Below are 115078 nucleotides of genomic sequence, written 5' to 3'. Positions count from 1 at the left end.
CGGCAGGGCGCGGCCCAGGTGCCGCCAGGCCGCCTCCGTGGCGACGCGACCGCGCGGCGTGCGGGCGAGCAGCCCGGCGCGGACGAGGAACGGCTCGCACACCTCCTCGACGGTGTGCGGCTCCTCCCCCACGGCGACGGCGAGGGTCGCGACCCCGACCGGGCCGCCGCCGAACTTGCCCACCAGCGCCTCGAGGACCTCCCGGTCGAGCCGGTCGAGCCCGAGGTGGTCGACGTCGTAGAGGGCCAGTGCGGCCTCGGCGACGGCGCGGGTGACCCGGCCGTCGGCCTCCACCTCGGCGTAGTCGCGGACCCGGCGCAGCAGCCGGTTGGCGATCCGGGGGGTGCCCCGCGACCGCCCGGCGATCTCCGCCGAGCCCTCGTCGGTCAGCTCCACGCCGAGCAGGTCGGCGCTGCGCGCCAGCACCAGCTGCAGCTCGGCGGGCTCGTAGAACTCCATCTGGCCGACGAACCCGAACCGGTCCCGCAGCGGGCCGGTCAGCAGTCCGGCGCGGGTGGTGGCCCCGACGAGGGTGAACGGGTTGATCTCCAGCGGGATCGCGGTGGCGCCGGGCCCCTTCCCGACGACGACGTCGACCCGGAAGTCCTCCATCGCCATGTACAGCAGCTCTTCGGCCGGCCGGGCGATGCGGTGGATCTCGTCGATGAAGAGCACGTCGCCGGGCGCGAGGTTCGACAGCATCGCGGCGAGGTCCCCGGACCGCTCGATGGCCGGACCGCTGGTGATCTTCACCGCGGTGCCCAGCTCGGAGCCGATGATCAGCGCGAGGCTGGTCTTGCCGAGCCCCGGCGGGCCCGACAGCAGCACGTGGTCCGGCGGGCGTCCGCGCCGCTTCGCCCCCTCCAGCACGAGCGCGAGCTGGCGGGCCACCTTGGGCTGGCCGATGAAGTCGTGCAGCGAGTGCGGCCGCAGGGCCGACTCGACGACCCGCTCCTCGTCCCCCGCCTGGGGCGAGACCGCCCACTCCTGGCCGAGCTCGCCGGCCACCTCACCGGTCATCGCCCGGTCGAACGGCGCACTCACGATCTACCCAGGAGCTGGAGCGCCTGCCGCAGCAGGACGGCGACCTCCACCGAGCCGGTCTCCACGATCTGCTGGTCGGCCACGGGGGCCAGCTGAGCCAGCGCCGTCTCGGCCTCCTTGCCCGACCAGCCGAGCCCGACCAGCGCGGAGGTGAGCTGGTCCCGCCACGGTGCGACGGGCGTGACCGCGGTGAGCCCGGCCGGCGCGGGACCGTCCAGCGAGGTGTCGGTGGTGACCGAGCCGAGCCGGTCGCGCAGCTCCAGGATCAGCCGCTCGGCGCCCTTCTTCCCGATGCCGGGCACCTGCATGAGCGCCTTCACGTCGGCCGTCGACACCGCGCGGCGCACCTCGCGCGGCGGGTGGATGGCCAGCACGGCCTGCGCCAGCCGGGGGCCGACGCCGTTGGCGGTCTGCAGCAGCTCGAACAGCTGGCGCTCGTCGTCGTCGGCGAAGCCGTAGAGGGTGAGCGAGTCCTCGCGCACGACCAGGCTCGTGGAGAGCCGGGCGGACTCCCCCACCTGCAGGCGGGCGATCGTCCCCGGCGTGCACTGCACCGCCAGCCCGATCCCGCCGACCTCCACCACCGCGCCGTCGGGCGACACCGCGGCCACCCGGCCGTTCACCGAGGCGATCACGGAGCCACTCCTGTCCACCGACGCCTGCTGGGTCCCCGTAGGGGCACGCCGGTCATCCAGGTGCTCATCGGGCCGCCACCCCCTGCCAGCGGGGCAGCGTGCGCTGCACGACGGGGGCGCCGAGGCCTCCGGCGAGCGCGGCCGAGCGCAGCCGTTGCTGGGCCGGTCCGCGCCAGGCGTGGCAGACCGCCAGGGCCAGGGCGTCGGCGGCGTCGGCCGGCTTCGGGGCCTCGGCGAGCCCGAGCACGCGGGTGACCATGAGGGTGACCTGCTCCTTGTCGGCCCGGCCGTTGCCGGAGATGGCCGCCTTGACCTCGCTGGGCGTGTGCCAGGCGACGGGCCGGTCGGCCTGCGCGGCGGCCAGCGCGGCCACCCCCGCGGCCTGCGCCGTCCCCGTGGCGGTGCCCCTGTTGTTCTGGGTGAAGACCCGCTCGATGGCGACGACGTCGGGCCGGTGCTCGCGCAGCAGCGCCGTCACCGCGGTGTGCACCTCGAGCAGGCGCAGCTCCAGGTCCAGCTCGGCCAGCGTGCGGACCACGCCGACGCCGATCGCCGTGGGGCGGGCACCGGGGCGGCCGTCGACGACCCCCCAGCCGCACCGGGTGAGCCCCGGGTCGATGCCGAGCACCCGCATGGCCACGCTCCTAGGTTCGCACGAACACCTGTTCGATCCGAACGCTAGCCCCTGGACAACGTAACCGACGGAAGACACGCCACCAGCGGGCGGCCCCGTCGCAGGGGCCCGCGCCGAGCGTGCGAGGCGTGGGGGGCGACGGGGTCCTCTTTCAGGCGTCGATCTTCTCCATGACCTCGTCGGAGACCTCGTAGTTCGCGTAGACGTTCTGCACGTCGTCGAGGTCCTCGAGGGCGTCGATGAGCCGGAACACCTTGCCCGCGCCGTCCTCGTCCAGCTCCACCTGCACGCTGGGCAGGAAGCCCATGTCGGCCGAGTCGTAGTCGATGCCGGCGTCCTGCAGGGCGGTGCGCACGGCGACCATGTCACCGGGCTCGCTGACCACCTCCAGCGTGTCGCCGAGGTCGCGCACCTCCTCGGCGCCCGCGTCGAGCACGGCCAGGAGCACCGAGTCCTCGTCCACGCCCCCGGCCTTCGGGACCACGACGACGCCCTTGCGGGAGAAGAGGTAGGACACCGAGCCCGGGTCCGCCATGGTCCCGCCGTTGCGGGTCATGGCGGTCCGGACCTCCATCGCCGAGCGGTTCTTGTTGTCGGTCAGGCACTCGATGAGGACGGCGACGCCACCGGCGGCGTAGCCCTCGTAGGTGATGCCCTGGTAGTCGACCCCACCGGCCTCTGCGCCCGACCCGCGCTTGACCGCGCGGTCGATGTTGTCGTTGGGCACCGAGCTCTTCTTCGCCTTCTGGACGGCGTCGTAGAGCGTCGGGTTGCCGGCCAGGTCGCCCCCGCCGGTGCGGGCGGCGACCTCGATGTTCTTGATCAGCTTGGCGAAGAGCTTGCCGCGCTTGGCGTCGATCCCGGCCTTCTTGTGCTTGGTCGTCGCCCACTTGGAATGGCCGCTCATGAAGGCGTTCCCCTCTCGTTCCCGGCCTCGGCGCCGGCCTGCTCGGCCAGGCGACGGCGGACGATGTCGACGAACAGCGCGTGCACCCGGCGGTCCCCGGTGAGTTCGGGGTGGAAGCTCGTGGCCACCAGGTTCCCCTGGCGGACGGCGACGATCCTACCGTCGGCCTCTCCCCCGACGACCCGGCCGAGGACGTCGACGCCCTCGCCGGCCTCCTCCACCCACGGGGCCCGGATGAACACCGCGTGCAGCGGACCGCCGCCGCGGCCCCCGAAGTCGATCTCGGACTCGAAGCTGTCGGCCTGCCGGCCGAACGCGTTGCGGCGGACGGTGACGTCCAGCCCGCCGATCGTCTCCTGGTCCGGTGGGGCGTCCAGCAGCCGGTCGGCGAGCAGGATCATGCCGGCGCAGGACCCGTAGGCCGGGAGACCGTCGCGCACGGCGGCGCGCAGCGGCTCCAGCAGCCCGAACCGGTGGGCCAGCTTCACGATCGTCGTCGACTCGCCGCCGGGCACGACCAGCCCGTCGACGGCGACCAGCTCCTCCGGGCGCCGCACCGCCACCGCCTCGGCGCCCTGGTCGCGCAGCGCCGCGAGGTGCTCGCGGACGTCACCCTGCAGCGCCAGGACCCCGATGACGGGTGCGGTCACCAGCCGCGGGTGGCGAAGCGCTGGTCGGCGGGCAACGTGGACACGTTCAGCCCGACCATCGCCTCGCCGAGCCCGCGGGAGACCTTCGCGATCACGTCGGGGTCGTCGTGGAACGTCGTCGCCTGCACGATCGCGGCGGCGCGCTGCGCCGGGTCGCCGGACTTGAAGATGCCGGAGCCGACGAAGACGCCCTCGGCGCCCAGTTGCATCATCATCGCGGCGTCCGCGGGGGTGGCGATGCCGCCGGCGGTGAACAGCACGACCGGGAGCTTGCCCAGCCGCGCCACCTCGGCGACGAGGTCGTACGGCGCGCGCAGCTCCTTGGCGGCGACGAAGAGCTCGGTCTCGTCCAGCGTGCCCAGCGCCTTGATGCCGGCGCGGATGGAGCGCATGTGGCGGGTGGCCTCCACGACGTTGCCGGTTCCGGCCTCGCCCTTGGAGCGGATCATCGCCGCGCCCTCGGAGATCCGGCGCAGCGCCTCGCCCAGGTCGGTGGCGCCGCAGACGAAGGGGACGGTGAACTCCGACTTCGCGATGTGGTGGGCCTCGTCGGCCGGGGTCAGCACCTCGGACTCGTCGATGTAGTCGACCCCGAGGGCCTGCAGGACCCGCGCCTCGACGAAGTGGCCGATGCGCGCCTTGGCCATCACCGGGATGGAGACCGCGCCGATGATGCCCTCGATCATGTCGGGGTCGCTCATCCGCGAGATGCCGCCCTCGGCACGGATGTCGGCGGGCACCCGCTCCAGGGCCATGACGGCGACGGCGCCGGCGTCCTCGGCGATCTTCGCCTGCTCGGGGGTGACGACGTCCATGATGACGCCGCCCTTGAGCTGCTCGGCCATCCCGCGCTTGACGCGGTCGGTTCCGGTGGAGGGGGTCTGTGCAGACACGGCAGTCGGCCTAACGGCTGGGGGTGGGGACGATCCCCCATCTTACGGCCGGTGGCCGGGCCCTCCCACGCCGCTCGTGGTCAGCGCCTCGAGACGGTCGTCGATGTCGAAGAACCGCGGCATCGGCCGCGACGCGTGCAGCCGCAGCACCCGGGGCAGCCGCCTGCCGCGCAGTGCCTGGGTGTCGCGGACGGCGTCGTTGTAGAACCGGCGGGCCAGCGCCACCCGGGTGCAGGTGCCGTCCAGGTCGGCCTGCAGGGCGGAGGGGACACCGGGCAGCTCGGCGGGCAGGTCGCGCAGCTCGCGGCCCAGGGCGTTCTCGGCCGCCTCACGGTCCCCCGGCGTCGTCGACCGTGCCTCGGCCGCCGCCGCCGCGAGCGCGCGGGCGCGCTCCGGACCCAGTGCGCACGGGTACTCGCGGGCCAGCTCCGCCGCCAGCCCGGCGCGGCGCCGGAGCTGCGCGTCCAGCGCCTCCCGGGCCCGGGCCACCCGTCCGGCGAGGCGCCGCAGCCGCACGAGGGTCCAGGCCGCCCACACCAGCAGCAGGACGACGACGACCGCGACGGCCGTCCACATCCACGCGTGCGCACCCACGACGCCGAAGGCTAGCGGGAGCTGCCCCTCCAGCGGGAGCTCCGCGGCGCGACACCGGTCGGCGGCGGTGTCGGGACGTCGTCGCCCTCGCGGGCCGTGACCCCGGCGCTCCCGGGCGCGACGACGGTCTCGTAGACGGCCAGGATCCGCGCGGCGAGCACCGGCCAGTCGTACGCGCGCGCGACCTCGGCGCCCCGGGTCCTCAACCGGTTCCGCCGCTCCGGGTCGGCGAGCAGGTCGCCGAGCGCCTGCCCGAGGGCCGCCGCGTCGCCGCGGGGCACCAGGACGCCGGCCTCTCCGCCGTCCAGGACCCGCGCGAACGCGTCCAGGTCGCTGGCCACGATCGGGGCACCGGCGGCGAGGGCCTCGATGAGGACGACGCCGAAGGACTCGCCGAGCAGGTTCGGCGCGCAGTAGACGTCGACCGTGCGCAGGAACGCCGCCTTGTCCGCCTCGGAGATCTCCCCCAGCAGCTCGACGTGCGGGCGCAGGTCCGCGCCCACCAGGCGCTGCATCGCATCGGCGTCCCCCCGGCCGGCGACCAGGAGGCGGGCACCGGGGTGCCGCCGGACGACGGTGCGCATCGCCTCGAGCAGCGTGGGCAGGCCCTTGCGCGGCTCGTCGAAGCGGCCCAGGAAGCCGACCGTGGGGGCCGGGCCGGCCGCGGCGGGGAGCGGCGGGCCGGAGGCGAAGGCGTCGACGTGCACGCCGTTCGGGATGATCACGGCATCGCCGCCGAGGTGTTCGACCTGCACCCGGCGGGCGAAGTCGGACACCGCGATCCGGCCGCTGATCCGCTCGAGCCAGGGCCGGACCACCGGCCCGAAGGCGGCCAGCATCTTGGAGCGGGTCGTGGCGGCGTGGAACGTCGCCACGATCGGCCCGCTGGCGATCATGCAGACCAGCAGCGCCACCGACGGCGGCGCCGGCTCGTGCACGTGCACGACGTCGAAGCGCCCTTCGCGCAGCCACCGGCGCACCCGGGCAGCCGAGACCGGGCCGAACTGCACGCTGGCCATCGAGCCGTTGTACGGGATCGGGACGGTGCGGCCGGCGAAGGTGACCCAGGGGTCGGTCAGGAACTCCTCGCGCTCGGCCGGGGTGAGCACCTCGACGTGGTGGCCCAGGGCGCGCAGGGTCTCGGCCAGGTCGCGCACGTGGTACTGCACCCCACCGGGAACGTCCCACTTGTAGGGGCAGACGAGACCGATCCGCATCAGCGGGCGGCCCGGTCCGGCGCGGCGCCCGCCGCCCGCCGGGGTGGGTCGGGTGGCACGTCGGCCCAGATGCGGCCCAGCATGTGCCAGTCCTCAGGGTGCTCGGCCAGGCCCGCGGTGAAGACGTCCGCGACGTCCTGCATGGCGGTGGCGACCCGGGCGGCCAGCCGCCCCTCGCCGGTCACCGGCACCTCGGGGTGGACCTGGATCCGCCAACCCGGCCCGTCGAAGCGGGGCACGGCCGGCAGCAGCGCGGCGCCGGTGCGGGCGGCCAGCAGCGCGGCGCCGCTGGGCAGGAGGGTCGGCCGGCCGAAGAACTCGAGCGGCACGCCACCGGTGCCGAAGTTGCGGTCGACCAGCAGGCAGCTCACCCCGCCGTCGGCCAGCCAGGCCCGCAGCACCTCGGAGCCGGGCTTCGGGCCGCCGGTCAGCGGGGTGACCTTCATGCCCAGGGATTCGCGGTAGGCCAGGAACCGCCGGTACAGCGACTCCGGCTCGAGTCGCTCGGCGATGGTCAGGAACGGCTCGCCCAGCCAGTCGGCCAGCCAGGCGCCGGCGGCGTCCCAGTTGCCGCTGTGCGGCAGGGCCAGGATCACCCCCCGGCCCTCGCTGCGTGCGCGGGTGATCAGCTCGTGGCCGGGCACCTCGGTGTCCCGCCGGATCCGGTCGATGCCGAGCGTGGGCAGCCGGAAGGCCTCCTGCCAGTAGCGCGCGTAGGAGGCCATGGCCCGGCCGGTCAGCTCGTCGAGCTCCGGTTCGGAGAGCTTTCCGTAGGTGGCGACCCGGAGGTTCGCCCGCAGCTGGCGCACCCCGGTGCCGTCCCGGCCGGCCGCCCATCGGCCGCCCCGGTCGAACCCGGCGCGGGCGACCGGTTCGGGCAGCATCCGCACCGCCCGCCACCCGGCCGCGTACCCCGCGTCGGTGAGCCGGCCGGTGAGCCGGCTGCGCAGACCCGCCGGCCCGGTCACGGCTGCGGCGAGGACTGCGGGAGGGCAGCGCCCGCGGCACCCCTGCGGACGGCGACCATCCGCTGGGCCACCGTGACCGCGCTGCCGGCGACCAGCAGGACGAGCGCCACGTGCAGCGAGTACGGGATGCCCAGGCCGGTGAAGCCGGTGCCCACGAGGACGATGATCAGCCGCTCGGTGCGCTCGACGATGCCGACGTCGCAGGACAGACCGACGCCCTCGGCCCGCGCCTTGATGTAGCTGGTCAGGACGCCGAGCACGAGGCAGATCAGCGACAGCAGGACGAACAGCCGGTTGTCGCCGCCGCCGGAGAACCACCAGGCCAGCGCCCCGAAGATGGCGGCGTCCGCGGCTCGGTCGCCGACGGAGTCCAGGACCGCGCCGAACACCGAGCCGCCGCCCCGGGCGCGGGCCAGCGCACCGTCGAGCATGTCCAGCATCACGAACATCCAGACGGCGAAGGCGCCCCAGAACAGGTGGCCCGAGCCGATGAGGAACACCGCGGAGACGACCGCCCCCACCGTGCCGGTGATGGTCACCATGTCGGGAGTGATCCCCGCCCGCACCAGCGCCGGCACGATGGGGGCGACCACCTTGGCGACGGCGGGACGCGCGTTGACGCCGAGCATCAGAGCTGCCCACCCGCGGGTGCCGCGTCCAGCCGCTGCCACGCCTCGGCCAGCAGCACCCGGGTCTCCCGCAGCACCTGGGGCAGCACGCGGGTCAGCCCCAGCACCGGCATGAAGTTGGTGTCCCCGCCCCACCGCGGCACCGCGTGCTGGTGCAGGTGGTCGGCGATGCCGGCGCCGGCGACCGCGCCCTGGTTCATGCCGATGTTGAACCCGTGCGCGCCGGCGACCTCGCGGACCACGCGCATCGCCGTCTGGGTGACCGCGCCGAGCTCGGCCACCTCGTCGGCGGTGAGGTCGGTGTAGTCGGGCACGTGCCGGTACGGCACGACCATCAGGTGCCCGGCGTTGTACGGGTAGAGGTTGAGCACGGCGAACACCGTCGCCCCGCGGGCGACGATCAGGCCGTCCTCGTCGCTCATCGTCGGGATGACGCAGAACGGGCAGTCGTGCGCGCCCGTGGGCTTGCCCTCACCGCGGATGTAGGCCATCCGGTACGGCGTCCAGAGGTGCTCGAACACCGCGGCGGGGCCGTCGTCGTCCGAGGACACGGCGACCCGGTAGGTCTCCTGGCCCGGCTCGCTCATCCGGCCTCCACGGTCTCGGCCGGCTCGTCGGCGGCCGAGGGGTCCACGTTGGACCGCGCGGCGATCCAGGCCACCACCTGTGCCACCGCCTCGTCCACCGGGACACCGTTGCGCTGCGATCCGTCGCGGTAGCGGAAGGAGACCGCACCCGCCTCGGCGTCGGTCGCGCCGGCGAGGAGCACGAACGGGACCTTCTGCTTGCTGGCGGTGCGGATCTTCTTCTGCATCCGGTCGTCGGAGTCGTCGATCTCCACCCGGACGCCGTGCTGCCGCAGCCTCCCCGCGACGTCGGCCAGGTAGGGCACCTGCTCGTCGGTGATCGGGATGCCGACGACCTGGACCGGTGCGAGCCAGGCCGGGAAGGCACCGGCGTAGTGCTCGGTGAGCACGCCGAAGAACCGCTCGATGGAGCCGAACTTCGCCGAGTGGATCATCACCGGCTGGGCCCGACCGCCGTCGGCGGTCGTGTACTCCAGCCCGAAGCGGGCCGGCTGGTTGAAGTCGTACTGGATGGTCGACATCTGCCAGGTCCGGCCGATGGCATCGCGGGCCTGCACCGAGATCTTCGGGCCGTAGAACGCGGCGCCGCCCGGGTCCGGCACCAGCTCCAGGCCGGAGTCCCGCGCTGCCTGCTCGAGGACGGCGGTGGCCTTGGCCCACTCCTCGTCCGACCCGATGAACTTGTCCTTCTTGCCCGGATCGTCGCTGCGGGTGGAGAGCTCGAGGTAGTAGTCGTCCAGTCCGAAGTCGCGCAGCAGTCCCAGCACGAAGTCCATCAGGTGCCGGATCTCGCCGGGCGCCTGCTCCGGGGTCACGTAGCTGTGCGAGTCGTCCATGGTGAGGCCCCGCACCCGGGTCAGCCCGTGCACGACGCCGGACTTCTCGTACCGGTAGACCGAGCCGAACTCGAAGAAGCGCAGCGGCAGCTCGCGGTAGGACCGCCCGCGCGACCGGAAGATCAGGTTGTGCATCGGGCAGTTCATGGCCTTGAGGTAGTACTGGGAGTTCTCCAGGTCCATGGCCGGGAACATGGTGTCCTCGTAGTAGGGCAGGTGCCCCGAGGTCTCGAACAGCCCGCCCTTGCTGATGTGCGGGGTGCCGACGTAGTCGAAGCCCTCCTCGATGTGCCGGCGGCGGACGTAGTCCTCCATCTCTCGCTTGATGACGCCGCCCTTGGGGTGGAAGACCGCGAGGCCCGAGCCGATCTCGTCGGGGAAGCTGAAGAGGTCGAGCTCGGCGCCCAGGCGGCGGTGGTCGCGGCGCTCGGCCTCGGCGACCTGCTCCAGGTAGGCCTTGTGCGCGTCCTTGCTCTCCCACGCGGTGCCGTAGACCCGCTGCAGCTGCGGGTTCTTCTCGCTGCCCCGCCAGTAGGCGGCCGCGGACCGGGTCAGGCTGAAGGCGGGGATGGTCGAGGTCCGCGGCAGGTGCGGGCCGCGACACAGGTCGGTCCAGACCCGCTCACCGGTGCGGGGGTCCAGGTTGTCGTACATCGTCAGCTGCGCGCCGCCGACCTCGACGTCGGCACCCTCCGCCGCATCGCCGGCACCGCCCTTGAGCCCGATCAGCTCGAGCTTGTAGGGCTCGTGGGCGAGCTCGGCCTGCGCGTCGGCGTCGCTGATCTCCCGGCGGGAGAAGTGCTGCCCGGCGCGCACGATCTCGGTCATCTTCTTCTCGAGGGCGGTCAGGTCCTCGGGGGTGAAGGGCCGCTCGGGGTCGAAGTCGTAGTAGAAGCCGTTCTCGACCGGCGGCCCGATGCCCAGGGAGGTGCCGGGGAAGAGCTCCTGCACGGCCTGCGCCAGGACGTGCGCGGCCGAGTGCCGGATCACCGCGCGGCCCTCGGCGCTGGCGGCCGGGACCGGCTCCACCTCGGCGTCGGCGTCCGGGGTCCAGGCGAGGTCCCTGAGCTCGCCGCCGGCGACGTCGCGGACGACGACGGCGCCGTCCGGGCCCTTCAGCGGGACACCGGCCTCCTTGAGCGCCTGCATCGCCGTCGTCCCGGCCGGCACCCGCAGCACGGACACGGCAGCGGTGGGCGAGGGCGGGGTCGACACGAGAGCACTCCAGGGGTGGCGGGGTGGGGCAAGGGCGGTGGGGTGGGACAAGGGCGGTGGGAGACTGCGACCCGAGCCTAGTGCGCGACCGCTCTCACCCCGGGACGACTTCCAGTCCCGCCTCCACCGCACCCCGCCGCCCCAGGACGCCCGCGATGCGCGTGAAGCTCTCCGGGTCCGCCGGCACGATGCGGACGGCGCCCTGGCCGGTCTGGATGCGCAGGGGCACCGCCTCGGCTGTCGTCACCGTGAACCGCCCGTCGGCACCCCGGGTGAAGGTGAACCGCGCGGCCACGGAGTCCTCGGTCGGGTACCCGCGGGTGGCGTGCTCGGCGAGGTGGTTGCCCAGCCCGTAGGCCGCCCACTCGTCGCCGATCCGCTCGAAGGGCTGCACGACGTGCGCGTGGTGGCCGAGCACCAGGTCGACGTCGGGCGAGGCCAGGAGGGTCCGGACCGCGGCGACCTGGGTCTCCGTCGGGTCGTTGTCGTACTCCTGGCAGCAGTGCAGGCTGGCGACGACGACGTCGGCACCGGCGGCCCGCGCCCGCGCCGCCCCGGCCAGCATCCCGGCGACGTCCGGCAGATCGGCGACATCGACCGACCACTCGCGACCCGCAGGAAGCGGCACCCCGTTGAGGCTGAACGTCCCGGCGACGTGGCCCACCCGCACGCCGCCCACGTCGACGATCGTCGGCTGCGCGCTCGCCGCCTCGGTGCGGTACGTGCCGGTCGCCGCGATACCCGCCCGCTGCAGGGCGTCGAGGGTGCGGGTGAGGCCGTCGAACCCGGCGTCGAGCGAGTGGTTGGACGCCGTCGAGCAGATGTCGTAGCCCGCTCCGGCGAGGGCGTCGACGATCTCGGGCTGGACGCTGAAGCTCGGGTAGCCGCGGTAGGGGCCGCCCGGGGGCGCCACCGGCGTCTCCAGGTGGCAGATGGCCAGGTCGGCGTCCCCGATGAGATCGGCGACCGGCGCGAAGACGCCGGCGAAGTCGTAGGAGCCGTCCGGCTGCCGGGCGCCGCCGGTGAGCGCGCGGCCCTGGTGCACCAGCACGTCGCCCGTGGCGACCAGCGTGAAGCTGTCGGGCGGCGGCAGCGCCGTGGCCGTGGTCTGCGGGGCCGTGGTCTGCGGGGCCGTGGCCTGCGGGGCGGGGACCCTGACCGACTCCTCCGCCGTCCCCGGTTGCGGGTCCCCGGTGCAGCCGGCCAGCAGCAGCGCCGTCAGGACGGCGAGGGCTCGGGATCGACAGCGCGGCACGGCGGGAGGCTAGAGGAGGACGGCGTCGCCGACGCCGATCTCGCCGGGGCGTCGCACCTCGGCGTAGATCCCCAGGCAGTGCTTCGGCGTGCGGGTCACGGTCAGCTCCGCGGCGCCGATGCGCAGGGTGCGCCCGACCCAGCTGCGCTCGTCGTCCCCGTCTGCCAGGTCGAGCAGGACGTTCGCGCGGGGATCGTCGGCCGAGCAGCCCTCCGGGACGTTGCCGGCCGCGGCACGGTCGATCGCCTGGCGGGAGACCAGGTGCACCGCCGCCACGTCGGCCGCCGAGCCCTCCCCGGCGGCGCGCAGCAGCACCGGCCGGCCGAGCGCCTCGGTGACGGCCCGCGCGTCGGCGTCCGGGTCCCCGGTCGGCAGCACGCCCGCGAGCCCGGGCGCGTGCTTGCCGCGCAAGACCTCCCCCGTGCCGGCGTCGACCACCGACCACACCCGGTCGCCCTCCGGCCCGGCCGGCCGCAGCCGCACCCGGTCCCGGGACGTCCCACCCATGGACTTCACGGGGTAGATCCAGATCCGCGCCACCCGGCCCGCCGTCGTCGTCACGGTCCGAATCTAGGCGGGCATCGCGCGGCCGCTCCCCCGGCGGCGGAGACGGCGCAGCTGGGCGTCCAGGTGCGGGCGGGCGCGCCGCTGCCCGCCCTCGCGGGCGATGACCGCGGCCAGCGCGGCCAGCGAGCGGGCCAGCCGGGCCTCGTCGGGCGCCCACCCGCGGCGCAGGCACTCCTCGAGCCACTCGACCGCGCCGCGGTGCCCGCGTTCCGCATTGCAGCGACGGCAGGCGGCCACCTCGTTCTCCAGCCGCGAGGGGCCGCCCTTGACCCGGGGGACGACGTGCTCGGTGGTGGGAAGGACCAATGCGGCGAAGCACCGGCCGCACCAGACGCACGTCGCGCCGTCCCGCTCCAGGACAGCGAGCAGGCGCACCGCGCGGGCGGACTGAGCGGCGGGGCGGGACATCCCCTGCAATGGTCCACCACGAGCCGGCGATGCACCGGTCCGTACGCCAGGTTGCCGACCGGAAGCGGTGCGTTCCGGATCGCGATGCGGGCCTGCCGCGACCACGGTCTGGAGTGATGCAGATCACCCGCAGCGAGCCCGGTGACCTCACCCTCTCGCTCATGGCGGCCGACAGCGCGTCGTCCGCTCCGGCGGGAGGCAGGTAAGGACATGACGGGACGTATGGGGCTGCGCCGCTGGTCCACGGGCGGCGCCGCCCTCCTGATGGCGGCCGCCCTGGCCGCCTGCGGAACGGACGACGACGGCGGAGAGGACACCACGGCCGCCGGGAGCACGGAGACCACCGAGAACACGGAGACCACCGAGAGCACGGAGACCACCGGGACCACCGAGAGCGGCAGCGGCGACGTCGACGCGTTCTGCTCCGCGGTGGTCGACGTCGAGACGCTCTCCAGTCAGGGCCCGCCGGTGGACCCGGAGACGGCGCCGCCCGAGGAGCTCGAGGCCGCGATGCTCGAGTTCAGCGAGCAGCTGGAGCCGTCCCTCGAGGAGGCCGAGGAGACCGCTCCCGAGGAGGTCAGCGAGGACGTCGACACTCTCGTCAGCCAGATCCGGCAGGTGCTGGAGACCGGCGACGACAGCATGCTGATCAGCGAGGAGTTCCTCACTGCCGACGCCGCGGTCGACGAGTACATGATCGACAACTGCGGCTACGAGCAGATCGAGGCCACCGGCGTCGACTACGAGTACGAGGGGCTTCCCGACACCGTGCCGGCGGGCACGGTCGCGGTGACCTTCAACAACGAGGGCGAGGAGGTCCACGAGATCGGCCTCGTCCGGATCAACGAGGGTGTGACCCAGTCGATCGAGGAGTTGCTGGCCCTGCCCGAGGAGGAGGCCATGAGCATGGCCACCTTCGTCGGCGTCGCCTTCGCCGACCCCGGCCAGAGCGACACCACCTTCATGGAGATGGAGCCGGGCCGGTATGCCGCGGTCTGCTTCGTCCCGGAGGGGACCACCCACATCGACATGCCGGGCGAGGGGGCGCCGCACTTCACGCTGGGCATGGTCGGAGAGTTCACCGTGGAATGAGCGCCGTTCCCGACCTCGGCGCCGGGCTGTCCGTGACCCGGCGCGGCTTCCTCGCGCTCAGCGCAGCGGGGTTGGCCGCCGCCACGGGGTGCGCCGGGGGTGGCGGACGACCGTCGGCCACCCCGGGCGGCCTGTCGCTGCAGCCTGGCCCGGTGATCCTCGACGTCGCCGGCCACGAGGTGCCGACGTGGGGGTACGGCACGGTCCCCGGTCCGGAGATCCGTCTCCGGGCCGGGGACACCCTGCGTGTCCGGCTGCACAACGGACTGCCCGAGGACACCACGGTCCACTGGCACGGCCTCGCGCCGCCGAACGGGATGGACGGCGTTCCCGACGTGACCCAGCGTCCGGTGCCCCCCGGCGGGACGTTCAGGTACGAGTTCCGCACGCCGGTGGCCGGGTCGTTCATGTACCACTCGCACGTCGGCATGCAGCTCGACCGCGGGCTGTACGGACCGCTGATCGTCGAGCCGCGGGACGAACCGCTGGCCTACGACCGCGAGTACACCCTCATGCTCGACGACTGGGCGGACGGGCTGGACGACGGCGGGGACCACACCGACCACGGCGGACTGCCCCCGGAGGCCGCCGTCGACGGCGATCCGACCACGGCCGTCTCCTTCGGCGGCCGCACCTATCCCCTGCTGCTGGTCAACGGCCGCCCGCCCGAGGATCCGCCGGTAATGGAGGGCCGTCCCGGGGACAGGCTGCGGCTGCGGGTCATGAACATCGCCGCGGACACCGGGTTCCGCTTCGCCGTGGCGGGACACCGGCTCACCGTCACGCACACCGACGGGATGCCGGTGGAACCGGTGACGGTGGACGCGCTGCGCCTGGGCATGGGCGAGCGCTACGACGTCCTGCTGCACCTCGACCAACGCGACGGCGCCTGGCAGGTGGGCGTGGCCCCCGAGGGGCGGCCCGGCTGGGGGCGCGCGGTGCTGCGGTACGCGGGCAGCCCGGCGTCGTCGTCGCCGCCGGTGACCGCCTGGCCGACGGAGCTGGACGGCCGGCCGGCGACGTACGGGGACCTGCTGGCGGTGGAGCCGCCGGAGCTGCCCGCAGGTGCGCCGGACCGCGTCTTCGACCTCACGCTGCAGAGAACGGAGATCAGCGGGCAGAGCTATCCCGACGCCGATCCGCTGACCGTGGCCGAGGGCGAGTGGGTGCGCGTGACGATGCGGAACACCAGCGCGAAGTGGCACCCGATGCACCTGCACGGTCACCACTTCCAGGTGCTGACGCCGTCGGGTCGCGGGCCGGTGAAGGACACCGTCACCGTGCCCGCCCGGGGTGGTGCCGTGACCTTCGACTTCCTGGCCACCAACCCCGGGGACTGGCTGTTCCACTGCCACAACCACCACCACATGACCGACGGCATGGTGCGGCTGGTGCGCTACACCTCCCCCTGATCCGCGCCACCTCCGCCGTCCCGGGTGGCGCGCCGCACCGACGAGCCCTGGGCCGGCTTGCGGGCCAGGAGGAACCCCTGCGGGATCTTCGCCGCCGCACCGGTCGGGTCGGGCGCCCGGACCAGGCGCGCGGTCGGTTCGAAGCCCGACCGGACGAGCAGCGCAGCCACGTCGTCGACGCGCAGGCGGTGGAAGTCCAGCGACACCGGGTGACCGAAGGCCTCGTCGAGGTGCAGCGTGTCCTCCCCGACCTGGAAGGCCAGGAGGACGTGTCCGCCGGGCCGGAGCACCCGGTGGAACTCGTCGATCACCTCCTGCCGCCGGCCGGTGGGCACGTGGATGAGTGAGTACCAGGCGACCAGTCCGGCCGCTGCGGCGTCGCCGAGCCCCAGCGCGCTCATGTCCCCCACGTCGAACCGGATCCCGGGGTGGTCCCGGCGTGCGCGGCTCACCATGGCCGGCGACAGGTCGATGCCGCGCGCCCGCAGCCCCAGCCCCGCGAGGTGAGCCGCGATCGTGCCCGGCCCGCTGCCGACGTCGAGGACCAGCGGGTCCGCATGGTCCGCGCCGACCATCTCCGCGAAGGCGCTCAGGAGCGCCCGGTCCAGCGGAGCGCCGTCCAGGGCGGCCTGGGACAGCTCGCCGTACCGGTCGGCGAGGGCGTCGTAGCCGGCCCTGGTCGCGGTGAGGTGCGCCGGCTCGGTCACGTCGGCAGGCTACGGGGCATCCGACGGGCCCGACGACGACGAAGGCCCCTGATCAGCATCTCTGCTGGTCAGGGGCCTGCCCCGGGTGGGCGATACTGGGTTCGAACCAGTGACCTCTTCGGTGTGAACGAAGCGCTCTACCACTGAGCCAATCGCCCGTTGCGCGTCCGATTGTGCCAGACGCGCTGCGCCGGAAGGGCACCCACCCCGACGTGCCGCGTCACCGCGACGCGGGCGGCTGGTGCCAGAGCGGCACCCAGTCCGGCATCCAGGTGGGGACACCGAACAGGCGCAGGGTGAGGACGAGGACGCCGTAGACGAAGGCCGCCGTCACCAGGCCCAGCAGCACCCGGACCCACAGCGGCTGGGCGCCGACCCAGTCGGTCCAGCGGCTCACCCGCTCCTTCGTGTACTCCAGCAGCCGTTCGGCCCAGGTGAACTCGCTGGCGAGGATGAACAGCCCGGCGATCACCGTGAGCCACCCCGGCCCAGGGAGCGGGATGGTGACCAGTCCGAAGGCGACGATCAGTCCGCCCACGACCCCGACGACCACCCGGTAGACGTGGTCGGTGCTCCGACGGGCCGCGACCCGTCGACGCCATCTGGCGTCGGCCACCCGCTCGCGGAGGGAGGTGATGTCGTCGGTGTCGAAGCGGGCCCGCCGCTCGTCCCTCGACTCGCCCTCCGGCCGCGGACTCCGGGGGGCCACGGTCTCCTGTCCGCTCAGCGTGCACCTCCCGGATCGTGGTCCGCCCGCATCGTGGGATCGCCCCCCGGAGCCTACGTCCGGCCGGTGCCTTCGATCGACGTCGTGAACCTCATCGGTCACGTCTGCCCCAAAACGGTTTCCGAACCGTCCTCGGCGGACACACAACCTTCCATGACCGACATGTGGGGCTGGCGGGACGGATGTGACAGGAGTGACTCGCTGCGTCACTCCCCGAGTGGGACGTCGTTGAGCTGACATGACCAATCGCTGGAATCCCGGTCACTGCGCGCCCGTCACGCTGCAGCTCATCGGCCCGCAGTCGTGGACCGAAGTGCCTGCCCTGCTCTGCTACGACGCGACGGATCCCTTCGCCGTGCGGATCGCCTTCGGCGACATCGGCGACGACAGCGGCGCCGTGGACACCGACGAGGGCATCGCCTGGCTGGTCAGCCGCGAGCTGCTCCAGGCCGGGCTGGACCGCCCCTCCGGCGAGGGCGACGTGCGCGTCTGGCCGACCGCCTCGGCCAGCGACGTGCTCTTCCTGCACCTGCGGGCACCGTCGGGCGAGGCGCTGTTCGAGCTGTCCCGCGCGGTCGTCGCCGGCTTCCTGCGCCAGACCGAGGCGCTGGTCCCGTCGGGTTCGGAGAGCGAGCTCCTGCACCTCGACGACGAGCTGCACGTCCTGCTGTCCAACGGCGGGGCGGACCCGTCGGGGCGCTGACCTGCAGGAACGTCGCTGGCGTCTGCCACGGTGGCCCGCGAGGGTGCCCCCCCTCGTTGGACGCCGGAAGGCCGTCAGGTAACGTTTCTCCTGCAACGCGGATGTGGCTCAGTGGTAGAGCATCACCTTGCCAAGGTGAGGGTCGCGGGTTCGAATCCCGTCATCCGCTCGGAACCTCGGGCGCTGATCGCGAGATCAGCGCCCGCGTGCGGTGGAGTGGCCGAGAGGCGAGGCAACGGCCTGCAAAGCCGTCTACACGGGTTCAAATCCCGTCTCCACCTCGTTCTCCTCCGCGGAGCACGAGCGCGGAGGAGGGACCGGTCGCGAGACCGGGCCGGGCGATTGGCGCAGCGGTAGCGCGCTTCCCTGACACGGAAGAGGTCACTGGTTCGATCCCAGTATCGCCCACCGAAGAACCCCAGGACTGCCGTCGCCGGCTCCTGGGGTTCTGTCGTTCAGCCGGGTCCCACAGCAGGCCCCGACAGCGGGATCTCCGCCTGCGCCACGTCACCGTCGACCGTGACGACCGCGCCGGACGATCGCAGCACCCCGACGGCTGCGGCATTGCCGGCGGTCGTCTCCGCACGGACCGTCGTGGCCCCGGCCTCCCTGGCGCGCTCCAGGACCAGGTGCAGGACCTGCCGGCCGACTCCTCGGCCGCGCGCATCTCGCACCAGCCAGAGGCCGGTCTCCACGACTCCCGCATCGCCGCTCCGGCGCAACCGGGCCGACCCCACGACGTGCTCGTCGTCCCGGCTCTCGCCACGGACCTCCACGACCGCCCACGTCGCTTCCTGGTGCGGCCCGTCCAGCCCTCGGCGCCGGTCGCGGTGGAAGCCCCGCAGCCACTCGACCCGCTCCGGTGTCCACCGCTGCCCCGGAGTCACCTCGTCAGCAGCGGCTCCGTCCAGGGCGGCTGCCACGAGCCGGGCCAGCCGCGCCTCGGTGACCGGGACCAGGTCCACCCCAACGAGCGCGGCCAGCCTGCTCCGGTCCTCGCGCAGCTGCCGCCACATCACGAGTGCGGAGCCGAGGTAGCCGACCGCGAGGACGACCCACGCGACGTCCAGCCAGAAGGCGGTGTCGTCGTCGAGCCAGCGCACGGCGGCGAGGACGAGCCACAGCACCCCGAGCGCCAGCTGGAAGCGCACGTGGAACTGCCGGCGGGAGATGTCGTCCCGGAGCTCCCGGCGCCGGCGCCGGCGCCGGCGGAGCAGGGTGCCGACCTCAGCCGCGCGCCGGCTCGACATGCTCCTGCCAGAACCGGTCCACCTGCTCCGCGAGCTGCTCCAGGGTGCCGCTGTTGTCCAGCACGACGTCGGCGGCGGCCCGGCGCTCCTCGTCGGTGGCCTGCGCGGCGATCCGGGCGTGGGCGTCCTCCCGACTCGTCCCCCGCTCGACCAGCCGGGCCAGTCGCGTCTCCAGATCGGCCTGCACGACGAGCACGAGGTCGTAGGTACCCGCCTGACCGGTCTCCACCAGCAGCGGGACGTCGTTGACCAGGACGGCGTCCGGCGACGCCGCAGCGATGAGCTGGACGGACCGCTCGCGCACCAGCGGGTGCACGATGGCGTCGAGCCGCGCCCGGGCCGCGGGGTCGGTGAACACGACCGAGGCCAGGGCCGGCCGGTCGAGCGATCCGTCGGCCGCCAGCACCGACTCCCCGAAGGCGTCGACGATCGCCGCCAGCCCGGGCGTGCCCGGCTCCACGACCTCCCGGGCGATCCGGTCGGCGTCGACGACCACCGCGCCCCGCTCGGCGAGCAGCCCCGCGACGGTGCTCTTGCCCGAGCCGATCCCGCCGGTCAGTCCGATCCGCAGCATGTGCGCAGAGTAGCGACCCGACGGCCCGTACATCACGGAGAGGTAACACGACGCCGAGTCCTCCGGCGCGTCGCACGAGTCCCACCAGTCACAGCACTAACTTCAGCCCCGGCGATCTTCCCCGCCGAGGAGAGGCAGAACCCATCATGTCCCGTCACAGGTCCGCACCTGGCTCACCGTCGACCCGCACCGGCTCCAGCGGTGCCGGCCGCCACCGGGTGGGCTCCCCCGCCGGTGTCCGCTGCTCGGACATCCCCGCCGTGCGCGAGCGCATGAGCTTCCAGCAGCCCGTGACCGGGCCGCGCAACGCCTTCCTCCGCTGGCTGGTGCAGACGCCCTCCGCCGGGCGGCACACCTGGACCTTCCTCGCCGGCAACGGCGGCCGCCCCCGCACCGCCTTCGCGATCATCCTCAGCCTCTAGTCCCTCCTCGCCGGAGCGGTCCCCGCTGCGCCCGCTGCCGCCGGCGCCGGGGGCATCCGGCGCGACGGCGTGCTGCGCGGGCTCGTCGGCCCAGGGGGATCTGGGCCGCCGACCTCGGCACACGCGCGACGAAGGCCCCGTGGACCACCGTCCACGGGGCCTTCGTCGTCCGGCGGGACTTCCCGGCCGGTACCCGCAGTCGACCGCCGCACCCCGCACCTCGCACCGGCCCCCGGACGTGCCGGAGGCCCCGGACGTGCCGGAGGCCCCGGACGTGCCGGAGGCCCCGGACGTGCCGGAGGCCCAGGACCACGCGGGTCCTGGGCCTCCGGGTCAGCGCTGAGAGGTCAGCGCCGGACTACCTGCTCACTCGCCGCCGGCGAGCTTCGCCCGCAGCGCGGCCAGGGCCTCGTCGCTGGCCAGGGTGCCGCCGGTGCTGGCCGGGGCGTCCGGACCAGCGACGTCGTCGCTGGAGTAGCTGCCGCCGGCCGCAGCCTCGGCGTCGGCCTCCTTGGCCGCCGCGATCTGCTTGCGGTGCGCCTCGAAGCGGGCCTGGGCCTCGGCGTACTGCCGCTCCCAGGTCTCGCGGGCCTGGTCGAAGCCCTCGAGCCACTCGCCCGTCTCCGGGTCGAAGCCCTCGGGGTAGATGTAGTTGCCCTGCTCGTCGTAGGACGCGGCCATGCCGTAGGCGGCCGGGTCGAACTGCTCCTCGTCACCGACGACGCCCTCGTTCGCCTGCTTGAGCGAGAGCGAGATGCGGCGGCGGTCCAGGTCGATGTCGATGACCTTGACCAGGAGCTCGTCGCCGACCTGCACGACCTGCTCCGGGATCTCCACGTGGCGCTCGGCCAGCTCGGAGATGTGCACCAGGCCCTCGATGCCCTCGTCGACGCGCACGAACGCACCGAAGGGGACCAGCTTGGTGACCTTGCCCGGGACGACCTGACCGATCTGGTGGGTCCGCGCGAACTGGCGCCACGGGTCCTCCTGCGTCGCCTTCAGCGACAGGGAGACCCGCTCGCGGTCCAGGTCGACGTCGAGGACCTCGACGGTGACCTCCGTGCCGACCTCGACGACCTCGGAGGGGTGGTCGATGTGCTTCCAGGACAGCTCCGAGACGTGCACCAGACCATCGACGCCGCCGAGGTCGACGAACGCGCCGAAGTTGACGATCGAGGAGACGACACCCGTGCGGACCTGGCCCTTGGCGAGCTTGTTGAGGAACTCGCTGCGGACCTCGGACTGGGTCTGCTCAAGCCACTGGCGACGGGAGAGCACGACGTTGTTGCGGTTCTTGTCGAGCTCGATGATCTTCGCCTCGAGCTCGCGGCCCACGTAGGGCTGCAGGTCCCGGACGCGACGCATCTCGACCAGCGAGGCCGGGAGGAAGCCGCGGAGACCGATGTCGAGGATGAGGCCGCCCTTGACGACCTCGATGACGGTGCCGGTGACGACCTCGTCTGCTTCCTTCTTGGCCTCGATCGTCCCCCAGGCGCGCTCGTACTGTGCGCGCTTCTTGGAGAGGATCAGCCGCCCTTCCTTGTCCTCCTTCTGGAGGACCAGGGCTTCCACCTCGTCGCCGACCTTGACGACCTCGTTCGGGTCGACGTCGTGCTTGATGGAGAGCTCGCGCGAGGGAATGACGCCCTCGGTCTTGTAGCCGATGTCCAGCAGCACCTCGTCCCGGTCGACCTTAACGATGACGCCCTCGACGATGTCGCCATCGTTGAAGTACTTGATCGTCTGGTCGATGGCGGCGAGGAAGTCCTCGGCGCTACCGATGTCGTTGATGGCGACCTGGGGGGTGCTGGAAGGACGGACCTGAGTGGAGGTCATGTGGTTGGTTGCTCCGGACGGTTTATGCGTAGGGACAGGACGACCCGCGGCCGTGAGGCCACGAGATGATCAGCGGGGAGAGCCGGCTCTGGCGTTCCGTATGGGGAAAACCACGACAGACCTCTGGCGCATTCCTCATCGTACGGACGTCGGGACGCCCGGGTCCACCTGGGTCCGGCACCTCCGCCCACCCCTCCGGCGTGTCACCATCGGCGTGTCATGAGCCTCCCCTCCCGCCCCGGCACCGGCCTGCCGCTGGGCAGTGACGGCTATCCCGCGGCCGGTGGCGTCGCCCGCCGTCCGGCCGGTCAGGAGGAGTCCGCCCGGGCCAACCGGCGGTGGTGGGACGCCGCCGCACCGGCCTACCTCGCCGAGCACGGCACCGATCTGGGCGACGCCGACTTCCTCTGGTGCCCCGAAGGCCTGCGGGAGGCCGACGCCGGCCTGCTGGGCGAGGTGGCGGGGCGCCGCGTCGTCGAGATCGGCTGCGGTTCCGCGCCGTGCGCCCGCTGGCTCGCGCGCCAGGGCGCCCACGTCGTGGCGCTGGATCTCTCCGGCGGCATGCTCGCCCGGGCCGCCGACCTGAACCGGGCCACCGGCACCGCGGTCCCGCTGCTCCAGGGCGACGCCGGCCGGCTCCCGCTGGCGACGGCATCCATGGACCTGGCGTGCTCCGCGTACGGCGGGCTGCCCTTCGTCGCGGACGCCCGCGCGGTGCTCGCCGAGGTCGCGCGCGTGCTGCGTCCCGGCGGGCGGTTCGTGGCCTCGGTCAACCACCCCATGCGCTGGCCCTTCCCCGACTCCCCCGATCCCGAGGACCTGCAGATCACCTCGTCGTACTTCGACCGGCAGCCCTACGTGGAGACCGACGGAGCGGGCCGCACGGTGTACGTCGAGCACCACCGCACGGTCGGCGACTGGGTGCGGGCCGTCGTCGGCGCCGGGCTGGTGCTCGGCGACCTCGTCGAGCCGGAGTGGACGGCGGGCCGGACCCAGAACTGGGGTCAGTGGTCACCCGAGCGCGGCGCGCTGGTGCCCGGCACGCTGATCCTGGTCTGCGACAAGCCGGGCTGACCGGCCCTCGGAGGGCGTCACGCTCCGGCGAGCGGGGGCGAGCCGTGGCGGACCCAGGTCTCGCGGGCCATGGCGGTCGCCGCGGCGGTGAGCGGCACGAAGAGCAGCGCTCCCGCGATCCCCCACAGCAGCCCGCCCGCGGTGACCGCAACCAGCACCGTCACCGCGTTCAGCGGCAGCCGGTTCTTCATCACCCAGGGCTCGACCACGTCGTTGCCGATCTGCTGCACGACGACGACCAGGACCGCGACGAGGACGGCCGAGCCGAGCCCGCCGGAACCGTAGGCCACCACGACGGCGACCGCCCCGGCGACGAAGGCCCCGATGGTCGGGATGTAGGAGGCGAGGAACTGCAGCGCGGCCAGGGTGAGCGCGAGCGGGACGCCGAGCAGCAGCAGTCCCCCGCCGATGGCGACCGCGTCGAACAGCGCCACCACGGTCAGGCCGCGGACGTAGGCGCCCAGCGTGGCCCAGCCGGCCCGGCCGGCGGCGTCCACGTCCTCCCGCACGCGTCCGCCGAACTTGCCGAGGAACCACTGCCACATGCCCGGGCCGCTGGTCAGGAACAGGAATGCCAGCGCGATGGTCAGGAAGCCGGCGATCGCGAGCTCGGCGGCGGTCTGGGCGGGGCCGAGGAGGTCGCCGGCGCTCGTGCCGCCCGACGAGCCGCCCGATCCGTCGCCGCCCGACCCACCGTTCCCGGACGACGAGGCCCACGGCAGCTCGATCCCCAGGCCCGAGGACAGGTCGGCCGACATCGAGCGGAACGAGTCGCGCAGCTGAGGGAGCTGGTCGGCGATGCGGGCGGCCAGGCCGAGCGCGGCACCGCCGAGCGCGACCAGCAGCAGGAGCACCATCGCGCCCGCGCTCACCCAGCGCGGGACGCCGCGGCGGTCCGCCCACTGGACCAGGGGCGAGGCCACCCCGGCGAGCAGCAGCCCCACCAGCACCGCGACCAGCAGGAGCGTGACCTTGGCGGCCAGCCCCGCGAGCAGCCAGACGAGCACGGCCAGGACCAGCAGGCGTCCACCGATCGCCGCCGACCGGGTGAGCCATGCGGGTGCGGGGGCCTTGTGGGCGTCTTCCTCGATTGCCATGCCCGGAGGTGTTCTCCCCACCGCGCGCCGCGACACATCGAGTCGGTGACAGTTGGATGACTCAGCGCCCTTCCGACCTGCGAGTTCCTTCCCCCGCCAGCCAGCGGCGGACCTGCCGGGCGCCCCGCAGCCGGACCACCACGACGCCGCGCGCCGCGGCGTCGGCGAGCTCGGCCTCCGTGCGCCGGCGCTTGGCCCGGAACTCACGGCTGAGCACGATGCGCAACGGATGGCTGGCGCGCAGCCACATCGCGACGCTCTCCCGATTGCCGTTCCAGTAGGTCCGCCGGGTGACCGCCCGGACCACCGAGCGGCGGAGCAGCCGGGCGACGACCAGCAGGAAGGGGTGGTCGAGCCACACGACGGCCTGCGCCCGACCGAGGAGCCGGTCCTTCACCGGGCGGTACTGGTACTCGGTGATCCAACGGCCGGTGGCCAGCATCGCCTCGACATCGGCCTCGAACTCGGGTCGCGGCACCCAGCCGGGCCCGTGCCACAGCGCGTCCAGCTCGGTGTGCGGGAGGTCGAGGCGGCCGGCCAGCGCCCGGGCCATCGTCGTCTTGCCCGCTCCGCTGCTGCCGACCACGAGCACGCGCTGGACGCCCGCCGGCAGCGACGGCGGCGGGTCGCCGGCGCCACAACCCTCGGGCTCCACGTGAGGTCCAGGCCCGGGCCTCAGTGCGCCGCGGCGTCCCAGCTGGTGCCGAAGCCGACCGAGACCTCCAGGGGCACCGACAGCTCCGCGGCGCCGGCCATCTCGCGGCGGACCAGTGCCTCCAGCGCCTCCCGCTCCCCCTCCGCGACCTCGAGCACCAGCTCGTCGTGCACCTGCAGCAGCATCCGGGAGCGCAGCCCCGCGGCGGCGATCGCCTTCTCCACGTCGAGCATCGCGACCTTGATGACATCGGCGGCGGAACCCTGGATGGGCGCGTTGAGCGCCATCCGCTCGGCCATCTGGCGGCGCTGGCCGTTGTCACTGGTGAGGTCGGGCAGGTAGCGCCGGCGGCCCAGCGTGGTCTCGGTGTAGCCGGTCTGCCGGGCGTCGTCCACGACGCCGTCGAGGTAGTCGCGGATGCCGCCGAAGCGCTCGAAGTAGGCCTGCATCTGCTCACGGGCCTCCTCCACGGAGATGCGCAGCTGCCCCGACAGCCCGTAGGCGCTCAGCCCGTAGGCCAGCCCGTAGCTCATCGCCTTGATCCGGCGGCGCATCTCCGGGTCGACCTCGGAGATCGGGATGTCGAAGGCCCGGGAGGCGACGAAGGAGTGCAGGTCCTCCCCCGACGTGAACGCCTCGATCAGGCCCTCGTCACCGGACAGGTGCGCCATGATCCGCATCTCGATCTGGCTGTAGTCCGCCGTCATCAGGGACTCGTAGCCGGCGCCGACGACGAACGCCTGCCGGATCCGGCGGCCCTCGGCGGTGCGGATCGGGATGTTCTGCAGGTTCGGGTCGGTCGAGGAGAGCCGGCCGGTGGCGGCGATGGTCTGCTGGAACGTGGTGTGGATCCGCGAGGCGTCGTCGACCATCGGGATGAGCCCGTCGATGACGGTGCGCAGCCGCGTCACGTCGCGGTGCCGCAGCAGGTGCTCCAGGAACGGGTGGCCGGTCGAGGCCAGCAGCGAGGTGAGCGCCTCGGCGTCGGTGGTGTACCCGGTCTTGTTCTTCTTGGTCTTGGGCAGGCCCAGCTCGTCGAAGAGCACCGTCTGCAGCTGCTTGGGCGAGCCGAGGTTCACCTCCCGGCCGATCACCGCGTAGCAGTCGGCCGCGGCCGCGGCGACGCCCTCGGCGAACTCCTTCTGCAGGTCGTGCAGGAAGTCCAGGTCCACCGCGATGCCGCGGTACTCCATGGCCGCCAGCACGCGGGTGAGCGGCAGCTCGATGCCGCCGAGCAGCGCGTCGCCGCCCTTGGCGCCGAGCACCTGCTCCAGGGCGTCGGAGAGGTCGTTGACGGCCACGGCCTTGAGGACGTCGGCGTGCGCGGCCTCGCGGGCGACGTCGTCCTCGGTCGGACCGAGCCCGTCCAGGGTGAGCTGACCCTCGGGCTCGGCGGTGTCCTTGAGCTCGCGCCGCAGGTACCGGACGGCGAGGTCGCCCAGGTCGAACGAGCGCTGCCCGGGCAGCGCGAGGTAGGCGGCCAGCGCGGTGTCGCTGACCATCCCGGCCAGCTCCCAGCCGCGGGCCCAGATCGCCAGCAGCGGGCCCTTCACCTCGTGCACGACCTTGGGCCGGTCGGCGTCGGCCAGCCAGGCGGCCAGCGCCTGCTCGTCGGCGATGTCGAGCCCGGGGCCGAGGTCGACGAAGGTGGCGTGGTCGTCCCCGCCGGCCAGCCCGATGCCGGTCAGCTCGCCGGTGCCCCGCCCCCAGGTGCCGCGGAAGATGACGCCGGTGCGGCCGCGCGCGTGGGTGTCCAGCCACTCCCCCAGCTCTCCGCGCGCGAGCTCGTCGAGGTCAACCTCGAAGCCGCCCTCGACCTCGGGCTCGGCGCTGGAGAGGGTGGCGAAGAGCCGGTCGCGCAGCACCCGGAACTGCAGGTTGTCGAAGAGGGTGTGCACCTCGTTGCGGTCCCACGCCTGGACGGCGAGGTCGGCGGGGCCCACCTCCAGCGGCACCGCCCGGTCCAGCTCGGTGAGCCGCCGGTTCTGCAGCACCGAGGAGAGGTGCTCGCGCAGCTTCTCCCCCACCTTGCCCTTGACGGTGTCGACCTGGTCGACCAGCGCGTCGAGGGCGCCGTACTCGCGGATCCACTTCGCGGCGGTCTTCTCCCCGACGCTGGGGATGCTCGGCAGGTTGTCGCTCGGGTCCCCCCGGAGCGCGGCGAAGTCGGGGTACTGCGCCGGCGTGAGGCCGTACTTGGTCTCGACCTCCTCGGGGGTGAACCGGGTCATGTCCGACACGCCCTTGCGGGGGTACAGCACCGTGACGTGCGGGTTGACCAACTGCAGGGCGTCGCGGTCACCGGTGCCGATGAGGACGTCCATGCCCTGCTCGACGGCCTGCACGGTCAGCGTGGCGATGACGTCGTCGGCCTCGTAGCCCTCCGCGGTGATCACCGGGACCCGCAGTGCGCCCAGCACCTCCTGCACGAGGCTGACCTGGCCACGGAAGTCGGTCGGGCTCTCGGCGCGGTTGGCCTTGTACTCGGCGAAGATCTCGCTGCGGAAGGTCTTGCGCCCCACGTCGAACGCCACGGCCAGGTGCGTGGGCTGCTCGTCCCGCAGGATGTTGATCAGCATCGACGTGAAGCCGTACACGGCGTTGGTCGGCTGGCCCGTCGTCGTCGAGAAGTTCTCGACCGGCAGCGCGAAGAACGCGCGGTAGGCCAGCGAGTGGCCGTCCAGCAGCAGCAGACGGGGGCGCTGGGTGGCTGGGAGAGCTCCAGCGGAGGGGGCGGCGGGCGCGGAGGTGGAGACCGGAGCGGACATCGCCGTCGATCCTAGTAAGAGGACCCCGTCGCCCCCCACGACTCGCACGCTCGCCGTGGGCCCCTGCGACGGGGCCATTACGGTGCCCGGGTGACCACTCCCCCTCCCGACTGGCTGACCGGCACCGCGCGCAGCCCCCTGGACGACAAGCTCGGCATCGAGATCGTCGACTACGCCCCCGACCGGCTGGTCGCCACCATGCCGGTCGCGGGCAACGAGCAGCCCTTCGGCCTGCTGCACGGCGGCGCCACCTGCGCCCTGGTGGAGACCATCGGCTCGGTGGCCGCGGCCATGGGGGCCGGGCCCGGCAAGCAGGTCGTCGGCATCGAGCTGAACGCCAGCTACCTGCGGGCCGCGACGTCCGGCACGGTGACGGCGGTGTGCACGCCGGTGCGCCGCGGCCGCACCCTCTCGACGTTCCTGATCGAGGTGGCCGACGACGAGGGCCGGGCCACCGCGACCGCGCGGCTCACCTGCATGACGCTCAGCGGACGGCAGTAGCCGACGGCAGCGGGGGCACGCGCCGCCGGCCGACGCCGGGCACCCGGCGCGCCAGCGGGATGATGCCCAGGCGCCGGCGTTGCCAGGCCGACAGCGAGCGGCCCAGCGTGTGCACCGAGGCGATGCGACGGGTGGTCAGCGGCGCGAAGCCCATGCGGGCGAAGAAGCGCTGGCGGTCGGCCTCCTGCGCCACGGCGGCGACGACGTAGGCCGCACCGTTCTCCCCCGCGTACGCCACGGCCGCGCCCAGCAGCGCCGCGCCGACCCCGGACCTCCGGTGCTCGCGGTGCACCACGAAGGTGTCCACCGTGACCTGCGGCGTGCCCAGCACCAGCGACAGCGGGTCCAGACCGAGCACCGCCAGGCCGACCCCCACCTCGCCGTCCTCCTGTGCGCCCTCGGCAGCCGGCAGGACGGCCAGCACGACGCGGTGCCCGAGGTCCTCGAGCAGCCGGCGGAACCCGGCACCGGCGGCGTGCACCGGCGGGTGCCCGGTCAGCACCTCCTCGGTGTGGGCCTCGACCCTGTGCTGACGAACCAGTTCCAGGACGAGGGGCAGGTCCTGAGGACGAGCCACCCGCGTGACGACCTTGGATCGCGATGCAGACCCGGCCACAACTGCCTCCCCCTACGAGTTGAGCGCAGGGTGCACCGTTGTGCACAACCGGTAGCGACGGCGCGCCGTCCGCTGTGACGCACGGGGCGGGCGGTGCGAGATGCGACCGCACGGTGAGCAAAACGGCCTCGGCGCGCTGCTGCCGGACGCGCGGGGGCCCGGGCGTCGATGCGACACCCGGGCCCCGGCGGAGGTCCTGCACTCAGCGGCTCAGACGTCGCCGCCCAGGTAGGCCGCCCGCACGCTGTCGTCGGCGGCCAGCTCCCGGCCGGTGCCGGTGCGGACCACCTCGCCGGTCTCGAGGATGTAGGCCTGGTCGGCGATCTTGAGCGCCTGCGCGGCGTTCTGCTCGACCAGCAGGATCGTCGTCCCTTGCTCCCGGATCTCCTTGATGATCGAGAAGATCTGCTGGATCAGCTTCGGCGCCAGCCCCATCGAGGGCTCGTCGAGCAGCATGAGCTTGGGTCGCGACATGAGCGCCCGCCCGATGGCCAGCATCTGCTGCTCGCCGCCGGACATCGTGCCGGCCGCCTGGTCGCGCCGCTCGTGCAGCCGCGGGAAGAGGCCGAAGACCCGCTCCAGGTCCGCCGACCGGGTCTTCGCCCGGTCCGCACGCGCGTACGCGCCCATGTCCAGGTTCTCGACGACGGTCATGCCGGGGAAGATGCGCCGCCCCTCGGGTGCCTGGCTGATCCCCAGCGGGACGCGCTCGTGCGAGGCCATCTTCGTGATGTCCCGGCCGTCGAACCGCACCGTCCCGGCCCGGACCTTGCGCAGCCCGGACAGGGTCTTCAGGGTCGTGGTCTTCCCGGCGCCGTTGGCCCCGATGAGGGTGACCACCGATCCCCGCTCCACGGAGAAGGTGATGTCACGGATGGCTTCGATGCGCCCGTAGTTCACGCACAGGCCCTCGACCTCGAGCAGCACTAGGACTCCCCCTCGTCGTCGGCATCCGTGCCCAGGTAGGCGGCGATCACCGCGGGATCGTTGCGCACCTCGGCCGGCAGGCCCTCGGCGATCTTGCGGCCGAACTCGAGGACGGCGACGCGGTCGCTGACCCCCATGACCAGGCTCATGTCGTGCTCGATGAGCAGCACGGTGAGACCGCGGTCGCGGATGCGCCGGATCAGCTCCATGAGCTGCTCCTTCTCCGCCGGGTTGAAGCCGGCGGCCGGCTCGTCCAAGCACAACAGCTTCGGCCTGGTGGCCATGGCCCGGGCGATCTCCAGCCGGCGCTGGTCCCCGTAGGACAGATTGCGGGCCAGCTCGTCGGCCCGCTTCTCCAGGCCGAGGAACTCCATCACCTCGCGCGCCGTCTCCTCGCCCTCCCGCTCCTCGCGGCGGTGCCGAGGCGACCGGACCAGCGCATCGAGGATGTTCGTCCGGTGATGGGCGTCGGCACCCACCAGGACGTTCTCCAGTGCGGTCATGTTGCCGAACAGCCGGATGTTCTGGAACGTGCGCGCGATCCCCAGGCGGGTGATCGCGAACCGCTTCCGCCGGCCCAGCGGCTGCCCGGCGAAGCGCACCTCGCCGGACGTCGGCTGGTAGACGCCGGTCATCACGTTGAAGCAGGTGGTCTTGCCGGCGCCGTTGGGCCCGATGAGGCTGAGGATCTCGCCCTGGCGCACGTCGAAGCTGACGCCGTCCAGCGCTTTGAGGCCGCCGAACTGGATGCTGACGTCGTCGACCGACAGCAGGGCGGCGCCTTCGCGCACGCCGGGCTGCGCGGCCACGGTGGCCTCAGGCACGGACCTTCCCCTCCTCCATCGAGTCGATCTGCTCGTCCACGGCCTGGGCCCGCCGGGCCCGGCGGGGCGGCAGCAGCCCCTGCGGGCGGAAGTTCGCCAGCAGCAGCAGCGCGAGGCCGAACACCAGCAGGCGCCACTCCTCGAACCCGCGGAAGCGCTCCGGCAGGTAGGCCACCACGATGGCGCCCAGGATGACGCCGTACCGGTTGCCCGCGCCACCGACGACCACGGCCGCGAGGAACAGGATCGACAGGAGGAGCAGGAAGGACTCGGGGTTGATGAACCCCTGCCGGGAGGCGAACAGGGCACCGGACAGGCCGCCGATGAATGCGCCGGTGGCGAACGCCAGCAGCTTGAAGCGGAAGGTCGGGACGCCCATGAGCTCTGCGGCGTCCTCGTCCTCGCGCGTGGCCTCCCAGGCGCGGCCGATCCGGGACAGCCGCATCATCCGGTCGGCGCCCAGCACCACGAAGATCACCGTGAGGGCGAGCCAGTAGTACGGCGCCTGGTCGGCCACGCCGAACGACAGGAACGTCGTCGTGTCGTCCAGGTCGATCAGCGCCGTCGCGCCCTCCCACTCCAGGTGGGGCAGCTCGAACAGATCGACGCTCGGCGGCCGCGGGACACCGGTGATGCCCTTCGCCGCGCCGAGCCACTCGGTGTTGAGCGCCGTGAGCCGGATGATCTCGCCGAAGCCGAGCGTCACGATGGCGAGGTAGTCACCGCGGACCCGCAGGGTGGGCGCGCCGAGCAGGATCCCGGAGATCGTGGTGATGATCACGGCCAGCGGGATGAGCAGCCACCAGGACAGCTGGGCCTGCAAGGACCCCAGCACCGCCACGGTGTAGGCGCCGACCGCGTAGAAGCCGACGTACCCGAGGTCGAGCAGACCCGCGTAGCCGAGGACGATGTTGAGCCCGAGTGCGACGAGCACGTAGCTGGCCACGGTGAACAGCACGGCACCGAAGTCGGTGTCGGGAGTGCTGATGATCGGGAGCTCGAGCAGCGGCAACGCGTAGAGCAGCACCACCAGCACGCCGATGAGCGCCCACTTCACCGACCTGGGCAGCCGGGTGACGCGTCGCGCCAGGGCGCCGCGGTCCCAGCCCAGCCGGGGTCCCCACGCGCGCGACCGCGCCACGCCGGGCGAGGTCTCGGGAGAAGCCTTGCCTTGAGTCATGCGCGTGCCCTCCCGAGGCTCTCGCCGAGCAGGCCCGTCGGCCGGAACAGCAGGATGACGACCAGGAGCAGGAAGGCGACGACGTCGCGCCACTGCGAGCCCACGAGCGCCGAGCCGTAGTTCTCCGCCAGGCCGAGGATGAAGCCGCCCAGCAGCGCCCCGCGGACGTTACCGATGCCGCCCAGCACGGCGGCGGTGAACGCCTTGACGCCGAGCAGGAAGCCGGCGTTCCACCGGGTGACGCCGAAGCGCATCAGGTACAGCAGCGCCGCGGCACCGGCCATCACGCCGCCGACGAGGAACGTGGCGCGGATGACCCGGGCGCGGTTGACGCCCATGAGCGCCGCGGCCTCGGAGTCCTGCGCGACGGCGCGGATGCCGCTGCCCGTGCGGGTGCGGCGGATGAACTGGTCGAGGGCCACCATCATCAGCAGGGCGCTGATGATGATGATCAGGTCGACGTTGCTGACGGTGTAGCCACCCACGGTGAACACACCCTCGGTGTCGAGGGGGTTGCGGAAGCGGGTGTTGTCGCGCGCCGAGCTGACGTAGGGCGCGAGCGTGTCCTCCAGGCCGAACCAGCCGGCGACGCGGTCACGCAGACCCATGAGCTCGGCCAGGGCGAAGCTGGCGCCGATGGCGCTGATGAGCGCTACCAGCCGGGGGGCGTCGAGACGGATCAGCCGCCGGTAGGCCACCCGCTCCAGCAGCAGGGCGATGCCGCCACTCATCGCCATGGCGGCGAGCAGTGCCAGCAGCAGGACGCCGACGACGGCGGGCAGGGCGCTACCGGGGGCCAGGCCGATGGCCACGGTCACCCACACCGCGGCGAAGCTGCCGAACATCCAGACCTCGGAGTGGGCGAAGTTGATCAGCTGGAGCACGCCGTAGACGAGGGTGTAGCCGAGGGCCACGAGGCCGTAGACCGCGCCGAGCACGAGGCCGGTGACGGTCAGCTCGACGAAGTTGTCGATCAGGAAGGACACGGGGTCTCCGAGTGGCAGGTGTCGACGCGGCCGGGCTCCCTGAGGAAGGGAGCCCGGCCGCGCCGGAGACGGTCAGCGGGAGATCAGTCGGTCTCGATCTCCTGGTCCGCGACGATCTCGCCGTCCTTCACCGCGTAGGCCCAGACGGAGATGTTCTGCACCTCGCCGGTCTCGTCGAAGGAGACCTCCTTGGTGATGCCCTCACCGTCGTACTCGTTGATCCACTCGAGCAGCGACTCGCGGGTGGTGTTGCCCTCGGCGATGCCCTGGAGCATCACGTTGGCCGCGTCGTAGGCCTCGGCCGAGTAGGTCGCCGGCGCGGTGCCGAAGGCCTCCTCGTACGCCTGGAAGAACTCGTCGCTCTCCTCCGGGGGCAGGCACGGGCAGGTGATGATCGTGCCCTCGGCGGCGTCGCCGGCGGCCTCGATGAAACCCGGGTCCTTCACGCCGTCGGCCACGACGAACGTGGCGTCCACGCCGCCGCGGCGCATCTGCTCGACGAGCAGACCTGCCTCGGCGTAGTAGCCGCCGAAGAAGACCGCGTCGGCGCCGGAGTCACGGATGGCCGCGATGGTGGCGGAGAAGTCGGTCTGCCCGGTCTGGATCGTGTCGGTGCCCACGACCGCGTCGCCGAGGTCCTCCTCGACGATCTCGGCCAGGCCGGCGCCGTAGGCGGAGGCGTCGTCCACCACGAAGACGCTGTCGCTCTGGAGCACGTCCTGGATGTACGTCGCGGCCGCCGGGCCCTGGCTGGCGTCGTTGCCGAGGATCCGGTGGAAGGTGTCCCACCCGTTCTCGGACAGCGCCGGGTTGGTCGCCGAGGCGGAGATCGTCGGCAGCTCGCCCTCGGCGAAGATCGGGCCGGCGGTGTCGGACTCGCCGGAGAACGCCGGGCCGACGACTCCGATGACGTCCTCGTCGCCGATCGCCTGCGTCGCCAGACCCGTGGCCTGGTTGGGGTCACCGGCGGAGTCGTACTCCTCCAGGGCGACCTCGCAGTCGGGGTTCTCCTCGTTGAACTGCTGCACCGCCAGCTCGACGCCGTTGCGGATGTTGATGCCCAGGTTGGCCGCGGCACCGGTCAGGGCGCCGAAGTAGCCGATGGCGATGTCCTCACACGAACCGGCCTCGCCGCCGTTGGCCGAGGGCTCGTCGTCGCCGCCCGAAGTGCCGCAGGCGGTGAGCGCCAGCGCCATGGCGAGCAGGGGCGCGCCCGTCTTGACCGAGAAACGCACATGTCCTCCAGAGCCAGATCGGCGGTCCGCTGGTCGGACCTGCCGGTGGTCGTCGCCGTCCCGATGGGCGGCTGGGAAACAGTAGGGCGCAACCAGGTGGCCGCGGAGAGGCCCCGACGTTTCGTGACCGTCTCGTGATCGCGCCGCCGGACGCACCGCACCGCGGGCCGTACGGGACGGAACCGGCCTCGACGGTCGACCTCGGAACGTTCGAAGGCCACCTGATTTCGGCGCCGAAGATCAGCAGGTGGGCGCCCGACCGGAGTCGCTGTAACGACGGCTGGCCCACAGTCCTCAGGCGGGCCCGGGCTCCTGGGGCACGCCCTCGGCGAGGATCCGCTCGGCGAGCGCCTTCATCGACGTCCGGTCGTTCATGGCGGTGCGCTGCAGCCAGCGGAAGGCGTCGGCCTCGGTCACCCCGCGCTCCGCCATGAGCCGGCCCTTGGCCTTCTCCACGACCTGCCGGGCCGCCAACCGCTCCTCGAGCGTGCGCACCTCGCCGTCCAGCGCCGCCATCTCCGCGAACCGGCCGCGCGCGACCTCGATCGCGGGCACGAGGTCGTTCTTGGAGAACGGCTTGACCAGGTACGCCATCGCCCCGGCGTCGCGCGCCCGCTCGACCAGCTCGCGCTGGCTGAAGGCGGTGAGCACGATGACGGGAGCGATGCGGGCCGACGCGATCTGCTCGGCCGCCGAGAGCCCGTCGAGCACCGGCATCTGAATGTCCAGGATCACCAGGTCCGGCGCCAGCTCCATCGCACGGTCGACGGCCTGCTGCCCGTCCCCGACCTCGGCGACGACCTCGTACCCCTCTTCCTCGAGCATCTCCTTGAGGTCGAGACGGATGAGTGCTTCGTCCTCGGCGATGAGGACCCTGGCCGGCACGCTGCTCACGGCCAGAGCCTAGCGACGCCGGGGCCCGCCCAGCCCCCGCTAGGCTGATCCGGCTGCCGGCCCACCGGCACGCCCCCGTACCCCAATCGGCAGAGGGAGCGGATTCAAAACCCGCGCAGTGTGCGTTCGAGTCGCACCGGGGGCACTGGGTTGAATTGTCGTCCTCCGGACGACACCGCGGCCATCACACGGCGATCCTCCGGATCGCACCGCGGCCACGCGCCGTTCCCGGCTTGCTCGGAGCCCATGCCTGCTCCTCGTCGGAGACCCTCCGGGCCCCACTCCTCGGGCAGCCTCGCGGGGCGGCTCCTGTTCCAGCGTCTTCGTCCTCCGTCCCGTCGATGCTCGGGGACCCTGCGGGCCCCGCTCGCATCGACACCGCCCTCGGCGGTTCCGTGCGGACCACCACCTACGGTGAGTCCCGTGAGTGAGCCGTCGGAGATCCAGCCTGCACCGCACATGACTCCCGAGCAGTTCCGGCAGCACGGCCACGAGGTCGTGGACTGGATCGCCGACTACTGGGCGCGGGTCGGCTCCCTCCCGGTGCGGTCGACGGTGGCGCCGGGCGACGTGCGGGCGGCGCTACCCACCGCTCCCCCGGAGCGCGGCGAGCCCTTCGCCGACGTCCTCGGCGACCTCGACCGGGTCGTCGTCCCCGGCCTCACGCACTGGCAGCACCCCGGCTTCTTCGGCTACTTCCCCGCGAACACCTCCGGGCCGTCGGTCCTGGGCGACCTCGTCTCGGCCGGGCTCGGTGTGCAGGGCATGTCGTGGGTGACCAGCCCCGCGGCCACCGAACTCGAGCAGCACGTCCTGGACTGGTTCGCCGAGCTGCTCGGGCTTCCGCAGTCCTTCCGGTCCAGCGGGACCGGCGGCGGCATCGTCCAGGACTCCAGCTCCGGGGCGAACCTCGTCGCGCTCCTCGCCGCCCTGCACCGCGCCAGCGGCGGCGCCACCGTCCGCCGCGGCGTGGAGCCCGAGCGCGCCACCGTGTACGTCTCCGCCGAGACCCACTCCTCCATGGAGAAGGCCGTCCGGATCGCCGGCCTGGGCAGCGATGCGGTCCGCATCGTCGAGGTCGACGGCGACCTGGCGATGAACCCCGTCGCGCTGGCCGCCCGCATGGAGCGCGACGTGGCCCGCGGGTACACGCCCGTGCTCGTCTGCGCCACGGTCGGCACCACGTCGACGACCGCCGTCGACCCGCTCGCGGCCATCGGCCCGATCTGCCAGAAGCACGGCGCGTGGCTGCACGTCGACGCCGCCTACGCCGGCGTCAGCGCGATCGTCCCGGAGCTGCGGGGCCTGCAGGACGGCGTGGATTGGGCCGACAGCTACACCACCGACGCGCACAAGTGGCTGCTCACCGGCTTCGACGCCACCCTCTTCTGGGTCGCCGACCGTGCCGCCCTCACCGGCGCGCTGGCGATCCTCCCCGAGTACCTGCGCAACGCCGCGACCGATGCCGGCACCGTCGTCGACTTCCGCGACTGGCAGGTCCCCCTCGGGCGTCGTTTCCGGGCCCTCAAGCTCTGGTTCGTGCTGCGCTGGTACGGCGCCGAGGGGCTGCGCGCGCACATCCGCGGCTCGGTCGCCCTCGCCCAGGAGCTCGCCGCCTGGGCCGGGGCCGACGAGCGGTTCGACGTCCTGAGGCCGCACCCGCTGTCACTGGTCTGCCTGACACCGCGCTGGCCGTCCGGGGTGGACGCCGACGTCGCCACGATGACCCTGCTCGAGCGGCTCAACGACGGCGGGGAGGTGTTCCTGACCCACACCACGGTGGGCGGCCGGGCCGTGCTCCGGGTCGCCGTCGGCGCACCGACGACGACGCGCGCCCACGTCGAGCGGGTCTGGACGCTGCTGTGCGAGGGCCACGACTGGCTGGCGGCCGACTTCGCCGCCCAGGCCGCCGAGCAGGCCGCGGCCCGCGAGACCGAACGCCGGCGCGCCGAGGCCGAGAGCGCCCGGGCCCAGAGCGCCGAGGCGGAGGGCGCCCGGCCCCAGGGCGTCGAGGCGGAGAGCGCCGAGGCCCAGACCGAGACCGAGCCCGAAGGCACCGAGCCCGAGGGCACCGCGACCGACCTGGCGGGAGCGCCGGCAGAGCACCCGTGACCGCGGCGCGGTACCGGCCCGACGACGCCGGTGCCGCCCTGCAGCGCGGTACCGGCAGCCGCGCAGCGGTAGCGGGTCTCGCCGGGTTCAGCGCGTCAGCGGACGGATGAGCCCCTGCTGGCTGACGGTCGCCACGTGCGTGCCGTCGGCGGCCCAGATCTGCCCGAAGCACAGCGCCCGCCCGTGGGAGGCCGCCGGGCTGTCGGTCTCGTAGAGGAACCACTCGTCGGCCCGCACCGGCTGGTGGAACCACACCGCGTGATCGAGGCTGGATCCCGCCGTCTTCCCCCAGCCGCCACCCATGCGCGCGGTGCCGGCGCCCAGCAGGCTGAGGTCGCTGGCGAACGTCAGCGCCGCGCCGTGCACCGCCTGGTCGTCGGGGAGCTCGCCGGCGACCCGCATCCACGTCCATGACCTGGTGTCCGGGTAGGACTTCGGCGGCCGGTCGAAGGGGTGCTCGAGCATCCGCTGCTCCACGGCCATGCCGATGCTCATCGCGACCCGCGCCTCGTCACCGCGCGCGCGCAGCAGCTCGACGAAGCTGGGCAGGCTCTCCGGCGCCGGCACGTCCGGCATCGGGAGCGCGTGCTCGGCGTACGCGGTCTCCCCCGCGGAGGCATCGGCGGTGAGCGCGAAGATCGCGACGTCCCGCTCGCCGCGTCGCTGCCAGGCGACGACGCGGCGGGTGCTGAACGTCCGGCCGTCCCGCATCCGCTCGACCGCGTAGCGGATCTCCTCGTTCGGGTCTCCCGGGCGCAGGAAGTACGAGTGCAGCGAGTGGACGCCGCGCCCCTCCGGCAGGGTGCTGGATGCCGCCATGAGCGCCTGCCCGGCCACCTGCCCGCCGAAGATGCGCTGCATCGTGGTGCCCGGGGTCTTGCCGACGAAGGTGTCGGGCTCGCGCTCCTCGAGCGCCAGGACCGACATCAGGGCCGCGGCCTGCGTGTTCTCGCCTCCGGTGCTCACGAGTCGGTCCCGACCTCGTGCACCCGCATCAGGTTCGTCGAGCCCACCGTGTTCGGCGGGCTGCCCGCCACGACCACGACCCGGTCGCCGACCTTGAGCCGTCCGATGGACAGCAGGGAGAAGTCCACCTGGGCGACCATGTCGTCGGTGTGCGCCACCTCGGGGACCAGGAAGGTCTCCACGCCCCACGACAGGGCGAGCTGGCTGCGGACCCGCGCGTCGACGGTGAAGGCCAGCAGCGGCTGGTGGGGGTGCAGGGCCGACAGCCGGCGCGCGGTCTCGCCGGTCTGCGTGAACGTGGCCAGGGCCTTGACGTCGAGCGCCTCCCCCACGTCCTTGGCCGCCCGCACGATCGCCCCCGAACGCGACCGCGAGCGCCGGGCCACCTCGGGGACGGGCATGTGGTCGCTCTCGACCGCGTCGATGATCCGCTCCATGGTGCGGACCGCGGCGATCGGGTGCGCGCCCACCGACGTCTCGCCGGAGAGCATCACCGCGTCGGTGCCGTCGAGCACCGCGTTGGCGACGTCGGAGGCCTCCGCGCGGGTCGGCCGCGAGTTGGTGATCATCGACTCGAGCATCTGGGTGGCCACGATCACCGGCTTGTTGCGCTCCCGCGCCGCCTGGATCGCCCGCTTCTGCACCAGCGGCACCCGCTCCAGCGGCAGCTCCACGCCCAGGTCGCCGCGCGCCACCATGATGCCGTCGAACGCCTCCACGATCTCGTCGAGCCGCTCGACCGCCTCCGGCTTCTCCAGCTTGGCGATGATCGGGACCTCGATGTCCTCCTGCCGCATGATCTCGCGCACCAGCTCGGCGTCCTCGGCCGAGCGGACGAACGACAGCGCGATGAAGTCCACGCCGAGCTGGAGGGCGAAGCGGAGGTCGAGCTCGTCCTTGTCCGACAGCGCGGGCACGCTCACGGCCACGCCGGGCAGCGACAGCCCCTTGTTGTTCGAGACCGGGCCGCCCTCGATGACCAGGCAGACCACGTCGGGCCCCTGGACGGAGAGCACCGTCAGGGCCAGCTTGCCGTCGTCGACGAGCAGGCGGTCGCCGACCTGGACGTCGTTGGCGAGATCCTTGTACGTGGTGGAGACGCGCGAGGCGGTGCCCTCGACGTCGTCGACGGTGATGACGACCTGGTTGCCGGTGGGCCAGTCGACCGGCCCACCGGCGAACGTGCCGAGCCGGATCTTGGGGCCCTGCAGGTCGGCCAGGACGGCGACGGCGTGCCCGGTGCGGTCGGAGGCCTCGCGCACCCGCTGGTAGGCGGTGGCGTGGTCACCGTGCGCGCCGTGGCTGAAGTTGAGCCGGGCGACGTCCATGCCGGACTCGACGAGCGCGACGATCTGCTCGGCGGAGCTGGTGGCCGGACCCAGGGTGCAGACGATCTTGGCGCGGCGGGACATACCCGTCACGCTAGTTCACCGCGGTCCTCCCGACCGCACCGCGGCCAGGAGCCGTCCCCCACACACGCGGAGCGCGTCCGTCCCACCTGCGCGGGACCCTGCGGGCCCCACTCGGCGGAACAACACGCTGGTCGGCGCGCCGGAGGCGGGGGTCACATCCCCCGCCTCCGGCGGCACGTCACCTCAGGGCGACCGCGGTGGGCGTGACGGGACGGGGCAGCGCCGAGGCACCGGTCAGCCAGGTGTCCGCGGCGGCCGCCGCGGCGCGCCCCTCCGCGATGGCCCACACGATGAGCGACTGCCCGCGGCCCATGTCGCCGGCCACGAACACGCCGGGCACGGTGGACATGAACTCGCTGTCGCGGACGACGTTGTCGCGCTGGTCCATCTCGACGCCCAGCGCGTGGAGCAGGCCCTCGCGCTGGGAGCCGGTGAACCCCATGGCCAGGAAGACCAGGTCCGCCGGGAGCTCGCGCTCGCTGCCCTCGATCTTCTGGAACCGGCCGCCGATCCGCTCGACCTCGTGCAGCAGCAGCGCGCGCACGTTGCCGTGGGCGGGGTGGCCGGGCTCGTGGCCCACGAAGCGCTCGGTGTTGACCGAGTACAGCCGCTCGCCGCCCTCCTCGTGGGCGCTCGAGACCCGCATGACCATCGGGTAGGTCGGCCACGGGTTGGCGCCCTCGTCCCGGCGGTCCGGCGGCGCCGGCATGATCTCCAGCTGCGCCACCGAGGCCGCGCCCTGGCGGTGGGCCGTGCCGAGGCAGTCCGCGCCGGTGTCGCCACCACCGATGATCACCACGTGCTTGCCGGCGGCGTTGATCGGCGGGTCGTCCAGCTCGCCGAGCGCCTGCCGGTTGCCCAGCGGCAGGTACTCCATCGCCAGGTGGATACCGGCCAGCTCGCGGCCCGGGGCGGGCAGGTCGCGGCCGACCGTGGCGCCACCGGCCAGCACGACGGCGTCGTGGTCGGCCCGCAACTGCTCGGTGGACAGGTCCTGCTCCCCCGCCCCGCCGACGTCGACACCGGTGACGAAGCGGGTGCCCTCGGCGCGCATCTGGTCCAGCCGCCGGTCCAGGACCGACTTCTCCATCTTGAACTCGGGGATGCCGTAGCGGAGCAGGCCGCCGATCCGGTCGGCCCGCTCGTACACGGTGACGTCGTGCCCGGCGCGGGTGAGCTGCTGGGCGGCGGCGAGCCCCGCGGGACCGGACCCGACGACGGCGACCTTCTTGCCGCTGCGCTCGGTGGGGGCCAGCGGCGCGACCCAGCCCTCGTCCCAGGCCCGGTCGATGATCTCCCACTCGATCTGCTTGATGGTGACCGGCGACTCCTGCAGGTTGAGCACGCAGGAGCCCTCGCACGGCGCCGGGCAGAGCTTCCCGGTGAACTCCGGGAAGTTGTTCGTCGCGTGCAGCCGCTCGATGGCGTCGTGCCAGTCGTCGCGGCGGGCCAGGTCGTTCCACTCGGGGATCAGGTTGGCCACCGGGCACGCGTGGTGGCAGAACGGGATGCCGCAGTCCATGCAGCGTGCCGCCTGCTTGCGCACCTCCGCCGTCGGGAAGAGCGGGTCCTCGCCGTTCTCCCGGGCGACGTAGACGTCCTTCCAGTCCCGGATGCGGACCTCGACGGGACGCCGCGGCGGCAGCCCCCGCTCGAACTTCAGGAATCCGGTGGTGTCAGCCACGAGCTGCCTCCTCCTGCGCCAGTGCCGTGAGGCGTTCGGTTGCGTAGCGCGTCTCAGCCACGAGCAGCCTCCATGACGGCAAGATCCACGTCGGTCCCGTTGGCCTCGGCCATCCGCTGGGCGTCCAGCGCCCGCTTGAAGTCCCGAGGCATGATCACGCTGAACTGTGCGGACCAGCGCCCCCAGTCCGCCAGCAGCGCGGTGGCCACCGGGGACTCGGTCTCGGCTGCGTAGCGCACCAGCACGTCGCGCAGCCACTGCGCCGACTCGCCGTCCAGCGGCTCGATGTCGACCATCTCGCCGTTGACCCGGTGGCGGGCCAGGTCGAGCACGTACCCGATACCGCCGGACATGCCGGCCGCGATGTTGCGCCCGGTCGCGCCCAGGATCACCGCGCGGCCGCCGGTCATGTACTCCAGCGCGTGGTCGCCCACGCCCTCGACGACCGCGAGCGCCCCGGAGTTGCGGACGCAGAACCGCTCGCCGACCCGGCCGCGCAGGAAGATCTCGCCGCTGGTCGCCCCGTAGCCGATGACGTTGCCGGCGATCACGTTGTCCTCGGCCGCGAAGGTCGCCTCCCGCGAGGGCCGCACGATGATGCGGCCGCCCGACAGGCCCTTGCCCACGTAGTCGTTGGCGTCGCCGAACAGCCGCATGGTGATGCCGCGCGGCACGAAGGCGCCGAACGACTGCCCGGCCGACCCGCCGAAGGTGAGGTCGATCGTGCCGTCGGGCAGGCCCTCGCCGCCGAAGCGGCGGGTGACCATCGAGCCCAGCATGGTGCCGACCGTGCGGTTGACGTTGCGCACCGGCAGCTCCAGGCTCACCGGCTGCGCGTCGAGCAGCGCGCCCTCGCAGAGCTGGATCAGCGTCTGGTCCAGGGCGACGTCGAGCCCGTGGTCCTGGTCTCGGACACGCCGCAGCGGTGTGCCCTCGGGCAGCTCGGGGACGACCAGGAGGGGCGCCAGGTCGAGACCCGAGGCCTTCCAGTGGCCGACCGCCTCGCGGGTGTCGAGCAGCTCGGCGTGGCCGATGGCCTCGTCCAGCGAGCGGAACCCGAGCTCGGCGAGGTACTCCCGCACCTGCTGGGCCAGGAACTCGAAGAACGTGACGACGAACTCCGGGCGCCCGGTGAACCGCTTGCGCAGCTCCGGGTTCTGCGTGGCCACGCCCACCGGGCAGGTGTCGAGGTGGCAGACCCGCATCATCACGCAGCCGGAGACCACCAGCGGAGCCGTCGCGAAGCCGTACTCCTCGGCGCCCAGCAGCGCGGCGATGATCACGTCGCGGCCGGTCTTCATCTGCCCGTCGGCCTGGACGGTGATGCGGTCGCGCAGGCCGTTGGCCAGCAGCGTCTGCTGCGTCTCGGCCAGCCCCAGCTCCCACGGGGAGCCGGCGTGCTTGAGCGAGGTCAGCGGCGCCGCGCCCGTGCCGCCGTCGTGGCCGGAGATCAGCACCAGGTCCGCGTGCGCCTTGCTCACGCCGGCCGCCACGGTGCCGACGCCGACCTCGGCGACCAGCTTGACGTTGATCCGCGCCTGGTCGTTGGCGTTCTTCAGGTCGTGGATGAGCTGCTTGAGGTCCTCGATCGAGTAGATGTCGTGGTGCGGCGGCGGGCTGATCAGGCCCACGCCCGGCGTCGAGTGCCGGGTGCGCGCCACCCACGGGTAGACCTTGCCGCCGGGCAGCTGGCCGCCCTCGCCGGGCTTGGCGCCCTGCGCCATCTTGATCTGGATGTCGTCGGCGTTGACCAGGTACTCGCTGGTCACGCCGAACCGCCCGCTGGCGACCTGCTTGATCGCGGAGCGGCGCAGGTCGCCGTTCGGGTCGGCGGTGAACCGGTCGGGGTCCTCGCCGCCCTCACCGGTGTTGGACTTGCCGCCCAGCCGGTTCATGGCGATCGCCAGCGTCTCGTGCGACTCCTGCGAGATGGAGCCGTAGCTCATCGCGCCGGTCTGGAACCGCTTGACGATCTCGCTGACCGGCTCGACCTCGTCGATCGGCACGGGCGGACGGACGCCGGTCTTCAGCGCGAACAGTCCGCGCAGCGTGCCGGCGTCCTGGCTGAGCTGGTCGACGGTGTCGGTGTACTTCTGGAAGACGTCGTACTGCCGCGAGCGGGTGGCGTGCTGGAGCAGGAACACCGTCTCCGGGTTGAACAGGTGCACCTCGCCCTCGCGCCGCCACTGGTACTCGCCGCCGACCTCGAGGCGGCGGTGCGCGGTCTCGGTGGGGTTCTCCGGGAAGGCGCGGCGGTGGCGCATGGCCACCTCCTCGGCCAGCACGTCGATGCCGACGCCGCCCAGCGGGGCGGAGGTGCCGGTGAAGTACTCGTCGACGAGGTCCTGGGACAGACCGACGGCCTCGAAGATCTGCGCCATCGTGTACGAGCCGGCGGTGCTGATGCCCATCTTGCTCATGACCTTGAGGACGCCCTTGCCCAGCGCCTTGACCATGTTGCGGACGGCCTGCGCGGGCTCCACGCCGGTGAGCGCACCGTCGCGGATGAGGTCCTCGATGGACTCGAAGGCCAGGTAGGGGTTGACCGCGGCCGCGCCGTAGCCGAGCAGCAGCGCGACGTGGTGCACCTCGCGGCAGTCGCCGGACTCGACGACCAGACCGACCTCCATGCGGGTCTTCTCCCGCACCAGGTGGTGGTGGACGGCGGCGGTCATGAGCAGCGACGGGATGGGGGCGCGCTTCTCGTCGCAGTCGCGGTCGGAGAGCACGATGATCCGGGCGCCGGCGGCGATCGCCTTGCTCACCTTGATGCGCAGGTCCTCGATGGCCTGGGCCAGGGCCGGGCCCCCGCCGTTGACGTCGAAGTGGCCGGTGATCCGGACGGCGGCGTAGCCGGGCAGGTCACCGTCGTCGTCGATGTGCAGGATCTTGGCCAGCTCGTCGTTGTCGATGACGGGGAACGGCAGGAACACCTGGCGGACCGAGGCCGGCGTGGCCGTCAGCAGGTTCTGCTCCGGCCCGAAGGTGCGCCCGAGGCTGGTCACCAGCTCCTCGCGGATCGCGTCCAGCGGGGGGTTGGTCACCTGGGCGAACAGCTGGCCGAAGTAGTCGTAGAGCAGCCGCGACCGGTCCGACAGCGCCGCGATCGGCGTGTCGGTTCCCATCGAGCCGATCGGCTCGGCACCCGAGGCGGCCATCGGCTGGACGAGGATGCGCAGCTCCTCCTCCGTGTACCCGAACAGCGCCTGCCGGCGGACGACGGACTCGTGGCTGGGCCGGGACCGGCGGCGCTCGGGCAGCGTGGGCAGGTGCACCAGGCCGGCGTGCAGCCAGTCGTCGTACGGCTGCTCGGCGGCCAGCGCACCCTTGACCTCCTCGTCGGAGACGATCCGCCCGGCGGCGGTGTCGACGAGGAACATCCGGCCCGGCTGCAGCCGTCCCTTGGCGACGACGTCGGCGGCGGGGATGTCCAGCACGCCGACCTCGCTGGCCAGCACGACGAGGTCGTCCTTGGTGTGCCACCAGCGGCCCGGGCGCAGCCCGTTGCGGTCGAGGACGGCGCCGATCAACGTGCCGTCGGTGAAGCAGACCGCGGCCGGCCCGTCCCACGGCTCCATGATCGAGGAGTGGAACCGGTAGAAGGCCCGGCGGGCCGGGTCCATCTCGTCGTGGTTCTCCCACGCCTCCGGGATCATCATCAGCACCGCGTGCGGCAGCGAGCGGCCGGACAGGTGCAGCAGCTCCAGCACCTCGTCGAAGGTGGCCGAGTCGCTGAAGTCGCTGGCGGTCACCGGGAAGATGCGCTCCAGGCCCAGCTCGGAGGCCGGGCCCGCCGGGCCGTCGAACAGCTCGGTGGTGAGCTTGGCCTCGCGGGCCCGCATGCGGTTGCGGTTGCCCTTGATGGTGTTGATCTCGCCGTTGTGGGCGACGAACCGGAACGGGTGGGCCAGCGGCCAGCTCGGGAAGGTGTTGGTGGAGAACCGGCTGTGCACCAGCGCGATCGCCGACTCGTAGCGGTCGTCGCGCAGGTCGGGGAAGAACAGCGGCAGCTGGTCGGTGGTCAGCATGCCCTTGTAGGTGATCGTCCGCGACGACAGCGAGGCGATGTAGAGCGAGCTGCCGGCGTCGACCGCGGCGCGCTCGGCCCGCTTGCGCAGCACGAAGGAGCGCCGCTCCAGCCGGGTGACGCCGTTGCACACGACGTTCCCGCCGAACGCGGCCCCGTCGGCGCGGGCGCCCATGGTCTCGGCGACGAACAGCTGGGCGAAGTGCGGCATGACCGCCCGCGCGGTGGGGCCCAGGTCGGCGCCGTCGGGGTCGATCGGCACGTCCCGCCAACCCAGGACGGTCAGCCCCTCCTCGTCGGCGAGGCGGGCGACGTCCTCGACGCGAGCGGCTCGCTCGGCGTCGTCGGCGGGCATGAAGGCGATGCCGACGGAGTACTCCCCCGCCGGAGGCAGGTCGAAGTCGACGCTGGCGCGCAGCAGCGCGTCGGGCACCTGGGTGAGGATCCCGGCGCCGTCGCCCGAGTTGGGCTCGGCGCCGGCGGCGCCCCGGTGGTCGAGGTTGTGCAGGGCCGTGAGGCCCTTGGCGACGATGTCGCGCGACCTGCGGCCACGGGCGTCGGCCACGAAGGCGACGCCACAGGCGTCCTTGTCGTTGGCCGGGTCGTACAGGCCGGAGGCAGCCGGGACCGCGGAGAACGGAACGGCTGACTTCGGAGCGGCGGGGGCGGTGAGGTCGGGCATGTCACTCCCGTCGTCGGCGGCGCCTGCGCCCCCGGAGGGAGCGGGCGGGGCTGGAGCCCGGGCCGGTGGTCAAGGGGTCGGCGGACGGCACTGCGGAGGGCCGGCAGCCCGGGACGTACGTCGCCCCGGTGCGGCAGGCCTGAGCCCACCGGCTGGTCACCGACAGGCTGTCGTCCGCGGGGCGGCGCTGGCCCGGTCCGACGGTGAGGCCCGGCCGGGATCGCCGGCGGGCCCGCTGCGAAGCGTACACAGCGGTAACACAGGCCTCAGCCGTGTAAATCACAGGACGCGGCGCGTCGGCAGGAACATCCCGGAAGTTGGCCGCATCGGCCCGTGGCAGGGGCCCCTTCGGTGATCATGTTCACGGTGCGCGACGGGCCTGATGGGCCGTCAGCCCGGCTCGCCGCGGCGGTGTTCGTCCGCGCGCACCGCTCCGGGCTCGGTCGCCGGAGCGTCCGCCCGGTCCCCCTCCCCCGACGAGGCACGCTCCGCGGCGGCGAACTCCTCGCCGCGGGTGATCACCTCGCGCGGCCGGCCGCGCTGCCAGACGAGGTAGGCCACGGCGAGCAGGCCCACGACGATCGCGGTGAACACGTTGAGCCGGACGCCGAAGAAGGTCTCCGCCGGGTCGGTGCGCAGCAGCTCGATCCACAGCCGGCCGGCGCAGTACAAGGCGACGTAGAGGGCGAACGCCCGGCCGTGGGAGAGCCGGAAGCGCCGGTCGGCCCAGATGACGACCGCCGCGGCGGCCAGGTTCCACAGCAGCTCGTAGAGGAACGTCGGGTGGAACGTGGCCACGTCCAGGTACTCCGACGGGCGGTTCGCCAGGTCGATCTCCAGGCCCCAGGGCAGATCGGTCGGCCCGCCGAAGAGCTCCTGGTTGAACCAGTTGCCCAGCCGCCCGATCGCCTGGGCGACCAGCAGGCCCGGCGCCAGGGCGTCCCCGAAGGCCGGCAGCGGGATGCCCCGGCGCCGGCAGGCGATCCACGCGCCCACCGCCCCGAAGGCGATCGCCCCCCAGATGCCGAGCCCGCCCTCCCAGATGGCGAAGGCGCGCAGCGGGTCGCCGCCCTCCCCGAAGTACGGCCGGGGGCTGGTGATCACGTGGTAGATCCGGCCGCCGATGATGCCGAACGGCACGGCCCAGACGGCGATGTCCAGCACGTCACCCGGCGCACCGCCACGGGCGAGCCAGCGCTTCTCGGTCAGCCAGGCGGCCGCGACGATGCCGGCGATGATGCACAGCGCGTAGGCGCGCAGCGGGACCGGGCCGAGCTCCCAGACGCCCTGGGACGGACTCGGGATGGAAGCGAGCAAGGTCATGCCGGCACCCCCGCCCGGCGGACGCCGGCGGCGAGATCCGCGGTGAGCGCGCGGACGCCGTCGGCACCCCGGCCCTGGAGCATCTCGCGCACGTAGGCCGAGCCGACGATGACACCGTCGGCGAAGGCGGCGAGCTCCGCGGCCTGGGCGCCGTTCGAGACACCGAGGCCCACGCAGAGCGCGATGTCCGGCCGCGCCTCGCGGGTGCGGGACACGAGCGTCCGGGCCGCGTCGCTCACGGTGTCCCGGGCGCCGGTCACGCCCATGGTGGAGGCGACGTAGACGAACCCCCGGCTGGCCGCGGACGTCGAGCGCAGCCGCGCGTCGGTCGACGAGGGGGCGACGAGGAAGACCCGGTCGAGGTCCGCGCGCTCCGCGGCGGCGATCCACTGGGCGGCCTCGTCGGGGATGAGGTCCGGGGTGATCGCCCCGGCTCCCCCGGCGGCGGCGAGATCCGTGGCGAACCGGTCGACGCCGTAGCGCTCGATGGGGTTCCAGTAGCTCATCACCAGCGGGACGGCGCCGGCCGCCGCGACCGCCTCGACCGCCCGCAGCACGTCGGGCATGCCGACCCCGGCACGGACGGCGACGTCCACGGCCTCCTGGATCACCGGGCCGTCCATGCCGGGATCGCTGTACGGGACGCCGATCTCGAGGACGTCGGCACCCGCCTCGACCGCGGCGACCATGGCCTCGATCGAGGCGTCCACGTCGGGGTAGCCGACCGGCAGGTAGGCGACGAGCGCCGCCCGCCCCTCGTCCTTGGCCCGCTGGATCCGCTCGGCGGCCTGGCTCACAGCTCGTCTCCCGTCTCGGGCCCGGCCACCGCGTCGCCCTGGGTGACGGCGCCCTCGGTGGGCTGCTGGTCGGTGTCCAGGCCCGGGCCCGGGTCCACCTCCTCGCGGTCGCCGAGACCGAACCAGCGGGACGCCGTCTCGACGTCCTTGTCCCCGCGCCCGCTGAGGTTGACCAGCAGCAGCGAGTCCGGGCCGACCTCCTGGCCGAGCCGCATCGCCCCGGCCAGGGCGTGCGCGGACTCGATCGCCGGGATGATCCCCTCGGTCCGGCACAGCAGCGCGAAGGCCTCCATGGCCTCGGCGTCGGTCACCGGCCGGTACTCGGCCCGGCCGATGTCGTGCAGGTAGCTGTGCTCGGGCCCCACGCCCGGATAGTCCAGACCCGCGCTGATCGAGTGCGACTCGACCGTCTGGCCGTTGTGGTCCTGCAGCAGGTACGACCGCGCCCCGTGCAGCACGCCCGGGGTGCCACCGGTGATGGTCGCGGCGTGCCGGGCGGTGTCGACGCCGTCGCCGCCGGCCTCCAGGCCGATCAGCCGGACGCCGTCGTCGGGCACGAAGGCGGTGAAGATGCCGATCGCGTTGGAGCCGCCGCCCACGCAGGCCAGGACGGCGTCTGGCAGCCGCCCCTCCCGGTCGAGGACCTGGGCACGAGCCTCGTCGCCGATCACCCGCTGGAAGTCACGCACCATCGCCGGGAAGGGATGGGGGCCGGCGACGGTGCCGAAGACGTAGTTCGTCGTCTCCACGTTGGTCACCCAGTCGCGGAACGCCTCGTTGATCGCGTCCTTGAGGGTGCGCGAGCCGGTGGTGACCGGGATGACCTCGGCGCCGAGCAACCGCATGCGGGCGACGTTGAGCGCCTGGCGACGGGTGTCTTCCTCGCCCATGTAGACGGTGCAGGACAGCCCCATGAGCGCGGCTGCCGTCGCCGTCGCCACACCGTGCTGGCCGGCGCCGGTCTCGGCGATGACGCGGCTCTTGCCGATCCGCTTGGTGAGCAGCGCCTGCCCGAGCACGTTGTTGATCTTGTGCGAGCCGGTGTGGTTGAGGTCCTCGCGCTTGAGCAGGACCCGCGCCCCGCCGCAGTGCTCGGCGAACCGGGGCACCTCGGTGACCGGGCTGGGCCGGCCGGTGTAGTCCCGCTGCAGCGTCGCGAACTCCTGGAGGAACGCGGGGTCGACCCGCATGGCCTCGTAGGCCTCGGTCAGCTCGTCGAGCGCGGCGATCAGCGCCTCGGGGACGAAGCGGCCGCCGAAGACGCCGAAGTGACCGGTGGCGTCGGGCCAGCCCGGGCGCGCCGGCAGAGAGAGTTCTCCGGGCTGCGCTGGGCGGGTCGTCGTCATGCGCCCAGAGTAAGGACCTCTCTGCCCCCCGCCCCTCGCAGGCTCGCGGCGGGCCCCTGCAGAGAGGCCGTGGGGGTTAGCGGCAGGTGCGCGGCGTGGCGGGGTGCGCTCCCGCCGTCACCAGGTCGGCCACCGCCTGGCGGGCGTCGCCGGCGGTCACCAGCCCCTCCCCCACGAGCACCGCGTCGGCACCCGCCGCCGCGTAGCCGATGAGGTCGTGCGGCCCGCGGACGCCGGACTCGGCGACCTTGACCACCTCCGACGGCAGCCCGGGGGCGATCCGCTCGAAGGTGGAGCGGTCGACCTCCAGCGTGGTGAGGTCGCGGGCGTTGACGCCGATCACGGCGGCACCGGCGGCCATGGCCCGGTCGGCCTCGGCCTCGGTGTGCACCTCGACCAGCGCCGTCATGCCGAGGGACTCCACGCGCTCCAGCAGGCCGGTGAGCACGTTCTGCTCCAGCGCGGCCACGATCAGCAGGACGACGTCGGCGCCATGGGCCCGGGCCTCGTGCACCTGGTAGCTGCTGACGATGAAGTCCTTGCACAGCACCGGGACGTCGACCACGGCGCGGACCGCGTCCAGGTCGGTCTGCGAGCCGCCGAAGCGTCGTCGCTCGGTGAGGACGGAGATGACCCGCGCGCCGCCGGCGGCGTACTGCTGGGCCAGCTGGGCCGGGTCGGGGATGTCGGCGAGCTCGCCCTTCGAGGGGCTGCGCCGCTTGACCTCGGCGATGACGCCGACGCCGGGGGCGCGCAGCACGGCCAGGGCGTCCAGCGCCGGGCGGGCGTCACGGGCGGCGGCCTTGACCTCCGCGAGCGGCGTGACCGCCTCGCGGGCGGCGAGGTCCTCGCGGACGCCGATGACGATCTCGTCGAGAACGCTCACCGGATCGTCCCTGCCGGCGCCGATGCACGCCTGCTGCTCGTCTCCACTGCCTGTCGCACGTCGTCCCCTCACCAGCCGGATCGGTGTGGCCACTCTAGAGCCGACGCCGGGTGCGCCCGGCCAGGGGGCGGTCGGGGCGGGTCCGCCCGTTTCCGCTATACGTCGCGTGGATCGGTGGGGTCCTCGCCCCGGTCCAGCGCCTTCCACGCGTCCACGGCGCGGTCCTCGTCGGTCCGCGGGCGGGCTGCCGCGCCCGCCTGCGCGGGCGCCGTCCCGCTCTCGTCCCGCTCGTAGCGGCGGCCCATCCCCGGCCAGGTCCGGCCCCGCAGCACCGTGACCACGCCGGTGGCGACGGCGACGAGGCCGGCCAGCACGGCGAGCAGCGGCCAGGTCGCGGACACGTCGGCCGCGATGCCGTCCACCGTCGCCCCGCTCAGCCCGGGCAGGTCGGTGGCGGCGTCGTCGAGGCCACCGGTCAGTGCGCGCAGCCCGGACCAGGCCACCGCTCCCCCGGCCGCCGCCGCGAGGAGACCCACGCCCACGCGCCCCGCGCCCCGCACGGCCAGCAGCGCGACCGCCGCGGCCAGCAGCACCAGGCCCGCGGCCGGGACGAGGGGGGCGGCGTCGGCGCCGGACAGGCCGGCCGAGACCGGCGGCAGCGGTGCCCGGCGCTCCGCGGTCACGGTCGCCCAGGCCTGGCCGCCCGCGATGAGCGCCAGCGTGCCGGCCAGCACCGCACCCAGGACCGCGGCGGTGAGCTCCCTGCGGCCCTGTCCGCTCACGGCGCCCGACGGTCCGCTCCCGCGGGACGCTCCGCTCACGGGAGCTCCTGGAGCCCTTCGGCCCGGGTGATCGCCGACAGCACCGCCCGTGCCTTGTGCCGGGTCTCGGCCTCCTCGGTGGCGGCGTCGCTGTCGGCGACGATCCCGGCGCCGGCCTGCACGTAGGCGCGGCCGTCGTGCAGCACGGCGGTGCGGATGGCGATGGCCATGTCCATGTCGCCGCTGGCGTCGACGTAGCCGACGGTGCCGGCGTAGAGCGCGCGCCGGGTCGGCTCGAGCGACTCGATGATCTCCATCGCCCGGGGCTTCGGGGCGCCGGAGACGGTGCCGGCGGGGAACGTGGCGTCGAAGACATCCAGGGCGTCGTGCTCGGGCGCGACCTCGCCGGCGACGGTCGAGACCAGGTGCATCACGTGGCTGTAGTGCTCCACGCGCATGAAGTCGGGCACCTCGACCGACCCGGGGACGCAGACCCGGCCCAGGTCGTTGCGGGCCAGGTCGACCAGCATGACGTGCTCGGCACGCTCCTTGGGGTCGGCCAGCAGCCCCTCGGCCAGCCGGACGTCCTCCTCCGGGGTGGCGCCGCGCGGACGGGTGCCGGCCGGCGGGTGCACCACGGCCGAGGACCCGGTGACGGTGACCAGCGCTTCCGGGGAGGAGCCGACGACGTCGAAGGGAGACTCCCGGCCCTCGAAGCGCAGCAGGTACATGTACGGGGAGGGGTTCGTGGCCCGCAGGACCCGGTAGAGGTCCAGGGCGTCGGCCGTCGTCGCCGTCTCGAAGCGCTGGGCGAGCACCACCTGGAAGGCGTCCCCGGCCCGGATGTGCTCGCGCACCCGCTCCACGCCCGCCTCGTACACGCCCGGCGCCATGTTGCTGGCCACCTCGGGGACCTGTGCCTCCCCCAGCACCGCCACCCCGGGCGGGACGGCGCGGGTGAGGTCGGCGGCCATCGCGTCGAGCCGGGCCACCGCGTCGTCGTAGAGGGCCTCGCCGCTCCGACCTCCCCCGCCCTCACCACCCCCGCAGACCGCGTTGGCGATGAGCAGGACCGTGCCGTCGGCGTGGTCGAGCACGGCGAGGTCGGTCACCAGCATCATCGCCAGCTCCGGCATGCCGATGTCGTCGCTGCTCGTCTCGGGCAGCCGCTCCAGCCGCCGGACGACGTCGTAGCCGAGGTAGCCGACCAGGCCCCCGGTCAGCGGCGGCAGCCCGGGCGTGCGCGGCGACCGCAGCCGGCGGGCCAGCGTGCGGACGGCGGCCAGCGGATCGGTGGGCAGTCCGTCGGTGACCCCGGGGATGTCCTCCCCCAGCCACTGCGTGACGCCGTCGCGCTCGGTGAGGACGCCGGCGCTGCGCGCGCCCACGAAGCTGTAGCGGGCCCAGCGCTTCCCCTGCTCGGCCGACTCCAGCAGCACCGTGCCCGGGCGGTTGCCGGCCAGCTTGCGGTAGATGCCGACGGCGGTCTCGCTGTCGGCGAGCAGCTTGCGGACGACGGGGACCATGGGCCGGTCCAGGGTGAAATCCTCGCGGGCCGGCGTCGCGATGCCGAACCTCATGCGCCGGCCGTCCCGTCTCCGGGGACCGACGGCAGCTCCCGGAAGAAGCAGCTGCGTGCGCCGGTGTGGCAGGCGGGCCCCTCCTGGTCGACGAGCACGAGCAGCGCGTCGCCGTCGCAGTCCACCCGGACCTCGCGGACCCACTGACGGTTGCCGGAGGTCTCCCCCTTGACCCAGTACTCCTGCCGGCTGCGGGACCAGTAGGTCGCCCGGCCGGTGCTCAGCGTGCGCCGCAGGGCCTCGTCGTCCATGTAGGCGACCATGAGCACCTCGAGGGAGTCGTGCTGCTGGACCACCGCGGCCACCAGGCCGTCGGGGTCGCGGCGCAGCAGGGCGGCGACCTCGGGGTCGAGAGCGGGCTCGGACGGGACGACGGGCATGCCCGCCAGTCTGCCGTGTCCCTGCGTCAGGCCGATGGGGTGGCGGTGAACCAGCGCCGCGCCGCCCCGCTGAGCAGCAGGCCGAGGGAGACCACCGGTCCGACCACGAAGAACAGCGAGAACGCCGCGAGCGAGCCCTCGGCCTCGGCACCCGGCAGGTTCCCGAGGAGATCGAGCAGCCGGCCGGCCCAGTACAGCGCGAGCACGATCTGGACCACGTGCGCGGCGCCCAGCAGGCGGTGGGCGGCCGGCGTGCGGCGGTTGAGGGCGGCGATCCCGCCGACGACGAGGAGGACGACCGACACCAGCTGGACGACGGCGAGGATCGTCCCCTCGGTGGCCAGCTGACGCGCCGTCTCGGACGTGTAGACGTCGGGCCGTCCGCTGGACGCGATGTCGGCGATCGAGGCGAAGAACCAGACGTAGAGCGAGGCGATGAGCACGACGACGGCCTGCACGAAGGCCAGCACGGACGCGGTGATCACCTGGGCGGGGGTGCGCTGCGGCCGGCCCCACGGCTGCCCGTACGGCGGCTGACCCCACTGCGGCTGCCCCCAGGCCGGCTGGCCCCACGGCTGCGGCGCGCCGTAGGGCGGAGCCCAGCCGGGCGGCTGGCCGTACGGAGGCTGCTGGCCGTGAGGGGGCTGCTGCCCGTACGGGGGCTGCTGCCCGTACGCGGGCTGCTGCGGTGCGGTCTGCGGCGGAGCCGGCTTGGTCGGGTCCGACCAGGGATCGCTCACAGTTCCGCCGCCACGGCCCGGCCCGCGGTGCGACCGGAGAACAGGCAGCCGCCGAGGAAAGTGCCCTCCAGCGACCGGTAGCCGTGCATGCCACCGCCTCCGAAGCCGGCGACCTCACCCGCGGCGTACAGCCCGGGGAACACCTCGCCGCCGGGCCGCAGCACCCGGCCGGAGAGGTCGGTCTCCAGGCCGCCGAGCGTCTTGCGCGTGATGATGTTGAGCCGCACGGCGATCAGCGGTCCGGCCTCGGGGTCGAGGATGCGGTGCGGCTGCGCCACCCGGATGAGCTTGTCGCCCAGGTAGTTGCGCGCACCGCGGATCGCGGTGATCTGCAGGTCCTTGGTGAACGGGTGGGCGATCTCCCGGTCGCGGGCGACGATCTCGCGCTCGAGGTCGGCGGGGTCGATCGCCGGTGTGCCCCCGGTGATCCGGTTCATGCCGGCGACGAGCTCGGGCAGCGTGCCGGCGACGACGAAGTCCTCGCCCTTGTCCAGGAACGCCTGCACCGGCGCCGAGACCCCGGCTCGTGCCCGGTTGACGAGCAGCCGCACGTCCTTGCCGGTGAGGTCGGGGTTCTGCTCGGATCCCGACAGCGCGAACTCCTTCTCCACGATCTTCTTCGTGGTGACGAACCAGGTGTGCTCGTGCCCCGTCGTGCCGATGTGGGCAAGCGTGCCCAGGGTGTCGAAACCGGGGAACAGCGGCACCGGCAGCCGCCGGCCGAGCGCGTCGAACCACATCGAGGACGGCCCGGGCAGGATCCGGATCCCGTGCTTGTCCCACACCGGCGAGTGGTTGGCGATGCCCTCGGTGTAGTGCCACATGCGGTCGTTGTTGACCACGCTGGCGCCGGCACCGGCGGTGGCCTCGAGCATCTGGCCGTCGACGTGCGCGGGCACGCCGGAGAGCAGCCGCTTCGGCGCCGGCCCGAGGCGAGCGGGCCAGTTGCGCCGCACCAGCTCGTGGTTGCCCCCGATGCCACCGGAGGTGACGACGACGGCCTGGGCGGAGATCTCGAACTCCCCGACCTCCGTGCGCGAGCTGGCCTCGCCGCGGGCGACGTCGCTGGGCTCCAGGACGGCACCGCGCACGCCGGTCACCGCGCCGTCGGTCACGACCAGTTCGGCCACCCGGTGCCGGAAGCGCAGCTCGACGGTGCCCGCCTCCACGGCGGCGCGCACCCGGCGGATGAAGGGGTCGACGACGCCGGGCCCGGTGCCCCAGACGATGTGGAACCGCGGCACGGAGTTGCCGTGCCCGGTGGCCGTGTAGCCGCCCCGCTCGGCCCAGCCGACGACCGGGAAGAAGCCGATGCCCTGCTCCTTGAGCCAGGCGCGCTTCTCGCCCGCGGCGAACTGCAGGTAGGCCTCGGCCCACTGGCGCGGCCAGTGGTCCTCGGTGCGGTCGAAGCCGGCGGTGCCGAACCAGTCCTGCCGGGCGAGCTCCAGCGAGTCGTGCACGCGGAGCCGGCGCTGCTCGGGCGAGTCGACGAGGAAGAGGCCGCCGAAGGACCAGTGCGCCTGGCCGCCGAGGCTCGCCTCGGGCTCCTGGTCGACCAGTACGACCCGCTTGCCGGCGTCGGCCAGCTCGGCGGTGGCCACCAGCCCAGCGAGCCCCGCGCCCACGACGACGACGTCTGCCTCGGTGCTGCCGTTCGCGATGTCCACGGACCCGACGCTAGCGGGCCGCGCCCCTCTCGTGCCGCCGGACGCCGCACGACCCACCCGCCAGGGTCGGGCGGAACGATGGTGCCGCGGGGCTAACGTGCGTCGATGACCGACGACGGACTCGCGCCGCTCCTGTCCGAGCAGGTCGCGTACTACCGCGCCGGAGCGGGCGAGTACTCCAACGGCGTCCTCGACCTGCCGGGCGCTGCACAGCTCGAGGCGGCGCTCACCGCCTTCGCGCCGACCGGAGACGTCCTCGAACTGGCGTGCGGGCCGGCGACCTGGACGCGGCGTCTGCTGGAGCAGGCGGCGAGCGTGACAGCGGTCGATTCCGCGCCGGAGATGCTGGCCCTCGCCCGGGAGCGGGTTCCCGACGACCGCGTGCGCTTCCTGCAGGTCGATCTGTTCGACTGGCGTCCCGACCGACGCTATGACGTCGTCTTCTTCGGCTTCTGGCTCTCGCATGTCCCGCTCGAGCGCTTCGACGCCTTCTGGCAGCTCGTCGACGACTCCCTGGCCACCGGCGGTCGCGTCTTCTTCGCCGATGACGCCTACCGCAGACCCGACGAGCTCATCGAGGGCGCCGCGTCGTCGACCATCGGCCGACGGGTCGGCGACGGCACCGCGTACCGCCTGGTCAAGGTTGCCCACACCCCGGTCCAGCTCGAGGAGCGCCTGGCTCGGCTCGGCTGGGACATCCGCGTGGTCCCGACGGCAGGCCCCTTCTACTGGGGCGCCGGCGGGCGAGCATGACCCTCCGGTGGAACGGCCGTCCCGCGGTCAAGGCAGGGGTCTAGGGTCGGGCTGGGCCGTGACTGGCGCTCGAGGTGGGGCACCACCGGGGAGCGGCCCCGACGATCGCCGCGCGCCTGGGCTCCATCCGATGAGGAGAGCCCATGGACGACACGCCGAGCACGACCGCCCGCATGCTACCGGGCAAGCCCGTCGCCGATGCGGTCTTCGAGCAGATCACCGCCGACGTCGCGCGCTTGCGTGCCGGCGGAGTGACGCCGAGCCTGGCGACAGTGCTGGTCGGAGACGACGACGCCAGCGCCGGCTACATCCGCATCAAGCAGCGCACCGCGGCATCCCTCGGCTTCGCATCGCCGCACGTCCACCTCTCCGCGGATGCCGGCCAGGACGACCTGCACCGGGTGATCGACGGACTCAACGCCGACCCGGCCGTGCACGCCGTGCTGATCCAGCACCCGGTCCCGTCGCACCTCGACTACGACGCCGCGCTCGCCGAGGTGGACCCGGACAAGGACGTCGACGGCATGCACCCGCTCAACCTCGGCAGGCTCGCCCTCGACCGGCCCGGGCCCCGGCCGTGCACGCCGGCGGGCATCGAGGCTCTCCTGGCCCACTACGACATCCCGGTCGCGGGCAGGGAGGTCGTCGTCCTCGGCCGGGGCGCGACGCTCGGTCGACCGCTGGCGATGCTGCTGGCGCAGAAGCGCCCCACCGCGAACGCGGCGGTCACCGTCGTGCACACCGGTGTCCCGGACTGGGCCCGGTACACCCGGCGCGCCGACGTGCTCATCGCGGCCGCCGGGTCGCCCGGCATCGTCCAGCCGCAGCACGTCAAGCCGGGCGCCGTCGTCATCGGAGGCGGGGTGCGCTACTCCGGCCGGCGACTGCTGCCCGACGTCGACGAACGATGTGCCGACGTCGCCTCGGCGATCACCCCGCGTGTGGGAGGTGTCGGCCCCACCACCGTCGCGATGCTGTTCCGCAACGCCGTCCACGCGGCCGAGGTGGCATCCGCCTAGCGGACGCCGACAGGTCCGAGCAGGACGCACAGCTGGCGGGAGCGATGCGCACGCTCCCGGGCGGTCGCACGCTGTCCCTCGGGGATCCCTGCTGCCTGGCACTGACCGTCCGCAGCGTCCCACCCGAGGTGCTGACCGCCGACCGCGCCGACCAGTCGCGCTGGGGAACCTGAGCAGTGAACCCGAGGGACCCAGAACCAGGATGATTCTGGGTCCCTCGGATTCAACGGTGCGGTGCGCCCGGCCGTCGTTCGCCGGTCGGTTCAGGCGCGGTGCTACGCGGCGACCCAGCCGCGCACCGGGGAACGAGCCGGGTGACCGGGGCCCGCCCGCCGGCTCGGTCAGCCGGCGGCGGAGGTGTCGATCACGGCCACCGTGCCGTCATCGAAGTTCGTGACGAGCGCCTGCCGTCCGTCCGGCAGCAGAGCGACGCTCGTCGGGCTGACACCGGTGGGGATGCGGGCGGTGACCGCACCGGTGGCGGCGTCCACGACGGAGACCGTGCCGTCCTCCACGTTCGCGGTGTAGAAGTGCCGGCCGTCAGGGGCATAGGCGACGTCCTGCGGTCCGGCTCCTACGCCCGGCACGGTCTGGACCACCCGGTTGGTCGCCGTGTCGATGATGGAGACGTCGTCGCTGATGTAGTTGACCACCGCGACGCGGGCGCCGTCGGGTGACAGGGCGACGCTGTGCGGACCCTGGCCCACCGGGATCGTCGACAGCACCGCGTTGCTGCGGAGGTCGATCACCGTCACGACGTCGGAGAAGTGGTTGGTGACGTAGCCGACCCGGTCGTCCTCCGACATCGTGATCCAGTGCGGGCTGGGCGCGGTCGTGATGCGCGTGACCAGTTGGCCGGTCGCGGTGTCGAGCACGTCGAGGTGGTTCTCGTCGTAGAAGGGCAGGTAGAGGAGACTCCCGTCGGCCGTCGTCGACGCCGCGTACGGACCCCGTCCCACCGGCACGGCCCAGAGCACGCTGTCCGTCCGCACGTCGAAGGCCACGACGTGGTTCTCCGTGAGGGTGGTGCCGTAACCGGTGGACTCGCTCTTGTAGACCGAGACGTAGACCCGCGAACCGTCGGGCGAGAGCGTCACCATCTGCGGCGGACCCTGCGGGATCGGAATGGTGGTGGTGGGCTTGCCCGCAGCCGTGTCGAAGCGGATGACGGCGCGGGCGGCCGGGTCGGCGATGTAGGCGTACGTGCCGTCGGGGGCGACGGCGACGTGGTGCGGCGCCTGCCCGACGGCGACCACCGTGCCGACTGCGGGGCTGGGCCCGCTCGCCGCCGGCGCCGGGGTGCCCGTCGGCGTCGTGTTCCCGTGCTCGTGGGCCTCGTCCCGCCGATCACCCGAGGAGGAACCGGTCTCCCCGCCACCGTCGGAGCCCGTGTCCTCGGAGGTCGTGTCCGCTGAGATCGTGTCCGCTGAGGTCGCCTCCGTGGAGGTCGCTTCCGTGGCGTCCCGCGACACCATCGCGAAGACCGCCGAACCGGCGAGCGCCGCGAGAAAGAGCACGGGGAGCAGGAGCCGACGCCAACTCCGCCGCTGCCGGTGCTTGCCGTGTGCGGTCGCGTGGCCGTGGTCCATGGACGATCTCCCCCGAACGCTCGTGGACCGGGTCGTCGACTGCACGACACGGGTGGGCAGGGCAGTGGTGTGGGACCGCCCCGGCGAGTCCGATGACCCGGGGTGTCGAGGCGTGGTCGAACTCGTCCCGCATCCCCGCCACCGAGCCGATGCCCCGGTTCTGCGCCACTCACGCATCGCCTGGGCATGTCGTCGAGAAGTGCCAGCTGACGAGGACGCCGGCCCGCCGACCACCCACCGATCGGACGTGGACGTCGTGCCCCGGTCCTCACCAGGCCACCGGCGCCGTCGTCCCAGGAGACCGACTACCAGGAAGCCGGCTCCTAGTCGGTGCAGCGCGTGTGGACCGGCCGGACGCGCCAGGTAGCGCTCGTGGCGGAAGCCGAGCTCCCGCCTGACTGCGAACGAGCCCGTGTTGGACAGCAGGGTGAACGCGACGACCTCACGCAGACCGATGACGTCTCGGGCGAGATCGAGAACTCCGGCTGACCCTTCGGTCGCATGACCCGCCCCCAGAATTCAGGGAACACGGCATGACCCAGCTCGACCTCCGGCCTTCCGTCGATCTCGCAGTGCGCCAGCTTCACCGTGCCGACGGGGCGCTCGCCCTCGTGCCGACGCGACGTCGGCGCACCGCTCGTTGCCGTCTGGGCAGCTGAGAGGTCATCGAGCTGAGCGACCTGAGCAGTGAACCCGAGAGGCCCAGGACCAGGACTGCGCCGGGCCGCTCGGGTGCAACGGTGCAGCGCCCGGTCGTCGTTCGCCGGCCGGCTCAGCCCAGGCGCCTCGCGGCGACCCAGGCGCGCACCGACGGGAGCGACGCCAGCACCGCCGTGGCCGCGGGGAACAGCCCGGTGGAGATCCCCAGGCCCAGCGCGTCCTCGGCCCAGCCGCCGAACAGCGTGCCCCCGATGATCAGCACCCCGAGCACCCCGCCCGAGACGGCGACCACGCGCCACGACCGGCCCAGCAGGAGCAGCACCGCGCCGACCAGCAGCCCGAGCGTCAGCGCCAGGGGCACCACCAGCAGCAGCCACTCGAGCCCGGACAGCCGCCCGCCGGAGAAGCCGACCACCACGAGGACGAAGAAGCCGGGCACCAGCCCGCTGAACACGGCCAGCGGCGCCGCGATCAGCCCGGGCACGGGCGGCAGCCGCGATGCGGCGCGGTCGGGCATCGGGAGGGACACGCGGCGCAGCCTAGGGGCGGGAGCGGTCAGGCCACGCGTTCCGGCTCGCCGGCCGACGACCGGCGCCACGAGGCGTGCAGCCGCGCGTAGGTGCCCTCGACCCCGACCAGCTCGGCGTGGCTGCCGCGCTGCACCACGTGGCCGGCGTCGACCACGAGCACCTCGTCGGCCCGCTCCGCGGTGGACAGCCGGTGCGCGATGGTCAGCGTCGTCCGCCCCGCGGTGAGGGTGTCCAGGGCCCGGGTGAGTCGCTGCTCGGTGGCCGGGTCGACGGCGCTGGTGGCCTCGTCGAGCACCAGCAGGTCGGGGTCGGCGACGTAGGCGCGGGCGACGGCGACCAGCTGGCGCTCGCCCGCGGACAGCGACTCACCGCGCTGCCCGACCTCGCTGGCCACACCGGCGGGCAGGCCGGTGACCCAGTCGGAGAGCCCCAGGTCGTCGAATGCCTTGGCGACGTCGGCATCGCTGATGCCCGGCCGGCCGTAGCGCACGTTGTCCGCGACCGTGGCGTCGAAGAGGAAGCCGTCCTGCGGCACCATCACGACCCGCTCGCGCAGTGAGGCGAAGGCGACGTCCCGCAGGGGCGCCCAGCCTGCGGCGTCGGAGCCCAGCAGCACCCGGCCCTCGACCGGGTCCATGAGCCGGGTGACCAGCTTGGCGAAGGTCGTCTTGCCCGACCCCGTCTCGCCGACGATAGCCACCCGGCGGCGGGGCGCGATGGTGAGGTCGACGTCGTCGAGAGCCTTCCGCGCGCCGGGCGCGTACCGGAAGGTGACGTGGTCGAACCGGACGCCCAGCACGCCGTCGGGCAGGTGCAGGGTGCTCTCCGGCGCGGCCGTCGCCGGATCGCGCACGTCGGGCTCGGTGTCGAGGATGTCGAGCACGCGCCGGAAGCCGGCCAGCGCGTTCTGCGCCTCGTTGATCACCTCGCTGGCGGTCTGGACTGGCGCCACGAAGAGCGTGACCAGGAAGAGGAAGGCGACCAGCGTGCCGGCCGTGATGTCGCCGGCCAGGCCCAGGTACACGCCCGCGACGACCAGCGCGGCATTGGCGAGGGCGGCGGCGAACTCACCGCTGACGAAGACCCCCACGGCCACCCGCTGCGCGTCGACCGCCGCCCGGTAGTGCCGGTCGATCGCCGCGTCGATGCGCTCCGCGGTGCGCTCCCGCACGCCGTAGGCGCGCACGGTCGACGCGCCGACGACGGACTCGGAGACGGCGGCGAGCAGGTCGCCGATCCGCTCGCGGACCCGGCCGTAGACGACGGCCAGCTTGGCGGCGAACCAGCGGACCGCGATGCCCAGCGGCACGAAGCAGACCAGGACGACGAGCGTCAGCTGCCACGAGTAGACGAACATCACCACCGTGGCCACGAGGAGCTGGCCGAAGCTGATCAGGCCGAGCACACCGCCCCACTGCATGAACTGCGACAGCTGGTCGACGTCGCTCGTCACCCGCGACACCAGCCCGCCGCGCTTGTCGGCCTGCTGGTGCACCGCGGACAGGTCGTGCACGTGGCGGAAGGCCCGCACCCGCAGGCCGGCCAACGCGGTTTCGGTGGTGCGGAACAGCCGCAGGTTCATCCGGTAGACCGCCACGGCCGTGAGCACGACGATCACCGCGGACGCGAGCACGACCCAGGTGACGAAGTCCAGATCGGGCCCACCCGCCGCGCCGATCCCACGGTCGAGGACCTGCTGGACGGCGATGGGGACGACGACCCGGCCGGCGGTGGCGAGCACCGCGAGCAGGACGGTCAGTGGTAGCCCGCGCCGGAACTCGGGCATCATCCGCAGGCCCCGGCGCATCGTCTGGATCGCGCCCTCGTGGCGGTCCTCGTCGGGCAGCGTGACGGTCATGCCGGCACCCCCTCGGCCTGGGAGTAGGCGCGCACGAGGTCGGTGTAACCCGGCACCTCGCGGAGCAGGTACCCGTGGCTGCCGCGCGCGACCGCGCGACCGTGCTCGAACCAGACGACCTCGTCGGCGAGTGCAATGGTCGCCTGGCGGTAGGCGACGACCACCACGGTCGCGGGGGCGTCGCTGGCCCGCAACGCATCGAGGATGCGGGCCTCGACGGAGGGGTCGACGGCGCTGGTGGCGTCGTCGAGCACGAGCAGCCGGGGGCGGCGGACGATGGCCCGGGCCAGCGCCAGCCGCTGCCGCTGACCGCCGGACAGGGAGGCGCCGCGCTCGCCCACGTGGGTGTCGAGGCCCTCGGGCAGGACGTTCACGAAATCGTCGGCGGCGGCCACGCGCAGCGCCGCCCAGACGTCCTCGTCGGTGTACGGACCCCCCAGGGTGATGTTGCCGCGCACCGTGTCGTCGAAGAGGAACGCCTGCTGGGCGACGAAGGCGGCGTGGTCGCTCACCTGCCCCTCCCGCAGCCGGCGGATGTCGAGCCCGTCCAGCAGGACCGTCCCGTCGACGGGATCGACGAGCCGGACCAGCAGCCCGGCGAGGGTGGACTTGCCCGAGCCGGTCGGCCCGACCACCGCGACGGTCCCGCCAGCGGGGACGTCGAAGGTCACGTCGCGGACGGCCGGGCGCTCGACGCCGGCGAAGGTGTAGCCGACCCCCTGGAGCCCCAGTGCCGCACCGCCGCCCGCCGTGGCGGCGTCGTCCGGCCCGTACGGCGTCTCGCCGGTCGCCTGGAGGACAGGGGTGATCCGGTCGTAGCCGGCCAGCGCGCGCGGCAGCTCGGCGAGCACCCAGCCGATCGCCCGGATGGGCAGTGCCAGCAGCGTGAACAGGTAGGCGATGGAGATCAGCGCGCCGACGTCGATCGCCCCGTCGGCGACCCGATGGGCCCCGACCAGCAGGACCGCCAGCGTGCCGAGGTTGGGCAGCGACTCGATCAGCGGGTCGAACAGGCCACGGACCCGGCCGACCGCGATGAGCCCGTCGCGCAGCTCTCCGGCGCGGGCGGTGAAGCGCTCGGTCTCCGACTCCTCGCGGCCGAGGGTCTTCACCACCAGCGCCGCGTCGAAGCTCTCGTGGGCGATCTCGCTGACCTCGGCGCGCAGCTGCTGGGCACGCTGCTGGCGCGGGCTCATCACCTGCGAGTACAGCGCGTTGATCACGAAGACCAGGGGGAAGACGACGAGGCCGATCAGCGCGAGCAGCGGATCGGTCACGACCATCGCCCCGCCGGTGATCAGGATGATGACGACCGCGCCCAGCCCGAAGGCCAGCGGCGCGACGAAGAACCAGGCCGCCTCCACGTCGCTGTTGGCGTTGGAGAGCAGCTGACCCGTGGGGTGCTGCTGGTGCCAGGACAGCGGGAGCCGCAGGTACTGCCCGGTCACCTCGCGGCGCATCTGCGCCTGCAGCCGGTACTGCATGATCCCCGACAGCAGCCGGCGCCCGATGATTCCGACGATGCGCAGCAGGGCCACGCCGATGATGGCGGCGACGGCGAGGGCCAGCGCGGCGGTCGGGGCGCTGCCCTCTTCGAAGGACGGCAGGACGACGCGGTCGGTGGTCTCGCCGATCACGTACGCGCTGGCCACCGTCATGACGGCGAACAGGCTGCTCCCCAGCAGGGCGGCGGCGAAGATCTTCGGCTGGAGCGCGATGGCGCGGCCGACGTGCCGGATCCCTCGCCGCACGACGGCATCTCGACGGCGGCGCGGCACGGGTCTCCTCGGGGTGGTTCGGTTCCGGCACTGGGATGTTACGTGGATCGCACCGGGCAACCGAACGGTATTCGGATTATTCCGCGCGCCCGGTGTGGGTAGCGTCGGGCGATGACCTCATCCTCCGCCGCGGGATCGCTGGCCGACCAGGAGCGCCGCGCGCTGGCCGATCTGCTCGCCGAGCTCGGGCCCGACGCCCCGACGTGCTGCGAGGGCTGGACCACCGCCCACCTGGGGGCGCACCTCGCCGTCCGCGACCGCCGGCCCGACGCGATGCCCGGCTACGCGCTGGAGATGGTGCCGGGCCTCGCTCGCCTGGGGAGCTGGGCGCACCGCGTCGAGGACCGGTCCCGTGAGCGCAGCTCCTACGCCGAGCTGGTCGAGCAGGTGCGCAGCGGACCGCCGTCCTGGACCCCGCTGTCCTGGCCCGGACTGGACCGGCTCAACGTGTCGGAGTTCGTCATCCACCACGAGGACGTGCGCCGCGCGCAGCCGGGGTGGGCGCCGCGGGAGCTGCCGTCCGCCGTGCAGGACAGGTTCTGGACACCGGCGACGCTCTACGCCCGGCGTGGCGCCGGCCGGCGCGGGGTGCTGCTGCGCCGCTCGGACCGGCCGGGGGTGGAGGCGCGGATCGGTGCCGCGGGCCGCACGGTCGAGGGCGAGCCGCTGGAGCTGCTGCTGTGGGCGGCCGGCCGTCGCGACGTCGCGCGCGTGACCGTCACCTAGTCCGCGTGCCCGACGACGTTGACCACGACGCCGTGCGGATCGCGGACGAAGAACCGGCGCACGCCCCACGGCTCGTGGGTGAGCGGGTGGACGATCTCGTACCCGCGGCGCTGCGCGTCGGCGTAGGCGGCGTCGACGTCGGCCACGGCGACGCTCATCGACGACTGCTCGGGTGCGCTCGCGTCCTCCCCGACCAGGCTGATCTGGATGTTCGGGTCGGACCGCGAGCGGAAGCTGGCCACCCAGCCCAGATCGAACGCCTTCTCCAGCCCGAGGAAGTCCTCGTAGAACTCGTGACCGGTGGTCGGGTCGGCGACGGTCAGGTTCGGGACGATGCGGTGCAGGTCCATGGCGGGGCGCGCTCCAGGGTTCCGGGGTGGGCCGCCCACCCTGCTCGCCCTCTCCCCGCCCGTCGACCCCCCGGTCGCGTGCCGTCCGTGATGCCCTCGTTCGTCCTGCCCACCAGTGCGGCGGTGGCGAGCAGGTGGCCGGGTAGGGGTCAGACGTCGCGCAGCGGCGTGTCGGACGCCCGACGGACCGGGAGGCCCGCGCGGGACAGCTCGCCCTTGACGTCGCCGACCCGCAGCTTGCCGAAGTGGAAGACGCTGGCGGCCAGCACCGCGTCGGCGCCGGACTCCACCGCGGGCGGGAAGTCCTCGACCCGGCCCGCTCCCCCGCTGGCGATGACCGGCACCGTCACCTCGCGGCGCACGGCCCGGATGAGCTCGGTGTCGAAGCCGGCCTGGGTGCCGTCGGCGTCCATGGAGTTCAGCAGCACCTCACCGACGCCGAGGGCGGCGGCCTGCACGACCCACTCGACGGCGTCGCGCCCGGTGCCGCGCCGTCCGCCGTGCGTGGTGATCTCGAACCCGGAGTCGGTGGCGGCGCCGTCGCGGACCCGCCGGGCGTCGACCGAGAGCACCAGCACCTGGCTGCCGAACCGGTGGGCGATCTCGGCGATCAGCTCCGGCCGGGCGACGGCGGCGGTGTTCACGCCGACCTTGTCCGCGCCGGCCCGCAGCAACCGGTCGACGTCGGTGACCGTGCGCACTCCGCCGCCGACGGTGAGCGGGATGAAGACGCTCTCGGCCGTGCGGCGGACGACGTCGTAGGTGGTCTCCCGGTTGCCGGAGCTGGCGCTGATGTCGAGGAAGGTCAGCTCGTCGGCGCCCTCGGCGTCGTAGACGCGGGCCATCTCCACCGGGTCACCGGCGTCGCGGAGGTCCACGAAGTTGACGCCCTTGACCACCCGGCCCTGGTCGACGTCCAGGCACGGGATGACGCGCACCGACAGACTCATGCTCCGGTCCCCCGCACCGCGTCGGCCTCGATCTCGACCAGCATCGCGGGGTCGATCAGGGCAGCCACCTCGACCATGGACGTCGCCGGCCGGATGTCGCCGAAGACCTCCCCGTGCACCCGTCCGACCTCCTCCCACCGGGAGATGTCGGTGACGAACATGCGGGTGCGCACGACGTCGTTCAGCGTGAACCCGGCTCGCTCGAGGGACTGCTCGATGGTGAGCAGGCACTGCCGCGTCTGGGCGGCGGCGTCCCCGTGGTGGGCGACCGCGCCGTCCACCGTGGACGTCGTGCCGCTGACCCAGGCCGTGTCGCCCCGGACGACGACGCGGCTGTAGCCGACGACCGCCTCCCAGGGGCTGTTCGACCCCAGCCGGATCACGCTCGATGTCTCCGGTTCGCTCCCGCGGCCCGCTCCGCTCCTCGCTCGTTCCTCGCTGCGGTGCTCCCGGCCCTGTCCGCTCACGCGAGCTCCTCGGTGCTGTGCTCCGTGCGCGACCTCGCAAGCTCGGTCACGTGCAGCGCCTCCGGCAGGGTGAAGGCGCCGGCGTAGAGCGCCTTGCCCACGATCGCGCCCTCGACGCCGACCGCGGTCAGTCCGGCGAGCGCGCGGATGTCGTCGAGCGAGCTGACTCCGCCGGAGGCGATGACCGGCCGCGGGGTCGCGGCGCACACCTCGCGCAGCAGGTCGAGGTTCGGGCCCTCGAGCGTGCCGTCCTTGGTGATGTCGGTGACGACGTACCGGGCGCACCCCTCGGCGTCCAGGCGGGCGAGAGTCTCGTAGAGCTCCCCGCCCTCCTGGGTCCAGCCGCGGGCGGCCAGCCGGGTGCCGCGCACGTCCAGGCCGACGGCGATCCGGTCGCCGTGCTCGGCGATGGCGCGGGCACACCAGTCCGGGGACTCCAGCGCGGCGGTGCCGAGGTTGACCCGCCGGCAGCCGGTGGCCAGGGCCGCGGCGAGCGATTCGTCGTCCCGGATCCCGCCGGAGAGCTCGACGTCGACGTCGAGCTCACCGACGACGCGGGCGAGCAGCTCGCGGTTGGACCCGCGGCCGAAGGCGGCGTCGAGGTCGACCAGGTGCACCCACTCGGCGCCGTCCCGCTGCCACTGGAGGGCGGCCTCGAGGGGGGCGCCGTAGGAGGTCTCGCTGCCGGCCTCCCCCTGCACGAGTCGGACGGCCTGCCCGTCGGCCACGTCGACGGCGGGGAGCAGCTGCAGCTTCGGCACGGCACCAGCCTAGGAGCGTCGCGGGCCGGGCCCTGCGGCAGGCTGTCGGCGTGGAGTTCGCAGAGGTGGTCCGCCGGCGCCGCATGGTGCGCGACTACGACCCTGACCGGCCGGTGCCGCCCGACGTGCGGGAGCGGCTGCTGGCGCACGCCATCCGGGCGCCGTCGGCGGGGTTCAGCCAGGGCTGGGCGTTCCTCGTGCTGGAGAGCGACGAGGAGCGGGCGCGCTTCTGGGCGGCCACCACCGACAGTGCTGCTGCCCACCCGCCCGGCGCGGACGGCTGGCTGACGCGGATGCGCCGGGCGCCGCTGCTGGTCGTGCCGATGTCGAACAAGGACGCCTACCTGGACCGGTACGCCGAGGCGGACAAGGGGTGGACCGACCGCGACGAGTCGCGCTGGCCCGTGCCGTACTGGGACGTCGACGCGGGGATGGCCTCGCTGCTGATGCTGCTGACCGCTGTCGACGAGGGGCTGGGCGCCTGCTTCTTCGGCGTGCCCGCGGACAAGGTGACGGGGTTGCGCGCGGCGTTCGGCGTTCCCGACCAGTACCGGCCGGTCGGCTGCCTGTCCGTCGGCTACCCCGGCGACGGCGACCGCCGCTCGCCCTCGCTGCGCCGCGGCCGGCGCGGGCTCGACGAGGTCGTGCATCGCGGCCGCTGGTGAGCCGGTGACGGACGGCCCCGCCGTGGCGACGTCCTCCCTGGACGCGCCGGTCCCGGTGGTCCTGTCGGTGCCCCACGGAGGAACGTTCCTGCCCGCAGCGTGCACCGACGCACTGCGGATCGACCCGGCGACGCTGTGGTCGGACTGGTACACCGCCGAGCTCTACGACCTGACGCGCGAGTTCGCCGTGCCGACGGTGATGGCCATGCTCAGCCGCTTCGTCGCCGACCCGAACCGTGCGCCCGTCGCGCCGCTGCACGGGAACTTCTGGTCCACGGCCGTGCCCGCCACCGATCCGGCCGGTGCGCCCCTGTACGACCGGCAGCTCCGGCCCGACGAGCTGCAGGAGCGGCTCGACCTGGCGCACGCCCCGTACCACCGGGCCCTGGACCGGGCGGTCACCGCCGCGTTGCGCCGGCATCCGCGGGTGCTGCTGCTGGACCTGCACAGCTTCGGGCTACCGCTGGGTCCCGACGTCGTCCTCGGGGACGGCGACGGCTCGACGGCCCGCGCCGAGGCGGGCGACCGGGTGGAGCAGGCCTTGCGGCACGAGGGGTTCACCGTCGCCCGCAACCTCCGCTTTACCGGCGGCCACATCGTCCGGCGGTGGGTCGGCGAGCCACGCGTCGACGCCGTGCAGGTCGAGCTCGACCAGCGGTGCTACCTGGTGGACTCCGACGTCGAGGGCAACCGCCCCCAGCCACGACGGGATCCCGCCGGCTGGGCCAGGACACGGCAGGCGGTCACCGCCGCGATCCGTGCGCTGGCATCCGGCTGAACGAGGGGCGCCGAGCCGCTACGGTCGCCGGATGTCCGAGGAACTGTGGCGTCCGTACGACCGGATGGCCGACGAGTTCCTCGCCCACGCCGAGGACAGCCCCTACAACGCGCACTACGACCGGCCCGCCGTGCTCGACCTGCTCGGGGACGTCGGTGGCCTGCGCGTGCTGGACGCCGGGTGCGGTCCGGGGCTCTACGCGGAGGCGCTGCTCGAGCGCGGGGCAGAGGTGCTCGGCTTCGACGCCAGCTCAGCCATGGTCGAGCTCGCCCGGGCCCGGGTCGGGGACAGCGCCGGGATCCGCGTCGCCCGCCTGGACCAGCCGCTCCCCTACCCCGACGACTGCGTCGACCTAGTGGTCTGCGCCCTCGCCATCCACTACGTCGAGGACCGGCACGCCGCCTTCGCCGAGTTCCACCGGGTGCTGCGCCCCGGGGGGGCCGCCGTCGTCTCCACCCAGCACCCGACGACCGACTGGCTGCGCAAGGGCGGGTCGTACTTCGACCGGGTGCTGGAGACCGACACCTGGGCCCTGGCGTCGGGGGCCCACGAGGTGCGGTTCTGGCGCGAGCCGCTGTCGGACCTCTGCGCGGCGGCGACCGACGCGGGGTTCGTGATCCAGCGTCTCGTCGAGGCCCGGCCGCCGGAAATCATGCGCGAGCGCTGGCCGGAGGAGCACGAGAAGCTCAGCCGGCGGCCCGGGTTCCTCGCGCTGCGGCTGCTCGCGCTGCCGTGATCAGTCGAGGCTGTTCAGCCAGTTGGTGAGCAGCTGCGCGCCGGCGTCACCGCTCTTCTCGGGGTGGAATTGGGTCGCCGACAGCGCCGCGTTCTCGACCCCCGCGACGAACCGGTCACCGTGCTCTGCCCAGGTGACCTTGGGGCGCGGCAGCGGCGACGGTCCGGTGTCGTGGGCGAGCGGGAAGTCGCGCACACCGTAGGAGTGCACGAAGTAGAAGCGCTCGTCCTCGATGCCGTCGAAGAGGACGCTCCCCCGGGCGACGTCGACCTGGTTCCAGCCCATGTGCGGCAGAACCGGGGCCTTCAGCTGCTCGACGACGCCGGGCCACTCACCGCAGCCGTCGGCGTCGTGGCCGTGCTCGACGCCGCGGTCGAAGAGGATCTGCATGCCGACGCAGATGCCGAGCACCGGACGGCCACCGGCGAGCCGCCGGCCGATGATGCGCGGGCCGTCGACCGCCTTGAGGCCCTCCATGCACGCGGCGAAGGCGCCGACGCCGGGGACGACGAGGCCGTCGGCGTCCAGCGCCGTCTGCGCGTCGGAGGTCACCGTCACGTCGGCGCCGACGCGGGCCAGCGCGCGCTCGGCCGAGCGCAGATTGCCCGACCCGTAGTCGAGGACCGCCACCTTCTTCACGCCTGCCACGCTACCGACCAGCGCAGCACGGCCGGCCGTGATTCCCGCGACCGAGTGGCGCCGCCCACGCAGCGCCGCCCGCTCGGGTGCGCGACGCCCGGGCGGCGTGCGCGTCCTCCGCCCGGGAGACGTGGGTCGGCAACGCCCGCGAGGCGTGGGCTGCCGATGCCCAGTCCTCATGCACGGGCTCCGCGCCAGGCGCCTGTCAAGCCCGCCTCCGGATCTGTGGACAGGGCTCTGACCTGCGGATACATGATGCCCGATGTCCCTCGTGGCGGTAGACTTCGAACACCTGGTCGAACTGGCGGGAGGTGCCGTGGAGGAGCTGACCGAGGCCCTGGACGCACTCGCCGCCGAGCGGCTGGACGGGTTCTTCGGGCCTGCGCTGCTGGAGCGGCTCGGCCCGCTGCTGACCGCGGTGAACCGGCTGGCCGCCGAGGTCGCGCGCACGGTGCGGCAGTGCGAGGTCACCGGCGCGGCGGAACACGACGGCAAGGCCTCGATGGCGTCCTGGCTGCGCGGGCACCACCGGCTCTCCCAGGCTGAGTCGAACCGGCTGGTGCGCGCCGGGCGGGCGCTGGAGCAGCTACCGGTGCTGGCCGCCGCGGCCGCCGCAGGGGCGGTGACGGCGGAGGCGGTGAACGCGATCGCGTCGATCGCCGCACCGGACACCGCCGCCGCCGCCGACGCACAGGCCGTCGACGTCGCGGAGATCGACGCGGCCCTGACCCGGGCGGCGATGACAGCACCGCACGCCGACCTGCGCCAGGCCGTCGGGCACTACCTGGCCCGCCTCGACCCCGACGGCCCCGAACCGGACCCCACCGAGCAGCGGTCGCTGACGATCACCCGGCACACCGACGGGTCGGTGTCCGTCCGCGGCGAACTCGACGCCGTGGGCGGTGAGAAGTTCCAGACCGCGATCGAGTCGATCCGGCAGGCCAACCGCCCCGCCGGGGACACCCGCACCCGCGCCCAGCAGGGCGGCGACGCACTCGTCCAGCTCGCCGACAACGCCCTGGCCGCCGGCAACCTGCCCACGATGCGCGGGCACAAGCCGCAGGTGATCGTGACCATCCCGCTCGCCGACCTCGTCGACCCCAGCCACGGCGCAGGATCGGGGCGCACCGGATTCGGCGGCATCATCTCCGCCGCCCGCGCCCGCTGGCTCGCCTGTGACAGCGTCATCAGCCGCGTCGTCATGGGCCCCGAAGGCCAACCACTGGACTACGGCCGCACCAAACGCGTCGTCCCCCCGCACCTACGCCGCGCCGTCGAGGTGCAAGACCGGAGCTGCGTGTTCGCCGGATGCGACGCCCCCAGCCACTGGTGCGACATCCACCACGTCGCCGAATGGCTCCTCGACGACGGCCCGACCAGCCTCGAGAACTCAGCCCTGCTGTGCGAGCGCCACCACACCAAGGTCCACCACGGCTTCCGCGTGGAACGACAACCCGACGGCCGATGGCGCACCTGGCGCCCCGACGGCACCGAGATCGTCGTCCTCGAACCTTTCCTCGTCTCCGCCTGACGGACGCGCGACGGTGCCGTCGGGCGTGCGGTCGCGCGGCGGGACGCCTGCGCCGCCGGCTGGTGCACGTCGACGCCCCTGTGCACCGCCACGTCCGAGAGCGCCCCGCACCGCGCTCGGTGCCGCTCCGCCCCACCGGGTTGAGGCCCCGCACCACCACGTCCAGGACCGATCCGCATCAGGTTCAGTTCCGCCCCATGCCCCGCTCCGCTCGGGTCGGCAAGCCGGCCGAGCGGACGCGACCGCGCGCTAGCGTCTCGGTGTGCCGCAGGACGACGACGGCTGGGAGCCGCTCTCGGTCGAGTCGGTGAGCGAGCTGCTGGAAGGCGTGGACGCTCCCTGGTGGATCGCCGGTGGCTGGGCCCTGGACCTCCACCTGGGCCGCCGGACCCGCGCGCACCACGACATCGACGTGCTCGTCCTCCGAGAGGACCTGCCCACCGTCCGCGAGCGGCTGCGGGGCTGGGACCTGCAGGCAGCGGACCCGCCCGGCGCCGGCACCCTGCGGCCGTGGCCGGAGGACGAGGTGCTCCCGGCCGCCCTGCACGACGTCTGGTGCCGGCCGTCACCCACGTCGCCCTGGGCCCTGCAGCTGATGGTCGACGACACCGACGGTGGCGAGTGGTTCTTCCGGCCCGACCGGCGCGTCCACCGGTCGGTGGCCGAGCTGTCCGGGCCGGCGTCCACGGCCGTCCGGCAGGTGCTCACCCCCGAGGTGCAACTGCTCTACAAGAGCCACGGTCTGCGACCCAAGGACGTCGAGGACTTCCACCGCGTCGTCGGCTCGCTGGACGCGACGCAGCGCCGCTGGTTGTGCTGGGCGCTGTCGACGGTCAGCCCGGAGCACGACTGGCTCGCCGCGCTGTAGCCGCCGGGCTACCCGTCCCAGGTCAGGACCGTCAGCTCCGACCACTCCCCCAGCCAGCGCGCCGCCTTGGCCTCGTAGACGTCCCGCGGAGCCAGCCGGTGATTGGGGCGCACGACGAGGTCGAAGAGGTCGTCGTAGCCGTGCGGCGCGTACACCCGGGGGCTGCCGTTGGGCCCCACCGTGACGCCGAGGCAGCAGCAGACCGCCGCGAAGTGGTCGATGGCGTCCGCGCAGTCCCGGAACGCCGGCGCCGGCACCCCGAAGTGGTCGGCGTACCAGAGGTGCACCCGCGCCTCGTTGCGGATCTCCACGGGAACCGGCAGGTCGGCGAACAGCTCCGCACCCGCACGGATGACGGCGTCCTCCGCCTCCCACGACGTGTCCTCGTCGAAGTAGAAGAGGTCGGCGTCCCGGATACCGGTGCCCGCCGGACGACCGGTCAGCTCGTTCCACACCGTCTGGAACAGCACGCCGGCGGTGAGCCACCAGTCCCCCACGCCCAGCGCGGGCGCCCGGTCCAGGATCGTGCGCACCGTCGGATCGGCGAGCACGATGCCCAGGAACCGCTGTTCGGCCCTCTCCCGGGTACCGCCCCGAGCGTGCGAGGGGTGGGAAGGAGGGGGTCCTTTCACAGGCGCAGGATGCCCGAGGCGGATGCCAGGAGCGCGGCCAGCAGCAGGACCACCGCGAAGACGACCTGCGGGGTGCTGCGGTGCGGGGAGTCCTCGTCGACGCTCCACACGCTCCAGGCGCCGCCGAGGAGGAAGCCCCCGACGAGCAGCAGGACCAGACCGGAGTTCACCGGTTACAGGGCGCCCTTGGTCGAGGGGACGTCGGTCACGCGGGGGTCGAGGGCGACCGCCTGGCGCAGCGCCCGCGCGAGCGCCTTGAACTGGCCCTCCACGATGTGGTGGGCGTCGCGCCCGGCGTAGAGCACCCGCACGTGCAAGCTGATCCGCGCGTTGAAGGCGAACGACTCGAGCACGTGCTTGGTGAGCGACGTCGGGTAGTCCGGCCCGATCATCGGCGTCATGTTCTCGGGCTCGGCGTGCACGAAGTACGGCCGGCCGGACAGGTCGACGGCGGCCTGCGCGAGCACCTCGTCCATCGGGATCGTGGCGTCGCCGTACCGGGTGATACCGCGCTTGTCGCCCAGCGCCTCCGCGAACGCCTGCCCGAGCGCGATGGCGACGTCCTCGACGGTGTGGTGGGCGTCGATGTGCAGGTCGCCGTCGGCCTGCACCGTGAGGTCGATGCCGCTGTGCTTGGACAGCGCGGTGAGCATGTGGTCGTAGAAGCCGACGCCCGTGCTGATCGAGCTGGTGCCCGTGCCGTCGAGGTCGAGCTCGACGACCAGCTTGGTCTCGCTGGTCTCGCGCTCCACCCGGGCGGTGCGACGTGCAGGTGCGGTCATGGGGTCAGTCTCCCAGAACGGGGCGGTGAACACGTGCGACCTCACCCAGCGCGGTGAGGAAGGCGTCGGTCTCGGCGGCGGTGCCGGCGGTGACCCGGAGCCAGCCCGGCAGCCCGACGTCGCGGACGAGCACCCCCCGGTCGAGCAGTGCCTGCCAGGCGGCGGAGGCGTCGGCGAACCGGCCGAACAGCACGAAGTTGGCGTCGCTGGGCACGCTGGTCAGCCCCAGGGCGGGCAGCTCGGCGACGATCCGGTCGCGCTGTCCCCGCACCGCGTCGACGGTCGCCAGCAAGGCATCGGTGTGCGCCAGGGCGGCCCGCGCGGCCGCCTGGGTGAGCGAGCTCAGGTGGTAGGGCAGCCGCACCAGCTGCAGCGCGTCGACGACGGCGGCGTCCGCGGCGAGGTAGCCCAGCCGCAGCCCGGCCATCCCGAACGCCTTGCTCATCGTCCGGCTCACGATCAGCCGGGGGCGGCCCTGGAGCAGCGTCAGCGCCGACGGGGTGCCCGTCCGCGCGAACTCGGCGTAGGCCTCGTCCACCACGACCATCCCGGAGGTCGCGTCGTAGAGCTGCTCGATCGTCTCCAGCGGCACGGCGGTGCCGGTCGGGTTGTTCGGGCTGGTCAGGAAGACGACGTCCGGAGCCACCTCCCGCAGCTGCGCCACGGCCGCCGACGGGTCGATGGTGAAGTCGGCCCGGCGGTGCCCGTCGACCCAGCCCGTACCGGTGCCGGCGGCGATGATCGGGTGCATCGAGTACGACGGCGTGAAGCCCAGCGCGGTCCGCCCGGCACCGCCGAACGCCTGCAGGATCTGCTGCAGCACCTCGTTCGAGCCGTTGGCCGCCCACACCTGGGCCGGCTCGAGCGCCGTCCCGGCGGTCCGGGAGAGGTAGCCGGCGAGGTCGGCCCGCAACTCGCGTGCGTCCCGGTCGGGGTAGCGGTTGAGCTCCAGCGCCGCGTGCCCGAGCGCCGTCCCCAGGTCGGCGAGCAGCTCGTCGGGCAGCGGGTGCGGATTCTCGTTGGTGTTGAGCCGGTGCGCGGCCGGGACCTGCGGGGCTCCGTAGGGCGTGCGGCCACGCAGCTCCGGCCGCAGCGGGAGCTCGTCCATCGAGCTCACGCGGCTTCCTCGCTGGCGCTCGTCAGCCGCATGCGCTGGGCTGCTGTGTCTTCTCGTGACCTCGCAAGCTCGGTCACGTGCGCTGGCGGATGCGGACGGCGGCGGCGTGCCCGGGCAGGTCCTCGGCCCCGGCGAGGGCGTAGATGTGCCCGGCGACGTCGGCCAGCGCCTGCTCGTCGTACTCGATGACGTGGATGCCGCGCAGGAAGGACTGCACGGACAGACCGCTGGAGAACCGGGCGCACCCGCCGGTGGGCAGCACGTGGTTGGAACCGGCGATGTAGTCGCCCAGCGAGACCGGCGACCACGCCCCGACGAAGATCGCGCCGGCATTGCGCACCCGCGCAGCCACTGCGCGGGCGTCGCGGGTCTGGATCTCCAGGTGCTCGGCGGCGTAGGCGTCCACGACCCGCAGCCCGGCGTCGACGTCGTCGACCAGGACGACCCCCGACTGGCTGCCGTCCAGCGCGGTGGTGATCCGGTCGGAGTGCTTGGTCGCCGTCACCTGGCCGGGCACCAGATCGAGGACGGCGTCGGCGAGCGCCTCGCTGTCGGTGACGAGCACGGCGCCGGCCAGCGGATCGTGCTCGGCCTGGCTGATGAGGTCGGCGGCGACGTGTGCGGGGTCGGCGGTGTCGTCGGCCAGGATGGCGACCTCGGTGGGGCCGGCCTCCGAGTCGATGCCGATCAGCCCGCGCAGCAGCCGCTTGGCCGCGGTGACGTAGACGTTGCCCGGCCCGGTGACCATGTCGACCGGCTCGCAGGAGCCCGCGCCGTAGCCGAACACGGCCACGGCCTGCGCCCCGCCGACGGCGTAGACCTCGCTGATGCCCAGCAGCGCACAGGCGGCGAGGACGCCGGGGTCGGGCAGCCCGCCGTGGTCGCGCTGCGGCGGCGAGGCGACCGCGATCGACTCCACGCCGGCGATCTGCGCCGGGACGACGTTCATGACCACGCTGGACAGCAGCGGGGCCAGCCCGCCCGGCACGTAGAGGCCCACCCGGCGCACGGGCACCCAGCGCTCGGTCACCGTGCCGCCGGGCACGACCTCGGTGGTGACGTCGGTGCGGCGCTGGTCGGCGTGCACCTTCTGCACCCGGGCGATCGCCTCCTCGAGGGCGGCGCGCAGGGTGGGATCGCACTCGGCGAGCGCCCGGTCCAGCGCCTCCTGCGGGACGGCGAAGTCCTCGTTGTCCACGCCGTCGAGGCGCGCGGTGATCTCCCGGACGGCCTGCGCACCCCGGATCCGCACGTCCTCGCACAGCGGGCGCACCGTCGCCAGGACGGAGTCGATGTCGGTGGCGGCGCGCGGCAGCAGGCCGGTGAGCTCGCGGGTTCCCGGCAGCGCGGATCCGCGCAGGTCGATGCGGGCGAGCACGGTTTGCCTCCGGGATGGTGGGCGGGTGGACGGCTCAACGGAAGGGACGGGAGGAGCTCGGTGCGCCGACCAGGGAGCGGCCGGCGGGAAGTCCCAGCGTAGCCAGCGGCCCGTAGGCTGCTGGGATGGGTGAGCTGATCCCGCTGTTCCCGCTCGGGACTCCCCTGTTCCCCGGCGTGGTCCTGCCGCTGCACGTCTTCGAGCCCCGGTACCGCCGGCTGGTGCTCGACCTGCTGGCGATGCCGGAGGAGAGCGACCGCCGGTTCTTCGGCGTCGTCGCCATCCGGCAGGGCTGGGAGGTGGAGCGGATCGCGCCGGCCGAGGCGCTGTACGACATCGGCTGCGTGGCCCGCCTGCAGATGGTGCGCCCGCAGTCCGACGGCGGTTTCCGGGTGGTGACCGTCGGCGGCGAGCGCTTCCGGCTGCGCGACGTCGTGGTCGGCGACGACCCGCCCTACCTGCAGGGCGAGGTGGAGTGGCTCGCCGACGAGGAGGCCGCGGAGGAGGCAGCCGGCGACGCCGAAGGGCTGGTGCTGCCCGGCAGCGGTCCGGCGGCCGGCGGGACGGCGGGCCCCGGGGCGCCTCCGCCGTGCGACGAGCACCTGGACGAGGTGGTCGCCTCCGTCGCCCGGAACTCGCTGGCCCTGCTGGCGTCCGCCGTGCAGGAGCTGTTCACCGACTACGTGGACGAGGTGGCCGACCTGGGCGCGGGCAGCGACGGCGAGGACGCCGAGCGTGCCGCGCTGCTGGCCGCGGTGGCCGGAGATCCCACGGCGCTGTCCTGGCTGGTGGCCTCCGCGGCGCTGCTGACCACCGAGGACCGTCAGGCGCTGCTGGCCGAGTCGGCCACCCGGCGCCGGCTCGCGGCGGAGACGCGGCTGCTGCGCCGGGAGCTGACCCTGCTCCGCGAGCTCGGGGCGGTGCCTGCGCCGCTGCAGCGCTTCGCCACCCCCATGACGGTCAACTGAAGAAGGACCCCCGGAAGGACCCCGTCGCCCCCCACCGCTCGCACGCTCGCGACGGGAGCCCTGCGACGGGGCGGACGGCCCTTCGCACGCTCAGGGCGAGCCTCCGGACGGGGCCGATGGAGCATCCGTGCGGCCGACACCGTCCTCGGCGTTGACGATCACGCCGAGGACGTAGACCAGGACCGCCACGAACGGCGCGACCGCCAGCGCCGCGGTGGCTCCGAGGTCCAGCCCGGTGGTGACCACCCGCCCGACCTCCGACAGCTGGGCATCGGTCGGCCCTTCGCCGAGCATCTCGCCGACCAGCCAGGCGACCGCCCCCGCTGCGGTCGCCCCCACCGCGAGCGCGCCGAGGATCGTGACCCCGCGGTGCCGGCGCAGCGGCCACGCGGCCAGCCCGGCGAGCAGGCCGACCACCGCCATGACGAGGACGAAGATCGCGTCGTCGGCGACCAGCAGCTCCAGCGACGGCGAGCCGACGACCACCGGACCGTCCGCGGTGATGCGGAAGTCCGCCCGGGGCGCCAGCACCCACCAGAGCAGCCCCGCGGGCGCCCCGGCGCCGGCCAGCGTGAGGGCGAGCAGCACCGCCGGGCGCCGGTCGGCGCGCAGCTCCTGCCGGCCCAGCCAGCGGTCGGACGCCGCGGGCCCGACCTGCCGGGGCGGGACGAAGGGGGGGCCGGGCCGGCTCACAGCAGCGCGACGCTCATGGGGCCGAGCAGCGCCTTGATGTCGCCCATCAGCGCCGGGCTCGGGCGGACGCGGAGCCCCTGGTCCAGCCGCAGCACCGTCTCGCGGCTGCCGTTGACCAGCTTGAGCTGCACCTCGGTGGTGCCGGGGTGGCTGCCCAGCACCTCGCGGAGCCGCTCGACCACCGGCGGGGTGCAGCGCCCGGCGGCCATCGAGACCAGCACCGGGCCGCGCGCGCCCTCGGTGAGCTCGGGCAGGGTCACCTCGGAGCCGAAGAGCGAGGGCTGGTCGTCGCGGCGGCTGATCCGGCCCTTGACCACCACGATCTGGTCGCGGACGACCTTCTCCGAGACCTCCGCCCAGGTCTTGGGGAAGAAGAGCACCTCGATGCCGGACTCGAGGTCCTCCAGCGTGGCGATGGCCCAGGGCGCGCCCTGCTTGTTGGTGCGCGGCGAGACCGCGGTGAGGATGCCGGCGATCGTGACGTTCGCACCGTCCTCGACGCCGCCGGCGTTGATCTCGGCGATCGGGGTGTCGGCGTTCTGCGCCAGCACGTGCTCGACCCCGTGCAGCGGGTGGTCGGAGACGTAGAGCCCGAGCATGTCCCGCTCGAAGACCAGCCGCTCGCTCTTGGACCAGTCGGCCGTCGGGATGACGATGTCGAGTGCGCTGCCGAACGGGTCCTCGATCGCGCCGTCCCCGTCGGCGCCCTCGCCGAAGCTGCCGAACAGGTCGAACTGGCCCTCGGCCTCCTTGCGCTTGAGACCCATCGCGGAGTCCACCGCCTGGGCGTGGATGGCGACGATGCCCTGGCGGGAGTGGCCGAGGGAGTCGAACGCGCCCGCCTTGGCGAGGGACTCGATGACCTTCTTGTTGCAGGCCACCGTGTCGATCTTCTTCATGAAGTCGGGGAAGTCCTTGTACGCCCCCTTCTCCTCGCGCGCCCGGACGATCGACTCGACGACGTTGTGCCCGACGTTGCGCACCGAGGCCAGGCCGAAGCGGATGTCGTTGCCGACCGCGGTGAAGTCCCAGGAGGACTCGTTGACGTCCGGCGGCAGCACCTTGATGCCCATCCGGCGGCACTCGGCGAGGTAGATCGGCCGCCGGTCCTTGTCGTCCTGGACGCTGGTGAGCAGGCCGGCCATGTACTCGGCCGGGTAGTTCGCCTTGAGGAACGCCGTCCAGTAGGAGATCAGCCCGTACGCCGCCGAGTGCGCCTTGTTGAACGCGTAGTCGGCGAAGGGGACGAGGATGTCCCAAAGCGTCTTGATCGCCGCGGCGGAGAAGCCGTTGGCCTTCATGCCGGCCTCGAAGCCGACGAACTCCGCGTCCAGCACGGACTTCTTCTTCTTGCCCATCGCACGGCGCAGCAGGTCGGCCTTGCCGAGCGAGTACCCGGCGACCTTCTGCGCGATCGCCATGACCTGCTCCTGGTAGACGATCAGGCCGTAGGTCTGCCCGAGGATCTCCTCCAGCGGCTCGGCGAGCTCTGGGTGGATCGGCGTGATCTCCTGCTGGCCGTTCTTGCGCAGCGCGTAGTTGGTGTGCGAGTTCGCGCCCATCGGACCGGGCCGGTAGAGCGCGCCGACGGCGGAGATGTCCTCGAAGTTGTCCGGCCGCATCAGCCGCAGCAGCGACCGCATCGGGCCGCCGTCGAACTGGAAGACCCCGAGGGTGTCACCCCGGCCGAGCAGCTGGTAGGTCGCCTTGTCGGTGAGGTCCTTGCTGATCTCGTCGAGGTCGACCGGCGCCTTGCCGTTCAGCACGATGTTGCGCAGCGCGTCGTCCAGGACGGTGAGGTTGCGCAGCCCCAGGAAGTCCATCTTGAGCAGGCCGAGCGTCTCGCAGGTCGGGTAGTCGAACTGCGTGATCATGGCGCCGTCGGCCTCCCGGCGCATGAGCGGGATGCTGTCGATGAGCGGGTACCGGCCGATGATGACGCCGGCGGCGTGCACGCCCCACTGCCGCTTCAGGCCCTCGAGCTTGCGCGCCTGGTCGACGACCTCGGCGGCCCCCGGGTCGGACTCGTAGCGGGCGCGGAACTCCGCGGCCTCCTTGTAGCGGGGGTGGGCCGGGTCGAAGATCCCCGACAGCGGGATGTCCTTGCCCATGACGCCGGGCGGCATGAGCTTGGTCAGCTCGTCGCCGACGGAGTAGGGCCGGTCGAGCACACGGGCGGCGTCCTTGATCGCGGCCTTGGCCTTGATCGTCCCGTAGGTGACGATCTGGCTGACCCGCTCCTCGCCGTACTTCTCCGACACGTACCGGATGACCTCGCCGCGGCGGCGGTCGTCGAAGTCGATGTCGACGTCGGGCATGGAGACGCGCTCGGGGTTGAGGAACCGCTCGAAGATCAGGCCGTGCGCCAGCGGGTCGAGGTCGGTGATGCCCATGGCGAAGGCGGCCAGCGAGCCGGCGGCCGAGCCGCGGCCCGGCCCGACGCGGATGCCGTTGTCCTTGGCCCAGTTGATGAAGTCGGCGACCACGAGGAAGTACCCCGGGAAGCCCATCTGGCAGATGATCCCGACCTCGTAGTCGGCCTGCTTGCGCACGTGGGCGGGGATGCCGCCCGGGTAGCGCTTGTGCAGTCCGCGCTCGACCTCCTTGACGAACCAGGAGGTCTCGTCCTCCCCCTCGGGCAGGGGGAAGCGCGGCATCAGGTCGGCGCCCTCGGTGAAGCTGACCTCGCACTGCTCGGCCACCAGCAGCGTGTTGTCGCACGCGACGGAGAGCTCGCCCGGGAACAGCGCCCGCATCTCCGCGGCGCTCTTCAGGTAGTAGCCGTCACCGTTGAACTTGAAGCGGTTGGGCTCGTTCAGCCGCGAGCCGGTCTGGATGCACAGCAGGGCGTCGTGGGCGCCGGCGTCCTCCTTGTGCGTGTAGTGCAGGTCGTTGGTGGCCAGCAGCGGGATCCCGAGGTCCTCGGCGATCCTGAGCAGCGCCGGACGGGTCTTCTTCTCGATGGACAGGCCGTGGTCCATCAGCTCGGCGTAGAAGTTCTCCTTGCCGAAGATGTCCTGGAAGTCGGCCGCGGCCTGCTTGGCCCGGTCCTCCTTGCCCGCCCGCAGCCACATGTTGACCTCGCCGGACGGGCAGCCCGTGGTGGCGATCAGGCCCTTGCCGTAGCGCTCGAGCAGGTCGCGGTCGAAGCGCGGCTTGCGGTACTGGCCCTCGAGGCTGGCCAGCGAGGAGATGCGGAAGAGGTTGTGCATCCCCTCGGTGGTGCGGGCCAGCAGCGTCATGTGCGTGTACGCCGCCTTGCCCCGGTTGGAGCCGCCGTCGCCCTCCTCGTCCAGCAACTTGTCGCCGAAGTCGAACGGAGCGCGGTCGAACCGCGAGCCCGGGGTGTAGTACCCCTCCATGCCGATGATGGGCTTCACGCCCGCGGCGCCGGCCTGCTTGTAGAACTCGTAGGCGCCGAACACGTTGCCGTGGTCGGTCATCGCCAGCGCCGGCATCCCCTGCTCGGCTGCCGCCTTCGTCACCTCGGGCAGCTTCGCCGCGCCGTCGAGCATCGAGTACTCGGTGTGCACGTGCAGGTGCGCGAACGAATCGGACGAACTGGTCACGGACACTCCTCGCTGGCGCTCGTCGTGTCCGTTCCCAGGGGTGCTGCGTTCATCGGTTCGCTCGCCAGCTCGCTCACGGTGCGGTCGTGCTCCTCAGTGGTCGTGCGTGCCCGGCCGGCATGGTCTCCGGCGGGCGACCGGCGGGGAAGACCGGCGTGCGAGCCTCGGGAGAGGTGTCTCGGGTGACGCCCGTCGATCCTCGCACTGGAAGCTGTCTACGCCGAGGGTCTGACAGGACGTGTCTGCCCGCGGGCGGACCGATCGGTCACATCCGCCCCGTGCCGCCCGCGTGCCCGCCCGGCACCCGGTGACCGTCGTGCGGCTCCGCGAGCACCCGGCGCATCGTGACGTGCGCGATGCCGGCCTCGAGGTACTCCCCGCCGACGGCGGTGTAGCCGGCCCGTTCGTAGAACCGCCGGGCGGTCACCTGGGCGTGCAGCTCGACCGCGGTGGCCCCGCGCAGGGCGGCCTGGCGGTGCAGCTCGGCCAGGACGGCGGCGCCGTGCCCGAGCCCGCGCACCGACGCGTCGGCGGCCATCCGGCCGATCCCGGCCACCGCCGAGCCGTCGGCCGGCAGCAGCAACCGCCCCGTGGCCACGACGCGATCGGCGGCGTCGCGGCTCACCACGTGCACGGCCGTGGCGTCGCGCTCGTCCTGCTCGATCTCCGGCGGCACGCCCTGCTCGTCGACGAAGACACGGGTGCGCAGGGCCACGACCTCCGGCCAGTCGTCCGGGGTGGCCACGCGGGCCGACGGCCGGGTCACCAGGCGGGCCTTGCGGCGGGCAGCACGGACGTGGGCACGAGGAGGAAGCGTAGGTCGATGGCGGCGTGCAGCAGCACCGGGAGGAGCAGCGACCCCGTCCCCAGGTACAGCGCGGCCATCACTCCCCCGAGCACGCCGGTGAGCACGATGCCGGCGCGTCCCTGGTAGGCGTGGGCCAGACCGAAGGCGACCGCCGCCACCAGCACGAGCAACCAGGTCGGGAGGTCGCCGGCGACGGCGGCGACCACGGCGAGGAAGAAGCCCCGGTACAGCCACTCCTCGCAGATGCCGGCGGTCAGGCCGACCACGGTGAACAGCCGGCGCTCCTCCGCGGTGCGCGGCAGCAGGGCGAGCGTGGCGGACCCCGGTGGCTCGGCGTGCCGGCCCTGGCCGGGCGGACGGCGGGCCGCGGGCGCTGGCGCGGGCGGGCCGGCCTCGACCAGCGCGCCGCCGCGCAGGGCCCGCGTGGAGGCGACGACGAAGACGAGCACGAGGCCGACGAGCAGCAGCGTCAGCGGGCCGGGCCACGACCGCGGCCAGGCCAGCCCCACCGCCCCGGCGTCCACCCCGGGGGCCGAGAGCCACACGACCAGGGCCAGCAGGGCCAGCCCCCACTCGAGGATCAGCAGCCGGCCGTAGAAGGAGCGGCGGGCGCCGGGGTCGGTGCGCAGCCGACCCTCGAAGCGGCGGTGCAGGACGTGGCCGGCCACCGGCTCACCGGCGACCAGGTACACGGCGACGACGACCGCGGCGAAGGCCGCCGGGCCGAAGTCGGTCAGCGACTCCGGGAGCCCGCTCACGGCCGACGCCCGGGCCGGGTCAGGCCTCGGCGCGCAGGACGGCCAGCGCGCCGGCGAGATCGGTCGGGTACTCGCTGGTGAACTCCACCCAGCGCCCGTCGGCCGGGTGGTGGAAGCCCAGCCGCACCGCGTGCAGCCACTGGCGGCTCACGCCCAGACGGGCGGCCAGCGTGGGGTCGGCGCCGTAGGTCGTGTCGCCCACGCAGGGGTGCCGCAGCGCCGAGAAGTGCACCCGGATCTGGTGGGTCCGTCCGGTCTCGAGCCGGATGTCGACCAGACTGGCGGCCGGGAACGCCTCCATCACCTCGTAGTGCGTCACCGAGGGGCGGCCGCCCTGCACCACCGCGAACCGCCAGTCGTGCTTGGGATGCCGGTCGATCGGCGCGTCGATGGTGCCGCGCGAGGGATCGGGGTGGCCCTGGACGAGTGCGTGGTACCCCTTCTCGACGGTGCGCTCCTTGAAGGCGGCCTTGAGGACGGTGTAGGCGCGCTCGCTCTTCGCCACGACCATCACGCCGGTGGTCGCGGCGTCCAGGCGGTGCACGACACCCTGGCGCTCCGCCGCTCCGGAGGTAGACACCCGGTACCCCGAGGCGGCGAGCCCCCCGATGACGGTCGGCCCGTCCCAGCCGGGGCTCGGGTGGGCCGCGACCCCGACGGGCTTGTCGACGACGACCAGGTCGTCGTCGTCGTGCAGGATCGTCATGCCCTCGACGGGGCGCGGTGCCACCGGCTCACCCGGCGGCGGCGGCAGCTCGACCTCCAGCCAGCTGCCCCCGGTGAGCCGGTCGCCCTTGCCGCGGACCCGGCCGTCGACCTGGACGTTCCCGGCATCGGCGACCTCGGCCGCCACCGACCGCGAGAGCCCGAACAGCCGCGAGATCGCCTGGTCCACCCGCTGGCCCTCGAGCCCGTCGGGAACGGGCAGGGCACGGTGGACCCCGGACGCGGGCAGGCCGGGAGAGCTGGTCACTCCTCCATTGTGACGGGCCGACCACCGCTGCCGGCGGAGCCCGCCGACCCGGCGCCTTCCCGGGCGCCGTCGAAGTCGATGCCGCGCAGCGCGAGGACGGCTCCGAGGATCCCGCCGCAGACGATCGCCGAGTCGGCCACGTTGAACACCGGCCACACCTCGCCGTCCGGTCCGAACACCGACAGGAAGTCGACGACGCCACCGCGCAGGAAGCCGGGGTCGCGGAAGATCCGGTCGATCAGGTTGCCGACGGCGCCCCCGAGCACCAGTCCGAGCGCGACCGCCCATGCGGTGGAGAACAGCCGCCGGGCGGTGCGCACGATGACGACGACGACGGCCGCCGCGACCAGCGTGAACACGACCGTGAAGCCCTCGGCGAAGGAGAACGCCGCGCCGGTGTTGCGCAGGTGCGTCAGGTACAGCGCCCCGCCCAGGGCCCGGATGTCCTCCCCTGGCTCGATCGTCGCGACCACGACCAGCTTGGTGACGAGGTCGAGGAGCAGCACGGCCGCGGCCGGGGCCAGCAGCAGACGGGTACGCGGCCGCCCCCTCCCGGGAGCGGCCGCCACGCCGTCGGACGCCGTCGCACCGTCGTTCGGGCCCTCGGACGGGTCGTGGTGCTCGGACAGGGCGCACTCCTCGGTTCGGGGGCGGACCCGCTCCGGCGCCGCCGCACCCGACGATAGCCGCGCCCCGGCCGCCCCCTCCGGGCACGCCGACGCCGTCAGGCCGACGCTGCCGTTGCCCCGCCCACCTGCTGACCCGCGGACGTGCGGGTCTGCGAGTCCTCCAGCTGCTCCTCGCGGTCCTGGTTCGCCAGCCGGGTGAGCTCGGCGCCGGCCTCGGCGTCGCGGGTGAGGTTCTCCCCCGACTCCGGGTCGAAGACGTGCACCTTGCGGCTGTCCAGCCAGAACTCCGCCTCCCGGCCCTCGCGGATCCGGCTGGTGGCGTCGATCGACACGATGGCCTGCGTGCGCAGCTCCTCGGAGTCGAGCTCGCGGGAGAGGTCGCGGAGCTTGGTCTGGATCGACTCGGGTGCGTCGTAGGGGATGTAGGCGAACTGCGAGTCGCCCAGCCACTCGGTGACGTCCACCCGTGCGGTGAAGGTCGAGCCGAGCGGCCGCTTCGCCTCGTCCACCAGCGAGGCGTCCTCGAAGTACTCCGGGCGGATGCCGACCAGGAGCAGGTCGTGCCCGGCGAGCTTCCCGGCCCGCGACTGCTCGATCTCGATGTCGCCGAACGGCGTCTTCAGGCGGTTGCCCTCGGGCGTGGCCGGGAGGAAGTTCATCGGCGGGGAGCCGATGAACCCGGCGACGAACAGGTTGACCGGCTGCTCGTAGAGCTCCCGCGGGGAGGCCACCTGCTGGATCTTCCCCTTGCGCAGCACGCAGACCCGGTCGCCGAGCGTCATGGCCTCGGTCTGGTCGTGGGTGACGTAGACGGTCGTGATCCCCAGCCGGCGCTGCAACCGGGAGATCTCCGTACGCATCTGCCCGCGCAGCTTCGCGTCCAGGTTGGACAGCGGCTCGTCGAACAGGAACGCCTCGGCCTGCCGGACGATGGCCCGTCCCATGGCCACGCGCTGCCGCTGACCGCCGGAGAGGTTGGCCGGCTTGCGCTCGAGGTGCTCCTTGAGATCGAGGACGTCGGACGCCTCGGTCACTCGGCGGCGCACCTCGTCGTCGGGCATCTTGGCCAGCCGCAGCGGGAAGGCGATGTTCTCGAACACCGTCATGTGCGGGTAGAGGGCGTAGTTCTGGAAGACCATCGACAGGTTGCGGTCGCGGGGCGCGAGGTCGTTGACCCGCGTCCCGCCGATCACCATGTCGCCGCTGGTGATGTCCTCCAGGCCGACGATCATCCGCAGCAGCGTCGACTTCCCGCAGCCGGACGGACCGACCAGGATCATGAACTCCCCGTCGGCGATGTCCAGGCTCACGTCGTTCACCGCCGGGAAGCCGTCGCCGTACTGCTTGACGATGTTCTTCATCTCGATGGAGGCCATCAGTGCTCGTCCCCTCGGTGGGATGCGGTTCGGGAGGTCGGGATCGGGGGTGTGGTCACGGCGATCAGCCCTTCACCGCGCCGTTGGTGAGGCCGGCGACGATGCGCCGCTGGAACAGCAGCACCAGGACGACGACCGGGATCGTGACGATCACGGCGGCGGCCGAGATGGCGCCGGTCGGCTCCTCGAACTGGGAGGCGCCGGTGAACAGACCCAGCGCCGCCGGGACCGGCCGGGCGGCCTCGGTGGAGGTGAGCGAGATGCCGTAGATGAAGTCGTTCCAGGCGATGAAGAAGGCGATGATCGCCGTGGTGAACACGCCCGGGGCGGCGAGCGGGACGATCACCTTGCGGAACGCCTGCCACGTGGTCGCGCCGTCGACCTGGGCGGCCTGCTCCATCTCCCACGGGATCTCCCGGAAGAACGCCGACATCGTCCAGATCGAGATCGGCAGGGTCAGCGACAGGTACGGGATGATCAGACCGGGCCAGGTGTCGTAGAGGCCGATCTGGCGCCACAGGTTGAACAGCGGCGTGACGATCGAGATCACCGGGAAGATCGCCACCACCAGCGCGGTGGACAGGATTAGCTTCTTACCCGGGAAGTCCAGCCGCGCGATCGCGTAGGCCGCGAACATCGCGAGCAGGACGGAGATCGCCGTGGCGATCAGGCAGATGCCGAAGGAGTTGCGCAGCGCCGGCAGGAACAGGTCGCTGGCGCCCCCGGTGAGGATGAGTTCGTAGTTCTGCCAGGTCAGCTCGGACGGCAGGAAGCTCCTGTTGGCCAGGTCGCTGGGTGCCTTGAAGGAGACCGAGACGATCCAGGCGATCGGGAACAGGCAGTAGACGACGATCAGGAAGCCGCCGACGCCCCAGAGAACCTTCTTCCGCGTGGACATGGACTACTCCCCCCGAGCCTGGGACAGATCGACCCTGAACAGCTTGATGAACGTGAACGCGATCAACACGACGGCGAGGAACAGCAGCACCGACACCGCCGACCCGAGGCCTATCTCCAGGCGCGCGATGGTCTGCCGGTAGGCGAGGAACGACACCGACTCGGTCCCGTTGGCCCCGTTGGTCATGATGAAGATGGTGTCGAAGACCCGGAAGGCGTCCAAGGTCCGGAAGAGCAGGGCGACCATGATCGCCGCCTTCATGTTCGGGATCGTCACCCGCCACATGCGCTGCCACCTGGTCGCGCCGTCGACCTTGGCCGCCTCCTGCAGCACTTCGGGGACCTGGGCCAGGCCGGCCAGGAGCAGCAGCGAGATGAACGGCGTGGTCTTCCAGATCTCGGCCAGGCAGATGACCAGCAGCGCCGTCCAGCGGTCCCCGAACCAGTCGGTGTTCTCCGAGACACCCGGGATCCAGGTGAACCAGGAGTTCACGAAACCGGAGTTGATGTCGAAGGCGAACTGCCAGGCGAACGCGGACACGACGGTGATGACCGCGTACGGGATCAGGATGGCCGCGCGCAGGACCGGGCGAAGCGCCCGGAGCGCCTTCACCATGACCAGGGCCAGGGCGAAACCGAGGACGAGTTCCACGGCCACCGTCACGATCGTGATGAACGCGGTGACGCCGATCGACTCCCACCACAGCGGGTCGGTGAGGATCACCCAGTAGTTGTTCAGCCCGACGAACGAGCGGTTGTCCGGGTCGGTGAGGCGGAAGTCGAACAGGGACTCGTAGGTGGCCTGCAGGATCGGGTAGGCGGTCACCAGGAGCATGACCAGGAAGGCCGGCCCGGCCAGCAGCCAGCCGAGTTTGCGCTCGCTCCGGGAGCGGTCGCTGATCCCGGCCTTCGGTGCCGACTTCGGTTCGGTCTTCTTGGTCGGGGGCAGCGTCGTGGTGCTCACAGCAGGTCCTCCTTCGCCAGGACCGCGTTGATGAGCTCGGTGGCGACCTCGCCCGTCTCGCCGGGCTCGACGCCCGACGGTGGGTGGTAGCTGCGCTGGATGCCGACCGAGATCTCGTTGTAGTACGGCGTCTGCGGACGGGGCGCCGCCAGCTCGAGGGACTCACGGATGACCGGGGCCATGGGGAATGCCTCCAGCACCTCGGGGTCGTCGTAGACGGCCTCGGAGGACGCCGGGTTCCCGTTGGTCACGAAGTAGTAGGCCTGGTTCTCGTCGGAGGTGATGCACTCCGCCGCCTCGTAGGCCAGCTCAGGGCTCTCGCTGAACGCACCTACGCCGAGGTTGATCCCGCCGTAGGGTGGGGCGGCCGGCTGGTCTTCCTCTACGCGCGGGTAGATCGTGGCCGCGTAGTCGTCGGGGACCGAGGGGTCGAGCGTGCCGGCCTCGGCGGCGCCCAGCGCCCGCGGGTAGACGAACGGGTAGTTGACCTGGAAGCCACCGTCCTCGCTCTCGAAGCCCGTGGCGGTGGAGTCCTCGTTCGAGGTCGAGAAGGCCGGGCCCGCCGCGTCGGACTCGGCGACCAGCTTCATGGTCTCGGTGGCCCGCGCGCCGGCGTCGGAGGTGAGACCGAGCTCGATCTGAGCCGGGTCCTCCGGGGAGGGATCGGTGATGATCTCGCCGCCCGCGGACTCGATGAGGGCGTTGAACCAGACGGTGAGCGACTCGGCGCGGGTCCCCTGGGCGCCGACGAGCTTGCCCTGCCCCTCGGCGGCCTCGACGATCTGCTCCCAGGTGACCGGCTGCGACATGTCCAGGCCGGCCGCCTCGGCCACCGACTTCCGATACCAGAGCAGCTGCGTGTTCGCCCAGAACGGGACGGCGACCAGTTCGTCGTCCCACGTCGCCCCCTCGATGGCGCTCTGCACGACGCCCTCGGTGACCCGATCGGCGACGTCGTCGGGCACCGGGGCCAGGAAGCCCGCCTGCGCGAACTCCGGGATGAACGGCGGGTCCAGGCTCATGAGGTCGATCGAGTCGTCGTTGGCCGCCAGGCGCCGGATGAGCTGCTCGCGCTGCGATGCGGCGTCGCGGGGCAGCAACGCCGTCTCGATCGTGTAGCGGCCGTCGGCCTCCTCGGTGCACCGGGCGGCGATCTCCGCCTGGCCTCCCGCGTCCGGGTTGATGTACCAGGTGAGCGAGGAGGCTCCCCCGCCGTCGCTGCCGCAGCCGGCCAGCGTCCCGGCGGCCACCAGCAGTGCCGCCGCCCCCGCCGTCCCGCGCCCCCTCCGGCGCCCGAGCGGCGGCGCCGGGGTCCTTCCGTCCGAGCGGATACGGCCTCGAGCGTTCGGCATCGGTCATCGCCTCCGTTGGCGCGCCACGAGCTGATCAACAGCGGTTCCCGGAGCGTGGTCCAGGCCACATTCGCTGTCAATTCGAACCGGCCCCGTCACGTCCGGAGCGATCGGATCGTGACCCGGCGGACGACGGGTGGGACGGCTCAGCGACCCCGGGCGCGGTCGGCGATGACCGACGGCGTCGTGACCTCCTGGGGCGTGCGCGGCAGGACGTCGGCCGCGTACGAGCGCGCCGCCTCCTCCGTCCCGACGTCGCGGCCGGCCCGCTCGGACAGGAGCCACCGGTGCGTGAGCACCTCGTGGAAGATCTCGGCCGGGGCCAGCCGGCCGGCCAGTTCCGGGGGGATCGCGGCCATCACCGTCTGGTAGACCTCCGCCAGCCAGCGGTGCGCGGCGACCGGCTCGGGCACCGGTGCCCCGCCGCGCTGCTCGAGGTGGGCCCGGTAGGCCCGGACGTCGTTGAGCAGCCGCTGGGCCTGCCGCTCCTGCACCTCCAGGCCGGTGAGCCGGAACAGCTCGCGCCGATTGTGCCCGGGCTCGGAGACGCGGGTCTCCACGCGCAGCCGGGAGCCCCCGGGAGAGGTGACGATCTCGATCTCGCCGACGTCGAAACCCAGCTCGTTGAGCCGGCGCAGCCGCTCTGCCACGCGGTACTGCTGCTCCTCGGGCGAGAAGGTCTCCTCGCGGGTGACCTCCTCCCACAGTGATTCGTAGCGCTTCGGCAGGCCGTCCGCCACCTCGATCGGGTCGATGCCGTCGGGCAGCAGCCCGCCGAACCGCAGGTCGAGCAGCTCGGCGCCGACCCGTTCCCGGGCCAGGTCGACGTCGTGCCGGCGCTGCCCCGGTGTCAGGGAGGGGTAGCGCTCGACGGTCTCCGCGTCGACGAGGTAGGCGGCCAGGGTGCCCGCGTCCAGCCGGAACAGCGTGTTGGACAGCGAGCAGTCGCCCCAGAAGACGCCCGCCAGGTGGAGCCGGACCAGCAGCACCACCATCGTGTCGAGCAGCTGCTCCGCCGAGTGGGCACCCGGCGGGCGCGAGAACAGCCAGCGGTAGGACATCGAGTACTCGAGGTACCGCGTCACGAGGATCGCCTGCTGGTCGTCGGGGCGGTCCACGCAGATGCCGAGCACGCTGACGGCCGGCAGTCCCTCCTCCTCGAACCGGGCCAGCAGGCCGTACTCGTGCCGGGCCAGCCGCTCGGCGATCTCCTTGAGGGCGTACACGTGCCCGCCCGACGCCACGAAGCGCACGACGTGGCGGGAGATGCCGCGCTGCGGCACCTCGAGCAGCAGGCCGGCGTCCCACTCCTCGAGCGGTGCGTCCCAGGGCAGCGCCAGCAACTCGGCCGCCTCGTTGGCCGGGGGCCGGAAGAGGAAGCGCATGGCGGTCTCCGTCGCTCGCAGCACCCGTCGGCGCCGTGCCCGCACGGCGCCCCTGGGGACGTCACCTTCGCACGTACCGCCGGGTCCCCGCACGGCCGACCGGGCATCAGTCCGCGCCGGTCACCGCCCCGGTCTCGCCGCGCCAGGACGCCAGCCGCCCGGCCCGGCTGACCGCGCGCAGGCGGCGTTCCGCCTCCCGCCGGGAACGGCGCGCGGAGACGATGAGGGCCTGGTCGCCCCGCATGAGGCGGGTCACGTCGTCGGGCACGAACGACCGCCCCTCCCGCACGATCAGCACGACCGCGGCGTCTTCGGGCAGCCGCAGCTCCGGCAGGTAGACGCCGTGCAGCCGCGACCCCTCCGCAACGGTGAGCTGGAGCAGGTCGGCGTCGAGCTCGTCCAGCGGGGCGGACTCCACGTCGACGTCCCGCGGGACGACGGGCGCGGTGATGCCCAGCCGCCGGGTGACCAGGGGCAGGAGCCCGCCCTGGACGACGGTGAACACGACGACCAGGACGAAGACGGTGTCGAAGATCATCGCCGCGTCGGGCACCTGCGCGGTCAACGGGAAGGTGGCGATGACGATCGGCACCGCGCCGCGCAGCCCCGCCCACGAGACGAACGCCTGGTGCCTCAGCGGCCAGCGGAACCAGACGAGGCTTGCCAGCACCGACAGCGGACGGGCCACCAGCAGCAGGGCAGCCCCGACGAGCAGCGCGGGGAGCAGCGCCTCGGGCAGCCGACTCGGCGACACGAGCAGCCCGAGCAGGACGAACAGGCCGATCTGGGCCAGCGAGGCCGTCCCCTCGGCGAAACCGATGCTGGCCGAGCGGTGCGGCATCCGGACGTTGCCGAGGACCACCCCGCACAGGTAGACCGCGACGATGCCCGACGTGGCACCCAGGGTCGCCACCGAGTAAGCGAGCACGCAGATGGCCAGCGTCGCCAGCGGGTAGAGGCCGGCCACGGGGAGCGCCACCCGGCGCAGGACCCAGCCGCCGCCGAACCCGATGGCCAGGCCGAGGACCGCGCCGCCGGCGAGCTGGCCGGCCACCTGGAGCGCCACGACGTACCAGGCGCTCGCGGCGTCGCCGTTGAGCTGCGCGATCAGCGCCGCGGCCAGCAGGACCACCGGGGCGTCGTTGAGACCGCTCTCCGCCTCGACGGCGGCCACCAGCCGGCGCGGCAGCGGCAGCCGCCGGAGAACCGCGAAGACCGCAGCCGCGTCGGTCGAGCCGATCACCGCCGCGAGCAGCAGGGCGAAGCCCCACTCCAGCTCCAGCAGCCAGACGGCGAGCGCGGCGGTGACGACGACGCTGACGGCCACACCGACGGTGGCCAGCGTGACCGCAGGCCCCAGCGCCCGCCGCATGTCGTCCCACCGGGTGGTGAGACCGCCCTCGGCGAGGATGACGACGAGGGCGGCGATGCTCAGGTTGGCGGCGAGGTCGAAGTCCTCGAACTGGATGCCCAGTCCGCTCTCCCCCAGCCCCACGCCCAGCGCCAGGTAGAGCAGCAGGCTGGGCAGACCGAGCCGGTCGGCGAGCCGCAGGGCCACCGCGGCCACGAGCACGACGACGGCGCCGATGCCCAGCGCGAGCGTCACGGTCGTGCTCACCGTTCGCCGCCCACCATGGGGGCAGTCTCCCGCACGCCCGGATCCGTCTCCTGCGGCGAGCCGGCGCCCCTCGCGGCCGCCGGTGGACGCGCCGTGCGAATGCGTTTGGCCGTTCGGGGAGAATGGGTCCCGTGAGTTCCCCCTCGGCCACCGGCCCCTTCGCCGCGCTGCCCCCGCAGGTCGACCTGCCGGCACTCGAGCAGCAGATCCTCCAGCGCTGGGAGGCCGAGAAGATCTTCTCCCGCACGCTCGAGGGCTCGGCCGGCCGGCCGCAGTGGAACGTGTACGAGGGCCCACCCACGGCCAACGGACGGCCGGGGACCCACCACATCGAGGCGCGGGCGTTCAAGGACGTCTTCCCCCGCTTCAAGACGATGCAGGGCTGGCACGTGCCCCGCCGCGCCGGCTGGGACTGCCACGGCCTGCCGGTGGAGATCGCCGTCGAGCAGGAGCTCGGTTTCGCGGGCAAGCCCGACATCGAGCGCTACGGCATCGCCGAGTTCAACGCGAAGTGCCGCGAGTCGGTCGAGCGGCACGTCGACTCGTTCTCCGAGCTCACCCGGCGGATGGGCTACTGGGTCGACCTGTCCACCGCCTACTGGACGATGGACCCCGGCTACATCCAGAGCGTCTGGTGGTCGCTCAAGCAGATCTTCGACAAGGGCCTGCTGGTCGAGGACCACCGCGTCGCCCCGTACTGCCCGCGCTGCGGCACGGGTCTGTCCGACCACGAGGTGGCCCAGGGCTACGAGACGCTGACCGACCCCTCGGTGTACGTCCGGATGCCGGTCACCAGCGGCGAGTGGGCCGGCCGGGCCGACCTGCTGATCTGGACGACGACGCCGTGGACGCTGCCGAGCAACACCGCCGTCGCCGTGCACCCCGACGTCGCCTACCTCGTCGTCCGCACGGAGCATGCCGGTGAGGAGGCGACCGTGGTCGTCGCCGAGCCGCTGGTCGACGCCGTCCTGGACCCCGACGCCCCCCGCGAGGTGCTGGCCCGGACCACCGGCCGCGACTGGGAGCGGGTGCACTACCAGCGGCCCTTCGAGCTGGTCGAGTTCCCCGACGGCGACGCCCACTACGTCGTCCTCGCCGACTACGTGACGACCGAGGACGGCACCGGCCTGGTGCACCAGTCCCCCGCGTTCGGCGCGGAGGACCTCGCGGTGTGCCGCGGCTACGGGCTGCCCGTCGTCGTGCCGATCGACGCCACGGGGCACTTCCTGCCCGAGATCCCGCTGGTGGGCGGGCACTTCTTCAAGGCGGCCGACCCCGCGCTGGTCGAGGACCTGCAGACCCGTGGTGTGCTCTGGCGCGAGCACCGGTTCGAGCACAGCTATCCGCACTGCTGGCGCTGCCACACGCCGCTGATGTACTACGCGCAGCCGTCCTGGTACATCCGGACCAGCGCGATCAAGGACCAGCTGCTCGCCGAGAACGAGAGGACGAACTGGTACCCGGAGAGCATCAAGACGGGCCGCTACGGCGACTGGCTGAACAACAACGTCGACTGGGCGCTGTCCCGCGACCGGTACTGGGGCACGCCGCTGCCGATCTGGCGCAACGACGCCGACCCGAGCCGCATGGTGGCGATCGGGTCGCTGGCCGAGCTCTCCGAGCTGACCGGCCGCGACCTGTCCGACCTGGACCCGCACCGGCCGTTCATCGACGACGTCACCTTCACCCGCCCCGGCGAGGAGGGCACCTACCGGCGGGTCCGCCAGGTGATCGACGCCTGGTACGACTCGGGCTCCATGCCCTTCGCGCAGTGGGGCGCGCCGCACCGCAACCAGGAGCAGTTCGAGGCGGCCTACCCGGCGCAGTTCATCTGCGAGGGGATCGACCAGACCCGCGGCTGGTTCTACACGCTCATGGCCGTCGGCACGTTGGTGTTCGAGCAGAGCTCGTACGAGAACGTGCTGTGCCTGGGGCTCCTGCTGGCCGAGGACGGCCGCAAGATGAGCAAGCACCTGGGCAACACGCTGGAGCCGATCCCGCTGATGGACCGGCACAGTGCCGACGCCGTCCGCTGGTTCATGCTGGCCAGCGGCTCGCCCTGGTCGGCCCGGCGCATCGGGCACGAGACGCTGTCCGAGGTGGTCCGGAAGGTGCTGCTCACCTACTGGAACACGGCCAGCTTCTTCACCTTGTACGCCGAGGCCAACGGCTGGGACCCGGCGACCACCCCTGGCCCGGCGCGGGCCGATCGGCCGCTACTCGACCGCTGGGCGCTGGCCAGGCTCGCGGCGGTCGCCGAGGGCGTCACCGACGCCATGGAGGACTTCGACACCCAGGGCGCCGGCCGGCTGCTGGCCGGCTTCGTCGACGACATGTCCAACTGGTACGTCCGGCGGTCCCGGCGCCGCTTCTGGGAGGGCGACCCCGCCGCCCTGGCCACGCTGCACGAGGTGCTCGACGGGCTCACCCGGCTGATGGCGCCGTTCGTGCCGTTCGTCACCGAGGAGGTCTGGAGTCGTGCCGTCGTCCCGGGGCTCGTCGGTCCGGCCGCCGATCGCGCCGTCGACTCGGTACACCTTGCCGCGTGGCCCACCGCCGACGAGGACGCACGGGACGACGCGCTCGTCGCCCAGGTCGACCTGGTCCGCCGCCTGGTGGAGCTGGGCCGGTCGGCCCGGACGTCGGCGAAGGTCCGCACCCGCCAGCCGCTGGCCCGCGCCCTGGTCGCGGCCCCCGCATGGTCGGCGCTCCCCCGCGACCTGGTCACCGAGGTCGCCGACGAGCTGAACGTCGCCGAGCTCGTGGCGCTCTCCGCGGTCGGCGGCGACCTGGTCGACGTCAGCGTCAAGGTCGATTTCCGGGCGGTCGGCCGGCGCCTGGGCAAGCAGGTGCAGGCGGTCGCGAAGGCCGTGGCCGCCGCGGACGCCGCCGGACTGGTGGCGGACTACCGGGCCGGGTCGGCGACGGTCGAGGTGGACGGCGCCGCCGTCGCACTGGAGGACGGCGACCTGATCATCACCGAGACCCCCCGCGAGGGCTGGACCGTCGCCAGCGGTGGCGGTCTCACCGTCGCGCTGGACCTGACGCTGACCCCCGAGCTCGAGCGCGCCGGGCTCGTCCGGGAGGTCGTGCGCCTGGTCCAGGAGGCGCGCAAGAGCGGCGGTTTGGAGGTCAGCGACCGGATCGAGCTGTCCTGGACCGCCGAGGGTGCGGTCGCGCAGGCGGTGGAGGAGCACGCCGAGCAGCTGGCCGCGGAGGTGCTCGCCGTGCGCGTGCAGGCGGGTGCAGGCACCGGCGACGGCGTCGAGGGGCCCGAGGGTTCGCGGTTCTGGGTGGTCCGCGCCGGGAGCTGAGGTCCGCGCCCGCCTCGGGCGACCGGCGGCTCAGCCGCCGGCGGAGCCCCTCCGGGCGCGGACCCGGTCGGCGAGCGTGGCGTCCGGGCGGCAGGACCCGCACGGCGTGAAGCCGTCGGTCTTCGCCTCGTCCACCGGGAGCGGGATGGTCTCCTGGCCGGTGAGGTGCCGGCAGCCCGCCACGTGGTACCGCGGGTGCTCGTCCACGACGAGCACCTCGTCGCGCAGGTCGACGACCAGGAGCAGATCGGTGACCTCGACCTCCTCGACCGGAGGCTCCCCTGTCGTGCCCGCCGTCGTGCCCGCCGAGAGAGAAGCCGCCGTGGCCCCGGCTGCCGGGACCTCCGCCGTGGGCGCCTCGGCAGCCGGCTCCTCCGCAGGAGTGAGGGCCGGCGCGTCCGTCCCGCGAGGTTCGGCAGGCGGCGCCGGGCCGTCGGCGCCCGCCGCGGGGGCGGGCTCCGGGACGCCGGCACCGCCCGGCGCGGTCGCGGCAGCGGGCCGGGTCGCGGGCTCCTCGGCGTCACCGGCATGCCGCCCGGACCTGCCCCCGGCCGGTGCGGCGGTGGCCGGTGCCGCGCCGGCCGGTGCGGCGGTGACCGGTGCGGCGGTGGCCGGTGCAGTGCCGGCCGGTGCGGTGCCGGCCGGTGCGGTGGTGGCCAGTGCGGTGGTGGCCGGTGCGGTGGCGGCCTGAGCGCGCAGTCGGCGCCGCGCGAGGTACAGCAGCACGGCCGCGACCACGCAGGCTCCCACGCAGGCCCAGTACAGCGCCGTGACGTCGGTCAGGACACCGGCCACGAACAGTCCCAGACCTCCGAGCACCAACAGGCCGGCCGCGACGATCACGAGCAGGACTCTAGGGGCACCACCCGCGCGCCGCCCCTGCCCGAGGGTCCGCCACGCCTACGGACGCCACAGGGCTCCCGGACCATGGTCCGGGAGCCCTGTGCGTGACTGCGTCGTTCAGGCGCTGGCGTGCTGGTTCTGGCGTGCACCGGAGGCCGGCTCCGCCGTGCCCCTGCTGTCCAGGTCGCGCAGGTTCGACTCGAGGTAGGACCGCAGCCGCGTCCGGTACTCGCGCTCGAAGGTGCGCAGCTCCTCGATCCGGCGCTCGAGGCTGCTCCGCTTCTCCTCGAGGCCGCTTATCGCCTCGGTGTGCCGGCGCTCGGCGTCCTGGTCCAGAGCCGCGGCCTTGGCCCGCGCCTCGCGCTCCACGGTCTCGGCGCGGGTGCGGGCATCGCCGATCATCGAGTCGGCGCGGTGCTTGGCCTCGGTGACCATCTGCTCGCTCTTGGCGCGCGCGTCGGTCATGAGCCGCTCGCTGTTGGTCTTCGCACCGCTGAGCATCTGCTCGGCCTGGGTCTTGGCCTCGTTGACGTAGCGGTCGGCCGTCTCGGTCGCCAGGGCGAGCATCCGCGAGGCCCGTGCGCTGTCGTCCTCGCGCGGCTGCTGGACCGGCGGCGCGGCCGGCACCGGCGCGGGCGCCGGGGGCTCGGGGCGCTCCTCGGCGCGGGCCTGGACCCGGCCGCCGACGCTCGAGCGCAGCTCGTTGTTCTCCTCGATCAGGCGGGCCAGCTCGGCCTCCACCACGTCGAGGAAGGCGTCGACCTCGTCCTCGTCGTAGCCCCGCTTGCCGATGGGCGGCTTCTTGAAGACGACGTTGTGCACGTCGGCAGGCGTGAGTGGCATCAGGTCACCTTAGTGATACGGCGGGACTGGGGGGCTGCGAGCGGTGCGCCGGGGACCAGGTCCCTGACGCGGCCCGCTACCGGGGACGTACCCGTCACGTTAGCGCGCGAGGGAGGTGGTGATCCCACGGAGGATGACCACGGCGATCAGCAGCACCATGAATCCCAGATCGAGGCGGATCTGGCCGAGGTTCAACGGAGGGATCACCTTCCGCACCGCCTTCAGCGGCGGGTCGGTGGTGCTGTACACGACCTCCAGGCCCGCCGCGACGAGTCCGGAGGGACGCCAGCTGCGCGCCAGCACCATCACCCAGTCCACGACGAACCGGGCGAAGAGCAGCACGAGGAACACGAGCAGGACCGACGAGACGATCCCCCAGAAAAGTGACACGGTCCTCGCTCGTCCAGGGCACCTGACGTGCCGCCGTCATCGTGCGCGCGGGCGGGCGCCCGCGCGGGACCTCAGGACTGGTTGAAGAACCCGCCCTCGCGGATCCGCGCCTTGTCCTCGGCCGTCACGTCGACGTTCTGCGGACTGAGCAGGAAGACCTTCGCCGTGACGCGCTCGATGCTACCGCGCAGCCCGAACGACAGTCCCGCGGCGAAGTCGACGAGCCGCTTGGCGTCGGCGTCGTCCATCTCCGTCAGGTTCATGATGACCGGCATCCCGTCGCGGAACCGCTCACCGATGATGCGCGCCTCGTTGTAGGTACGCGGGTGCAGGGTGGTGATCCGGTAGGGCTGCGGTGCGGGAGCCGGCGCCGGCGCCGGGTCGGGCACGACGGCGGCGACGGGCTCGCGGACGGCGAGTCCCGCGGCGCCGACCGGGCCGCTGCTCATGGCGCTGATCCGGGACCCGCCACCGCTGCCCACCGAGGGGGCCAGGCCGAGCGGGCGGGCCGGGGCGACCCGGCGGACGCTCAGCGGCTCGGGGGCCCGGGCCGGAGCCGGCTCGACGGGCTCGTCGTCGGCGTACCCGGCCGGGTAGTCGCCGTCGGCGTAGTCGTCGTAGCGCTCGTCCTCGTACCGCGCGAACCGGCGGTCGGCTTCGGGATGGTCGGACTGGCGGGCGTCGTACCGGCCGTACCCCCGCGCGTCGTCGTCCTCGACGAGCCCCAGGTAGATACCCATCCTCCGCATGGCTCCAGCCATCGGACCTCCCCCTCTGCCAGCGTGCTCAGCCTGCACGTTCGACGACCGTCGACGGAATCACCCCGGGGCTCCGGAGGCCCGTGTGACTGGTGTGACTCCTGTGTCTCCTCGGGAGGTTAGGGGCCGTCGGCCGGACAACGCGGTTCCGACACGCACGAGCGTGGCGCCCGCCGCGACGGCCTCCTCCAGGTCGCCGCTCATGCCGGCGGAGAACTCCACGGCCTCCGGGTGGTCGGCCCGCAGCCGGGCGGCCAGCTCGCCCGCACGGTCGAACGCCGGCCGCGGATCGGCTCCGCGGGGCGCGACCGCCATCAGTCCGCGCAGCCGGATCCCGGGCAGCCCGGCGACCGCGTCGGCCAGCGCCGGCAGCTCGGCGGGGTCCACTCCCCCACGGGCTCCCAACTCCCCCTCGGGCCCGCCGAGGTCGACCTGCAGGAAGACCTCGACGGCCCGCTCCGCGGCCTCTCCCGCCCGGCTGAGGGCCTGGGCGAGCGACGTCCGGTCCACGGAGTGGACGACCGCACCCAGCCGGGCCACCGCGGCGGCCTTGTTGCGCTGGAGCTGGCCGATGAAGTGCCAGCGGACCGGGAGGTCGGCGAGCTCCGCAGCCTTGCCGACCAGCTCCTGCGCGCGGTTCTCGCCGAAGTCGGACTGCCCGAGCCCTGCCAGGGCACGGACATCGGCCGCGGGCCAGGTCTTGCTGACGGCGAGCAGCGCGACCGTGGCCGGGTCCCGCCCCGCGGCACGGGCGGCGGCGTCGATCCGGTCGCGCACCGCGCGCAGGTTCTGCGCGAGGTCGGTCATGCCGGGTCGAGCCACACCAGGCCGGCCTGGCGCCCGGTGACGCCGTCCCGGCGGTGGGAGAACAGCGTCCGGTCCTCGACGGTGCAACGCGCGTCGTGCACCACCTCGGTCACGCCGGCGCGGCCGAGGATCTCGGCCAGGCCGGCGCGCAGGTCCAGCCCCGGAGTGCCGCGCCGGGTCGGGACGGCGGCGGCCGGGACGACGGCGGCCACCTCCGCCTGCATGGCCTCGGGCACCTCGTAGCAGGCGCCGCACACGGCCGGGCCCAGCAGCGCGGTGACGTGCCTGGCCCGCGCGCCGAGGCTCGCCATGGCCGACAGGGTCGCGGGCAGCACGCCCCGGCGCACACCCTCGCGGCCCGCGTGCACGGCGGCGACCACCCCGGCGACCGGATCGGTCAGCAGGACGGGCACGCAGTCGGCGGCCAGGACGCCGAGGACCAGCCCCGGGGTGGCGGTGACGAGGGCGTCGGTACCGGGCAGGGGGCCGTCCTGCGGGGCGTCGACGACCGCGACGGCCGAGCCGTGCACCTGGTCCATCCAGACCAGCCGCTCCTCGCCGACCCGGAGCTCGCGTGCCACGCGCGACCGGTTGGCCGCCACGGCGGCTGGATCGTCACCGACGTGGTCGCCGAGGTTGAAGGAGTCGTAGGGCGACACGGAGCGGCCGCCCCGTCGGTCAGTGACGACCCGGCGGGGTCGCACCGCCGACGAGGCGGCCGGATTCGTGTTCATGTAGGCGCAGCCTACGAGGTGACGCGATGGAACGGCCCCCGTCCAGGGACCCGGCCTGAGCCTGCGAAGGTCGGGGAGGACGGGGGTCCTTCTACTGCTTGAGGAACTCGGGGATGTCGAGCTCTTCCTCGAAGTCCTCGTTGGACAGCGGGCGACGACCGTTGATCGCTCCGGGGATCGGCGGCAGCGGAGGCACGGTGATGCCACCGCCGGCGGGCGGGGGCGTCGGCCGGGACGGGGCCGCGGGCGCCGAGGCCACCGGCTGCGCGGGGGCGAGCCGCTCACCGGAGCCCTGCGGTGCCGCCGGGGCGGGGTTCATCGGCGCCACCGCGGGGCGGCGGTGCGGCGTCAGCCCGCCGGGGACCGAGCCGTTGGACTGGCTCCCGGGCACCGATGCGGCAGCACCGTCCTTGCGCACGTTGGGCTTGCCGCTGTCGAACCCGGCGGCGATGACGGTCACCCGCACCTCGTCACCCAGGGCGTCGTCGATGACGGCGCCGAAGATGATGTTGGCGTCCGGGTGCGCCGCGTCGGAGACCAGCGAGGCGGCCTCGTTGATCTCGAACAGGCCCAGGTCGGACCCGCCCGAGATCGACAGGAGCACGCCGTGGGCGCCCTCCATGGAGGCCTCCAGCAGCGGGCTGGCGATCGCCTGCTCGGCGGCCAGCAGCGCACGGTTGTCGCCGCGGGCGCTGCCGATGCCCATCAGCGCCGAGCCGGCCCCGGACATGACCGACTTGACGTCGGCGAAGTCCAGGTTGATCAGACCGGGCGTGGTGATCAGGTCGGTGATGCCCTGGACACCGGACAGCAGCACCTGGTCGGCGGTGCGGAAGGCGTCCATGACGCTGACGTTCCGGTCGCCCAGCTGCAGCAGCCGGTCGTTCGGGATCACGATGAGCGTGTCGCACTCGTTGCGCAGCTCCTCGATGCCCGACTCGGCCTGCACCGCGCGCCGCTTGCCCTCGAAGGCGAACGGGCGGGTGACCACGCCAATGGTCAGGGCGCCGAGCTTGCGCGCGATGGAGGCCACGACGGGGGCGCCACCGGTTCCGGTGCCACCACCCTCGCCCGCCGTCACGAAGACCATGTCGGCCCCCTTGAGGACCTCCTCGATCTCCTCGCGGTGGTCCTCGGCGGCCTGGCGGCCCACGTCGGGCTGGGCGCCGGCGCCGAGCCCCCGCGTGAGCTCCCGACCGACGTCGAGCTTGACGTCGGCGTCGCTCATCAGGAGGGCCTGGGCGTCGGTGTTGATCGCGATGAACTCGACCCCCTTGAGGCCGACTTCGATCATGCGATTGACCGCGTTCACCCCGCCGCCGCCGATGCCGACGACCTTGATGACCGCTAGATAGTTGTGCGGAGGTGTCATGCGGCGCTCCCCAACTGGACCCTCATCCTCAAGTTCAGCCTTACAGTTATGTCAACTCGGTCGACGTGGATGAAGTTAGGTGCGGGTCGAGAGGCGCTACAAGCACCCCGCCCGGCTCGGCGTGTCGGTAGCGCGGATGACGACCGTTTACTGACGACTCACCGATCACAACTGCACCACTGATCGTGACGACCCGCGCCGCTTTCGTCTCAGGTCGGGGTGCAGACTCCCGCCCGCCCCAGGAATCACACGCGCGACATTTGTTTCTGCCGCCGGGCGTGTCGCGGTCCTGGGCGTGTCGGCCGCACAGGCCGGTCCGCGCCCTGTGCAGGCGAGCGGCGACCGTGCGCGACGATCAGCGGACGACGACGGCCTTCGGGACGCTGAGGTCCAGCTCGTCCGCGGGCTCGAGCGCGCCGGACGCCAGCTGGTCGAGCAGCGCGGTGAGGATCCCGGCCTTCTTCTCCGACTCCTCGGCCCCGCCCCAGCGCACCAGGGGGCCGTCGGTCAGCACGACCACGACCTCGTCGGGGCCGGGTGCCTCCACGCGGGCGACCTGCTCCCGCACCGGCTCCGGCAGCGCGCCGATGGCGGCCAGCGCCGCCGCGGTCGCCTCGTCGTCCGGCCCGGGGTCGGCGACCGAGAGCGGGACGACGCCGGCCGGCGGATCGCCGGTGACCGAGTCGAAGAGCACCCCCCGCTCGTCCAGCAGCGACCGGCGCCCGGCCTCCCCGACGACGGCCAGCGGGGTCCGCTCGACCAGGGTGATGACGACGCGGCTGGGCCAGCCCCGGGTCACGGTCACCGACTCCACCTGCGGCAGCTCGGCGACCGCGGCCCGCGCGGCGTCGACGTCCACCCGCAGCAGCGACCTGCCTCCCTCGATGCCTGCGGCCTCCCGCACGAGTGCCGCGGGCAGCCTGGTCGCGCCGTCGACCTGGACGGACCGGACGGCGAGCAGCGGCCCCGACCACAGACCCCAGCCCAGGGCGGCCAGCACGAGCAGGCCCACCGCGAGCTGCAGGGCGCGCCGGCGCCGGGCCGCGTACCGGCGGTTGCGCAGCGGGGTGACCGGGGCGCTGGGGCGCCGCCCGGGGGACGGCCGGGACGAGCCGCGGTCGCGGGTGGTCGTCCCCGTCCTGCTCACCGGGCCGCGCCCGTCGCGTCGCCCGCCTTCCCTTCCCCGTCCCACCCATCCCGCTGGGCCACGCGGGCCGTGAGCGCCTCCAGCACCTCGGGGCCGACCATCGAGACGTCACCCGCGCCCATGGTCATCACCAGGTCACCGGCGCGGGCGCGGTCGGCCAGGGCCGGCGCCGCCGCCGACCAGGACGGCTCGAACAGCACCTGCTCCACCGGCAGCGGGACGGAGTCGGCCACCATCGCGCCGGTCACGCCGGGCACCGGGTCCTCGCGGGCGCCGTAGATCTCCATGACCACGACCTCGTCGGCCAGGCCGAGGGCCTCGCCGAAGCCCGCGGCGAACTCCCGCGTCCGGCTGTACAGGTGCGGCTGGAAGGCCACGACCAGCCGCCCGTCCCCCGCGACCGCGCGGGCCGCACGCAGCTGCGCGCGCACCTCGGTCGGGTGGTGGGCGTAGTCGTCGTAGACGCGGACGCCGTCGACGACGCCCTTGAGCTCGAACCGCCGGTGCACCCCTCCGAAGCGGCCCAGCCCGTCGATCAGCCCGTCCGCCGGCAGGCCGAGCTCCAGGCCGGCGAGCAGGGCGGCGGCGCTGTTGAGGGCCATGTGCTCCCCGGGCACGAGGATCCGCACCCGCCCGAGCTCACGTCCGTCGAGCACGGCGGTGTAGCTGGTCGCGTCGCCCTCGACGCGCAGGTCGTCCAGGCGCAGGTCGGCGTCGGCCGCCCGGCCGTAGGTGCGCAGCCGTGCCGACGACGGCACGCCCCGCAGCCGGGCCGAGCCCGGGTCGTCGGCGCACACGACGACGAACCCCTCCGGGGACACCGTGGACAGGAAGCGGTCGAAGGCCTCCTCGACCGCGGCCAGGTCGCCGTAGTTGTCCAGGTGGTCGGCCTCGACGTTGGTGACGATCCCGCCGAAGGGCGCCAGCAGCAGGAAGGAGCGGTCGCTCTCGTCGGCCTCGGCGACGAAGATGTCGCCCTCCCCCGAGTGCGCGTTGCTGCCGGACTCGTTGAGGTCGCCGCCGATCGCGAAGGACGGGTCGGCGCCGCAGGCCTGGACGGCGACGGTGAGCATCGACGTGGTCGAGGTCTTCCCGTGCGTCCCGGCCACGGCCACGCTCCGCCGTCCGGCCATGACGGAGGCGAGCGCCACCGCCCGCGGCAGCACCCGCAGCCCCCGGCTGCGCGCGGCGGCCAGTTCGGGGTTGTCGGCGCGGATCGCGGTGGACACGACGACGGTGTCGGCGTCCCCGAGGTGCTCCGCGGCGTGCCCGACCGCCACCCGCGCACCGAGCGCGCGCAGGGCCAGCAGGGTCGGGGTGTCCCGCCGGTCGCTGCCCGAGACCGGCACGCCGCGCGCCAGGAGGATGCGGGCGATGCCGCTCATGCCGGCGCCCCCGATGCCCACGAAGTGCACGGCACCCAGCTCCGGCGGCGAGGGCACCGGCCCGGTCCAGGCGGCGACGTCGGCGGCGCTCATCGTTCGGTCCTTGCCACGTCGAGGACCATCTCAGCCAGTCGCTCGTCGGCGTCGGGCGCCCCCGCCGCGGCGGCGTGTCGCGCGTACCCCGCCAGGGCGTCGGGGTCGGCGAGCAGCGGGACCAGGTGCTCGGCGATCCAGGCGGACGTGAGCTCCGCGTCCTCCACCAGCAGCCCTCCCCCGGCCTCGACCACCGGCAGGGCGTTGCGCCGCTGCTCGCCGTTACCGATGGGCAGCGGGACGAACGCGCCCGGCAGCCCCACCGCGGAGAGCTCCGCGACGGTCACCGCACCGGACCGGCAGAGGGCGAGGTCGGCGGCGGCGTAGGCGAGGTCCATGCGCTCGAGGTAGTCGACCACCACGTAGGGCGCCGAGCCCGGCCCGGCGCCCGGGGGCTCGACATCGGTGTTCTTCGGGCCCCGCGCGTGCAGCACCTGGATCCCGGCGGCGGACAGCGCCTCCGCGGCGCCCACCGCTGCCCGGTTGAGGGTGGCCGCGCCCTGCGAGCCGCCGAACACCAGCAGGGTGGGGCGGTCGGCCTCCAGGCCGAAGGCGGTCCGCGCCTCGGCCCGCCGGGCCGCACGGTCCAGCGAGCTGATCGCCACGCGCAGCGGCATGCCCACGTGCACCCCGGCGTGCAGCGGCGTCCCCGGTGTCGTGACGGCCACCCGGGCCGCCAGCCGGGCGCCGATCCGGTTGGCCAGCCCCGGCAGGGCGTTCTGCTCGTGCACGACGATCGGGACGCCCGCCCGCCGCGCCGCCAGGTAGGCCGGCAGGGCGACGTATCCCCCGAAGCCCACGACGACGTCGGCGGCCAGCTCGTCCAGCAGCGCCCGTGTCTGCGCGACCGCGCGGCGGACCCGCCCGGGCACCCGCAGCAGGTCGACCGTCGGCTTGCGCGGCAGCGGCACGGGCGGGATGAGCCGCAGGTCGTACCCGCGGGCCGGCACCAGCCGGGTCTCCATGCCGCGCTCGGTGCCGAGGCAGGTGATCCGCAGCTCGCCGTCCGCGGCGGGACGGCGCCGCAGCGCGTCGGCGAGGGCGAGCATCGGCTCGATGTGACCACCCGTGCCGCCTCCGGCGAGGACGATCGACAGCGGACGGGACGACGGTGCGCTCACCGGGCTCCCCCGGGACGGCGGGCGGCCGGGTTCCGGAGCGCGGGGCGCTGCTGGGGCGGCTCGGCCGCCCGTGCGCCACGGACCGGGCGCTCCTCCCGGATCGGCCGCTGGTCGCGGACCGGCCGGCCCTCCCGGATCGGCCGCTGGTCGCGGACCGGCCGGCCCTCCCGGATCGGCCGCGGCGCCGCGGCCGGCCGCTCCCTGCGGCCGGGCGACGGCGCGGGGCCCCGCCGGGTGGGCGCGCTGCGGGCGTGCACGACGGTGCGGCCGCCGCCCACGGCCGGGCGACGGGCGTCGCGCTCCTCGGGCCGGCGGCGCGGGCGGACGGGCTCGACCGCCGCCGACGGCGCGGGCAGCACCAGGCGGGCGAGCCGGCCCCGGTCGCGCCCGCGGAGCGACTCCACGGCCGCGGGCTCGGTGCACGCGAAGCGCGCCAGCAGCCCGACGACGACGAGGGTGAGGATCAGCGACGTGCCGCCCGCGGAGATCAGCGGGAGCGTCACGCCGGTCACCGGCAGCAGTCCGACCACGTAGCCCATGTTCATGGTGGCCTGGCCGACCAGCCACACGGTGATCGCGACGCAGGCCAGCTGCACGAAGCGGTCGGCCGCACGGCGGGCGATGCGGAAGCCGGCGTAGGCCAGCACGCCGTAGAGCGTGACGACGACCAGGCAGCCGAGGAAGCCCAGCTCCTCGCCGATGATCGCGAAGATGTAGTCCGACTCCGCTTCCGGGAGGATGTTCCACTTCATCGCGCTGTTGCCCAGCCCGACCCCCGAGAGTCCGCCGCTGGCCAGCGCGTAGAACCCGCGGATGGCCTGGAAGCCGGTGTTGCTCGGGTCCGCGAAGGGATCCATGAACGAGGTCAGGCGGGCCATGCGGACCGGGGAGAGCAGCGCGACGGCGGCCAGCAGCGCGGCTCCGGCGAGGGCCATCCAGCCGAACCAGCGCAGCGGCATCCCGCCGGCCCAGAGCAGCCCGACCAGCACCAGGCCGAGGCTCACCACCCCACCGAAGTCCGGCTCGGCGATGATCAGCAGCGCGAGGATGCCGAACACCGGCAGCACCGGCACCAGCAGCGACGTCGTCGTCAGGTAGCGCTCGCGCAGGGCGAGCACGTGGGCCCCCCAGAGCGCGAACACCAGCTTGCCCAGCTCGGAGGGCTGGAAGTACATGAAGCCCAGGTCGATCCACTGCCGCGCGCCGTTGAGCTTGACGCCGATCCCGGGGACGAGCACCAGGAGCAGCATCGCCCCCACGACGAGGAGGGCGACGGGCGACCACCGCCGGACCAGCCCGACCGGCAGGCGCATGGCGACCACCATGCCCACGAGGCCGATGCAGGCCAGCATGAGCTGCTTGACGCCCGGGGCCCACGCGGGCTGGTCGTTGAGCGCCGCGTCGATCGCGGAGGCGGAGAACACCATGGTCAGCCCGATGAGCAGCAGCAGCCCGGCCGCGCCGAGCACCAGGTGGCAGCTGGTCATCGGCCCGTCGAGCCAGGCCGGGCCCGACCAGCGCCGCGACGGCCCCGGTGCCCGGTCCTCCCGCGGCGCCCGGACGGGACGAGGGCGCGCCTGCGTCGTCGTCACGACCTCAGCCCAGCGCCCGGACGGCGTCCGCGAAGGCGGTGCCCCGGTGCGCGTAGTCGCGGTACACGTCCATGGACGCGGCCGCGGGGGCGAGCAGGACGGTGTCACCGGGGTGCGCGAGCTCGCGCGCGGCGGCCACCACGCGGGCCGTCGTCGCCTCGGCCGTCACACCCGTCCCATCCATCCCGCCATCGTCGCCGCTGGGGACCGTCACGACGGGGACCGTCGGGGCGTGTCGCGCCAGTGCCGTGGCGATCAGGTCCCGGTCGCGGCCCAGCAGGACCACCCCGGCGAGCCGGGGTGCCACGGCGGCGACCAGCGGATCGACGTCGGCGCCCTTGAGCAGACCCCCGGCGATCCACACCACGCGCGGGTAGGAGGCCAGCGACGCACCGGCGGCGTGCGGGTTGGTCGCCTTGCTGTCGTCCACCCAGTCCACGCCGGCGACGGTGGCCACCAGCACGTTGCGGTGCGCGCCGCCGCGGAAGCCGGCCAGGCCGCGCGCCACGGCCTCGGCCGGGACCCCGGCGGCACGCGCCAGGGCGGCGGCGGCCAGGGCGTTGACCGTGTTGTGCGGGCCGGGCACCTGCAGCAGGCCCGGCTCGAGCAGCACCTCCCCCGCGGGATCGGCGGCGAAGGCGCGGTCGACCAGCGCTCCGCCACGCACACCCAGCTGGCCGGGCGCCGGCTCGCCGAGGGTGACGGTCACCGGGTGCGGATGGGCTGCGGCGAGCGCGGCGGCGACCGGGTCGCCGGCGTCGGCGACGGCCACCGGTGACCGCTCCAGGATGCGGGCCTTGGCGTCGCGGTAGGCGGGGAAGGAGCCGTGCCAGTCGGTGTGGTCGTCGGCCACGTTGAGCACCGCCGCGGCTGCGGGCGCGAGCGTCGCGGACCAGTGCAGCTGGAAGCTGGAGAGCTCGACGGCGACCGCGTCGAAGCTCGGCGTGCCGTCGGCGTCCCGGGCGGTGACCACCTCGACCAGCGGCCGGCCGACGTTGCCCGCCGCCACCGCCCGCCGGCCGGCGGCGTGCAGGATCGCCTCGAGCATGGTGACCGTGGTCGTCTTGCCGTTGGTGCCGGTGACCGCCAGCCAGGGCGCGGGGACGCCGTCGGGCCCGGCGATCCGCAACCGCCAGGCGAGCTCGGGCTCCCCCACGACCTCGATGCCGCGGCGCGCGGCGTCGGCGAGCAGCGGGTGGTCGGGGCGCCACCCGGGCGAGGTGACGACCAGGCCGGTGCCGTCCGGGACGACGGCCGGCTGCCCCAGCCAGGTCGCTCCGGCGGCGGCGAGCTCGGCGACGGCCGGCCGCTCGGCGGCATCGGTGAGCGTGACGGTGCTGCCCAGGTCGAGCAGCACCCGCGCCGCCGCGACGCCGGACACCCCCAGCCCGGCGACGAGCACCGTGGCGCCGCGCAGGTCGGTCACCTCCGTACCTCCGGTTCGACTCCGGACTCGCTCCGCTCCTCGGTCGCTGTGCCCCGCAAGCGGGAGGTGCCCCCAGCCACTGACGATGCTCACTCCCCCGTCGCCCTCACAGCCCCGCGAAGGAGAGCCAGTCGGCGTAGAACAGCCCCAGCCCGAAGGCCACGGCCATGCCGGTGACCAGCCAGAAGCGGACGATGACGGTGTTCTCGGTCCAGCCGGCCAGCTCGAAGTGGTGGTGCAGCGGAGCCATCCGGAACACCCGTCGCCGGGTGGCGCGGAAGAACGCCACCTGGATGACCACCGACAGGGTGACGGCGACGAACAGCCCGCCGAGCACGACGAGCAGCAGCTCGGTGCGGGTGACGATGGCCAGCCCGGCGATCAGCCCGCCGAGCGCGAGGGAGCCGGTGTCGCCCATGAAGATGCGGGCCGGGCTGGTGTTCCACCACAGGAAGCCCAGGCAGGCTCCCATGCCGGCCGCGGCGACCAGCGTGATGTCCAACGGGTCGCGCACCTGGTAGCAGCCGTCGATGAGCTCGCTGGCGCAGTCGTGGGTGAACTGCCAGAACGAGATGACGATGTAGGACGCCAGCACCATCGCCGAGGAGCCGGCCGCGAGGCCGTCGAGGCCGTCGGTGAGGTTGACGGCGTTGGAGAACCCGGCGATGAACAGGTAGGCGAGGATCACGAAGCCGATCGAGCCCAGCGCCAGCGGTTCGATGTCGCGGACGTAGGACACGACGGTCGACGCCGGCGTGAGCCCGTTGCTCGGGAAGTTGATCGCGAGGACCGCGAAGGTCACGCCGACGAGCAGCTGTCCCACGAGCTTGGCGGTCTTGTTCAGGCCCAGGCTGCGGCGGTGCCGGATCTTCAGGTAGTCGTCGAGGAAGCCGACGGTGCCCATGCCGACCATGAGGAACAGCAGCAGCACACCGGTGGCGCTGAAGCCCCAGCCGTCGTCGCCGATGAACGCCAGGTGGGCGACGAGGTAGCCGACGACGGTGGCGCCGACGATCACCGTGCCGCCCATGGTGGGCGTGCCCTTCTTGGACAGGTGGCTCTCGGGGCCGTCGTCGCGGATCTCCTGGCCCATGCCCTGCCGCCGGAACGCGCGGATGGCCAGCGGCGTGAGCAGGATCGACAGGATCAGCCCGACGCCCGCGGCGATGAGGACACTCCTCATCCCTGCGTCCCCTCGTCGAGCAGATCGGCCGCGAGCAGCTCCAGCCCGTAGGAGCGGCTGGCCTTGACGAGGACGACGTCCCCGGGGCGCAGTTCCCGGGCCAGCAACTCGCGGGCAGCGGCCCGGTCCGGCACGTGCATCGATTCCTCTCCCGCGCCGAGCCCGGCGGTGACCGCGGCCTCGGCTATCCCTACCGCATCGCGCCCGACGGCGACGATCACGTCCACCCCGGCGGCGACCGCGTCGGCGCCCAGCCGCCGGTGCTCGTCCTCCGCGTCCGGTCCCAGCTCGGCCATGGCGCCCAGCACCGCGACCCGCCGGGTCGCGGGCAGCCCGGCGAGGGCGGCCAGCGCCGCCCGCATGGACTCCGGGTTGGCGTTGTAGGCGTCGTTGACGACGGTGACGCCGTCGGCCCGCCGCGTCACCTCCATCCGCCACCGGCTGCGCGCACCGGCCGCCGATAGGGCGGTGGCGACGTCGGCCGGGGTCATCCCGGCGGCGAGCGCCGCCGCGCCGGCGGACAGGGCGTTGGCGACCTGGTGCTCGCCGACGACGCGCAGCGCGACGGCGTGCTCCTCGCCGCCCGCGACCAGGGTGAACCTGGCGCGGGCGGAGTCGTCGAGCGCGACGTCGGTGGCCCGCACGTCCGCGTCGGTCCCGCGGCCGGTGGTCACCACGTGCGCCCGGGTGCGCGGGGCCATGCCCAGGACGCGCGGGTCGTCGGCGTTCAGGACGGCGGTGCCGTCCTCGGGCAGCGCCTCCACGAGCTCGCCCTTGGCCTGCGCGATGACCTCGGCGCTGCCGAACTCGCCCAGGTGCGCCGAGCCGACGTTGAGGACGACGCCGATCTGCGGCGGGGCGATGCGGCAGAGCGCGGCGATGTGGCCGGGACCCCGGGCGCCCATCTCGAGCACGAGGTACCGGGTGTCCTCGTCGGCGGAGAGCACCGTCAGGGGCAGGCCGATGTCGTTGTTGTACGACCCCGGCGGGCTGACCGTGGCCCCCGCCCCGGCCAGCACCTGGCCCAGGAGGTCCTTGGTCGAGGTCTTGCCCGACGAGCCGGTGAGGGCCAGCGTGCGCAGCCCGGCGGCCGTCAGCCGGGCGTGCACCCCGGCGGCGAGCCTGCCCAGCGCGACCACGGGGTCGTCCACGACCACGCAGGGCAGCGCGGGGTCGGGCCGGGCGCCGAGCGCGCCGACGGCGCCGGCAGCCCCGGCGGCGGCGAGGAAGTCGTGCCCGTCCACCCGCTCGCCCGCGACGGCGACGAAGAGGTCCCCGGGGGCGACCGTGCGCGAGTCGAGGGTGACCGCACCGGTGACGGTGGCGCCCGGGTCGCCGCCGGTGAGCGTGCCGCCGGTCAGCTCGGCCACCTCGGCCAGGGTCAGACGGATCATGCCGAGGCGTCCGACGCGGAAAGGACCTCGCGCAGCACCGCGCGGTCGTCGAAGGGGTGCACCGTGCCGGCGATCTCCTGGCCGGTCTCGTGCCCCTTGCCGGCGACGAGCACGGCGTCGCCCGGCCCGGCCAGCGCCACGGCGGCCTCGATCGCCGCCCGCCGGTCCCCCACCTCGAGCACCTCGGCGCGGCGGTCCTCCGGCACGTCCAGAGCGCCGGCGAGCATCGCGGCCCGGATCGCCGCCGGGTCCTCCGAGCGCGGGTTGTCGTCGGTGACCACGAGGACGTCGCTGCCGGCGGCCGCGGCCGTGCCCATGGCCGCCCGCTTGCCGGGGTCCCGGTCGCCTCCGCAGCCGAGCACGGTGATCAGCCGGCCGGCGGTCGCCGCCCGCAGGGCACCCAGGGCGGTGGCGACGGCGTCGGGGGTGTGCGCGTAGTCCACGGCGGCGACGAAGGGCTGGCCGGCCTCGACCGGCTCCATCCGGCCCGGGACCACCGTCGTGGCCACGCCCGCGAGCGCGGCGTCGACCGGCACGCCCGCGGCGTCGAGCAGGGCCACGGCCAGCACCGCGTTGGCCACGTTGAACCGGCCCGGCAGCCGCACGCTCGCCTCCCGCCGGATCCCGTCAGGGCCGTGCAGGGTGAAGGTGGAGCCGCCGTCGGCGGCGGCCGCGACGTCGGTCGCCCGCCAGTCCGTGTCCTCCGCCTCGCCCCGGCCCTCGCCCTCGGTGGAGACGGTGACCGGGCGGGGCCGGCCGGGCCGGTCGAGCAGCCGGCGTCCGTGCTCGTCGTCGACGTCGACCACCTCGGCGGCGGCCCGGCCGTCGAACAGCAGCGACTTCGCCCGGAAGTACTCCTCCAGGTCGCCGTGGAAGTCCAGGTGGTCCTGGCTGAGGTTGGTGAAGCCGGCGGCGGCGAACCGCACGCCACCCACGCGGCCCAGCACCAGCGCGTGGCTGGACACCTCCATGACCACGGTCGACACACCCGACTCGGCCATCGCCGCGAGCAGCGCGTGGACCGCCGGCGCCTCGGGGGTGGTGCGCTCGCTGGGCAGGGCGGTGACCGTCCCGTCGGCGGCCCGGGTCTGCGTCTGCACCGTGCCGATCAGGCCCGTGGCCCGGCCGGCGGCCGCGAGGCCGGCCTCGACCAGGTAGGCGGTCGTGGTCTTGCCGTTGGTGCCGGTGATCCCGATGACGTCCACCCGCTCGCTCGGCCGGTCGTACACCCGGTCCGCGACCTCGCCGAGCACCCCGCGGGGGTCGTCGACGACGCACACCGGCAGGCCGGTGGCCACCGCGTCGTCGCGCCCCGACGGGTCGGTGAGGACCGCGACGGCGCCCCGGCGGACCGCCTCCCCGACGTACCGGACGCCGTGGGTGCGGGCTCCGGGGAGGGCGGCGTAGAGGTCACCCGGGCAGACCTCTCCGGAGGCGAGGGTGAGCCCGGAGACTGCGACGTCCGCGGTGCCGGTGGACGGCGGACCGACCAGGTCGGCGAGGTCGGCGAGCGGCACGGGGCGCGGATCGAGTGGGCGGCTCCCCGTGGGCCGGGGTGCCGACCCGGCGTCGGTCGGGGTCACGAGGCTCCAATCTACCGGCGACCCCCGCCGTACCCGTGCCGCGCCACGGCCCCGCTGCAGGGTCCCGCCGCGAGCCTGCGAGCGGTGGGGGGCAGTGGGGTCCTTTTTCAGGGGGTGGCGGTGAGGCGGAAGTCGGGCCGCGCGGTGCCCGACGGGACCACCCCGTCGGCGGTCAGCGCGTAGCGGAGGATGTCGCGGAACACCGGTGCGGCCACCTGGCCGCCCTCGGCGGAGCTCGTGGGCCGCTCGAGGTCGACGGCGACCACGTACTGCGGGTCGTCCGCGGGGGCGAACCCGACGAACGTGGTCACGTAGCCACCGCCGGCGTACCCGCCGGTCTCGGGATTGGCGCGCTGGGCGGTACCTGTCTTGCCCGCCACGCGGAAGCCGTCGATCTGCCCCAGCGGCGCCGTGCCGCCCGGGCCCACGACGGCCTCCAGCATGTAGGCCAGGGAGTCGGCGGTCGCCTCGCTGATCACCCGGGTCGTCTCCGGCTCGTCCGCGGGACGCACCCGCCCGTCCGGGGCGGTCACCGACCGGACGATGCGGGGCTCCACGCGCACGCCGCCGTTGGCGATGGCCTGGAAGACCGACGCCATCTGGAGCGTGGTGACCGAGACGCCCTGCCCGATGGCGATGTTGGCGGCACGGATCCCGCTCCAGTCCGCGGACTCCTGCAGGATGCCGGCGCTCTCGCCAGGCAGCTCGATGCCCGTCCGGCTGCCGACGCCGAAGGCCCGCAGGTACTGCTCGAGCTTCTCGTCCCCGACCTCGCGGGCGAGCATGATCGTGCCGACGTTGCTCGACTTGGCGAGGATGCCGGTGACCGTCCAGTCGACGGGTGCGTGGTCGTGGGCGTCGGTGACGACCCGGTCGCCGGCCTGGATGTGCCCGTTGACGCTGAGCACCCGGTCCGGCGTCGCCACCCCCTCCTCGACGGCGGCCGCCAGCGTGACCGCCTTGAGGACCGAGCCGGGCTCGAACACGCTCGAGACGATGGGGTTGCCCAGCAGGTCGGGGGTCTCGGCGTACCGGCCCGGGTCGTAGCCGGGGCAGGAGCCCATGGCCACGACCTCGCTGCTGCGCACGTCCAGCACGACCGCCGAGGCCCGGGTCGTCGCGCCGTCGGCGCAGGACTCGGCCAGCCGCTGCTCGGTCACGTACTGCAGGTCCTGGTCCAGGGTCAGGGTGACGTCGCTGCCGTCGGTCGCCGGCAGCGCCTCGTCGATGCCCCGGGAGGGGATGGGGTTGCCCCCGCTACCCACCTCGACGCGCCGCGTGCCCGGCGTGCCGGCGAGCACGTCCTCGAAGGTCTGCTCGATGCCAGCTAGCCCGGCGCCCTCGCGCCCGACGAAGCCCACGACCTGGCCGCCGACGGCGCCGGAGGGGTAGAGCCGCACCGGGTCGTCCTCGAGGAAGACACCTCCCAGCCCCAGCTCCTCCACCGCGTCGGCGGTCTCCGGCGCGACCTGCGTGGCCAGCACGACGTAGCGGCCCTCGCCCGACAGCTTCTCGGTGAGCTCGCCGACGGGCACGCCGACCACGGTGGTCAGCGCCAGGGCCGTGCGCGCGGGGTCAGCAACCACGGTCGGGTCGGCCACCACGCGGGAGGCGTCCACGGTGTAGGCGAAGGGCCGGCCCTCGCGGTCCTGGATCTCCCCCCGGATCGACGCGATCGGATAGGTGCGCAGCCGGTCCAGGGAGGCCGCGTTGGCGTACGCCGCGCCGTCCACGCCCTGGACGACGGCCAGCCGGCCGATGACGACGACGAGCAGGGTGACGAGCAGGATCAGGCCGATCCGGTTGCGCCGCATGCGCTGGGCCAGGGTCAGGCCCGCTCCCCCGCTGCGCCGGCTGCCCGGTGCACGACGCGACGTGAAGGCGCCCGGCCCGGTACGTGGTGCCGGCCGGCCGCTGCGCGCGCCCCCTCCGGGGCCGCGGACGGAGCCCGTCACGGTCAGTTCCCGCCCGCGGGGCGCTCCGCCGGTGCGGACGGCGCAGGTGCGGACGGCGCAGGTGCGGACGGCGCCGGTGCGGACGGCGCCGGCGGCTCCGGCGCGGGCGGCGCCGGGGCGGGCGGGGCCTCGGCCGGCGCCGGCTCGCCCCGGAGGACGGGCGTGCCGTCGGGGTCGAGGACCAGGTAGGCGGCAGCGCCGGCAGGCACGAGTCCGGCGGCCACCGCGGCCTGGGCGATGGCGGCGGGCGTGTTGCCGTCGATGACCTGCTGCTCGAGGCTCTGCACGTCCTGCGCCCGCTGGGCGTTGTCCGCGCGCAGCCGGCTGGCCTGCAGCGAGTCGACCGCGATCGCGGTGTTGAGGACGAGCAGCCCCACGGTCGTGCCGGCCAGGAGCGCGACCACGAGCAGCACGAACGGCGCCCGGCGGGAGCGCAGGGCCGCGCGGGCGCGCCGGCGGGGCCGGGCCGGCGGCGTGGCGACCACGCTGAGCTGGGGGCGGGACGGGGAACGCGGCGCCGACCGGGCGGGTACGGCGCGTGCGGTCGTCGCGCGCGGGGTCACGGGGACGCGGGCAGTGGCACGGCCGCTCATGCCGCCCTCCGGATGCGCTCGGCCGCGCGGACGCGGGCCGAGGCCGCGCGGGAGTTCGCGGCGACCTCGGCGTCGGAGGCGGCCTCGCCGCCACGGGTCAGGAGCCGGAGCACGGGACCGTGCTCCGGGAGGGGCACGGGCATGCCGTGCGGGGTGTGGTCGGTCGCGCCCTCGGCGAGGGTCTGCTTGACGATGCGGTCCTCGAGGGAGTGGAAGGTGATGACGGCGATCCGCCCTCCGACGGCCAGCGCCTCGATCGCCGCGGGCAGCGCCCGCTCGAGGACGCCCAGCTCGTCGTTGACCTCGATCCGCAGCGCCTGGAAGGTGCGCTTGGCCGGGTGTCCGCCGGTGCGCCGGGTGGCGGCGGGGATGGCGTCGCGCACCAGTTCGGCCAGCCGGGCGGTGGTCGTGAAGGGGTCGCGGGCGCGCTCGCGGTCGATGGCGGCGGCGATCCGGGACGCGAAGCGCTCCTCGCCGTACACCCGCAGCACCCGGGCCAGGTCCTTGGGCGGATAGGTGTTGACGATCTCGGCGGCGGTGCGGCCGGCCCCGGGATCCATCCGCATGTCCAGCGGGGCGTCGGCGGAGTAGCTGAAGCCGCGGTCGGGCCGGTCGAGCTGCAGCGAGGAGACGCCGAGGTCGAACAGGACGGCCTGCACCTCGGCCACGCCGAGCCGGTCGAGGACGTCGGGCAGCTCGTCGAAGACGGCGGGGACCAGGGTGACCCGGTCGGTGTGGCCGGCGGCCTCGATGCGGCGGGCCGCCTCGGCGCGGGCGTCGGGATCGCGGTCCAGGCCGATCAGCCGGAGGCCGGGGTGGGCGCCCAGCAGCGCCAGCGAGTGGCCGGCGAGACCGAGGGTCGCATCGACGAGCACGGCGCCGGGGAGCGCGCAGGCGGGCGCGAACAGTTCGGAGATCCGGTCCAGCAGGACGGGCACGTGCACCGGGGGCCGGGGCGCATCGGACGCCGCGGCGGATCCGGTGCTGCTCATCGTCGACTGCCTCTCGGGTTCCGGTGGAGCTCTGGCGATGGTGCCGCGCCCCGGTCCGCGGCGGTGGGACGTGGCGCGCTGCAGCGGAACGCAACCGGGCGGATGGGGCGGGTG

Annotated in this window: 105 protein-coding genes, 5 tRNA genes and 1 riboswitch (1 of these 111 cut by a window edge); of the genes, 22 read left to right on the top strand and 88 right to left on the bottom strand. The window is 73.5% G+C overall.

The genetic code is table 11. The features are described from left to right. The 15 genes from ruvB to RM425_RS13730 form a co-directional block, all read right to left on the bottom strand. A protein-coding gene (ruvB, locus tag RM425_RS13800) for a Holliday junction branch migration DNA helicase RuvB (RefSeq protein WP_311345791.1) crosses the window boundary here: on the bottom strand, positions 1–1044 show its 5' portion. Its footprint begins 81 nt before the window's first position; the window shows 1044 of its 1125 coding nt (coding positions 1–1044); the start codon lies at positions 1042–1044; the stop codon falls past the left edge of the window. After that, on the bottom strand, positions 1041–1679 hold the full coding sequence (gene ruvA, locus RM425_RS13795; RefSeq protein ID WP_311345790.1) for a Holliday junction branch migration protein RuvA: 639 nt from the start codon (positions 1677–1679) through the stop codon (positions 1041–1043). Before ruvA ends, ruvB begins: the two co-directional genes overlap by 4 nt. Before the next feature lie 64 nt (positions 1680–1743). Beyond that, entirely contained in the window at positions 1744–2313 is a 570-nt protein-coding gene (ruvC, locus tag RM425_RS13790) for a crossover junction endodeoxyribonuclease RuvC (protein ID WP_311345836.1), read from the bottom strand. Between the two features lie 151 nt (positions 2314–2464). Continuing rightward, positions 2465–3220, bottom strand: a complete 756-nt coding sequence (locus RM425_RS13785) for a YebC/PmpR family DNA-binding transcriptional regulator (RefSeq protein ID WP_311345789.1) — start codon at positions 3218–3220, stop codon at positions 2465–2467. Continuing rightward, the gene (gene pdxT / locus RM425_RS13780; RefSeq protein ID WP_311345788.1) at positions 3217–3870 is read right to left on the bottom strand and encodes a pyridoxal 5'-phosphate synthase glutaminase subunit PdxT; all 654 of its coding nucleotides are present in this window, start codon (positions 3868–3870) and stop codon (positions 3217–3219) included. The genes RM425_RS13785 and pdxT overlap by 4 nt, the downstream gene beginning before the upstream one ends. Next, positions 3867–4763: a pyridoxal 5'-phosphate synthase lyase subunit PdxS gene (pdxS, locus tag RM425_RS13775; protein WP_311345787.1), complete on the bottom strand. Its 897-nt coding sequence runs from the start codon at positions 4761–4763 to the stop codon at positions 3867–3869. Before pdxS ends, pdxT begins: the two co-directional genes overlap by 4 nt. 42 nt (positions 4764–4805) lie before the next feature. Next, positions 4806–5357 (bottom strand): LemA family protein, encoded by a 552-nt coding sequence (locus RM425_RS13770; protein ID WP_311345786.1) that lies wholly within the window; start codon positions 5355–5357, stop codon positions 4806–4808. 11 nt (positions 5358–5368) lie between these two features. Continuing rightward, positions 5369–6574, bottom strand: coding sequence for a glycosyltransferase family 4 protein (locus tag RM425_RS13765; RefSeq protein ID WP_311345785.1), 1206 nt, complete (start codon positions 6572–6574; stop codon positions 5369–5371). Continuing rightward, on the bottom strand, positions 6574–7542 hold the full coding sequence (locus RM425_RS13760) for a phosphatidylinositol mannoside acyltransferase (RefSeq protein ID WP_311345784.1): 969 nt from the start codon (positions 7540–7542) through the stop codon (positions 6574–6576). The genes RM425_RS13765 and RM425_RS13760 overlap by 1 nt, the downstream gene beginning before the upstream one ends. Beyond that, on the bottom strand, positions 7539–8171 hold the full coding sequence (gene pgsA / locus RM425_RS13755; RefSeq protein ID WP_311345783.1) for a phosphatidylinositol phosphate synthase: 633 nt from the start codon (positions 8169–8171) through the stop codon (positions 7539–7541). Before pgsA ends, RM425_RS13760 begins: the two co-directional genes overlap by 4 nt. Continuing rightward, positions 8171–8758 carry an HIT family protein gene (locus RM425_RS13750; protein ID WP_311345782.1) on the bottom strand — a complete coding sequence of 196 codons (588 nt, stop codon included), beginning with the start codon at positions 8756–8758 and terminating at the stop codon, positions 8171–8173. Before RM425_RS13750 ends, pgsA begins: the two co-directional genes overlap by 1 nt. Next, a complete protein-coding gene (gene thrS, locus RM425_RS13745) occupies positions 8755–10809 on the bottom strand; it encodes a threonine--tRNA ligase (RefSeq protein ID WP_311345781.1) in 2055 nt (684 codons plus the stop codon). Before thrS ends, RM425_RS13750 begins: the two co-directional genes overlap by 4 nt. A 94-nt stretch (positions 10810–10903) precedes the next feature. Beyond that, on the bottom strand, positions 10904–12064 hold the full coding sequence (locus RM425_RS13740; protein WP_311345780.1) for a CapA family protein: 1161 nt from the start codon (positions 12062–12064) through the stop codon (positions 10904–10906). A 9-nt stretch (positions 12065–12073) separates the two neighbouring features. Next, positions 12074–12625, bottom strand: coding sequence for an MOSC N-terminal beta barrel domain-containing protein (locus RM425_RS13735; protein ID WP_311345779.1), 552 nt, complete (start codon positions 12623–12625; stop codon positions 12074–12076). Positions 12626–12634: 9 nt separating this feature from the next. Next, complete coding sequence (locus RM425_RS13730; RefSeq protein ID WP_311345778.1) at positions 12635–13039, bottom strand: HNH endonuclease; 405 nt, start codon at positions 13037–13039, stop codon at positions 12635–12637. A gap of 210 nt (positions 13040–13249) precedes the next feature. Between RM425_RS13730 and RM425_RS13725 the strand changes: the two genes are divergently transcribed. After that, positions 13250–14131, top strand: a complete 882-nt coding sequence (locus RM425_RS13725) for a hypothetical protein (RefSeq protein ID WP_311345777.1) — start codon at positions 13250–13252, stop codon at positions 14129–14131. Continuing rightward, positions 14128–15543 carry a multicopper oxidase family protein gene (locus RM425_RS13720; protein ID WP_311345776.1) on the top strand — a complete coding sequence of 472 codons (1416 nt, stop codon included), beginning with the start codon at positions 14128–14130 and terminating at the stop codon, positions 15541–15543. The genes RM425_RS13725 and RM425_RS13720 overlap by 4 nt, the downstream gene beginning before the upstream one ends. Here RM425_RS13720 and RM425_RS13715 read toward each other — a convergent pair. From RM425_RS13715 to RM425_RS13705, 3 genes are all read right to left on the bottom strand, one after another. Next, entirely contained in the window at positions 15528–16250 is a 723-nt protein-coding gene (locus tag RM425_RS13715; RefSeq protein WP_311345775.1) for a class I SAM-dependent DNA methyltransferase, read from the bottom strand. The genes RM425_RS13720 and RM425_RS13715 overlap by 16 nt on opposite strands. A gap of 86 nt (positions 16251–16336) precedes the next feature. Beyond that, positions 16337–16408: transfer RNA gene (locus tag RM425_RS13710), tRNA-Val, on the bottom strand. A gap of 62 nt (positions 16409–16470) precedes the next feature. After that, complete coding sequence (locus RM425_RS13705) at positions 16471–16959, bottom strand: TIGR02611 family protein (RefSeq protein ID WP_311345774.1); 489 nt, start codon at positions 16957–16959, stop codon at positions 16471–16473. A gap of 256 nt (positions 16960–17215) precedes the next feature. Here RM425_RS13705 and RM425_RS13700 point away from each other — a divergent pair, with 256 nt between their 5' ends. The 4 genes from RM425_RS13700 (at position 17216) to RM425_RS13685 (ending at position 18088) form a co-directional block, all read left to right on the top strand. Beyond that, a complete protein-coding gene (locus tag RM425_RS13700; protein ID WP_311345773.1) occupies positions 17216–17680 on the top strand; it encodes an SsgA family sporulation/cell division regulator in 465 nt (154 codons plus the stop codon). Between the two features lie 97 nt (positions 17681–17777). Further along, positions 17778–17849: transfer RNA gene (locus tag RM425_RS13695), tRNA-Gly, on the top strand. Positions 17850–17890: 41 nt separating this feature from the next. Next, positions 17891–17961: transfer RNA gene (locus RM425_RS13690), tRNA-Cys, on the top strand. A gap of 55 nt (positions 17962–18016) precedes the next feature. After that, positions 18017–18088: transfer RNA gene (locus RM425_RS13685), tRNA-Val, on the top strand. A gap of 47 nt (positions 18089–18135) precedes the next feature. On the opposite strand, the gene RM425_RS13680 is transcribed toward RM425_RS13685, so the two are convergent. Then, positions 18136–18930, bottom strand: coding sequence for a GNAT family N-acetyltransferase (locus RM425_RS13680; RefSeq protein ID WP_311345772.1), 795 nt, complete (start codon positions 18928–18930; stop codon positions 18136–18138). Next, positions 18908–19504 (bottom strand): dephospho-CoA kinase, encoded by a 597-nt coding sequence (gene coaE, locus RM425_RS13675; RefSeq protein ID WP_311345771.1) that lies wholly within the window; start codon positions 19502–19504, stop codon positions 18908–18910. The genes RM425_RS13680 and coaE overlap by 23 nt, the downstream gene beginning before the upstream one ends. A 146-nt stretch (positions 19505–19650) precedes the next feature. Here coaE and RM425_RS13670 point away from each other — a divergent pair, with 146 nt between their 5' ends. Then, on the top strand, positions 19651–19926 hold the full coding sequence (locus RM425_RS13670) for a hypothetical protein (RefSeq protein WP_311345770.1): 276 nt from the start codon (positions 19651–19653) through the stop codon (positions 19924–19926). A gap of 366 nt (positions 19927–20292) precedes the next feature. On the opposite strand, the gene rpsA is transcribed toward RM425_RS13670, so the two are convergent. After that, on the bottom strand, positions 20293–21762 hold the full coding sequence (gene rpsA, locus RM425_RS13665) for a 30S ribosomal protein S1 (protein WP_311345769.1): 1470 nt from the start codon (positions 21760–21762) through the stop codon (positions 20293–20295). A gap of 219 nt (positions 21763–21981) precedes the next feature. Here rpsA and RM425_RS13660 point away from each other — a divergent pair, with 219 nt between their 5' ends. Next, positions 21982–22836, top strand: coding sequence for a class I SAM-dependent methyltransferase (locus RM425_RS13660; RefSeq protein ID WP_311345768.1), 855 nt, complete (start codon positions 21982–21984; stop codon positions 22834–22836). 17 nt (positions 22837–22853) lie between these two features. On the opposite strand, the gene RM425_RS13655 is transcribed toward RM425_RS13660, so the two are convergent. The 3 genes from RM425_RS13655 to polA all read right to left on the bottom strand — a co-directional run bounded on the left by RM425_RS13655 (position 22854) and on the right by polA (position 27356). After that, the gene (locus RM425_RS13655) at positions 22854–23933 is read right to left on the bottom strand and encodes an AI-2E family transporter (RefSeq protein WP_311345767.1); all 1080 of its coding nucleotides are present in this window, start codon (positions 23931–23933) and stop codon (positions 22854–22856) included. A 61-nt stretch (positions 23934–23994) separates the two neighbouring features. Then, positions 23995–24588 (bottom strand): P-loop NTPase family protein, encoded by a 594-nt coding sequence (locus RM425_RS13650; protein WP_311345766.1) that lies wholly within the window; start codon positions 24586–24588, stop codon positions 23995–23997. Positions 24589–24608: 20 nt separating this feature from the next. Beyond that, entirely contained in the window at positions 24609–27356 is a 2748-nt protein-coding gene (polA, locus tag RM425_RS13645) for a DNA polymerase I (protein ID WP_311345765.1), read from the bottom strand. Between the two features lie 90 nt (positions 27357–27446). On the opposite strand from polA, the gene RM425_RS13640 reads away from it, so the two are divergent. Beyond that, a complete protein-coding gene (locus tag RM425_RS13640; protein WP_311345764.1) occupies positions 27447–27857 on the top strand; it encodes a PaaI family thioesterase in 411 nt (136 codons plus the stop codon). Here the strand turns inward: RM425_RS13640 and RM425_RS13635 are convergent. The 7 genes from RM425_RS13635 to RM425_RS13605 all read right to left on the bottom strand — a co-directional run bounded on the left by RM425_RS13635 (position 27841) and on the right by RM425_RS13605 (position 34519). Then, positions 27841–28434 carry a GNAT family N-acetyltransferase gene (locus tag RM425_RS13635; RefSeq protein WP_311345763.1) on the bottom strand — a complete coding sequence of 198 codons (594 nt, stop codon included), beginning with the start codon at positions 28432–28434 and terminating at the stop codon, positions 27841–27843. The two genes, RM425_RS13640 and RM425_RS13635, sit on opposite strands and share 17 nt — an antisense overlap. A 249-nt stretch (positions 28435–28683) precedes the next feature. Beyond that, positions 28684–29400, bottom strand: a complete 717-nt coding sequence (locus RM425_RS13630) for an ABC transporter ATP-binding protein (protein WP_311345762.1) — start codon at positions 29398–29400, stop codon at positions 28684–28686. Continuing rightward, entirely contained in the window at positions 29400–30224 is an 825-nt protein-coding gene (locus RM425_RS13625; RefSeq protein ID WP_311345761.1) for an ABC transporter ATP-binding protein, read from the bottom strand. Before RM425_RS13625 ends, RM425_RS13630 begins: the two co-directional genes overlap by 1 nt. After that, the gene (locus RM425_RS13620) at positions 30217–31404 is read right to left on the bottom strand and encodes a branched-chain amino acid ABC transporter permease (RefSeq protein ID WP_311345760.1); all 1188 of its coding nucleotides are present in this window, start codon (positions 31402–31404) and stop codon (positions 30217–30219) included. Before RM425_RS13620 ends, RM425_RS13625 begins: the two co-directional genes overlap by 8 nt. Beyond that, a complete protein-coding gene (locus tag RM425_RS13615; RefSeq protein ID WP_311345759.1) occupies positions 31401–32390 on the bottom strand; it encodes a branched-chain amino acid ABC transporter permease in 990 nt (329 codons plus the stop codon). The genes RM425_RS13620 and RM425_RS13615 overlap by 4 nt, the downstream gene beginning before the upstream one ends. A gap of 83 nt (positions 32391–32473) precedes the next feature. Then, positions 32474–33625 (bottom strand): branched-chain amino acid ABC transporter substrate-binding protein, encoded by a 1152-nt coding sequence (locus RM425_RS13610; protein WP_311345758.1) that lies wholly within the window; start codon positions 33623–33625, stop codon positions 32474–32476. A gap of 294 nt (positions 33626–33919) precedes the next feature. After that, the gene (locus RM425_RS13605) at positions 33920–34519 is read right to left on the bottom strand and encodes an ANTAR domain-containing response regulator (RefSeq protein WP_311345757.1); all 600 of its coding nucleotides are present in this window, start codon (positions 34517–34519) and stop codon (positions 33920–33922) included. 71 nt (positions 34520–34590) lie between these two features. Here RM425_RS13605 and RM425_RS13600 point away from each other — a divergent pair. Then, positions 34591–34664: transfer RNA gene (locus tag RM425_RS13600), tRNA-Leu, on the top strand. A 278-nt stretch (positions 34665–34942) separates the two neighbouring features. Next, complete coding sequence (locus RM425_RS13595; RefSeq protein WP_311345756.1) at positions 34943–36631, top strand: pyridoxal-dependent decarboxylase; 1689 nt, start codon at positions 34943–34945, stop codon at positions 36629–36631. A gap of 87 nt (positions 36632–36718) precedes the next feature. On the opposite strand, the gene RM425_RS13590 is transcribed toward RM425_RS13595, so the two are convergent. From RM425_RS13590 to RM425_RS13530, 13 genes are all read right to left on the bottom strand, one after another. Then, positions 36719–37597, bottom strand: coding sequence for an acyl-CoA thioesterase (locus RM425_RS13590; RefSeq protein ID WP_311345755.1), 879 nt, complete (start codon positions 37595–37597; stop codon positions 36719–36721). After that, on the bottom strand, positions 37594–39009 hold the full coding sequence (pyk, locus tag RM425_RS13585; protein ID WP_311345754.1) for a pyruvate kinase: 1416 nt from the start codon (positions 39007–39009) through the stop codon (positions 37594–37596). Before pyk ends, RM425_RS13590 begins: the two co-directional genes overlap by 4 nt. A 178-nt stretch (positions 39010–39187) precedes the next feature. Beyond that, the gene (locus tag RM425_RS13580; protein ID WP_311345753.1) at positions 39188–40693 is read right to left on the bottom strand and encodes a glutamate synthase subunit beta; all 1506 of its coding nucleotides are present in this window, start codon (positions 40691–40693) and stop codon (positions 39188–39190) included. A 53-nt stretch (positions 40694–40746) separates the two neighbouring features. Beyond that, on the bottom strand, positions 40747–45402 hold the full coding sequence (gene gltB, locus RM425_RS13575) for a glutamate synthase large subunit (RefSeq protein ID WP_311345752.1): 4656 nt from the start codon (positions 45400–45402) through the stop codon (positions 40747–40749). A gap of 390 nt (positions 45403–45792) precedes the next feature. After that, complete coding sequence (lgt, locus tag RM425_RS13570; RefSeq protein WP_311345751.1) at positions 45793–46725, bottom strand: prolipoprotein diacylglyceryl transferase; 933 nt, start codon at positions 46723–46725, stop codon at positions 45793–45795. After that, positions 46722–47522 carry a tryptophan synthase subunit alpha gene (trpA, locus tag RM425_RS13565; protein WP_311345750.1) on the bottom strand — a complete coding sequence of 267 codons (801 nt, stop codon included), beginning with the start codon at positions 47520–47522 and terminating at the stop codon, positions 46722–46724. Before trpA ends, lgt begins: the two co-directional genes overlap by 4 nt. Next, positions 47519–48868: a tryptophan synthase subunit beta gene (gene trpB, locus RM425_RS13560; protein ID WP_311345749.1), complete on the bottom strand. Its 1350-nt coding sequence runs from the start codon at positions 48866–48868 to the stop codon at positions 47519–47521. The genes trpA and trpB overlap by 4 nt, the downstream gene beginning before the upstream one ends. Positions 48869–48944: 76 nt before the next feature. Beyond that, positions 48945–49754 carry an indole-3-glycerol phosphate synthase TrpC gene (gene trpC / locus RM425_RS13555; RefSeq protein WP_311345748.1) on the bottom strand — a complete coding sequence of 270 codons (810 nt, stop codon included), beginning with the start codon at positions 49752–49754 and terminating at the stop codon, positions 48945–48947. A gap of 155 nt (positions 49755–49909) precedes the next feature. After that, positions 49910–50536, bottom strand: a complete 627-nt coding sequence (locus tag RM425_RS13550; RefSeq protein ID WP_311345747.1) for a Trp biosynthesis-associated membrane protein — start codon at positions 50534–50536, stop codon at positions 49910–49912. 35 nt (positions 50537–50571) lie between these two features. Continuing rightward, complete coding sequence (locus tag RM425_RS13545; RefSeq protein ID WP_311345746.1) at positions 50572–52095, bottom strand: anthranilate synthase component I; 1524 nt, start codon at positions 52093–52095, stop codon at positions 50572–50574. After that, the gene (gene hisI / locus RM425_RS13540; RefSeq protein WP_311345745.1) at positions 52092–52475 is read right to left on the bottom strand and encodes a phosphoribosyl-AMP cyclohydrolase; all 384 of its coding nucleotides are present in this window, start codon (positions 52473–52475) and stop codon (positions 52092–52094) included. Before hisI ends, RM425_RS13545 begins: the two co-directional genes overlap by 4 nt. Before the next feature lie 26 nt (positions 52476–52501). Then, positions 52502–53215, bottom strand: a complete 714-nt coding sequence (locus tag RM425_RS13535) for a hypothetical protein (protein ID WP_311345744.1) — start codon at positions 53213–53215, stop codon at positions 52502–52504. Beyond that, the gene (locus tag RM425_RS13530) at positions 53212–54882 is read right to left on the bottom strand and encodes an FAD-binding dehydrogenase (protein WP_311345743.1); all 1671 of its coding nucleotides are present in this window, start codon (positions 54880–54882) and stop codon (positions 53212–53214) included. Before RM425_RS13530 ends, RM425_RS13535 begins: the two co-directional genes overlap by 4 nt. A gap of 105 nt (positions 54883–54987) precedes the next feature. On the opposite strand from RM425_RS13530, the gene RM425_RS13525 reads away from it, so the two are divergent. The 3 genes from RM425_RS13525 to RM425_RS13515 all read left to right on the top strand — a co-directional run bounded on the left by RM425_RS13525 (position 54988) and on the right by RM425_RS13515 (position 56827). Continuing rightward, positions 54988–55635 (top strand): class I SAM-dependent methyltransferase, encoded by a 648-nt coding sequence (locus tag RM425_RS13525; protein WP_311345742.1) that lies wholly within the window; start codon positions 54988–54990, stop codon positions 55633–55635. Between the two features lie 48 nt (positions 55636–55683). After that, positions 55684–55764, top strand: a riboswitch (ZMP/ZTP riboswitch). Positions 55765–55778: 14 nt separating this feature from the next. Continuing rightward, a complete protein-coding gene (locus tag RM425_RS13520; RefSeq protein ID WP_311345741.1) occupies positions 55779–56654 on the top strand; it encodes a bifunctional 5,10-methylenetetrahydrofolate dehydrogenase/5,10-methenyltetrahydrofolate cyclohydrolase in 876 nt (291 codons plus the stop codon). A gap of 44 nt (positions 56655–56698) precedes the next feature. Beyond that, a complete protein-coding gene (locus RM425_RS13515) occupies positions 56699–56827 on the top strand; it encodes a PIN domain-containing protein (RefSeq protein WP_311345740.1) in 129 nt (42 codons plus the stop codon). A 168-nt stretch (positions 56828–56995) separates the two neighbouring features. On the opposite strand, the gene RM425_RS13510 is transcribed toward RM425_RS13515, so the two are convergent. The 4 genes from RM425_RS13510 to RM425_RS13495 all read right to left on the bottom strand — a co-directional run bounded on the left by RM425_RS13510 (position 56996) and on the right by RM425_RS13495 (position 63042). Further along, positions 56996–58243 (bottom strand): YncE family protein, encoded by a 1248-nt coding sequence (locus RM425_RS13510; protein ID WP_311345739.1) that lies wholly within the window; start codon positions 58241–58243, stop codon positions 56996–56998. A 772-nt stretch (positions 58244–59015) separates the two neighbouring features. Continuing rightward, positions 59016–59432 carry a hypothetical protein gene (locus tag RM425_RS13505; protein WP_311345738.1) on the bottom strand — a complete coding sequence of 139 codons (417 nt, stop codon included), beginning with the start codon at positions 59430–59432 and terminating at the stop codon, positions 59016–59018. A gap of 26 nt (positions 59433–59458) precedes the next feature. Next, positions 59459–61291, bottom strand: a complete 1833-nt coding sequence (locus RM425_RS13500) for an ABC transporter ATP-binding protein (protein WP_311345737.1) — start codon at positions 61289–61291, stop codon at positions 59459–59461. Further along, positions 61288–63042: an ABC transporter ATP-binding protein gene (locus RM425_RS13495; RefSeq protein ID WP_311345736.1), complete on the bottom strand. Its 1755-nt coding sequence runs from the start codon at positions 63040–63042 to the stop codon at positions 61288–61290. The genes RM425_RS13500 and RM425_RS13495 overlap by 4 nt, the downstream gene beginning before the upstream one ends. Before the next feature lie 138 nt (positions 63043–63180). Here RM425_RS13495 and RM425_RS13490 point away from each other — a divergent pair, with 138 nt between their 5' ends. Further along, complete coding sequence (locus tag RM425_RS13490; RefSeq protein WP_311345735.1) at positions 63181–63795, top strand: TIGR03085 family metal-binding protein; 615 nt, start codon at positions 63181–63183, stop codon at positions 63793–63795. Here the strand turns inward: RM425_RS13490 and RM425_RS13485 are convergent. The 4 genes from RM425_RS13485 to priA form a co-directional block, all read right to left on the bottom strand. Next, positions 63792–64145, bottom strand: coding sequence for a glyoxalase superfamily protein (locus tag RM425_RS13485; RefSeq protein WP_311345734.1), 354 nt, complete (start codon positions 64143–64145; stop codon positions 63792–63794). The genes RM425_RS13490 and RM425_RS13485 overlap by 4 nt on opposite strands. A gap of 149 nt (positions 64146–64294) precedes the next feature. Beyond that, positions 64295–65095 (bottom strand): imidazole glycerol phosphate synthase subunit HisF, encoded by an 801-nt coding sequence (hisF, locus tag RM425_RS13480; protein WP_311345733.1) that lies wholly within the window; start codon positions 65093–65095, stop codon positions 64295–64297. After that, complete coding sequence (locus tag RM425_RS13475) at positions 65092–65562, bottom strand: RidA family protein (protein WP_311345732.1); 471 nt, start codon at positions 65560–65562, stop codon at positions 65092–65094. Before RM425_RS13475 ends, hisF begins: the two co-directional genes overlap by 4 nt. Beyond that, entirely contained in the window at positions 65559–66323 is a 765-nt protein-coding gene (gene priA, locus RM425_RS13470) for a bifunctional 1-(5-phosphoribosyl)-5-((5-phosphoribosylamino)methylideneamino)imidazole-4-carboxamide isomerase/phosphoribosylanthranilate isomerase PriA (protein WP_311345731.1), read from the bottom strand. The genes RM425_RS13475 and priA overlap by 4 nt, the downstream gene beginning before the upstream one ends. A gap of 50 nt (positions 66324–66373) precedes the next feature. On the opposite strand from priA, the gene RM425_RS13465 reads away from it, so the two are divergent. From RM425_RS13465 to RM425_RS13455, 3 genes are read left to right on the top strand one after another with little or no spacing between them, the layout of a single operon-like run. Next, positions 66374–66988, top strand: coding sequence for a nitroreductase family protein (locus tag RM425_RS13465; protein WP_311345730.1), 615 nt, complete (start codon positions 66374–66376; stop codon positions 66986–66988). 4 nt (positions 66989–66992) lie between these two features. Further along, a complete protein-coding gene (locus RM425_RS13460) occupies positions 66993–67766 on the top strand; it encodes an N-formylglutamate amidohydrolase (RefSeq protein WP_311345729.1) in 774 nt (257 codons plus the stop codon). Between the two features lie 31 nt (positions 67767–67797). Beyond that, positions 67798–68502 (top strand): class I SAM-dependent methyltransferase, encoded by a 705-nt coding sequence (locus RM425_RS13455; RefSeq protein ID WP_311345728.1) that lies wholly within the window; start codon positions 67798–67800, stop codon positions 68500–68502. On the opposite strand, the gene hisH is transcribed toward RM425_RS13455, so the two are convergent. Beyond that, complete coding sequence (hisH, locus tag RM425_RS13450; RefSeq protein WP_311345727.1) at positions 68503–69141, bottom strand: imidazole glycerol phosphate synthase subunit HisH; 639 nt, start codon at positions 69139–69141, stop codon at positions 68503–68505. Between the two features lie 262 nt (positions 69142–69403). Here hisH and RM425_RS13445 point away from each other — a divergent pair, with 262 nt between their 5' ends. Both RM425_RS13445 and RM425_RS13440 read left to right on the top strand, forming a co-directional pair. Next, positions 69404–70672: an HNH endonuclease signature motif containing protein gene (locus RM425_RS13445; protein ID WP_311345726.1), complete on the top strand. Its 1269-nt coding sequence runs from the start codon at positions 69404–69406 to the stop codon at positions 70670–70672. A gap of 262 nt (positions 70673–70934) precedes the next feature. Beyond that, on the top strand, positions 70935–71540 hold the full coding sequence (locus tag RM425_RS13440) for a nucleotidyltransferase domain-containing protein (protein ID WP_311345725.1): 606 nt from the start codon (positions 70935–70937) through the stop codon (positions 71538–71540). 8 nt (positions 71541–71548) lie between these two features. Here RM425_RS13440 and RM425_RS13435 read toward each other — a convergent pair whose 3' ends face one another. From RM425_RS13435 to hisD, 5 genes are all read right to left on the bottom strand, one after another. Then, entirely contained in the window at positions 71549–72091 is a 543-nt protein-coding gene (locus tag RM425_RS13435) for a nucleotidyltransferase family protein (RefSeq protein WP_311345724.1), read from the bottom strand. Positions 72092–72168: 77 nt separating this feature from the next. After that, positions 72169–72342: a hypothetical protein gene (locus RM425_RS13430; RefSeq protein WP_311345723.1), complete on the bottom strand. Its 174-nt coding sequence runs from the start codon at positions 72340–72342 to the stop codon at positions 72169–72171. Positions 72343–72345: 3 nt separating this feature from the next. Continuing rightward, complete coding sequence (gene hisB, locus RM425_RS13425; protein WP_311345722.1) at positions 72346–72954, bottom strand: imidazoleglycerol-phosphate dehydratase HisB; 609 nt, start codon at positions 72952–72954, stop codon at positions 72346–72348. A 4-nt stretch (positions 72955–72958) separates the two neighbouring features. Continuing rightward, positions 72959–74062: a histidinol-phosphate transaminase gene (locus tag RM425_RS13420; RefSeq protein ID WP_311345835.1), complete on the bottom strand. Its 1104-nt coding sequence runs from the start codon at positions 74060–74062 to the stop codon at positions 72959–72961. Positions 74063–74144: 82 nt separating this feature from the next. After that, on the bottom strand, positions 74145–75449 hold the full coding sequence (gene hisD / locus RM425_RS13415) for a histidinol dehydrogenase (protein ID WP_311345721.1): 1305 nt from the start codon (positions 75447–75449) through the stop codon (positions 74145–74147). Between the two features lie 125 nt (positions 75450–75574). On the opposite strand from hisD, the gene RM425_RS13410 reads away from it, so the two are divergent. Continuing rightward, entirely contained in the window at positions 75575–76417 is an 843-nt protein-coding gene (locus tag RM425_RS13410; protein WP_311345720.1) for an LON peptidase substrate-binding domain-containing protein, read from the top strand. Between the two features lie 90 nt (positions 76418–76507). Here the strand turns inward: RM425_RS13410 and RM425_RS13405 are convergent, their stop codons facing one another. The 12 genes from RM425_RS13405 to RM425_RS13350 all read right to left on the bottom strand — a co-directional run bounded on the left by RM425_RS13405 (position 76508) and on the right by RM425_RS13350 (position 91439). After that, entirely contained in the window at positions 76508–77110 is a 603-nt protein-coding gene (locus tag RM425_RS13405) for a DUF2567 domain-containing protein (protein WP_311345719.1), read from the bottom strand. Continuing rightward, on the bottom strand, positions 77107–80679 hold the full coding sequence (gene dnaE, locus RM425_RS13400) for a DNA polymerase III subunit alpha (protein WP_311345718.1): 3573 nt from the start codon (positions 80677–80679) through the stop codon (positions 77107–77109). The genes RM425_RS13405 and dnaE overlap by 4 nt, the downstream gene beginning before the upstream one ends. Positions 80680–80944: 265 nt before the next feature. Next, complete coding sequence (locus tag RM425_RS13395; RefSeq protein WP_311345717.1) at positions 80945–81445, bottom strand: GNAT family N-acetyltransferase; 501 nt, start codon at positions 81443–81445, stop codon at positions 80945–80947. Next, positions 81442–82245: a CPBP family intramembrane glutamic endopeptidase gene (locus tag RM425_RS13390; RefSeq protein ID WP_311345716.1), complete on the bottom strand. Its 804-nt coding sequence runs from the start codon at positions 82243–82245 to the stop codon at positions 81442–81444. Before RM425_RS13390 ends, RM425_RS13395 begins: the two co-directional genes overlap by 4 nt. A gap of 19 nt (positions 82246–82264) precedes the next feature. Beyond that, the gene (locus RM425_RS13385; protein WP_311345715.1) at positions 82265–83218 is read right to left on the bottom strand and encodes an RluA family pseudouridine synthase; all 954 of its coding nucleotides are present in this window, start codon (positions 83216–83218) and stop codon (positions 82265–82267) included. Then, a complete protein-coding gene (gene lspA / locus RM425_RS13380) occupies positions 83215–83787 on the bottom strand; it encodes a signal peptidase II (protein WP_311345714.1) in 573 nt (190 codons plus the stop codon). The genes RM425_RS13385 and lspA overlap by 4 nt, the downstream gene beginning before the upstream one ends. A 155-nt stretch (positions 83788–83942) precedes the next feature. Beyond that, positions 83943–85223 carry an ABC transporter ATP-binding protein gene (locus RM425_RS13375; protein ID WP_311345713.1) on the bottom strand — a complete coding sequence of 427 codons (1281 nt, stop codon included), beginning with the start codon at positions 85221–85223 and terminating at the stop codon, positions 83943–83945. Positions 85224–85287: 64 nt separating this feature from the next. After that, positions 85288–86121 carry a carbohydrate ABC transporter permease gene (locus RM425_RS13370; RefSeq protein WP_311345712.1) on the bottom strand — a complete coding sequence of 278 codons (834 nt, stop codon included), beginning with the start codon at positions 86119–86121 and terminating at the stop codon, positions 85288–85290. A 3-nt stretch (positions 86122–86124) separates the two neighbouring features. Further along, entirely contained in the window at positions 86125–87084 is a 960-nt protein-coding gene (locus RM425_RS13365) for a carbohydrate ABC transporter permease (RefSeq protein ID WP_311345711.1), read from the bottom strand. Next, entirely contained in the window at positions 87081–88436 is a 1356-nt protein-coding gene (locus RM425_RS13360) for an extracellular solute-binding protein (protein ID WP_311345710.1), read from the bottom strand. The genes RM425_RS13365 and RM425_RS13360 overlap by 4 nt, the downstream gene beginning before the upstream one ends. Before the next feature lie 146 nt (positions 88437–88582). Beyond that, the gene (locus RM425_RS13355; protein WP_311345709.1) at positions 88583–89821 is read right to left on the bottom strand and encodes a DUF4032 domain-containing protein; all 1239 of its coding nucleotides are present in this window, start codon (positions 89819–89821) and stop codon (positions 88583–88585) included. 106 nt (positions 89822–89927) lie between these two features. Next, positions 89928–91439, bottom strand: a complete 1512-nt coding sequence (locus tag RM425_RS13350; protein WP_311345708.1) for a potassium/proton antiporter — start codon at positions 91437–91439, stop codon at positions 89928–89930. A 131-nt stretch (positions 91440–91570) separates the two neighbouring features. On the opposite strand from RM425_RS13350, the gene ileS reads away from it, so the two are divergent. Further along, the gene (ileS, locus tag RM425_RS13345; RefSeq protein ID WP_396137048.1) at positions 91571–94753 is read left to right on the top strand and encodes an isoleucine--tRNA ligase; all 3183 of its coding nucleotides are present in this window, start codon (positions 91571–91573) and stop codon (positions 94751–94753) included. A gap of 30 nt (positions 94754–94783) precedes the next feature. Here ileS and RM425_RS13340 read toward each other — a convergent pair whose 3' ends face one another. From RM425_RS13340 to rsmH, 18 genes are all read right to left on the bottom strand, one after another. Further along, positions 94784–95596, bottom strand: a complete 813-nt coding sequence (locus RM425_RS13340; protein ID WP_311345706.1) for a hypothetical protein — start codon at positions 95594–95596, stop codon at positions 94784–94786. A gap of 117 nt (positions 95597–95713) precedes the next feature. After that, on the bottom strand, positions 95714–96439 hold the full coding sequence (gene wag31, locus RM425_RS13335; RefSeq protein WP_311345705.1) for a DivIVA-like cell division protein Wag31: 726 nt from the start codon (positions 96437–96439) through the stop codon (positions 95714–95716). A gap of 99 nt (positions 96440–96538) precedes the next feature. Further along, positions 96539–96829: a YggT family protein gene (locus RM425_RS13330; RefSeq protein ID WP_311345704.1), complete on the bottom strand. Its 291-nt coding sequence runs from the start codon at positions 96827–96829 to the stop codon at positions 96539–96541. A 71-nt stretch (positions 96830–96900) separates the two neighbouring features. After that, on the bottom strand, positions 96901–97569 hold the full coding sequence (gene sepF / locus RM425_RS13325; protein ID WP_311345703.1) for a cell division protein SepF: 669 nt from the start codon (positions 97567–97569) through the stop codon (positions 96901–96903). Between the two features lie 78 nt (positions 97570–97647). Then, entirely contained in the window at positions 97648–98394 is a 747-nt protein-coding gene (locus tag RM425_RS13320) for a YggS family pyridoxal phosphate-dependent enzyme (RefSeq protein WP_311345702.1), read from the bottom strand. Further along, the gene (pgeF, locus tag RM425_RS13315; RefSeq protein WP_311345701.1) at positions 98391–99128 is read right to left on the bottom strand and encodes a peptidoglycan editing factor PgeF; all 738 of its coding nucleotides are present in this window, start codon (positions 99126–99128) and stop codon (positions 98391–98393) included. Before pgeF ends, RM425_RS13320 begins: the two co-directional genes overlap by 4 nt. A 91-nt stretch (positions 99129–99219) precedes the next feature. After that, positions 99220–100500: a cell division protein FtsZ gene (ftsZ, locus tag RM425_RS13310; RefSeq protein WP_311345700.1), complete on the bottom strand. Its 1281-nt coding sequence runs from the start codon at positions 100498–100500 to the stop codon at positions 99220–99222. Between the two features lie 355 nt (positions 100501–100855). After that, positions 100856–101647 carry a cell division protein FtsQ/DivIB gene (locus RM425_RS13305; protein WP_311345699.1) on the bottom strand — a complete coding sequence of 264 codons (792 nt, stop codon included), beginning with the start codon at positions 101645–101647 and terminating at the stop codon, positions 100856–100858. Next, positions 101644–103125 carry a UDP-N-acetylmuramate--L-alanine ligase gene (gene murC / locus RM425_RS13300; protein WP_311345698.1) on the bottom strand — a complete coding sequence of 494 codons (1482 nt, stop codon included), beginning with the start codon at positions 103123–103125 and terminating at the stop codon, positions 101644–101646. The genes RM425_RS13305 and murC overlap by 4 nt, the downstream gene beginning before the upstream one ends. After that, complete coding sequence (gene murG, locus RM425_RS13295; RefSeq protein ID WP_311345697.1) at positions 103122–104246, bottom strand: undecaprenyldiphospho-muramoylpentapeptide beta-N-acetylglucosaminyltransferase; 1125 nt, start codon at positions 104244–104246, stop codon at positions 103122–103124. The genes murC and murG overlap by 4 nt, the downstream gene beginning before the upstream one ends. Then, on the bottom strand, positions 104243–105838 hold the full coding sequence (gene ftsW, locus RM425_RS13290; RefSeq protein ID WP_311345696.1) for a putative lipid II flippase FtsW: 1596 nt from the start codon (positions 105836–105838) through the stop codon (positions 104243–104245). Before ftsW ends, murG begins: the two co-directional genes overlap by 4 nt. Positions 105839–105842: 4 nt before the next feature. Further along, positions 105843–107264, bottom strand: coding sequence for a UDP-N-acetylmuramoyl-L-alanine--D-glutamate ligase (gene murD, locus RM425_RS13285; RefSeq protein WP_311345695.1), 1422 nt, complete (start codon positions 107262–107264; stop codon positions 105843–105845). Positions 107265–107370: 106 nt separating this feature from the next. Continuing rightward, entirely contained in the window at positions 107371–108447 is a 1077-nt protein-coding gene (mraY, locus tag RM425_RS13280; protein WP_311345694.1) for a phospho-N-acetylmuramoyl-pentapeptide-transferase, read from the bottom strand. Then, the gene (locus RM425_RS13275) at positions 108444–109841 is read right to left on the bottom strand and encodes a UDP-N-acetylmuramoyl-tripeptide--D-alanyl-D-alanine ligase (protein WP_311345693.1); all 1398 of its coding nucleotides are present in this window, start codon (positions 109839–109841) and stop codon (positions 108444–108446) included. Before RM425_RS13275 ends, mraY begins: the two co-directional genes overlap by 4 nt. After that, complete coding sequence (locus tag RM425_RS13270) at positions 109838–111424, bottom strand: UDP-N-acetylmuramoyl-L-alanyl-D-glutamate--2,6-diaminopimelate ligase (protein ID WP_311345692.1); 1587 nt, start codon at positions 111422–111424, stop codon at positions 109838–109840. Before RM425_RS13270 ends, RM425_RS13275 begins: the two co-directional genes overlap by 4 nt. A gap of 107 nt (positions 111425–111531) precedes the next feature. After that, positions 111532–113238 carry a peptidoglycan D,D-transpeptidase FtsI family protein gene (locus RM425_RS13265; protein WP_311345691.1) on the bottom strand — a complete coding sequence of 569 codons (1707 nt, stop codon included), beginning with the start codon at positions 113236–113238 and terminating at the stop codon, positions 111532–111534. 143 nt (positions 113239–113381) lie between these two features. Next, positions 113382–113972 (bottom strand): hypothetical protein, encoded by a 591-nt coding sequence (locus tag RM425_RS13260; protein WP_311345690.1) that lies wholly within the window; start codon positions 113970–113972, stop codon positions 113382–113384. After that, on the bottom strand, positions 113969–114964 hold the full coding sequence (gene rsmH / locus RM425_RS13255; RefSeq protein ID WP_311345689.1) for a 16S rRNA (cytosine(1402)-N(4))-methyltransferase RsmH: 996 nt from the start codon (positions 114962–114964) through the stop codon (positions 113969–113971). Before rsmH ends, RM425_RS13260 begins: the two co-directional genes overlap by 4 nt. Between the last annotated feature and the right edge of the window lie 114 nt (positions 114965–115078).

Origin of the sequence: Blastococcus goldschmidtiae, assembly GCF_031845325.1 — a bacterium.
Classification (GTDB): domain Bacteria; phylum Actinomycetota; class Actinomycetes; order Mycobacteriales; family Geodermatophilaceae; genus Blastococcus; species Blastococcus goldschmidtiae.
This window is presented reverse-complemented; position numbering and strand designations above follow the sequence as displayed.

Bases quoted from the DNA above. Each gene is read 5' to 3' on its own strand.
- ruvC (WP_311345836.1), bottom strand. From the start codon at position 2,313: ATGCGGGTGCTCGGCATCGACCCGGGGCTCACCCGGTGCGGCTGGGGG.
- RM425_RS13785 (WP_311345789.1), bottom strand. From the start codon at position 3,220: ATGAGCGGCCATTCCAAGTGGGCGACGACCAAGCACAAGAAGGCCGGG.
- RM425_RS13765 (WP_311345785.1), bottom strand. From the start codon at position 6,574: ATGCGGATCGGTCTCGTCTGCCCCTACAAGTGGGACGTTCCCGGTGGG.
- pgsA (WP_311345783.1), bottom strand. From the start codon at position 8,171: ATGCTCGGCGTCAACGCGCGTCCCGCCGTCGCCAAGGTGGTCGCCCCC.
- RM425_RS13750 (WP_311345782.1), bottom strand. From the start codon at position 8,758: ATGAGCGAGCCGGGCCAGGAGACCTACCGGGTCGCCGTGTCCTCGGAC.
- RM425_RS13730 (WP_311345778.1), bottom strand. From the start codon at position 13,039: ATGTCCCGCCCCGCCGCTCAGTCCGCCCGCGCGGTGCGCCTGCTCGCT.
- RM425_RS13725 (WP_311345777.1), top strand. From the start codon at position 13,250: ATGACGGGACGTATGGGGCTGCGCCGCTGGTCCACGGGCGGCGCCGCC.
- RM425_RS13720 (WP_311345776.1), top strand. From the start codon at position 14,128: ATGAGCGCCGTTCCCGACCTCGGCGCCGGGCTGTCCGTGACCCGGCGC.
- RM425_RS13700 (WP_311345773.1), top strand. From the start codon at position 17,216: ATGACCAATCGCTGGAATCCCGGTCACTGCGCGCCCGTCACGCTGCAG.
- RM425_RS13680 (WP_311345772.1), bottom strand. From the start codon at position 18,930: ATGTCGAGCCGGCGCGCGGCTGAGGTCGGCACCCTGCTCCGCCGGCGC.
- coaE (WP_311345771.1), bottom strand. From the start codon at position 19,504: ATGCTGCGGATCGGACTGACCGGCGGGATCGGCTCGGGCAAGAGCACC.
- RM425_RS13670 (WP_311345770.1), top strand. From the start codon at position 19,651: ATGTCCCGTCACAGGTCCGCACCTGGCTCACCGTCGACCCGCACCGGC.
- rpsA (WP_311345769.1), bottom strand. From the start codon at position 21,762: ATGACCTCCACTCAGGTCCGTCCTTCCAGCACCCCCCAGGTCGCCATC.
- RM425_RS13660 (WP_311345768.1), top strand. From the start codon at position 21,982: ATGAGCCTCCCCTCCCGCCCCGGCACCGGCCTGCCGCTGGGCAGTGAC.
- RM425_RS13655 (WP_311345767.1), bottom strand. From the start codon at position 23,933: ATGGCAATCGAGGAAGACGCCCACAAGGCCCCCGCACCCGCATGGCTC.
- polA (WP_311345765.1), bottom strand. From the start codon at position 27,356: ATGTCCGCTCCGGTCTCCACCTCCGCGCCCGCCGCCCCCTCCGCTGGA.
- RM425_RS13620 (WP_311345760.1), bottom strand. From the start codon at position 31,404: ATGACTCAAGGCAAGGCTTCTCCCGAGACCTCGCCCGGCGTGGCGCGG.
- pyk (WP_311345754.1), bottom strand. From the start codon at position 39,009: ATGTCCCGCCGCGCCAAGATCGTCTGCACCCTGGGTCCGGCCACCAGC.
- gltB (WP_311345752.1), bottom strand. From the start codon at position 45,402: ATGCCCGACCTCACCGCCCCCGCCGCTCCGAAGTCAGCCGTTCCGTTC.
- lgt (WP_311345751.1), bottom strand. From the start codon at position 46,725: ATGACCTTGCTCGCTTCCATCCCGAGTCCGTCCCAGGGCGTCTGGGAG.
- trpB (WP_311345749.1), bottom strand. From the start codon at position 48,868: ATGACGACGACCCGCCCAGCGCAGCCCGGAGAACTCTCTCTGCCGGCG.
- RM425_RS13545 (WP_311345746.1), bottom strand. From the start codon at position 52,095: ATGAGGTTCGGCATCGCGACGCCGGCCCGCGAGGATTTCACCCTGGAC.
- hisI (WP_311345745.1), bottom strand. From the start codon at position 52,475: ATGCCCGTCGTCCCGTCCGAGCCCGCTCTCGACCCCGAGGTCGCCGCC.
- RM425_RS13525 (WP_311345742.1), top strand. From the start codon at position 54,988: ATGACCGACGACGGACTCGCGCCGCTCCTGTCCGAGCAGGTCGCGTAC.
- RM425_RS13520 (WP_311345741.1), top strand. From the start codon at position 55,779: ATGGACGACACGCCGAGCACGACCGCCCGCATGCTACCGGGCAAGCCC.
- RM425_RS13515 (WP_311345740.1), top strand. From the start codon at position 56,699: ATGCGCACGCTCCCGGGCGGTCGCACGCTGTCCCTCGGGGATCCCTGC.
- RM425_RS13510 (WP_311345739.1), bottom strand. From the start codon at position 58,243: ATGGACCACGGCCACGCGACCGCACACGGCAAGCACCGGCAGCGGCGG.
- RM425_RS13500 (WP_311345737.1), bottom strand. From the start codon at position 61,291: ATGACCGTCACGCTGCCCGACGAGGACCGCCACGAGGGCGCGATCCAG.
- RM425_RS13490 (WP_311345735.1), top strand. From the start codon at position 63,181: ATGACCTCATCCTCCGCCGCGGGATCGCTGGCCGACCAGGAGCGCCGC.
- RM425_RS13485 (WP_311345734.1), bottom strand. From the start codon at position 64,145: ATGGACCTGCACCGCATCGTCCCGAACCTGACCGTCGCCGACCCGACC.
- hisF (WP_311345733.1), bottom strand. From the start codon at position 65,095: ATGAGTCTGTCGGTGCGCGTCATCCCGTGCCTGGACGTCGACCAGGGC.
- RM425_RS13455 (WP_311345728.1), top strand. From the start codon at position 67,798: ATGTCCGAGGAACTGTGGCGTCCGTACGACCGGATGGCCGACGAGTTC.
- RM425_RS13445 (WP_311345726.1), top strand. From the start codon at position 69,404: ATGTCCCTCGTGGCGGTAGACTTCGAACACCTGGTCGAACTGGCGGGA.
- hisB (WP_311345722.1), bottom strand. From the start codon at position 72,954: ATGACCGCACCTGCACGTCGCACCGCCCGGGTGGAGCGCGAGACCAGC.
- RM425_RS13420 (WP_311345835.1), bottom strand. From the start codon at position 74,062: ATGGACGAGCTCCCGCTGCGGCCGGAGCTGCGTGGCCGCACGCCCTAC.
- RM425_RS13410 (WP_311345720.1), top strand. From the start codon at position 75,575: ATGGGTGAGCTGATCCCGCTGTTCCCGCTCGGGACTCCCCTGTTCCCC.
- RM425_RS13375 (WP_311345713.1), bottom strand. From the start codon at position 85,223: ATGGCCTCCATCGAGATGAAGAACATCGTCAAGCAGTACGGCGACGGC.
- RM425_RS13370 (WP_311345712.1), bottom strand. From the start codon at position 86,121: ATGTCCACGCGGAAGAAGGTTCTCTGGGGCGTCGGCGGCTTCCTGATC.
- RM425_RS13360 (WP_311345710.1), bottom strand. From the start codon at position 88,436: ATGCCGAACGCTCGAGGCCGTATCCGCTCGGACGGAAGGACCCCGGCG.
- RM425_RS13355 (WP_311345709.1), bottom strand. From the start codon at position 89,821: ATGCGCTTCCTCTTCCGGCCCCCGGCCAACGAGGCGGCCGAGTTGCTG.
- wag31 (WP_311345705.1), bottom strand. From the start codon at position 96,439: ATGCCACTCACGCCTGCCGACGTGCACAACGTCGTCTTCAAGAAGCCG.
- sepF (WP_311345703.1), bottom strand. From the start codon at position 97,569: ATGGGTATCTACCTGGGGCTCGTCGAGGACGACGACGCGCGGGGGTAC.
- RM425_RS13320 (WP_311345702.1), bottom strand. From the start codon at position 98,394: ATGACCGACCTCGCGCAGAACCTGCGCGCGGTGCGCGACCGGATCGAC.
- pgeF (WP_311345701.1), bottom strand. From the start codon at position 99,128: ATGAACACGAATCCGGCCGCCTCGTCGGCGGTGCGACCCCGCCGGGTC.
- ftsZ (WP_311345700.1), bottom strand. From the start codon at position 100,500: ATGACACCTCCGCACAACTATCTAGCGGTCATCAAGGTCGTCGGCATC.
- murC (WP_311345698.1), bottom strand. From the start codon at position 103,125: ATGAGCGCCGCCGACGTCGCCGCCTGGACCGGGCCGGTGCCCTCGCCG.
- mraY (WP_311345694.1), bottom strand. From the start codon at position 108,447: ATGAGGAGTGTCCTCATCGCCGCGGGCGTCGGGCTGATCCTGTCGATC.
- RM425_RS13275 (WP_311345693.1), bottom strand. From the start codon at position 109,841: ATGATCCGTCTGACCCTGGCCGAGGTGGCCGAGCTGACCGGCGGCACG.
- RM425_RS13265 (WP_311345691.1), bottom strand. From the start codon at position 113,238: ATGCGGCGCAACCGGATCGGCCTGATCCTGCTCGTCACCCTGCTCGTC.
- RM425_RS13260 (WP_311345690.1), bottom strand. From the start codon at position 113,972: ATGAGCGGCCGTGCCACTGCCCGCGTCCCCGTGACCCCGCGCGCGACG.
- rsmH (WP_311345689.1), bottom strand. From the start codon at position 114,964: ATGAGCAGCACCGGATCCGCCGCGGCGTCCGATGCGCCCCGGCCCCCG.